The organism is Azotobacter beijerinckii (assembly GCF_900110885.1).
GTDB lineage: Bacteria > Pseudomonadota > Gammaproteobacteria > Pseudomonadales > Pseudomonadaceae > Azotobacter > Azotobacter beijerinckii.
The window spans coordinates 1-83,173 of the sequence record NZ_FOFJ01000019.1; the positions used below are offsets into that span (position 1 = coordinate 1).

Genomic DNA, 83,173 nt, shown 5'->3' on the forward strand with positions numbered 1-83,173 from the left:
CGCCAGTCGTTGTGCAAAGTGCCGGCGCACCGCTTGCGCGGGCGCCGGTCGGTGCATGACCTCAGAAGTCAAAGAACACCGTTTCCCCTTCGCCCTGGATGCGGATGTCGAAGCGGTAGGCGGTCTTGCCGTCCACTTCGCAGCGCTTGGCGATCAGGGTCTTGCGACGCTCCGGCTGCTCGATCAGGTTCAGCACCGGATCGACGGCATTGGCTTCGACTTCGTCGTCGAAGTAGAGGCGGGTCTGCAGCTGGATGTTGATGCCGCGGGCGAACAGCGACACGCTGATGTGCGGCGCCATCGGTTTGCCGGTGGCGTTCTTCACCACGCCCGGCTTGACGGTCTTCACCGTCCACTCGCCGGCATCGAAGGTGGTCGCGGTGCGGGCGAAGCCGTTGAAGGACTTCTCCAGGTCGTAGGCGGTGTCGTAGACGCCTTCGTGGTTGGCCTGCCAGAGCTCCAGGTAGGAGTCGCGGACCAGGTGGCCGTTACCGTCCAGGACCTTGCCGATCAGGACGATGTGCTCGCCCGGCGCACCCTCCTTGGCCATTTCGTTCCAGATTTCCTGTTCGCGGGTCGGGTTGCCGGCGGCGGCGCCGGCCAGGCCGATGTGCACGTAGGGACCAGCGGTCTGCGAGGGGGTTTCCGGCAGCAGTTCGTATTTCATGGTCGGCTCCTTCTCACTCACTGATTTTCGAAACAGGTCTGGCGCTGGCCACGCAGCACGATGTTGAAACGGTACGCCAGGCAGTCCATGGGCACGTTGCTGCTCAGGTCCAGGCGGCCGATCAGGGTCTCGATGGCGTCCGGGTTGGCGATGGTGCGGACGATCGGGCACTTCGGAATCAGCGGGTCGCCCTCGAAGTACATCTGGGTGATCAGTTTGGTGGAGATCGACGGGCCGCTGATCGACACGTGGATGTGCGACGGACGCCACTCGTTCGGGCCGTTGCGCCACGGGTAGGGACCGGGCTTGACGGTGCGGAAGTAGTAGTAGCCGTTCGCGTCGGTCAGGGTACGGCCGACCCCGCCGAAGTTGGGGTCCAGCGGCGCCAGGTAGCTGTCGTTCTTGTGACGGTAGCGGCCGCCGGCGTTGGCCTGCCACATTTCCACCAGGGTATGCGGAACCGGATTGCCGTACTGGTCGATCACCCGACCGCACATGATGACGCGCTCGCCGACCGGCAGACCGCCGTGGTTGAAGTTGAGCAGCAGGTCGTTGTCGTACTTGCCCATCTTCAGATGGGTGAAGTCCGGACCGGTGGTCTCCGAGAGGGACTGCGGAATGCTGACCAGGGCCTGGCTCGGCGAGCGGGCGATGGTGGTCTTGTAATCCGGGGTATAACCTTTCGGCTGCCAATTCCGGTCACGGGCGACGAAACGGCGGGTATCGAGCTCGGACATCTCAGGCTCCTTGTTCTTGGGATTGTGGAGTCGCTAGAACCGCAAGGCGGCTACGCGAGACGAAGTGTCACACCCGGGAGCCTGGATGGAAATTGAAAAGGACGCTCGCACACATAACCATATGGTTATGCATACCCTTCCCCTGCCAGGCTCCTTGCTCCCGTGCCGCAAACGTCATCCGTGCTGCGGGCTCGCCGTCCGCACCCGGGTTGGCAGCCAGGCGCCGCTCACGGCAGGGGCGGCAGTCCGGCCAGGATGCGCTGCGCCTCCTCGCGCGACAGCGGGTAGTCGAAGAAGCGTGCGTAGAACTCCAGGGTGCGCCCGGCCATGTCCTGCTGCGGGAACAGCGCCGGGTGCAGTTGGCCGGCCGCCCACTGGATCTGCAGGGCGACTTCGGTGCCGTAGCGATCCCAGGGAAAGACCCCGGCGGGATTGCGCAGGACGCGACCGCGCCTGACCGCCTCGGTGTGCTTGAGCAGGGCCGCGTCCGGCGCCGAGTCGAGCGAGCCGGCATCGGCGGCGAGAATCAGCACGTCCGGCTGCCAGGCCAGCACCTGTTCGGCGGAAACCGCCTGGAGGTTGCCACGCAATCCGAGCGCCGCATTGCGACCACCCGCCACGCCGATCCAATCGTCGATCAGGGTGTCCGCACCATCGACCTTGAGGGGGTTCAGCGAGGCGATGTGCAGTACCCGCGGCCGCTGCTCCGCGGCGAGCGACCCGGTGACGGCGCGGACCTGGCGCAGGCTGTCGTCGAGATAGGCGTTGTAGTCCGCCGCGCGCCGCGCGGCCTCTTCCGTGCCGAGCAGCCGGGCGGTGCTCGCCAGGCAATCCTGCAACGAGCGCAGGTCGGTGAAGCGCATCCGCGCCACCGGAATGCCCGCCTGCTCCAGGGCCAGGGCATTGCGGTCGCCCGCCGAGACGAAGGCCAGGTCCACCCCGGCGACCAGCAGCGCCTCGACGTTGAAGGCCGTCCCGGAGGCCGCCAGCGCCCGGTGCAACGCCGGCTGGACCCGGAACATCCAGGGTCGGCTCTGCGCATGGTTCACCGTGGCCACGATGCGCGGACCGGCACCCAGGGTCATCAGCAGCGCATGGTGGGCGTACCAGGCGTCGGCGACCCGCTCCACCCGGGCCGGCACCAGGATCTGCTGGCCGGTGTCGTCCGCGACGCGGCGCGACGGCTCGGCCGAGGCCTGGGCCATGCCCAAGGCGAGGCCCAGCCCGGCGGCGCACAGCCGGGCCAGCGGGCGGCGGGGGCCGCGAAGGTCCGTCACGGCGCTCATAGATCCACCTGCACGGAAGCCTGGAACATCCGCGGCCGCCCCAGGTCCGCGCTGGCGTTGCCCGCGCCGCTGTAGCCGTTCAGGCCGCCCGGCACGATATTGGTCCAATAGTGGCGGTCGGTGAGGTTGGTCACTTCCAGGCGGTACACCGTGCTGCGCGCCCACATCTTGGTGGTGTAGCGGGCGCCGGCGTCGAAGGTGCTGTAGGCGCCGACCCAGTTGTCGTTGGTATTGTCGGTCGGGCGGCGACCGACATGGCGCGCGTTCAGGTTGACCGTGAAACCGGGCAGCTGCGGCAGGCTGTACTCGGTCAGCAGGTTGGCGGTGATCCGCGGCAGGCCGACGATGCGCTGGTCCTCGGTGGCCGCGGAGGCGGTGTCGAGCAGTTTCGGATCGAGCCAGCTGACCCCGCCGAACATCCGCAGGTTCGTGGTGAGATGGCCGTCGACCATGAACTCGACGCCACGGTTGCGCTGCTCGCCGGCGACGGCGAAAACGCCGTCCTCCTGGGTATAGGCGAACGGCCGCTTGATCTGGAAGGCCGCCAGCGACAGCCGGACGCCGCCGAGGGCCAGCTTGCCGCCGACCTCCCATTGCCGGCTGCGGAAGGGCGAAAGCACGGTGCCGACGTTGGCGCTGCCGGTGGGCGCCGTATCGCCCTGCTGCATGCTGTCGGCGTAGGTCAGGTACAGGGTCATGTCGTCGATCGGCTTGTACATCAGGCTGCCTGCCGAACTCCAGCCCTTGTCCACCGAGTCGCCGGTACGTCCGGCGGTCTTGCTGTAGCTGGCCGAGGTCATCCGGCTCCAGCTGCCGGTCACCATCAGGCTCCACTGCGGCGAGAAGGTCAGGGTGTCGCCGAAGATCAGCGACGACTGGGTCGTCGCCGCACTGCGGTAGCGGTCGGTGAAGTCCGGGTAGTTGGGCTCGGCGAATTCCGCCGGGTCGGCGAGATTGCCCGAGCCGACGGTCTGGGTCCCACCGTCGACCGGGTTGTAGTTCTTCCAACTGAAACCGCTGAGGCCGAAGGTCAGGTCGTGGCTCAGGAAGCCGGTCCGTACGCGCCCATTGAGGTTGGCCAGGTAGCTGTTGATGGTGAAGCGGCTGGCCGTGGCGGTGGACACCGTGGTGCGGTAGTCGCCCTTTCCGTTGATCAGCGTATTGGTGACGGCGGTGCTCTCGCGGTCGGCGATCTGCCGCAGGGCGCCGAGATCCAGCTTCCAGTTGCCGTCGAAATCGTGCTTGAAGTGGACGTCCACGGTACTGGTCTCGTTGTCGTCCCCCGCGTAGCTCTGGCCCAGGTTTTTCTTGGTCGGATCGAGAGCATGCGGCAGGGATACGCCGCTGGCCAGGGCGAATTTGCCCGGCAGGCCGCGGCTCAGGTAGTTGTAGCGACTGCCCGTGACCTCGATCACGCTGCGCTCGCCGAGCTGGAAATCCAGCGCCAGGCTGCCCAGCTGGCGGCGGATCTTGCCGTCCGAAACGTAGGTCTGCTCCTGGTCGTCGAGCAGGTTCACCCGGTAGCGGATGCGTCCGCCGTCGTCCAGCGGACCGCTGAGGTCGGCGGCCTTGAGCCACGACACCCCGGTGCCGGCCCCCATGGTGATGCGGTTGCGGGTGAACTCGGTGGGCCGCTTGGAGATGAAGTTGAAGGTCCCGGCGGGGTTGGCCGGGCCATACAACGAGCCGGCCAAACCGTTCATGACCTGGATGTTGTCGAACTGCTCGGCCGGATAGTCGGTGGTGGATACCGCGTTGAGGCCGTCGATCCGGCTGTTCTGCACCACGCTGCCCTGCAGGCCACGAGTCTGCGGGCGAGTCCCGTCGCCCTGCACCGAGGGGATGTAGCGGATGATGTCCTTCACGCTCTTGACCTGCTGATCCTTGATCAGGTCGTACGGCACCACGTTCATCGAGTACGGGGTGTCCAGCAGCCTGCGCTCGCCCAGCGGGCCGAAGCTGGCGGTCTGCTTACGCGCCCGCTCGGCCTGGGCCTCCGCCACGTCGGCCTCGGTCTCCTCGTGATCGACGACCTCCAGGGCGTCGAGCCGGACGGGCGCAGGGCTGGAATCGTCGGCCTGGACAAAGCCTGCGGCGACGGCAAGCAGCAGCGGCGCCCACGAGGGGCGCGCAGGTCTAACAACTGACATCGGGGGATTACTCGCTAGCTGGGAACGAAAAAACGGTGGGGCAGGACTTCGATCTGGCGGACTTTCACCTGGTAAAGCTGGTCGATGAGGCCGGCATCGATCACCGCGCGCGGCGCGCCGTCCGCCAGCAGGCGGCCCTGATGCAGAACCAGCGCGCGGTTGGCCGACTCCAGGGCGTGCTCGGGGCGATGGGTGGTGGCGAGGATGCCGTAGCCCCGCTCCGCCAGGCGTTGCAGGTGGTCGAGCAGACGGCGCTGATGGCCGTAGTCCAGGCCGGTGATGGGCTCGTCGAGCAGGATGAGCCGGGCCTGCTGGGCGAGCGCCCGGGCGATCAGCACGCGCTGCCGCTCGCCGCCCGACAGTTCGGTGTAGACGCGCCCGGCCAGGTGTTCGATGTGCATGTCGGCGAGCGCCTGGTTCACCGCCCGCCAATCGTCCGCCCCGGGAGCCCGGCCCAGCCCGGTGAACGGCAGGCGCCCCTGGCCGACGATCTGCGTCACCGTGAAGGGAAAGCTCGGCGTATGGCTCTGCGGCACGTAGGCCAGCTGCCGGGCGACCTCGCGCCGGCCCAGCCCGGACAGGGGCGCGCCGTCGAGCAGGACCTCCCCGGCCTGGGGCCTGAGCAGGCCGAGCAGGATCTTCAGCAAGGTGCTCTTGCCGGCGCCGTTGGCGCCCAGCAGGGCGATGCAGTCGCCGGGACGCACGCGCAGCGAGATGTCGTCGAGGATGCTCCGCGGGCCGAGCGCATAACGCAGCCCTCTGGCCTCCAGAACGGGGCCGCTTGCCGACGCGCTCACAGCCAGCCCCTCCGCACCCGGTTCAGCACCAGCACGAAGGCGATGGCGCCAAGCAATTCGGTGAGAATGCCGAGGGGAATCTCGCCGCGGGTCAGGGTACGGGCGAGATCGTCGGCGACCAGTAGGAAGAGCCCTCCCAGGCAGGCACTCATCGGCACCAACCGGGCGTTCGCCGGGTCGACCAAGAGGCGCGCGAGGTGCGGAATCAGCAGGCCGACCCAGCCGACCATGCCGGCGATGCTCACGGTCAGGGCGGAAATCAGCGTCGCCAGGGCGATGATCCCATAGCGCAGCCGTCGCACCGGCACACCGAGACTGAGGGCCTCCTCGTCGCTCAGGGACAGCGCATCGATGGCCCGCCCCAAAAGGCACATGGCCAGGATGGCGAGCGCCAGCAGGGGCGCCGTCCAGGCAAGGACAGCGCTATCTACGGCGCTCAGACTGCCGAGCATCCAGTAGACGATCGAGGGCAACTGGTCCAGCGGGTCGGCCAGGTACTTGACCACCGACAGCAGCGCGTTGAACAGCGCATTGCTGACGATCCCGCCGAGCACCAGGATGAGAATCGACGAGTTGCGGAACAGGCCGGCGATACCCACGCCCACGGCCACCGCCAGCAGGCCGGTGACGCCTCCCAGCAGCGGAATCCAGGCCCCGCCCAGCCCCAGCACCATGCCGAGCGCCGCGCCGAAGGCGCAGCCGCTGAGCACGCCGAGCAGCCCCGGCGACACCAGTGGGTTGCGGAATACCGCCTGATAGGCCGCGCCCGAAACGGACAGCCCGGCGCCCACCAAAATCGCCGCCAGCACCCGCGGCAGCCGGACCTCGACGACCAGGCTGTGGAGCAGCGCATAACGCTCATGCGGGAAATCACCCGACCCGAGCCAGGCGCCGAGGAACTGCAGCAGTTCGGCAAGCGGCACGGCATAGCGGCCCAGGGCGAGCGAAAGGATCGTGGTCCCCAGCAGCAGCAACGCGCCCCCCCAGAACCAGCGAGTACGGAAGTCGGCCCGGGACGGCTGCCGGCAGTCGGCGCGAAGGGAGGCGGGCGTGGAAAGATCGTTCATGGCGGAAATTTAGTTAGCTAGCTTTATATATATTCAACTGTATATATAAATATCTTGTAAAGCCTTTCCGTACAGAAAAACGCCCAGAAAAAACGCCTTCTCCCTACTGAGACCACGACAAACACGGCCGCCGACAGGCGCCGGAACGCCTGCCCAAGCAAATCATAAAACCCCAGCAATTACGTCAAAAAACAAGCAAATATCAGGGGAAAAATAGTTAAAAAACAAATACTCGACGCCATCACGATACCGACGAAACCAGGCAAAGCGCGACGAGTCGACCTGGTAAAGACGCCTCCAGCGCTGGAGACCGATTTTCCAGGCACGAGACAGCGAGTCCGCTTCAGGCTATAGCCAGCCCAACATAATTATATAAATGGTTATACATAAGGCAGAGAAAGTTATGGATCGCGGGCGGGAGCGAGCGGAACCCGCTCCGGCTGTCCGGCTCGGGGCCTAGAAACGGCCCCGCCAGAGAATCGCCAGGGTGGCCAGCACGACGCACACGGCCAGTCCCTGCATGGCCGGCAGCAGGCCGATGACGTCGACCAGCGCGCCGATGCCGAGGATGCTCAACGCGCTGCCCAGGTAGCCCGACACGTAGAACAGCGAACTCAGGGAGCCACGGTGCTGCGCCGGGGCGATGGCGGCCAGGCGGCCCATGGCGCCGACGAACGAGGCGCCGTAGCCGACGCCGGTGAGCAGGGTGAACAGGCAGAATCCCCAGGCCTGGCCGAACGCCAGGCTGAGAGTGCAGCCGGCCCAGCTGGCCGCCAGCAGAGCGCAACCGACGCGGATCGCCTGCCCGGCGGGCATCCGCCGGCAGAGGAACTGGGTGGCGCCGGCGGCGATCTGGAAGGCGGCGACGATCAGCCCGGCGGCAGCCAGGGCGCCGGCTGGCAACAGGGAGGCCAGCATGGTGGTGCCCAGGGCGATGAACAGCGAGCCCACTGCCCAGCCCAGCACCAGCACCGCGCAGACCATGGCGAACGCCGGCCACAGCGAGCCCATGGCCTGCGCCAGCGGCTGGCGCGCGGCCGGGCTGTCGGAGGATGCCGGCGTCTTCGCCGGTTTCGGCCAGTTGCCGAAAACCAGCCCCAGGCCAGCGAGCAGTGCCAGCGCGGCGATCAGCAGGAAGGGCGAGCTGCGCGGCCAGAAATCCAGGTACAGCGCCGCCGAGCTGATCACCGGCCCCAGCGCCGCACCGCCGGTGAAGGCGAGGCTCGCCAGGCTGGCCGCGCGGCGCTGCCGGTCGAGGTTGTCGAAGTCCATCAGCGCGGCGTTGGCGCTGCCGGTCAGGGCACCGGTGCCGAGGCCGGCCAGCAGGCGGCCGAGGAACAGCGCCTGCAAATCGTCGGCGAAGCCGAAGAGCAGCGCGCCGAGGCCGACCACGGCGAGAGCCGGCAGGAGCAACAGGCGGCGGTCCGGCAGGCGGTCGGACAGCCGGCCGAATGCGGCGAGGGACAGCAGCACGCCGAAGGCGTAGACCGCATAGAGGGCGCTCAGGGTGACCGAGGGAAACCCCCAGAGCGCCTGATAGAGCCCGTACAGCGGCGAAGGGGTGGTGCTGCCGAGCAGGGCGCTGACCAGCGCCAGGGCGAGAAAGGCCCGGGGGATCGCCAGGCGGCTCTGTAGCGGCGCGGACGGGGGCAGCGAAGCGTTCACGGCAAGGGTCTCGGACGGGCTGCGGCCGGGGCGGGCCGCAGGCGGTGGGTGGGCGAGGCTGCAGCGTTGTCGTCGCTCTCGCGGCGGAGGCGGCAGCGGGCGAGGTTTTCGAACGGCCATCTTCGCTGCCGGAACCCCGCGGCAGAAGGCACTTTCTCCGCAAGAGCCCGGACATTCCCACCCCTGCCCGCACCGGTCAAGCGCTGGCGAAGTGCGCTGCAGGCGCTGCCGCAACCTCCTGCGTCGGCCGCGCCGCCAGGGCCTGGCCGACGATGTAGCCGAAGGTCATGCCCGGCCCCAGGGTGATGCCGCCGCTCGGGTAGTGGCCGTTCATCACGCTGGCCATGTCGTTGCCCACCGCGTACAGGCCGGGAATCGGCGCACCGCCATCCCCCAGCACCCGGGCGCCGGCATCGGTGCGCAGCCCGGCGAAGGTGCCGAGGCTGCCGGGCACCAGCTTGATCGCGTAGAACGGGCCCTGCCTGAGCGCGCCCAGCGACGGGTTCGGCCCGTGCAGCGCCTCGCCCTGGGCCTTGTTGTAGGCTGAGGCGCCGCGCTTGAACTCGGGGTCGACGCCCTGTTCCGCGCCGGCATTGAAGGCCGCCACCGTGGCCTCCAGCTGGCGGGCGTCGATGCCGCACTGGCGGGCCAGCTCGGCCAGGCTGTCGGCCTGGTGCAGATAGCCCTTGCGCACCCAGGGCCGGGTCGGGAACGGGAACGGCCGCGCCCAGCCGAGGCCGTAGCGGCGCTGCGCCTTGTGATCGCAAATCAGCCAGGCCTGCGCCACCTCGCCTTCCGGCGTGGCGGCGAACAGGGCGTTCATGAAGTCGTGATAGGAGTCGGCCTCGTTGACGAAGCGCCGGCCATCGCGACGCACGGCGATGAAGCCGGGCTTGGCGCGTTCGAGCAGATGCGGGAAACCGCTGAAACCGCCGTCGGCACGCGGCACCCGGGACACCGGCGCCCAGGCCGCGGGGCTGGCCAGATCCTCGGCGACCCGCCCGCCGACGCTCTCGCCCAGGCGCAGGCCGTCGCCGGTGTTGCCCTTGGGCGCCGCCGAGAGGTGCTCGGTGCCGTTCGGCGCATGGGCGAACAGCTGGGCGATGCGTTTCTGGTCATGGGGGAAGCCGCCGCAGGCCAGCACCACCCCGCGGCGGGCGCGGATCTCGACCAGCGCCCCGCCCCGCTCGACCCGCGCGCCGACCACCGCCTCGCCCTCGCGCAGCAGACCGCGCACCGGGGCCTCGGTGAACAGGCTCACCCGGCGGTCCAGGGCGCTTTTCAGCAGCCGCGCCACCAGCGCATTGCCGTTGACCAGATGCAAGCCGCGGCCATGCGCCAGCAGATCGCGGAAATGCCGCAGCAGGCGCTTGCCGGCATACAGCGCCGAGCGCGGCGAGCGACGGGCGTTGAAGAAATGCGCCAGGTCCGCGCCGCCGGCGATGCCCATCCCGGCCAGGCTGATCAGGTCCAGCGGCGGGCGCAGCCTGTCGATCCAGGGACCGAGCTGGCGGCCGTCGAACGGCTGGGCGCAGAGCGAACGGCCGCCGCGGACGAAGCCCGGCGAGTCGTGAAAGTCCGGCATCGTGCTGCCGGAGAAGAACTGCACGGCGGTACGGCGCTGGAAGAACTCGACCATCCGCGGGCCCTCTTCCAGAAAGGCCTCCATCCGCGCGTCCAGGGTATCGGTGTGCAGCTCGCTGCGCAGGTAGCTGCGCGGCTGTTCAGCCTCCTCGACGAGGCCCTCGGCGACCGCCAGCGGGTTGCGCGGAATCCACAGCCAGCCGCCCGACCAGGCGCTGGTGCCGCCGAGAAACGGCTCCTTCTCCGCCACCACGACCGTCAGGCCATGCTCGGCGGCGGTCACCGCCGCGGCGAGGCCGGCGGCGCCGGAACCGACGACGAGCACATCGCAACTGTCGGGTAGTGGCTGGCTGTCGACAGCGTTGGGGGTGTGCATGGCAATCTCCCGTCTTGTTCTTGTGATCGAGGGGCAAGCCGACCCCCTGCCCGCACGCGACGGGCATGGGAGTCTTCCGGGTGCTTCGGCCCCGCTAGCGGAGCCGGGCCCTCACTGCAGCGGCGAGAAGTCGGTCGGGCGCATCAGCCGCGAGTCGAGGCTCATCACCGCGTCCAGTTCCTTGTTCTTGCGGCTGAACTCCAGCCAGCGCGGGTCGGCGGCCATCCGCGTGCGACGGGCCTGGCGGTCGTCCAGGCTCTCGTAGGCCCAGATGTGCACCACCTGGTTGGCGCCGCCGAACTCGGTGACGAAGAAGCCGACCAGATTACCGAGAACCTCCGTCTGCAGCGGCAGCGCGTCGCTCTTGTAGAGGGCCAGCCAGTCGGCCAGCTTGGTCGGCTTAATGGTGTAGGTGCGCAGTTCGTAGTACATGTTCTTCTCCAGGTGGGGTTGCGTTCGTTGTGCCGTCGCCCAGGCGTTCGGCGATATCGCTGGCAGCAATGTAGCCGAAGGTCAGGCCCGGACCGAGGGTGATGCCGGGGCCCGGATAGGTACCGTCCATAATCGAGTTCATTTCGTTGCCGGCGGCGTACAGACCGGCGATGGGCTGGCCGGCAAGATCCAGCACATTGGCCCGGGCGTCGGTCAGCAGGCCGCGCGCCGAGCCGAGATCGCCGGTGTCGACGCGGATCGCGTAGTACGGCGCCTTGGCGAGCGGCGCGATACAGGGATTGGGCGTATGCAGCGGGTCGCCCATGTAGCGGTTGTAGGCGTTGCCGCCCTTGCCGAATTCCCGGTCGAGGTTCTGCCGGGCGTCGGCGTTGTAGCGCTCGAGGGTCTGCTGCAAGCCCGCGGCGTCCACGCCGGTGCGGCGCGCCAGCTCGAGGATGCTCTCGGCGCGGTGCAGGTAGCCGGCTTCGACCAGCGCCGCGTTGTCCACCGGCTTGGGCCGGGCCAGGCCCATGCCGTACTTGTTCATCGCCTCGGCGTCGCAGATCAGCCAGCACGGCGCGTTGGCGCCGCCCTCGGCGAACATCGCCTCGACGAAACTGTGGTAGGAGTCGGACTCGTTGACGAAGCGCCGGCCGGCACGGTTGACCGCGATCATTCCCGGCTTGGCGCGGTCGGTGACCAGGTGCGGGAAGCGCTCCAGGCTGCCGTCCGGCTTGCGCAGCACCGAGACCGGCGCCCAGAAGAAGCTGGCGGCCATGCCCTCGCCGGTCGCGGCATTCACCGCGGCGGCCAGGCTCAGGCCGTCGCCGACGTTGGTCTCCGGCGACATGCTCCAGTGCTCGGCATCGGTCTTCGGCCGGTAGGCGGCGGCCTGCGGACCGGCGGCGAAGCCACCACTGGCCAGCACCACCCCGCCGCGGGCCAGCACGTGCCGGCGCTGGCCGGCATGCTCGATCAGCATGCCCTTGACCCTGCCGTCCTCGACGATCAGCGACTCGCTGCGGGCATCGAGCCAGAGCTCCACACCCTTGGCGAAGGCGGTGGTGGCCAGGCGCGCGATCAAGGCGTTGCCGACCGTCAGGCGGGTGCCGCGCGGGTGCCTCAGGCGGTCGACGCCGTAGCGTGCCAGCAGCTTCAGGCAGTGCCAGAGCGATTTGGGCGAGCGCTTGATGCCGAGAAAATGCTGGATGTCGACGCGGTTGACCATCATCCCGCCGAACAGCAGCATGCCGTCCGGCGGCCTGCGCAGGTCCTTGAAGCGCGCGCCGAGGCGGCGCCCGTCGTATTCGGCGATTTCCAGCGCGCGACCCGTATCGGTGCCGCCGGGCAGGTCCGGGTAGTAGTCCGGGGAGAGCGGCCGCAGGCTGTACTTCAGCTCGCTGTGGCGCTCGAGAAAGCTCAGCGCCTCGCGCCCGCGCGCGATGAAGGCGTCGACCCGTGCGGGCCGGTAACCCTTGCCGATGACGCCCTTCAGGTAGGTGCGCGTCTGCTCGGCCGGGACATGGATGCCGGCCGCCCGCGCCTGGTCGCTGTCATGAATCCACACGGCGCCGCCGGAAATCGCCGAGGTGCCGCCGAAGGTGGCGGCCTTTTCCACCAGCAGGACCTTCAGACCCCGACAGGCGGCGGTGACCGCCGCGGCGAAGCCCGCGGCGCCGCTGCCGAGCACGATGACGTCATAGGTCAGCGCGAACGCGTCCGCCGAGCCCGCGGAAGGCCGGTGCGTAACTGTGTTCATTGCGTATCGCCTGTTGAAAGGACGGCAAGCGCCGGGGACTTCAGATTTCCAGGGGCGTGACGCCCATGAAGTGGCCGAGGTTGCCGACCTGGGCAAACGCCATCTCCGGGCCGGTCTGCACCGTGCAGCCCATCCGCCGGGCGAAGGCGAGCAGCGGGGTGATTTCCGGCGAGGTCACCACATCGGCGACCAGGCAGTGCTTCGACAAGGTTTCCAGCAGGCTTTGCGGCAGCGGCAGCTCGCCGGTATCGCCCATGCCCACCGGCGAAGCGTTGACCACCAGGTCGAAGTCGGCGAGCGAGGTGTATGCGCCGCCGATGTCGATCGCCGGGAAGGCCTGGCGCAGCAACGCGCAGAGGCTCTCGACGCGCTCGGCGCTGAGGTCGGCGATGGCCAGCCGGGTCACCCCGCCCTGGCACAGGGAATAGGCGATGGCACTGCCGACGCCGCCGGAACCGACCACCAGGGCGCGCTTGCCGCTGGGGTCGAAGCGGTGCTTGCGGGCAGCATTGAGGAACCCCTCGCCGTCGACGATATCGCCGACCAGGCGGCCGTCCGCCTCGCGGCGGATCACGTTGACCGAACGCAGTGCGGCCGAGCGTTCGCTGACCGCATCCAAGCGGCTGGACAGGACCTGCTTGTAGGGCACGGTGACCACGCAACCGCGCAGATTCTTCCAGCCACGCAGGGCGGCGAGGAAACCCTCCAGCGCCGGCTCCTGCAGGTCGATGGCGATCATCGCCAGGTCCCGGCCATGCTCGGCGAACCAGGCGTTGAAGTTTTCCGGGGATTTGACCTGGGCGATCGGCGAACCGACGATGCCGACCAGTTCGGTTGAACCACGAATCATGGGAGCCTCCAGCTGCTGCTATTGGATTTGTTGTGGCTCGATCCTGCGCCCCGGCAATTTCCGGAACAAGGTTCCCGTTCGTCATTCTAGTTGTTAATCGCATGGACACTGCGATAATCGCATCAAATCGGCAAAATACTTCCCGCGTCCATGAAACAGCCCGTCATCCACTCCCGCGACCTGATCGCCGGCCTGCAGAAGGGCCTGGCCCTGATGCAGCTGTTCTCCGAGCGCCATCCGCGCCTCAGCGTGCCGCAGGCGGCCAACCTCTCCGGGCTGACCCCGAGCGCGGTGCGGCGCTTTCTGCTGACCCTGGTCCACGACGGCTTCGCCGAAACCGACGGGCGCCACTACTGGCTGACCGCCAAAGCCCTGCGCATCGGCCAGGCCTACGTGGATTCGGCGCAGCTGCCGCGCATGTTGCGGCCGATCGTCGAGCAGGTCGCGCGCAGCACCCAGGAACACGTCTCGGTGGGCGTGCGCGACGGCGACGACATCGTGCACATCGTGCGCAGCCGCTACAGCCACGTCGCCTCGCTGTCGATCCGCCCCGGCTCGCGGGTGCCGATGTACTGCACGGCGAGCGGCCGGCTGTGGCTGGCCGCGCTGGACGCGGCAGAGCTGGACGCCTATTTCGCGCGGGTCGAGCTGCGCGCCCTGACGCCCTACACCCAGAGCACGGAAGCGGAAATCCGCGCCGAACTCGCCCGGATCGGCGCACTCGGCCATGCGCTGGTCGACCAGGAATACGAGGTGGGCATGCGCGTGCTGGGCGTGCCGCTGCGCGACCGCGAGGGGCAACTGAAGGCCAGCCTGACGCTGACCACCCATGCCGCGCGGATGAGCCCGGAGGAGATGCGCGAGCGTTACCTGCCCGCCTTATATGAAGCCCAGGCCCTGCTCAGGCCGATTCTCTGACGTCCATCGCCCGGGAGTCGCCGGCAGGCGGCCGGCGCTCCCCTCCGGCGAATCAGGGACGCAGCTTGCTCGCCGGTTCGCCGGCGATGCCGAAGTCGGTCTTGGGAATCTCGTGGATGATTATCCGGATCCGCTCCAGGGGCGAGTCCAGCGAGCGGGAGATGGCCTGGCTGACTTCGCGGATCATGGTTTCCTTCTGCTCGCGGGTGGGGCCTTCGATGAGGTGCACATGGACGATGGGCATAGGATGTCTGCTCCAGAAAGGCTGCCGTTTCGCCATGAGCGACGGTGCGAGGCAGCCCGGGTTATGAGGGAAGCGAGGCGTGTTGCCCGCGCTGGCAAGCCGGTATCTTTGTGCCGGCCACAAGCAGCCTCCAATGAGATACGATGTCTGTCAACTACTGGATATCGATGGAGCTTATGGCGGACTCGCCATAAGCGTTCGCTAAACGCACACTAAGGGGGCTTCCTTTGACGCAACGGCTTGAACCGCTCAGTACACTCTGCGAGCGCCTCCCGAGCTTGCCCTCCTCGCCCATCCCACCAAGGTAGTCCGCCGTGCTGCAGATCCTCTCCATCACCACGCCCATCTTCATCCTGATCGGGCTGGGCTTCTTCGCCGTCCGCTTCGAGGTGGTCAGCCGCGAGCAGATTCGCGGCCTGGGCAGCTTCGTCATCACCTTCGCCCTGCCGGCACTGGTGATCAAGGCGCTGTCGAACAACCACTTCCAGGAGGTGATGAACTGGCAGTACCTGCTGGCCTACTGCGTGGGTTCCCTGGCGGTCTACCTGTTCGGCCTGGTCTTCGCCCTCAAACTGCGCCGGGAACCCCTGGACACCGGCGCCATCACCGCGCTGGGCATGGCCGTCTCCAACAGCGGCTTCGTCGGCTACCCGATCGTCGCCATGCTGCTCGGCCCGGCGGCGGCCATCGGCCTGGCGCTGAACATGCTGGTGGAGAACCTGCTGATCATCCCCTTGAGCCTGATCCTCGCCGAGGCCGGCCGGCAGCAGGGCTCCGCCGCCAAGGTGTTGCGCGAGACGGCCAAGCGCCTGGCCAAGACCCCGCTGATCATCGCCATGCTCGTCGGCCTGCTGCTCTCCCTGCTGGAGGCACGCCTGCCGGCGATTCCGGACAAGGTGGTGGACATGCTCGCCTCGGCGTCGGCGCCGGTCGCCCTGTTCGTGATCGGTGGCTCCCTCTACGGCCTGAAGCTGAACGGCCTGTTCGCCGAACTGCGAATGATCGCCGTGGGCAAGCTGATCCTCCACCCGCTGGCGGTCTTCCTGCTCTTCTCGCTGCTGCCGAACGTGGACCCGGTACTGATGGTGGCCGGGGTGATGTTCGCCAGCTCGCCGATGCTGAGCATCTACCCGATCTTCGGCCAGCGCTTCGGCGTCGAGGGCCGCTGCGCTGCCGCCCTGCTGTTCACCACGGTGATGTCCTTCTTCACCATCAGCCTGCTGATCGGCGTCATGAAGCCGCACCTGTAGCGCTCTCCGGGGCACCGGCCGTCCCGCCCGCCGCCGGGACGGGCCGGCAAAGCCCCCACAGGAAGACGAGGCACTCCTGCCGGAAGCCAAGGGCGCGTCATGGGCGCTGGCCTAAGCTTTTGCCTGTCCGCTTCGGACAATCGTCACTCAGGAGGGATTCGAAATGGCCGACACCGAAAAACAGGTTCCCGCCAGCAGCGCGCCGGAGAGCAGGAGCCCCCTGGAAAACTGGCACCCGCTGGACCGGCTGCGCCGGCAGGTCGATCACCTGTTCTCCGACTTCAGCCGCAAGGCCCTGCGCACCCCCTTCCCCCGCAACCTGTTCGACAGCGAGCCGCAGTGGTCGCGGGAGCTGTTCGGCCAGGGCATGCCGGCGGTGGACATCAACGACAAGGGCACCGCCTACGAGATTTCCGCCGAACTGCCCGGCATGGACGAGAAGGACATCGAGGTCAAGCTGTCCAGCGGCTGCCTGACCATCAAGGGGGAGAAGAAGGAAGCACGCGAGGACAAGAAGAAGGACGCCTACGTCGCCGAACGCTACTACGGCGCCTTCCAGCGCAGCTTCGCCCTGCCCCAGGAAGTCGACGCCGAGCGCATCGAGGCGAACTTCAGCAAGGGCGTGCTGACCCTGAGCCTGCCGAAGAAGCCGGAAGCCCTGGCCGACGAGAAGACCATCGAGGTCAAGACCGGCTGAGCGGCCCCGCCTTCCCTGCTCGCCCCGGGCGGGCTCATCGGCAGGCGTCGGGACTCAGCGCGAGACGACTGTCGAAACGCCTTTCCCGCCCGTTCAGGGGATCGACGAAGCTCAGGCTCTGCGCCAGCAGCTGCAAGGGCCGGCGATGGTCGTCGATCTCCCGCCGGGCGCGTTCGAGCAGGTGCGGATAGAGCGGATCGTTGCAGATCCCCGCGCCCAGCGCGGCCATGTGCACGCGCAACTGGTGGGTCTTGCCGGTGACCGGATAGAGCACGTAGCGCCAGTGTTCCCCGAGACGTTCGCCGACCTCGACGCGGGTCTCGCTGTTCGGCTCGCCTTCGGTTTCGCGCATCAGGAAGAACGGCTCGCCCTTGACCAGCCGGGTCCGGCGCAGCAGCGGGAAGCTCTGCCCAGGCAGCGCAGGCGCGATGGCCGAATAGACCTTGCGGATCTGCCGCTCGCGGAACAGCGCCTGATAGCGCCCGCGGCTCGCCGGATTGCAGGAGAACAGCACCAGCCCGGCGGTGAGCCGGTCGATGCGGTGCAGCGGCACCAGATCGGGGTTGCCGAGGCGGCGCACCAGGCGCGCCAGCAGGGTCTGCTCGACGTACTCGCCGACCGGGGCGACCGGCAGGAAATGCGGCTTGTCCGCCACCACCAGGTGCTCGTCCGCGTGCAGCACGCCTTCGGCGAAGGGAATCGGCGTCTCCGCCGCCACCTCGCGGAAATAGTGGACGCGTAGCGCCTCGCGGTAGGGATGCTCGGGACCCAAGGTGTTCCCCTCGCCATCCAGCACCCGGCCGCGGGCCATGCGCTCCAGCCAGATGTCCCGACCGATCGCCGGAAAGTGCGCGCAGAGGCAGTCCAGCACGGTGCGCCAGTCGCCGCGCGGCAGATGCAAGACGCTGGGACGAAGGCTGGCGGCGAAAGCGTGGGTCATGGCGGGCGGACTCCGGCGGCGGGAGCGCATTAGGCCCCAGCAACGGCCTGCCGTCAAAGGAGCGGCCGGTGTCATAATGCCCGGCTTCGCCGCCGGCGCCCGGGCGCGGCACCGACCATGAACCGCACCAACGGGAGCGAGGGAGCGCCCCGTGCTGCACGGATCGACACCTTCGCCATGCCGACAGACCTGCCCCGCCCAGCCGACACCTCCGCCCTGCCCCCGGTCCTCGCCGGCCCGCTGCTGCGCCGGCTGACGCCGCAGCGCCTGGTCCTCTGGCTGGTCGGCTCGCGGCCCCTGAGGCTGTCGCTGCAGCTGGTCTTCGCCGGCTCTCAGCCACGCCTCATCGCGCTCGACGGGGCGCGCTGCCGGCGCCTGCGCATCGGCGCTCACGCCTGGCTGCACCTGCTCGACGTGGCGCTGGACGAGCCGTTGCCCACCGATACGCCGATCGAGTACGACCTGCTGCTGGAGGAGGACGGCCGGCAACGCGGGATCGCCGACTGGGCGCCGCACCTCTTGTACGAGGGGGCGAAGCGACCGGATTTCCTGCTCAAGTCGCGCCTCGACAACCTGCTGCACGGTTCCTGCCGCAAGCCGCACTTTCCCTCCGCGGACGGCCTGGCCAGGGCCGACGCCCTGCTCGCCGGGCTGCGCGAACGGCCGCAGGCGCGCCCGGCGCTCTTGATGCTGAGCGGCGACCAGATCTACGCGGACGACGTGGCCGGGCCGATGCTGGTGGCCATTCACGCGCTGATCCGCCGCCTCGGCCTCTACGGCGAAGCGCTCGAAGGCGCGCTGGTCGCCGACAGCGACGCGCTCTACGCCCACCCGGCGACCTACTACCGGCGCGAGGACCTGCTGCCCGCCTTCACGTCCAACGCGGCCCTGCGCGAGCGCTTCTTCGGCGGCGTGGAAAAACCGATCTTCACCAGCGCCAGCGCCCACAATCACCTGATCACCCTCGGCGAGGTGCTGGCGATGTACCTGCTGGTCTGGTCGCCCGTGCCCTGGACGCTGATCCGCCCGCAGCCGCCGGCGCTGGAGGCGCCCTGCGGCGAACGCTACGCCGAGGAACAGGCCGCCCTCGACGAGTTCCGCGCCCAGCTGCCGCAGGCCGCCCGCACCCTGGCCCACCTGCCGAGCCTGATGATCTTCGACGACCACGACATCACCGACGACTGGAACCTCTCGGCGCACTGGGAGGAAACCGCCTATGGCCATCCCTTCTCCCGACGCATCGTCGGCAATGCGCTGCTCGCCTACGCCCTGTGCCAGGGCTGGGGCAACGACCCGGACGCCTTCGCCGGGCTGCTGGGCCAGGTCGAGGCGCTGCCGGTGGACGCCGACGGCCGCCTCGACGACCGCGCCCAGGACCGCCTGATCGGCGAACTGCTGAGGTTCCGGAACTGGCATTACCGGCTGCCGACCACCCCGGCGCTGATCGTGCTGGATACCCGCACCCGCCGCTGGCGCAGCGAAAGCCACCCGAGCCGCCCCTCCGGGCTGATGGACTGGGAAGCGCTCTGCGAGCTGCAACAGGAGCTGCTCGACGAGCAGGCCGCGGTGATCGTCTCGCCGGCGCCGATCTTCGGCGTCAAGCTGATCGAAGCCGTCCAGCGCCTGTTCACCCTGGCCGGGCATGCGCTGTTGGTCGACGCCGAGAACTGGATGGCCCACCGCGGCGCGGCGCAGGTGATCCTCAACATCTTCCGCCACTCGCGGAGCCCGGCCAGCTACCTGATCCTTTCCGGCGACGTGCACTACTCCTTCGCCTACGACGTGCAGATCCGCCACCGCGAACGCGGGCCGCGGATCTGGCAAGTCACCAGCAGCGGCATCAAGAACAAGTTCCCCGCGTGCCTGCTGGAAAGCTTCGACCGCCTCAACCGCTGGCTCTACGCGCCCTGGTCGACGCTCAACTGGCTGACCAAGCGGCGCCAGATGGAGGTGGTGCCGCGCATTCCCCACCGCGGCCGGCGCGGCGAACGCCTGTGGAACGGCGCCGGCATCGGCCAGGTGCTGCTCGATGCCCTGGGCCGCCCCACCGCCATCCTCCAGCACAACGCCGACGGCTCGGCGCCGACCCGCTTCGTCCGCCCGGCGGAACTGCGCCGGGCCGCCGCGCCGGCCGAGACCGGCGAAGCGGAACTTGCCAGGCTGCGCCGCGGAACGGAGTGATCCGGCAGGCTCCCGGCAATGCCTGCGCAGCCGGCGAAAAGCGACCAAAACCGCTCGAAAGACTCGTCTAAAGCCGGCGCAAGCTGTACTTTAGTCAAACCCCATCCTCGCCACGCCAGTGCCGGGGGACTGAATCGGGGCCTGCCCGCGCGGAGCAAATTCGCCGGGCGCCAGAACAACAATCAGGCGTGCCGGCCTCGGTACGGCGCGCCACTGGTCATCGGAAACCTTGGTTTCGGATGGACCCTTACGCACCCCGCTGCGACAACCAAAAAGCTCGGCACCCCAGGCTAACCGCCCGGGGCTGACCAGGGCGCAGATAAAAAAGACTACCCAAACCGCCTTTCAGGAGTTTTTCTATGACCATCGCTTCTCAGCACGATTTGAGACGGCAATTCCGAGCGTTGCTGGAGTCCCGGGCCTGCTACGACGCTGCATCGGTATTCGACCCGATGTCGGCGCGCATCGCCGGCGACCTGAATTTCGAGGTCGGCATTCTCGGCGGCTCGGTCGCCGCCCTGCAGGTGCTCGCCGCCCCCGACTACGCGCTGATCACCCTCAGCGAATTCGTCGAGCAGGCCACCCGCATCGGTCGCGTGGCCAGCCTACCGATTATCGCCGACGCCGACCATGGCTACGGCAACGCGATCAACGCCATGCGTACCGTGGCCGAACTGGAGCGCGCCGGCGTCGCCGCGCTGACCCTGGAGGACACCCTGCTGCCGCCCAAGTACGGGCACAAGACCACCGACCTGATCCCGCTGGACGAGGCCGTCGGCAAGATCCGCGCCGCCCTGGAGGCGCGCATCGATCCGCAGCTGAGCATCATCGCCCGCACCAACGCCGAGCAGCTCACCGTCGAGGAGACCATCGAGCGCGCCAAGGCCTACCAGGCCGCCGGCGCGGACGGCATCTGCATGATCGGCATCAAGGACTTCGAGCACCTGGAGTCCATCACCCGGCACCTGCCGGATACCCCGCTGATGCTGATCACCTACGGCAATCCGAAGCTGCGCGACATGGCCCGCCTGGCCGAGAACGGCGTGCGCATCGTGGTGAACGGGCACGCCGCCTACTTCGCCGCGATCAAGGCCACCTACGACTGCCTGCGCGAACAGCGCGGCATCGGCCCCTCGGACCTGAACGCCAAGGAACTCTGCACCAAGTACTCGACCCTCGACGAGTATCGCGTCTGGGCCCGCGAGTTCATGAACGTCCAGGAATAACGACACCCTGAAAGACCAAGCCCCGGCCTCCCATCAGGGAGCGCCGGGGCTTCTTCTATCCGGAACGGCTTGCCCGTTCACGATCTAGCAGGCGATCTCGCCCAGCAGCTTTTCCCAGTCCTTGGTTTCCTTCTTCGACACCCCGCCGAGCAGCTCGATGGCCTGGCGCAGGCGGAAGCGGGTCAGGTCGGCACCGAGGATCTCCATGGCATCGAGCACCGACACCGAGCTGGCGTGGCCGGTGATCGCCGGGAAGATCAACGGCATGGCGTCGCGCAGCTTGTAGCCGAGGTGCTCGCTGGTCTTCTGGATGATCGCGGTGATGTTGTCCTTGTTCCACTGGCGCAGCGCTTCCAGCTTCCAGAGGATCAGTTGCAGCAACTGGCGGACCTGGTCGGGCGAAAGCTTCTTGTGCTCGAACAGCCTGGCGTCCAGTGGCACGCCGCCGGCGAAGAAGAAGCCGGCCAGCGGGGCGATCTGGCTGAAGGTTTCCACCCGGCCCTGCACGTGCGGAGCAATCTGCATCAGGTATTCGGGGTTGAACGCCCACTTGTGCACTTCGGCGGCGAAGGCCTCGACCGACAGCTCGCGCAGCCACTGGCCGTTCAGCCAGGAGAGCTTCTCCATGTCGAAGATCGGCCCGCCGAGGGACACGCGCTGGATGTCGAAGTGCTCGATCATCTCGTCCAGGGTGAACTTCTCGCGCTCGTCGGGCATCGACCAGCCCATGCGTCCCAGGTAGTTGAGCATCGCCTCGGGCAGAAAGCCCATGCGCTGGTAGAAGGTGATCGAGGTGGGGTTCTTGCGCTTGGACAGCTTGCTCTTGTCCGGATTGCGCAACAGCGGCATGTACACCAGCTTGGGCTGCTCCCAGCCGAAATACTCGTAGAGCTTGATCAGCTTGGGCGCCGAGGGCAGCCATTCCTCGCCGCGCAGCACGTGGGTGATGCCCATCAGGTGGTCGTCGACCACGTTGGCGAGGAAGTAGGTGGGCAGGCCGTCGGCCTTCATCAGCACCTGCATGTCCATGCGGTCCCAGGGGATCTCGACGTCGCCGCGCAGCAGGTCCGGCACCGTGCAGACGCCTTCGCTCGGCACCTTCATGCGCACCACGTGGGACTCGCCGGCGACGATGCGCTGCTGCGCCTCTTCAGGCGCCAGGTGCATGCAGTGGCCGTCGTAGCGCGGGGTTTCCTTGTTGGCCATCTGCCGCGCGCGCACTTCGTCGAGCCGCTCGGCGCTGCAGAAGCAGGGGAAGGCATGGCCCTTGGAGACCAGCTCGTCCGAGTACTGCTTGTAGATCGCGCCGCGCTCGCTCTGCCGGTACGGGCCGTGCGGGCCGCCGACGTCCGGGCCCTCGTCCCATTCGATGCCCAGCCAGCGCAGGGCGTCGTAGATCTGCTGCTCCGACTCGCGGGTCGAGCGCAGCTGGTCGGTATCCTCGATGCGCAGGATGAACTGGCCGCCGTGCTGACGGGCGAAGCACAGGTTGAACAGGGCGATGTAGGCGGTGCCGACGTGCGGATCGCCGGTCGGCGACGGCGCGATGCGGGTGCGGACGGTGGTCATGCAGACTCCCGGAAAGAGGGACGAACAGAAGGATGAAAGGCGCGAATGTTAGCAGGCGCGGCAGCAGGGGCTCCAGCCTGGCAGGGCGGGTGAAACCCGCCGCTTCCCGGTGGCAACCGGCGATTTCCGGCGGGCCTCACCCGCCTTGCGGCACTAAACCTGCAGCAGCCGCTCGCGCAGCGCCTGGATCTCGTCGCGCAACTGCGCCGCGGCCTCGAACTCCAGGTCGCGGGCCAGTGCGTACATCTTCTCCTCGAGCTGACGGATGCGCTTGGTGATTTCGCTCGGCGAGCGCAGCTCGGCGGCGTAGCGGGCGCTCTCCTCCGCGGCCTTGGCCACCCGCTTGCGGCTGCGCGCACCGGGCACCACGGCGCCCTCGAGGATGTCCTGGACATCCTTCTTCACGCCCCGGGGCACGATGCCGTGGGCTTCGTTGAAGGCGATCTGCCTGGCGCGGCGCCGCTCGGTCTCGTCGATGGCGCGCCGCATCGAGCCGGTGACGTTGTCGGCATAGAGGATCGCCCGGCCGTTGAGGTTGCGCGCGGCGCGGCCGATGGTCTGGATCAGCGAGCGCTCGCTGCGCAGGAAGCCCTCCTTGTCGGCGTCGAGGATCGCCACCAGCGACACCTCGGGCATGTCCAGGCCCTCGCGCAGCAGGTTGATCCCCACCAGCACGTCGAAGGCGCCAGTGCGCAGGTCGCGGATGATCTCCACCCGCTCCACGGTGTCGATGTCCGAGTGCAGGTAGCGCACCCGCACGTCGTGGTCGGCCAGGTAGTCGGTGAGGTCTTCGGCCATGCGCTTGGTCAGGGTGGTGACCAGCACGCGCTCCTCGGCGACCACGCACTTGCGGATCTCCGAGAGCAGGTCGTCGACCTGGGTGGTGGCCGGGCGCACCTCGAGCTGCGGGTCGACCAGGCCGGTGGGACGCACCACCTGCTCGATCACCCGCCCGGCATGCTCGGCCTCGTAGGGGCCGGGAGTGGCCGAGATGAAGAGAGTCTGCGGGCTGATCCGCTCCCATTCGTCGAAGCGCATCGGCCGGTTGTCCAGCGCCGAGGGCAGGCGGAAGCCGTACTCCACCAGGGTTTCCTTGCGCGAGCGGTCGCCCTTGTACATGGCGCCGACCTGCGGGACGGTGACGTGGGACTCGTCGATCACCAGGATCGCGTTGCCCGGCAGGTAGTCGTAGAGGGTCGGCGGCGCCTCGCCCGGGGCGCGGCCGGAGAGGTAGCGGGAGTAGTTCTCGATGCCGTTGCAGTAGCCCAGTTCGAGGATCATCTCCAGGTCGAAGCGGGTGCGCTGCTCCAGGCGCTGGGCCTCCACCAGCTTGTCGTGCCCGCGCAGGTAGTCCAGACGGTCTTTGAGTTCGGCCTTGATCTGCTCCACCGCCTCCAGGAGCGTCTCGCGCGGGGTGACGTAGTGGCTCTTGGGGTAGAAGGTGAAACGCGGCAGCTTCTTGATCACCTCGCCGGTCAGCGGATCGAAGGCCGACAGGCTCTCCACCTCGTCGTCGAACAGCTCGACGCGGATCGCCTCCAGCTCGGACTCGGCCGGGTAGATGTCGATCACGTCGCCGCGCACACGGAAGCTCGCACGGGCGAAGTCCATGTCGTTGCGGGTGTACTGCAGCTCGGCCAGGCGACGCAGCAGGGCGCGCTGGTCGAGTTTGTCGCCACGGTCGATGTGCAGCACCATCTTCAGGTAGCTGGCCGGATCGCCCAGGCCGTAGATCGACGACACCGTGGCGACGATGATCGCATCCGGCCGCTCGAGCAGCGCCTTGGTCGCCGACAGGCGCATCTGCTCGATGTGGTCGTTGATCGAGGCGTCCTTCTCGATATAGGTGTCGGAGGACGGCACGTAGGCTTCCGGCTGGTAGTAGTCGTAATAGGAAACGAAGTACTCCACCGCATTGTTCGGGAAGAAGCTCTTGAACTCGCCGTAGAGCTGCGCCGCCAGGGTCTTGTTGGGCGCCAGCACCAGGGCTGGGCGCTGCACCCGGGCGATCACGTTGGCGATGCTGAAGGTCTTGCCGGAGCCTGTCACCCCCAGCAGGGTCTGGTGCGACAGGCCGGCCTCCAGCCCCTCGACCATCTGGCGGATCGCCTCGGGCTGGTCGCCGGCGGGCTGGAAGCGGGTCACCAGCTGGAATTCGGACATGCAAAACCTCTCTCGACGCGGCAGGCGGACGGCTCCATCGGGGGAGTCGGCGAGCAGCCGGCCGACGCTTCCGCCTTCGACAAATGGTTGACAGAAAACCCTTGACAGCATATCGCAGGCGACCGGCATGGCCGCTATACTAGCGCCCCGATTCTGCATGCCCCCTGCGCATACCGTCGCCCCTTCCGGTCGATGGCCCGTCTGCCTGCGTGTGGGGTAGTAGTCTGGCCTTCCACCCCCTTCTTCTTCGAGCACCTCGACCATGAGCTTGTTCTCTGCCGTAGAAATGGCACCGCGTGACCCGATCCTTGGCCTCACCGAAGCCTTCAATGCCGATACCCGCCCGACCAAGGTCAACCTCGGCGTCGGCGTCTACTACAACGAAGAGGGCCGGATTCCCCTGCTGCGTGCCGTCGCGGAGGCCGAGAAGGCCCGCATCGCCGCCCATGCGCCGCGCGGCTACCTGCCGATCGAAGGCATCGGCGCCTACGACCAGGCCGTGCAGAAGCTGCTGTTCGGCAACGACTCCGCCCTGCTCGCCGACGGCCGCGTGGTCACCGCCCAGGCCCTGGGCGGCACCGGCGCGCTGAAGGTCGGCGCCGACTTCCTCAAGCGCCTGCTGCCGGATGCGGTGGTCGCGATCAGCGACCCGAGCTGGGAGAACCATCGCGCCCTGTTCGAATCCGCCGGTTTCCGCGTGCAGAGCTACCGCTACTACGACGCCGCCAGCCACGGCCTGAACCGTGCCGGCATGCTCGAGGACATCAAGGCCCTGCCGGCCCGCTCCATCGTGCTGCTGCACGCCTGCTGCCACAACCCGACCGGCGTCGACCTCTCCGGCAACGACTGGAAGCGGGTGCTGGAAGCGATTCGCGAAGGCGGCCACGTGCCCTTCCTCGACATCGCCTATCAGGGCTTCGGCGACGGCATCGAAGAGGACGCCGAAGCGGTGCGCCTGTTCGCCGAATCGGGCCTGCCGTTCTTCGTCTCCAGCTCCTTCTCCAAGTCCTTCTCCCTCTACGGCGAGCGCGTCGGCGCCCTGTCCATCGTCACCGCCTCGAAGGACGAGGCCGCGCGCGTGCTGTCGCAGGTCAAGCGGGTGATCCGCACCAACTACTCGAACCCGCCGACCCACGGCGCCAGCGTGGTTGCCAGCGTGCTCAACAGCCCGGAGCTGCGCGCCCTGTGGGAAGCCGAACTGGCCGAGATGCGCGGCCGCATCCGGAGCATGCGCCAGGCGCTGGTCGAGCAGCTGGCCGCCCAGGGCGCCAAGCGCGACTTCGGCTTCGTCGCCCAGCAGCGCGGCATGTTCTCCTACTCCGGCCTCAGCGCCGAGCAGGTGGAGCGACTGCGCAGCGAGTTCGGCATCTACGCCGTCGCCACCGGCCGCATCTGCGTCGCCGCCCTGAACCAGCGCAACCTCGCCAGCGTTACCCAGGCCATCGCCCAGGTGCTCTGACCTCCTGCCTGGGGCGGCCCTCCCGGCGAGAGCCGCCCCAGGCAGAACGAAGCGCGGACAAAACAAAAAAGGCCTGATCTTCCGATCAGGCCTTTTTCAATCTGGCTCCGCGACCTGGACTCGAACCAGGGACCCAGTGATTAACAGTCACTTGCTCTACCGACTGAGCTATCGCGGAATAACGGCTCGTATCCTACTGATAGTGAAAGGAAAGTCAACTCCCCCAGAATCAGCGGCGACGAATCGGCCCGGCGGGCCGCGCTCGAAAAGAGGCTGGCGCAGGGCCGGCCTCGACTACGGTAACGGGATCAGTTGGCGCTCAAGCGGGCGCGGTTCTTTTCCAGCGTCGCCGTGCCGATTCCCTTGACCTCCAGCAACTCGTCCACCGACGCGAAAGGCCCATGGGCCTGACGGTAGTCGACGATGGCCTTGGCCTTGGTGGCGCCGATTCCCAGCAAGTCGCGTTCGAGCGTCGCCGCATCGGCCGTGTTGAGATCGACCTTGACCGGAGCGGCAGCCTGGGCGGGCTGGGTGGCCTGGACAGGCTGGACGGGCTGGGTCGCGACCGGCTTGGCGGTTTCGGCCTTGGGCGGCTCCGCGGCCGAAGCGGCGATGGAAACGCTGGCCAGCAGGGCAAACAGGAGGGAGGAAAACGGACTCTTGCGCATGGGTGCACTCCTTGTGTCGTTAAGCGCGGGGTTCCATGACCACGCATCGCCACGATAGCGGGCACCTACGGGAGATCAATTTGCCCCGCTCCCGAACCCGAAACGGGCTCACAGAACCGACGAATTCATGCCCGATTTTTGCGGACGATCCGGCACGGCCGACACGCCCCCTATTCCGCCTTCTTGCGAATCCAGTACAGGTAGGCTCCGCCCTCTTCCTGCTGCCCGAGCAGCTCATGGCCGAGGAAGATGCAGAACTTGGGGATGTCGCGACGGGTCGAGGGATCGGTGGCGATCACCTTGAGCAAGCCGCCGGCCGCCAGGTCGCGGACCTTGTTGTGCAGCAGCATCACCGGCTCGGGACAGTTGAGGCCGGTGGCATCGAGAATCGCGTCGACGGCCAGGCTGGCGGGATCGGGCTGGGACATGGCTAACTCCAGAAAACCGGTGGGGGCATTGTCGCCGAAGCAGTGGGCCAGGTCACGCCGGGGCCTACAGCCGGCGCAGATGGCAGGTCACTTCCTCGCGATCGTGGTAGAGCTGCCGGCAGGCGATGGAGGCCTTCACGCCACGCGCCGCTAGGCCATCGCCGATGCGCTCGAGCAGGCGGCGCACTTCGGCGTAACGCTGCTTCATCGGCAGCTTGAGGTTGACCACCGCCTCGCGGCAAAGCCCCTCGCCGAGCCAGGTCTCGATCAGTGCGGCCGTGCGGGCGGGCTTCTCGACGATGTCGCAGACCATCCAGTCGACCGGCCGGCGCGGGCGGAAGACGAAACCGTCGGATCGGACGTGCTCGACCAGCCCGGAATCCATCAGGCTCGGCGCCATCGGCCCGTTGTCCACCGCGGTCACCTTGATATGCCGGTTGACCAGCTGCCAGGTCCAGCCGCCGGGCGCGGCGCCGAGGTCCACGGCCGTCATCCCCGGCGCGAGGCGCAGGTCCCAGGCCTCGCGCGGGATGAACTGATGCCAGGCCTCCTCCAGCTTGAGGGTCGAACGGCTCGGTGCCGCGCGGGGAAACTTCAGGCGCGGAATGCCCATCGGCCAGGCGGCCGAGTTGTTCGCTTCGGCCAGGCCGAGGAAGACCTCGCGGCCGCTCTTGAAGGTCAGCAGCAAGCGCGGCTTGCGCGGATCGTCCTCCAACCGGCCGGCCTTGAGCAGCGCCTTGCGCAGCGGCACTTCGAACTTGCGGCAGAAGGTCGACAGCTCCTTGCCTTCGTTGGTGTCCAGCACTTCCAGCCAGAGACTGCCGCAGACCGGATAGTCGGCCAGCCGCTCGAGCAGGACGCCGATGCGCTCGCTTTCCGGCAGCTCGACGAAATCGCCGCGCGCCCACTGGCGGGGAAAGATCAGCCCGGCGAAGCGCAGCCCGCGCATCAGCCGCTCGGCGCCGCCCGGCTCGCTGCAGACGAACTCGGCATGGGCGCTGTTCGGCCTGGCCCGGGCATAGCCGGCCACGTTCAGACGCCCGGCGTGTTCGCCGAACTCGGCGCAGACCTCGCCCTCGAAACCGGGACGGCAATGCAACAACAGGCTGTTCATGGTCGGCATTTTTCCTCGAGAAATCCCAGCGCCTTCAGGGGCGCGCATGATAGCCAATTCGGCCGCCGCGGACCTGCCCGGCAGTCCATTCGACTGGCAGGCCCCAGCCGACGGAACTAGCTTGAAGAATTACCCCCCCTCAAGAAGCCCGCTCCGCCGGACGCCCCGGAGAAACGCCGATGCCCTCTCTGGATAGCCTGAACTGCCGCCGTAGCCTGGACGTGGACGGCCAGACCTACCATTACTTCAGCCTGCCGGAGGCAGCGAAAAGTCTGGGCGACCTCGGTCGCCTGCCGGTTTCGCTCAAGGTGCTGCTGGAGAACCTGCTGCGCTGGGAGGATGGTGCCAGCGTGCGCGCCGACGACCTCGCTGCACTCGCCGGCTGGCTCGAAACACGCAGCTCCGTGCGGGAGATCGCCTTTCGCCCGGCGCGGGTACTGATGCAGGACTTCACCGGCGTGCCCGCGGTGGTCGACCTGGCCGCCATGCGCGACGCCGTGGCCCGGGCCGGCGCCGATCCGCTGCGGATCAACCCGCTCTCCCCGGTCGATCTGGTGATCGACCACTCGGTGATGGTCGATCGCTTCGCCGATCCGAGCGCCTTCGCCGACAACGTCGCCCTGGAAATGGAGCGCAACGGCGAGCGCTACGCCTTCCTGCGCTGGGGCCAGCAGGCCTTCGCCAATTTCCGCGTGGTGCCGCCGGGCACCGGCATCTGCCACCAGGTCAATCTGGAATACCTGGCCCAGGTGGTCTGGAGCCGCGAGGAGGACGGCGAAACCTGGGCCTACCCGGACACCCTGGTCGGCACCGACTCCCATACCACCATGGTCAACGGTCTCGGCGTGCTCGGCTGGGGCGTCGGCGGCATCGAGGCCGAGGCGGCGATGCTCGGCCAGCCGGTGTCGATGCTGATCCCCGAAGTGGTCGGCTTGCGCCTGACGGGCCGGCTCGCGGAGGGCGTCACCGCCACCGACCTGGTGCTGACGGTGACGCAGATGCTGCGCCGGCAGGGCGTGGTGGGCAAGTTCGTCGAGTTCTACGGCCCCGGCCTGGACAGCCTGCCGCTGGCCGACCGCGCGACCATCGCCAACATGGCCCCGGAATACGGCGCGACCTGCGGTTTCTTCCCGGTCGACCGGGTGACCCTCGACTACCTGCGCCTGAGCGGCCGCGACGAGCGGCGCATCGCCTTGGTGGAGGCTTACTGCAAGGCCCAGGGACTGTGGCGCGACACCCAGTCGCCGGAGCCCGATTTCAGCACCAGCCTGGCACTCGAACTGGGCGAGGTCCGCCCCTCCATGGCCGGTCCCAAGCGCCCGCAGGATCGGGTCGCCCTGGAGGACATCCGAGCGCAGTTCGACCTGCTCCTGGAGTTCGGCGGACGCAAGGCCGAGCTCGACACGGCGTTCCCGGTCGGCGACGGCAGCTACAGCCTGCACCATGGCGACGTGGTGATCGCCGCCATCACCTCCTGCACCAACACCTCCAACCCCAGCGTGCTGATGGCCGCCGGGCTGCTGGCGAAGAAGGCGGTCGAGCGCGGCCTCGGGCGCCAGCCCTGGGTGAAATCCTCGCTGGCGCCGGGCTCCAAGGTGGTCACCGACTACCTGGCGAAGGCCGGCCTCACGCCCTACCTCGACCGGCTCGGCTTCAACCTGGTCGGCTACGGCTGCACCACCTGCATCGGCAACTCCGGCCCGCTGCCGGAGCCCATCGGCCAGGCGATCGTCGACAACGACCTGATCGTCTCTTCGGTGCTGTCCGGCAACCGCAACTTCGAGGGCCGGGTGCATCCGCAGGTGAAGGCCAACTGGCTGGCCTCGCCGCCGCTGGTGGTGGCCTTCGCCCTGGCCGGTACCACGCGCATCGACCTGACCCGCGAACCGCTCGGCTTCGACGCCCAGGGCCAGCCGGTTTATCTGCGGGACATCTGGCCGAGCAGCGAGGAAATCGCCGCGGCGGTCGGCCAGATCGACAGCGAGATGTTCCGCCGGCGCTATGCCGACGTGTTCGGCGGCGATGCCGCCTGGCAGGCCATCCCGGTCGGCGCGGGCGAGACCTATCGGTGGGATACCCGATCCACCTATGTACGGAACCCGCCCTTCTTCGAAAACCTCGGCCAGCCTCCGGCACCTCCCCAGGACATCGAGAACGCACGCATCCTGGCGCTGTTCGGCGACTCCATCACCACCGACCACATCTCCCCGGCCGGCAGCATCAAGCCCAGCTCCCCGGCCGGCCTCTACCTGCAGCAGCTCGGCGTGAAACCGGCGGACTTCAACTCCTACGGCTCGCGGCGCGGCAACCACGAGGTGATGATGCGCGGCACCTTCGCCAACATCCGCATCCGGAACGAGATGCTGGGTGGCGAGGAAGGCGGCAATACCCTGCATCGGCCGAGCGGGGAAAAGCTGTCGATCTACGATGCGGCCATGCGCTACCAGGCCGAAGGCGTGCCGCTGGTGGTGATCGCCGGCCAGGAATACGGCACCGGCTCCAGCCGCGACTGGGCGGCCAAGGGCACCCGCCTGCTCGGCGTGAAGGCGGTGATCGCCGAGAGCTTCGAGCGCATCCACCGCTCCAACCTGATCGGCATGGGCGTGCTGGCACTGCAGTTCGGCGAAGGACTGACGCGCCAGAGTCTGGGCCTGAACGGCACGGAAAGACTGTCCATCCGCGGCTTGTCGGGGAACCTGCCGAAACCGCGCCAGTCGCTAACGGTGGAGATCGAGCGCCAGGATGGATCGCGAATCGACTTCCCGGTGCTATGCCGCATCGACACGGCCAACGAAGTGGAATATTTCAAGGCCGGCGGCATCCTGCAGCATGTGCTGCGGCAGTTGATTGCCGGATCGCGCATCTAGAAACGCCAGACCGGCGTTCCCCTGAAACGGGCAGCCGGCTGCTGCGCCGGGTGGTCGGTAGGCCGATGGGTATCCCCTACCAGTTGCCCGGCGACCTCGGCAGAGGCCGGCACCCCCCATTGCGGGTTGGGTGCCCACTGGCGGTCACCGTCAGCACCGAGCACATCGGCACTCACGTGGATGAGACCCTTGGTTTTTTGCAGCTTCGCTGGCGTGCCTGTTACATCCGTACGCTCTCCCTCCGCGGCAACCGCGTTGAGTAGCAGCCAGCAACAGGCCATACCCATGACGAGCACAGCATGCCCCCCCTTCGTCCCGAAGATTGAATGCCAACCCATAGCGCCTCCTGTCCATCGCTTTGCATGCCGTCTGGCTGAACCGAGACAGCAGTGAATCCATTCGACCGAGTGCCCCGCAGGCAAGAAGAAATCGCTCGACCATTCTGCGGAGACAGGCGGCTACCGAAGAGAGAGGCACGCGTCCCATATGCCAGCCTCAAGGTGAACTCGCTAACCAATCAGCGCCGCCACGTCCGCAACCGTTGTCGAATGATCGGACGATGCCGCCGAGGTAAAAAGCCGGATGAAACAATCGCCCGCGCCCGGAAGTCGACTAACCGGATGAAACTGCCAAAAGCCAAAAGTCTGCGGCGGATAAAACATGACACGGCATCCGATTGCCTCCTTGCAATGAGGCAACCACTCGATAAAACACTGGCCGCACTTGATATTGAAACGGGCACGGCCAAATCCCTTACCATCCCTCATTAAAATAAAAAGATATATCCAGCACAAAACAGCCCTAATGATATATGCCGCAAAGTCATGGGCAATCCAACGCCGGCATCGATCCGCCGGAGACGACATGAATAGACATGAACCTCATCATCGCTGCCGGCATGCCTGCTCTGCAGATGGCGCAGGGCGCCCGCAGCCACACAGTGTCGGCACGTTGCGTCAGGCCAGCCCGGTACATGGCCACAACAGCACGGTCCGCCCACGTACTCTCGAATGTACCTGTCACTCAGGATAGCCGGAAGTTGCCATAGCAACATGCCATGAACTACTGACGAATCCCCGAATGCAATCGACCGTGAGTAATCAACGTGCCGACAACTACTCAACGCACTGAAATAGCATGGGCGTACTAAACGAAAATTCATCATCGCTACGAAATTACCCAAGCTACCCAAGCGGAACCATAGACCTATTTGAGAATGATGGCCAGTCCACTCATGCTCATATCAGATAGCCATAAATGCTTGCTGACGAATGGATCGATCGAACAGTGCATAGTTGAACACTGGCAATACTGGACAGTGACCAACCAGACCCGGTCGAGAAAGATCAGCGATCCCGACCAGGGAGCTGCAGGAACCCTGCAACGGCATCCGCAGCCGCATCGAGATGCCGTTCGTGGGTCATACCGGAAGCCTTGAGCGGTTTCAGGTCGTGGTCGGCCGCAGCCAGCCAGTACAGGCATATCGCCGCAGACAAGGGATACCCCATAACCGTAGCCCGATTGCCCATGGCGTCCCGCTCTCCCTGAACGATCAGGGTCGGCGTTGCGGTCTCCGCCAGGTGGGCCGTCCTCGGACTGTCCATCTTGCCGGCAGGATGAAAGGGATAGCCCAGGCAGACGAGCGCATCGGTCTCCAGTTCGTCCGCCAGCAGACTTGCCATGCGCCCGCCCATGGACTTGCCGCCGATCGCCAAGGGGCCGGAGATCCGCTCGCGCAACAGGCCATAGGTTTCGCGCCAGCAGTCCAGCAAGCGGACCTGTGGGTCCGGGGGCCGCCTGCCAGCGCCATGCCGCCGTGCTGCCATATAAGGGAACTCGAATCGCACCACCGCAATCCCGCGGGCAGCAAGGCGCTCGGCCATGCTCGCCATGAACGCGCTATCCATAGGTGCGCCGGCGCCATGGGCCAGAATCAGAGAGGCGCGAGGCGGAGAATCCAGGGGACGGTTCCATAGCCACTGCCCAATCTCATTAGCGCCCTGCGGGCATTGACCTAAGTCAATACAGACCCCCTGCCCATTCACCATCCTTTCACCGTTTTAAAAACGCCAATTTCCATGACGAAGCCTGAACATGACAGATAGCCCGCCAGAGGGGTACGGATGCCCCCCAGAATGCAACAAGATATCGCACCGTGGACCACCAGCCCCATTGTTCGACGTCCCGCGATCTAAACTCTTCGAAATAACTTCGAGACACTTATTCATTGGCCTGGAGTCCTTCTCGAATCGACCCCACTGGCCGGGCCTGTTCGCAAACAGGGTCGAGCTTTTTGCTGCTGGGCCTATTTAACGCAGATCACGACGGTTCGTGCGTTGCAATGGTTCGCCCCATTCTGCATAGTCGCCGCCGTTTTTTGCCTTCGAAAACCTCCATTAACCGTGGAAACCTTAAGCATGAGCACAGCATCGAGTCAGACTGCTTATAACTATAAGGTGGTCCGCCAGTTCGCCATCATGACGGTGATCTGGGGGGTCATCGGGATGGGACTTGGGGTCCTGATCGCAGCCCAGCTGGTGTGGCCGGAACTGAACCTCAACCTCCCATGGACCAGCTTCGGTCGCCTGCGGCCGCTGCACACCAATGCGGTAATCTTCGCCTTCGGCGGATGCGCCCTGTTCGCCACCTCGTACTACGTGGTGCAGCGGACCTGCCACACGCGCCTGATCTCCGACAGCCTGGCGGCCTTCACCTTCTGGGGCTGGCAGGCCGTGATCGTGCTGGCGGTGATCACCCTGCCGCTGGGCCTGACCAGCAGCAAGGAGTACGCCGAGCTGGAGTGGCCGATCGATATCCTGATCGCGGTCGTCTGGATCACCTATGCGGTGGTCTTCTTCGGCACCATCATCAAGCGCAAGACCAAGCACATCTACGTGGGCAACTGGTTCTACGGCGCGTTCATCCTGGTCACCGCCATGTTGCACATCGTCAACAACATGGAGCTGCCGGTTTCCTGGTTCAAGTCCTACTCCCTCTACTCCGGCGCCACCGATGCGATGGTCCAGTGGTGGTATGGCCACAACGCCGTGGGCTTCTTCCTGACCACCGGCTTCCTCGGCATGATGTACTACTTCGTGCCCAAGCAGGCCGAACGCCCGGTCTACTCCTACCGCCTGTCCATCGTCCACTTCTGGGCGCTGATCACCCTCTACATCTGGGCCGGCCCGCACCACCTGCACTACACCGCCCTGCCGGACTGGGCGCAATCCCTCGGCATGGTGATGTCGGTCATCCTGCTGGCACCGAGCTGGGGCGGCATGATCAACGGCATGATGACCCTGTCGGGCGCCTGGCATAAGCTGCGCAACGACCCGATCCTGCGCTTCCTGGTGGTTTCCCTGGCCTTCTACGGCATGTCCACCTTCGAAGGCCCGATGATGGCGATCAAGACCGTCAACGCCCTCTCCCACTACACCGACTGGACCATCGGCCACGTCCATGCCGGCGCCCTCGGCTGGGTCGCCATGGTGTCCATCGGCTCGCTGTACCACCTGATTCCGAAGGTCTTCGGCCGCGAGCAGATGCACAGCGTCAACCTGATCAACGCGCACTTCTGGCTGGCCACCATCGGCACCGTGCTGTACATCGCCTCCATGTGGGTCAACGGCATCACCCAGGGTCTGATGTGGCGCGCCGTGAACCAGGACGGCACCCTGACCTACTCCTTTGTCGAAGCACTGGAAGCCAGTCACCCGGGCTTCATCGTGCGGATGATCGGCGGCGCCTTCTTCGCCGTCGGCATGCTGCTGATGGCCTATAACACCTGGCGCACCGTGCGCGTCGCCAAGCCTGCCGAATACGAAGCCGCTGCCCGAATCGTCGAGGTTGCCCACTAATGAAGCACGAAGTACTCGAAAAGAACATTGGCCTGCTGGGCCTGTTCATGGTCGCCGCCGTCAGCATCGGCGGCCTGACCCAGATCGTTCCGCTGTTCTTCCAGGACGTCGTCAACGAGCCGGTGGAGGGCATGAAGCCCTATACCGCCCTGCAGCTGGAGGGGCGCGACATCTATATCCGGGAAGGCTGCGTCAGTTGCCACTCGCAGATGGTTCGCCCGTTCCGCGCCGAAACCGAGCGTTACGGCCACTACTCGGTTGCCGGCGAAAGCGTCTGGGACCACCCGTTCCTCTGGGGATCCAAGCGTACCGGCCCCGACCTGGCCCGCGTGGGCGGTCGCTACTCCGACGAATGGCAGCGCGCGCACTTGATGAATCCGCGCAACGTGGTGCCGGAGTCGAAGATGCCCGCCTACCCCTGGCTGGTCGAGCACGAGCTGAACGGCATGCATACCGCCGGCAAGATGGAGGCCATGCGCACCCTCGGCGTGCCCTACACCGACGAAGACATCGCCGGCGCCAGGGAGGCCGTCAAGGGCAAAACCGAACTGGATGCCCTGGTGGCCTACCTCCAGGTACTCGGCACCTCCATCAAAACCAAACGGTAACGCATCATGGATATCGGGACTCTTCGCGGGCTGGGCACCGCTCTGGTGCTGATCGCCTTCGTGGGAATGCTGATCTGGGTCTTCAGCAGCAAACGCCAAAAGGGCTTCGACGAAGCCGCCAATCTGCCCTTCGCCGATGAGCCCGAGTCCGGGAAGCGTGACGACAAAGCGTCTAGGAGCAAGAACGAATGACTTCATTGACTTCATTCTGGAGTTCGTACATCACCCTGCTGACCCTCGGGACCATCGTCGCCGTTACCTTGCTGCTGTTCGCGACCCGCAAAGGCGAGCGCAAGGGCAGCACCGATCAGACCATGGGACACTCCTTCGACGGGATCGAGGAGTATGACAATCCGCTGCCCAAGTGGTGGTTCTGGTTGTTCCTTGGCACCGTGATCTTCGCGGTCGGCTACCTGGCCCTCTACCCGGGACTGGGCAACTGGAAAGGCGTGCTGCCTGGCTACGAAGAAGGCTGGACCGGCGTGAACCAGTACCGGAAGGAAATGGCCAAGGCCGAGAAGCAATACGGCCCGCTGTTCAAGAAATATGCCGCCATGCCGATCGAGGCACTCGCCAAGGACGAGCAGGCGCTGAAGATGGGCGGTCGCATCTTCGCCTCCACCTGCTCGGTGTGCCACGGCTCCGACGCCAAGGGCGCCCATGGCTTTCCCAACCTGACGGACAACGACTGGCTGTACGGCGGCGAACCGGCAACCATCGAGACCACCATCATGGAGGGCCGCAAGGCTGCCATGCCGGCCTGGCTTGAGGTGATCGGTGAAGACGGCATCAAGAACACCGCCGCCTACGTCCGCAGCCTGTCCGGCCTGAAGCAGGCGGAAGACGCCCGGGTCAACCTTGCCGAAGGCCAGAAGATCTTCCAATCCAACTGCGCGGTCTGCCACGGCCCCGAGGGCAAGGGTCAACATGCCATGGGGGCGCCCAACCTGACCGACAGCGTGTGGCTCTATGGCTCGAGCCTCGCCAACGTTCAGCAGACCCTGCGCTATGGACGCAACGGCAACATGCCGGCTCACAAGGAGTTCCTGGGCAACGACAAGGTCCACCTGGTAGCAGCGTACGTGTACAGCCTGTCGAACAAAGCCACGGGGAAATGATCGCCTGCAGGAGCGACCAGCGGTCGCACCTGCAGTCGACCCGCCAGGCTTACAATCTACCAAAAGGTAAACTGATTCCGGCCGATCCCGCATCGGCCGGATCACCCTCCAACGCCGTGGTAAGCATTGATGAGCGAGCAAATTCCCGTTCGAGACGACACCCCAAGGGCCCAAGACAGCGACAGCGTCGACCTCTACGCCCAGAGCGAAAAAATCTACACCCGCGCCTTTACCGGCCTGTACCGCAACCTGCGGCGCGTCGGCGGCCTCGTGCTCTTCATACTCTTTTTCGGCACCGCCTGGCTGAGCTGGGATGGCCGCCAGGCCGTGTGGTGGGACCTGCCGGAGCGCAAGTTCTACATCTTCGGCGCCACCTTCTGGCCGCAGGACTTCATGCTGCTGTCCTGGCTGCTGATCATCTGCGCCTTCGGCCTGTTCTTCGTCACCGTCTTCGCCGGGCGCGTCTGGTGCGGCTACACCTGTCCGCAGAGCGTCTTCACCTGGGTCTACATGTGGGCGGAGAAGGTCACCGAAGGTGACCGCAACCAGCGCATGAAGCTGGACAAGGCCGCCATGAGCGGCCGGAAAGCCCTCCGCAAGATGGCCAAGCACGGTATCTGGCTGGGGGTCGCCCTGCTCACGGCGATCACCTTCGTCGGCTACTTCACCCCCATTCGCCAGCTGGTTCCAGATCTGCTGAGCCTCGCTGTCGGCGGCTGGGCCCTGTTCTGGATCGCTTTCTTCACCCTGGCCACTTATGGCAACGCCGGCTTCCTGCGGGAGCAGGTATGCATCTACATGTGTCCCTACGCCCGCTTCCAGAGCGTGATGTTCGACAAGGACACGCTGATCGTCTCCTACGATCCGACCCGCGGCGAAAAACGCGGCCCGCGCAAGAAAGGCATCGACTACCGAGCCCGGGGCCTGGGTGACTGCATCGATTGCACCCTGTGCGTCCAGGTCTGCCCCACCGGCATCGACATCCGCGACGGCCTGCAGTTCGAGTGCATCGGCTGTGCCGCCTGCGTCGACGCCTGCGACTCCATCATGGAGAAGATGAGCTACCCCAAGGGGCTGATCAGCTACACCACCGAACACAACCTGTCCGGCCAGGAAACCCACCTGCTGCGTCCGCGCCTGATCGGCTACGCCATCGCCCTGATCGCCATGATCGGCCTGTTCGGTTACGCCCTGTCCGCCCGCTCGCTGGTCGAGCTGGACGTGCTGAAGGACCGGGTACTCTTCCGCGAGAATAGCGAGGGACGCATCGAGAACGTCTATACCCTGAAAATCATGAACAAGGCCCAGCGCGACCTCACCTTCGTGATCGACGCGGCGGGCCTGGACGGTCTGATCTACGAAGGCCAGCGCGAAGTGAAGGCCGCTGCAGGCGAAATCCTGTCGCTCCCGGTGGAGCTGTCCATCGACCCGGAGAAGCTGCCCTCCAGCACCAACGAGATCGTTTTCAAGGTACAGTCCGCGGACGATCCGAGCATTCACCAAGACGCCGAAAGCCGCTTCACCGGCCCCAGCGTCCGCTAGCCAAGGTAACGCATGTACTCGACAAACAGCGAAATCAGCCGGTGGTACACGCAGTTCTGGGCCTGGTTCGTCATCGCGCTCCTCCTCTGCTCGGTGGTTCTGGGGACCAGCCTGCTGGTGATTTCCATCCGCGAGGCGGACAGCCTGGTGGTGGACAACTACTACGATGCCGGCAAGGGCATCAACACCTCGCTGGAGCGGGAACACCTCGCTCGTCGCCTGGGCATGCGGGCCCGGCTCGTGCTCCATGAAGAGAGCGGTGTCGCCGAGATCCACTTGACCGGCAACAGCCGCCCTCCTCAGTTGCTCCTCAACCTGGTCTCCCCGACCCAGCGGGACAAGGACCGGCGCATCGTGCTGCAGCCGCAGACCGGGGAACTCTATCGGGGACAGATGCAGGACCCGGTGCAGGGACGCCGCTTCGTCGAGATCCTCGGCCAGGAAGGCGGACAGGACTGGCGCCTGTTCGAGGAGAGAACCCTCGAATCCGGCGTCCCCTCCGAGCTGGGCAACTAAGCCGATGCGACGGCAGACACCTGCCGTCGCATCGGCCGCGACCCGGCATCCCACCCTGCAGCTCGGCGACCTCCGTCCATGGCCAGCCTCACCTCCTGCTACCACTGCGGCCTGCCGGTTCCTGCCGGCAGCCGCTTCCAGGCCCACGTACTGGGCGAACCCCGCGAGATGTGCTGCCCCGGTTGCCAGGCCGTGGCCGAAGCGATCGTTGCCGGCGGCCTGGAGAGCTACTACAGGCACCGCAGCGAGAACGCCGCCAACCCCGAGGCCCTGCCCCAGGCGCTCAGCGAGGAGCTGGCACTCTATGATCGCGCTGACGTTCAGCAGCCCTTCGTCCAGCACGAGGGCGAGCTGGCCAGTACCTGCCTGCTGATCGAGGGCGTCAGCTGCGCTGCCTGCGGCTGGCTGATCGAGAAGCACCTGCGCAGCCTGGACGGCGTTGTCGAGGCCACCTTCAACCTCTCCAACCACCGCCTGCACGTCCGCTGGAAGGATAGCCAGGTGCCCCTCAGCAACCTGCTCGAAGCACTGCGCCGGATCGGCTACGCCGCCCACCCCTATCAGCCGGACCGGGCCGCCGAGCAGTTGGCCCGGGAAAACCGCCGTGCGCTGAGACAGCTGGGCGTCGCCGGCCTGCTGTGGTTCCAGGTGATGATGGCCACCATGGCCACCTGGCCGGAGTTCAACCTCGACCTCTCGGCGGGAATGGACAAGCTCCTCCGCTGGGTCAGCCTGATCCTCACCACCCCCATCGTCTTCTACAGCAGCGTCGACTTCTTCAAGGGAGCCTGGCGCGACCTGCGCACGCGCCACCTGACCATGGACGTGTCCGTCAGCCTGGCGATCGGCGGCGCCTATGCGGCCGGCATCTGGTCGACCCTGACCGGCCAGGGAGAACTCTATTTCGACGCCGCCGGCATGTTCGCCCTGTTTCTTCTCGCCGGGCGCTTTCTCGAGCGCCGAGCTCGCGAGCGCACCGCCGCGGCCACCGCGCAACTGGTCAACCTGCTGCCGCCCTCCTGCCTGCGTCTCGATCATGAAGGACGCAGCGAACGCATCCTGCTCAGGGAACTCGGAGTGGGCGACCGCGTGCTGGTGCCACCGGGCAACCTGCTGCCGGCTGACGGCCGTATCATCGCAGGGCAGTCCAGCGTCGACGAGTCGCTGCTGACCGGCGAATATCTGCCGCACCCCTGCGCCCCGGGCGACACCGTCACCGCCGGAACACTGAACGTGGAAGGCCCGCTGACCATCGAGGTCCAGGCATTGGGCGACGATACCCGCCTCTCGGCGATCGTTCGCCTGCTCGAGCGCGCCCAGGCCGACAAACCCAGGCTCGCCGAACTGGCCGACCGGGTGGCGCAGTGGTTCCTGCTCGCCGTGCTGGGCGTGGCCACGCTGGTCGGCCTGATCTGGTGGCAGATCGATGCGGAGCGGGCCTTCTGGGTCGTACTCGCCCTGCTCGTCGCCACCTGTCCTTGCGCCCTGTCGCTGGCCACCCCCACGGCCCTCACCGCGGCCACCGGCAACCTGCACAGGCTGGGCCTGCTGCTGACCCGCGGGCACGTGCTGGAAGGTCTGAACGGTATCGACACGGTGGTCTTCGACAAGACCGGCACCCTCACCGAAGGACGCCTGACCCTGCGCGAGGTGCATCCTCTGCGCGAACTGGACGGCAACGCCTGCCTGGCGCTGGCCGCCGCGCTGGAAAACCGCTCCGAACACCCGATCGCCCGCGCCTTCGGCCGCGCGCCCCAGGCGGCCGAACGGGTCGACAGCACGCCGGGGAAAGGTCTGGAAGGGCTCGTCCAAGGCCGGAACCTGCGCATCGGCCAGCCTGCCTTCGTCGCCACGCTCTATGGCCAGCCGGCACCGCCGATTCCCGGCGAGCAGGGCCAATGGCTGCTGCTGGGCGACCGACAGGGAGCACTGGCCTGGCTGGTGCTCGACGACCGCCTGCGCGAAGATGCTCCCGCCCTGCTCGAGGCCTGCCGCGCACGCGGCTGGCGGACCCTGCTGCTCTCGGGCGACAGCTCGCCGATGGTCGCCGAAGTGGCCCAGCGGCTGGGTATCGACGATGCCCGAGGCGGCCTGACGCCGGATGCCAAGCTCGCCGTGCTCAGGCAGTTGCACGCACAAGGGCATCGCGTCCTGATGCTCGGCGACGGGGTGAACGACGTTCCGGTGCTGGCCGGCGCGGACATCAGCGTGGCGATGGGCTCGGCCACCGACTTGGCGAAGACCAGTGCCGATGCCATCCTGCTCTCCAATCGCCTGGACACGCTGGTACAGGCCTTCGCCCTCGCCCGCCGCACCCGCCGCATCATCATCGAGAACCTGGCCTGGGCCGGCCTGTACAATGGCCTGGTTCTGCCCTTTGCCGCCCTCGGCTGGATCACCCCGCTCTGGGCCGTGATCGGGATGTCGCTGAGCTCCCTGCTGGTGGTTCTGAACGCTCTGCGGCTGACCCGCGGCGCCTGAGCCGCCGCAAGACAGGAGCACGTATATGGCTGCGCTCTATGTAATGATCCCGGTCGCCCTGGTCGTGGTCGCCCTGGCCATCTGGCTGCTTTTCTGGGCCATCGACAATGGCCAGTACGACGACCTCGACAGTCCGGCCCACAATATCCTCTTCGACGACGAGGACCCCTCGCACAAGGCCGGGCAGGCCGAAGCCGAGACCCCAACCAAGCGGGACGAGGAACCCCCACGTGCCTGAACTGCTTCCGCTGCTCGTCTCGGCCACGATCCTCGGGCTTTTGGGCGGCGGGCATTGCCTGGGCATGTGCGGCGGCCTGATGGGTGCCCTGACCCTGGCCATTCCGCCCGAGCAGCGGAGTCGCCGCCTGCGGCTGCTGCTGGCCTACAACCTCGGGCGAATCCTCAGTTATGCCACGGCGGGCCTGCTGATCGGCCTGGGAGGCTGGGCCGTAGCCAACAGTCCGGCGGCCTCCGCCCTGCGCATCGTCGCTGCCCTGCTGCTGATCGCCATGGGCCTCTACCTGGCCGGCTGGTGGAGCGGACTGACCCGTCTCGAAGCCGTCGGCCAGGGACTCTGGCGCCATCTCCAGCCGGTCGCCTCCTGCCTGCTACCGGTCGACAGCCTACCCCGCGCCCTGCTGCTCGGCGCACTCTGGGGCTGGCTGCCCTGCGGACTGGTCTACAGCACCCTGCTCTGGGCGGCGAGCCAGGGCAACGCCCTGGACAGTGCCCTGCTGATGCTTGCCTTCGGCCTCGGCACCTGGCCGCTGCTGCTCGCCACCGGTCTGGCCGCCGAACGCCTGACCGCCTGGCTCCGCCGGCGGCATGTGCGGATCGCCGGTGGCCTGCTGGTGATCCTGTTCGGTTTCTGGACACTTCCCGGGCCTCACCAGACGTGGCTGACAGGACACCACCGTCATGGCGCAACCCACCCGATGCCAGCACCATCGCCGCACTTCAGCCCGGCGACGACAACCGACAACCGTGGTTGATACAAATCAAGATGCTTTCCGGCAGCATTCTTTTAGACTCCCCCCACAGTCTGCCCATACCGGAATACCCCTATGCCTGCTCCGATCAAATGGGATACCAACCTGATTCGCCGCTACGATCAGGCGGGCCCGCGCTACACCTCATACCCCACGGCAGTGCAATTCCAGCCTGGTGTGGGCTCCTTCAAGCTGCTCAACGCCCTGCGCGAAAGCCGCCAGGCCAAACGCCCTCTGTCGCTCTACATACACGTCCCGTTCTGCGCACACGTCTGCTACTACTGCGCCTGCAACAAGGTCATCACCAAGGATCGCGGCCGCGCCCTGCCCTATCTCGAGCGCCTGGAAAAGGAAATCGACATCGTCAGCCGCCACCTGTCCCCGCAACAGCAGGTCGAGCAATTGCACCTGGGCGGCGGCACCCCGACCTTCCTCAGTCACGGCGAGCTGCAGCGGCTGATGGAGTTTCTTCGTCAGCGCTTCAGCTTCGCCGAAAACGGCGACTTCAGCATCGAGATCGATCCCCGCGAAGCCGACTGGTCGACCATGGGGCTGCTCCGCGAACTGGGCTTCAACCGCATCAGCCTGGGCGTACAGGACCTCGACCCCGAAGTCCAGCGGGCGGTGAATCGCCTGCAGAGCCTGGAGGAAACCCGCGCCATCGTCGAAGCCGCGCGGACCCTGGAGTTCCGCTCGATCAACGTCGATCTCATCTACGGCCTGCCCAAGCAGACCCCGGAAACCTTCGCCCGCACCGTCGAGGAGATCATCGCCCTGCAGCCCGATCGGCTGTCGGTGTTCAACTACGCCCACCTGCCGGAGCGCTTCAAGCCGCAGCGGCGAATCAGTGCCGCAGACTTGCCAGCCCCCGCCGACAAGCTGAGCATGCTGCACAACAGCATCGAACAGCTGACCACCGCCGGCTATCAGTACATCGGCATGGACCATTTCGCCCTTCCGGACGACGAGCTGTCCATCGCCCAGGAGGACGGCAGGCTGCAGCGCAACTTCCAGGGCTACACTACCCATGGCCATTGCGACCTGATCGGTCTGGGGGTTTCGTCCATCAGCCAGATCGGCGACCTCTACAGCCAGAACGAGAGCGACATCGACGCCTATCAGGGCCGCCTCGACAACGACCAACTGCCGACCGCCCGCGGTCTGCAATGCAATGCCGACGACCGGATCCGCCGCGCGGCCATCCAGAAGCTCCTCTGCGACTTCCAGTTGGACTTCGCCAGCATCGAGCAGCAGTTCGGCATCGTCTTCCGGGACTATTTCGCCGACCTCTGGCCACAGCTGCAGAGCATGACCCGCGACGGGCTGATCGCCCTGACCCCGCAAGGCATCGAAGTCCTGCCTGCCGGGCGCCTGCTGGTTCGCTCGATCTGCATGCTCTTCGACTATTATCTGGTCGAACATAACCGCCAGCGCTTTTCCCGTATCATCTGAGTCACGCCGCTCCGGGACACATCTATACCTCCCGGAACGGTGTTCTGAGGACGATGATTTCCCGGGTTAAGACTTTTTGTCAGTTGACTGAGGCCTGGGGTATGATCCTCGGGCAAAGAGCATCACAAGTAAGAGAAAGTTGCCCATGTCGGATAAATCCAAGGTACGCCCCGTGCATCATATCCGCTGTCAGGACTGCAGTCTGGCGGCCTTGTGCCTACCGATTTCGCTCAACTTCGAGGACATCGATGCCTTGAACGAGATCGTCAAACGCGGCAAGCCGATCAAGAAGGGCGAATTCCTCTTCCGCCAGGGCGACGGCTTCGGCTCGGTGTTCGCCGTGCGCTCCGGCTCGCTCAAGACCTTCAGCGTCAGCGACAACGGCGAAGAGCAGATCACCGGCTTCCATCTGCCCAGCGAGCTGGTCGGACTTTCCGGCATGGACAGCGACAGCTGCCCGGTTTCCGCACAGGCACTGGAAACCACCTCGGTCTGCGAAATCCCCTTCGAACGCCTGGACGAGCTGGCCTTGCAACTGCCCCAGCTACGTCGCCAGCTGATGCGGGTCATGAGCCGGGAGATTCGCGATGACCAGCAGATGATGCTGCTGCTCTCGAAGAAAACCGCGGACGAGCGCATCGCCACCTTCCTGATCAACCTTTCCTCGCGCTTCCGGGCACGCGGCTTCTCCGCCAACCACTTCCGCTTGGCGATGTCGCGCAACGAAATCGGCAATTATCTGGGGCTGGCCGTCGAAACCGTGTCGCGCGTATTCAGCCGTTTCCAGCAGAATGAGCTGATTGCCGCGGAAGGCAAGGAAGTGACCATTCTCAATCCCATCGAACTCTGCTCCCTGGCAGGCGGAAACATGGAAGCCTGACCCTTCAGGAAGACACGCACCAACGCCTCTCCAGCCCCTCTGCAAACCGAATGCGGAGGGAGCTTCGAACCCCCATGCCTCGCTCCAGCGTATCCAGCCCCGACACCTCCGCCCAACATCGCTTGCCTCCTCCCCAAGACCCTTTCCGGAAAACCACCACACCCCGCATCTGCACGCCCGCAAAAGGCCACTGCTTTGCCTTTATGTCGCACCCCCTACCAAAGGCTTAAACGCACGCCAGTACAGAAAAGTCAATATGCAACATTTAGCTTATTTATCATATACTTATAGCGCCTGATCGAGGCGTCTGGCCCCCTCCAAATACCCCCTCCAAACAGCAAAAACGGACAACTTTCATTGACCTGCGTCAATTGGTCACTACCGACCGCCGCAAAATCTTGATTTATTTGACATGGATCAACGTGCCGACCCCTCGTCGACCGTTGGCCGACCAGCCTTTTGGAGCTGCCCACATGTCTCAACCGCCCAAATCTTCGCCCTGGCGTATTCCTCTGGTTCGGGAGCTCGCTGTCATCCTCGCGATCAAGCTGGGAGTGATACTCGGCATCAAGGCACTCTGGTTCACGGAACCGATGATGCCCAAAAACGGTACCGAGAAGGTCAGCGAGCGACTGTTTGGCAGTGTGGCAGTGCAACATCAATCCCCGACCGAGGAGAGTCCCTGATGATCTCGGAATCCGTCGTAGACCTATCGCGTCTGCAGTTCGCCATGACGGCGCTGTACCACTTCCTGTTCGTACCACTAACCCTAGGGATGACTTTCCTGCTTGCCATCATGGAGTCGGTCTATGTAATGACCGGCAAGCAGGTCTACAAGGACATGGTGAAGTTCTGGGGCAAGTTGTTCGGTATCAACTTCGCTCTCGGTGTCACCACCGGCCTGACCATGGAATTCCAGTTCGGTACCAACTGGGCCTACTACTCCCACTACGTGGGTGACATCTTCGGTGCGCCGCTGGCCATCGAAGGTCTGATGGCCTTCTTCCTGGAATCCACCTTCATCGGCCTGTTCTTCTTCGGCTGGGATCGCCTGTCCAAGATCCAGCACCTGTCGGTGACCTGGCTGGTAGCGCTCGGTTCCAACCTGTCCGCCCTGTGGATTCTGGTGGCCAACGGCTGGATGCAGAACCCGGTCGGCGCGGAGTTCAACTTCGAGACCATGCGGATGGAGCTGGTGGACTTCGGTGCTCTGCTCCTCAACCCGGTAGCCCAGGTCAAGTTCGTCCATACCGTCGCCTCCGGCTACGTGACCGGCGCCGTGTTCGTACTGGCCATCTCCAGCTACTACCTGCTGAAAAAACGCGACCTGGGCTTTGCCCGCCGCTCCTTCGCCATCGCTTCTGCCTTCGGCATGGCCTCCATCCTCTCGGTCCTCGTGCTCGGCGACGAGTCTGGCTACGAAGTCGGCGAGGTCCAGAAAGCCAAACTTGCCGCCATCGAAGCCGAGTGGGACACCCATCCGGCACCGGCCAGCTTCACCCTGTTCGGCTTCCCGAACGAGGAAACGCAGCATACCGACTTCGCCGTCAGGATCCCGTTTGCCCTGGGCATCATCGCCACCCGCTCGCTGGATGAACAGGTCATCGGCATCAAGGACCTGATCATCGAGAACGAAGCCCGCATCCGCAACGGCATGGTCGCCTACGGCCTGCTGGAAGAGCTGCGCGCTGGCGACAAGACCCCGGAAAAGATCGCGGCCTTCAACGAGGTCAAGGAAGATCTGGGCTACGCCCTGCTCCTGAAGAAGTACACCCCGAACGTGGTCGATGCTTCCGAAGCGCAGATCAAACAGGCTGCCAAGGACACCATCCCCAGCGTGTTCAGCATGTTCTGGACCTTCCGCGCCATGGTTGCCTCCGGCCTCTTGATGCTCGTCCTGTTCGCCTGCGCCTTCTGGGCCTCGGCTCGCAAGAACGAGGAGTCCAAGCCTTGGCTGCTCAAGTTCGCCCTGTACAGCCTGCCGCTGCCGTGGATTGCCACCCAGACCGGCTGGTTCGTGGCCGAGCATGGCCGTCAGCCCTGGACCATCGGTGGTGTACTGCCCACCCACCTCTCCGCTTCCAGCCTGACCACCAACGACCTCTGGGGCTCGCTGTTCGCACTGATCGCGTTCTACACCGTGCTGCTGGTGGTCGAGATGTATCTGATGATCCGCTTCGCCCGTCTCGGCCCGTCGAGCCTGCACACCGGTCGCTACCACTTCGAGCAACCGGGTAATGCACTGCACGGCGGCCAAGCCCACGGGGAAGGCCATCAATCGGTAAACGCCTAAGGAAAACGCCATGTTTGATTACGAAACACTAAAATTGATCTGGTGGGGCTTGATCGGTGTGCTGCTGATCGGCTTTGCCCTGACCGACGGCTTCGACATGGGGGCCATGGCGATCATGCCCTTCGTCGCCAAGACCGATAACGAGCGCCGCGTCGCGATCAACACCATTGCTCCCCACTGGGACGGCAACCAGGTGTGGTTCATCACCGCCGGTGGCGCCCTGTTCGCCGCCTGGCCGCTGGTTTACGCCACGGCCTTCTCCGGCATGTACTGGGCCCTGCTGCTGGTGCTCTTCGGTCTGTTCTGCCGCCCTGTGGGTTTCGACTACCGCAGCAAGCTGGAGAACAAGAAGTGGCGCGACATCTGGGACTGGGCGCTGTTCGCTGGTGGCGCTCTGCCGGCCCTGCTGTTCGGGGTGGCGTTCGGCAACCTGTTCCTCGGCCTGCCGTTCCGCTTTGACGAGACGATGCGCTCTCACTTCGAAGGCTCCTTCTTCAGCCTGCTACATCCCTTCGCGCTGCTGGCCGGCGTCGTGAGCCTGAGCATGCTCAGTGCCCACGGCGGTTCCTGGCTGATGCTGCGTACCGAAGGCGAGCTGTACGAGCGTTCGTGCAAGGCTACCCGGCTGTGCGCCATGGTGTTCCTCGGCGGCTTCTTCATCTGCGGCGTCTGGCTGCTGCTGGGCATCGACGGCCTGAACCTGGTCGACAACTTCGATCCCAACGCCGCACTGAATCCGCTGGTCAAGCAGGTCACCCTGGATAACAGCGGCTGGCAGACCAACTACGTGCGCTACCCCCTTACCCAGTTCGCTCCGCTGCTGGGTCTGGTTGGCGGCGCGCTGGCCCTGATGGGTGCGCAGACCAAGCGCAACGGCCTGGCCTTCCTGGGTACCAGCCTGGCGATCGTCGGCGCCATCCTCACCGCAGGCTTCGCCCTGTTCCCGTTCGTGATGCCGTCGGCCATCGACCCGGTCTCCAGCCTGACTGTCTGGGATGCCGTATCCAGCAAGAAAACCCTGGGGATCATGCTGATCGCTGCCATCATCTTCGTGCCGATCATCCTGGGCTACACCCTGTGGTGCTACTGGCACATGTGGGGCAAGCTGAACGACCAAACCATCGAGGCCAACCCGCACGGCCTGTACTGACCGGAACCGGCGCGGACCCTGTCCGCGCCACCCCCAATCGAGATGCCCGTCCCATGGGCGGGCCTAGGAGGTAACATGTGGTACTTCAGTTGGATTCTCGGCATCCTGCTGGCCTGCGGCTTCGGCGTCATCAACGCCCTGTGGCTCGAAACCACCATGAAAATGGATGAGGGTCTGGCGGGTGACGACTGAAAAGCGTCTTCTGCAGCGTTGGCCGCTCCGCACCCTGTCACTGCTGCTGGCCTCGCCCCTCGCGCTGATCCTGCTGATCCATCCCTCGATGATCGTGGATCCCGAGGCCGGCTACAGCCACAGCCTGCTGATGCTGGTGATGCTGGGAATCTCCAGCGGCTTCATCCACGGCGTCGGCTTCGACCCGCGCGGCCTGGTCTGGCGCATCCTCTTCCACCCCGTGGGTGGCTGGGTGCTGATGGGATTGGGTTACGCGGTTCTGCGCAAGGTGCAGATGGGGTGACCCCACCTGGAAGGCCCCGCAAGGGGCCTTCTGCTTTTCTCCTTCGCCCTCCGCACATCCTCCCTCCTGGCAGACAGACCCCACCCAGCGGTCACACTCACAAACTGATCGGCTTGCGCCCGGCCAAAGCGTGGGTCAGGGTACCGCCATCCACCAGCTCCAGCTCGCCGCCCAGCGGCACACCGTGAGCGATGCGGGAAACCGTGACGCCCCTGGGTACCAGAACCTGGGCGATATAGTGAGCGGTGGCTTCGCCCTCCACGGTCGGGTTGGTAGCGATGATCACCTCGTCGAAGGTGCCATGCTCGACCCGCACCAGCAGTTCGGGAATGCCGACGGCCTCAGGGCCGAGACCGTCCAGGGGAGACAAATGCCCCTTGAGCACGAAATAACGGCCGCGGTAGCCGGTCTGTTCGATGGCGAATACGTCCACCGGTCCCTGCACCACGCAGAGCAGGCCATCGTCGCGGCGCGGATCGGCGCACTGCGGACAGAGCTCCTCCTCGCTCAAGGTCCGGCACTGCCGACAATGACCGACGCGCTCCAGCGCCTGGATGAGCGTCTGGGCCAGACGCATCCCACCGCGGCGGTCGCGCTCGAGCAGATGCAGGGCCATGCGCTGGGCGGTCTTCTGCCCTACCCCGGGGAGGATGCGCAGGGCGTCGATGAGTTGGCGGATCAGCGGACTGAAGCTCATGGGTGAGAACCGGAAGAGGTAGACGGCAGGACGGGCCGCCCGCGAGAACGGCCCGTCGGCACGCTCTCCCGCTTGCGGGAGAGGAGCGGGGAAAGCCGGGGAAATGCTCAGAACGGCATCTTGAAGCCCGGCGGCAGGCCCATGCCGGCGGTCATTCCGGCCATCTTGTCCTGATTGTTCTGCTCGATCTTGCGCACCGCATCGTTGACGGCGGCGGCGATCAGATCCTCGAGGACCTCCTTGTCCTCCTGCATCAGGCTGTCGTCCAGGGTAACGCGCCGCACGTCATGGCGACCGGTCATCACCACGCTCACCAGACCGGCGCCGGACTGGCCGGTCACCTCGGCGCTGGCCAGCTCCTCCTGCATCTTCTGCATTTTTTCCTGCATCAGCTGGGCCTGCTTCATCAGGCCGGCCATGCCACCTTTCATCATGGGAGTCACCTCAGGTATTCAAGGGTTCGATGGTACCGTCGCGGATCACCGCGGCGAACTGTTGGATCATCTGCCGAATCAGCGGATCGGCCTGGATGGACGCCTCGGCCTGGCGCTGGCGCTCGGCACGCTGCCGCGCCGCCGCCTGGGCCGGGGTTTCCTGTTCCGGCTTGCGCAATTCGATGTCCAGCTTGAGCGCGCGGCCATGATACTGGTTCAGGGCCTCGTTCAGGCGCCGCTGCTGGGTACCGTTGAACAGCGCAGCCTGCGCCGGGTCCAGATGCAGCAACCAATGGTTGCCCTCGACCCTCGCCAGGGTACAGTTGGCGGCGATGTTGGCGGTCATGCCGGCCAGTCCCAACTGCTGGAAGAGCTCCAGCCATTCGGCTGCAAGGCCGGTGGCCGGCGCCGCCGCCGGTTCGGCCTGGGGCTCGGGTTCAGGCCTCGATGGAGCCGGCACCTCGACGGGAAAGGCCTCGAGATAGGCATAGGCCTCGACATCCACCTCGTCGCCATCCACCTCATAATAGTCATCGTCCGCCGGCGGCGGCTCTTCTGCCACGACCGGCGCGGACGGCCTTTCCGGCGAGCGATCGCCGACCGGAAGTGCCGCAACCTCCCGAGCCGGCGGGCTCTGACGCTCCAGGGCGGTGCTTTCGGGAGCCGTCTCCGCTTCCTCCGGTGCAGGAGCAGCATCAATGCCTCCCACCAGCATCGCCGCGGACTCCGAAACGGGAGTGCCGGCAACCTGCATCGGCTCATCCCAGGGCAGATCGGAAGCCCCGGCCGGCAACGCGGGCAGCTCCTGCGACGGCATCGGCTCGGGCGATGCGCTGACTGCCGACGGAGGAGACATCGCCAGACTTTCGCCCAGCGCCGCACCGGAAGCGGCAGGCGCCACCGTCTGGCCATCCGCCACGGAAGCGGAGGAGGAGTCAGCCGTGGCCGTGCAGACTCCCAAGTCCTTTAGCGGCCTATCCGGCGCTCCACCGGCATCCGCCGGACGAAACGCCAGCATGCGCAGCAGCACCATCTCGAAACCGCCGCGCGGGTCCGGCGCCAGCGGCAGGTCGCGGCGACCGATCAGGCCCATCTGGTAATAGAATTGCACATCCTCGGCCGGCAGCGCCTGCGCGAGCGCCAGCACCCGTTCGCGGTCGCCATTGCCGTTGTCCACCGCTTCCGGCAACGCCTGGGCGATGGCCACCCGGTGCAGCACATTGAGCATCTCCGCCAGCACGCCGCTCCAGTCGGGCCCCTGCTCGGCCAACTGGCGCACCGCCTCCAGCATGGCCCGGGTATCGCCCTCCAGCAGGGACTGCAACACACCATAGACCTGGCCGTGATCGAGGGTGCCGAGCATGGCACGCACATCGGCGGCGAGCACCCTGCCCTCGCCGAAGGCGATGGCCTGGTCGGTCAGACTCATGGCATCGCGCATCGAACCGTCGGCGGCACGGCCGAGCAACCAGAGGGCATCCGCCTCGAAAGGAATGCCCTCCGCGCCGAGCACATGGGTCAGGTGCTCGACCACCCGCTCCGGCGGCATGCTCTTCAGGGCAAATTGCAGACAGCGCGACAGGATGGTCACCGGCAGCTTCTGCGGATCGGTGGTCGCCAGCAGGAACTTGACGTGGGGCGGCGGCTCCTCGAGGGTCTTCAGCAGGGCGTTGAACGAGTGACTGGAGAGCATGTGCACTTCGTCGATCAGGTAGACCTTGAAGCGCCCCCGAGTCGGCGCGTACTGCACGTTGTCGAGCAGCTCGCGGGTGTCCTCCACCTTGGTGCGGCTGGCCGCGTCGACCTCGATGAGATCGACGAAGCGCCCCTCGTCGATCTCCCGGCAGACCGAACACTGCCCGCAGGGCGTCGAGCCGATGCCGGTCTCGCAGTTCAGGCACTTGGCGATGATCCGCGCGATGGTGGTCTTGCCCACCCCGCGGGTGCCGGTGAACAGATAGGCGTGGTGCAACCGCTGGCTGTCGAGGGCGTTGATCAGCGCCTTGAGCACATGGGTCTGGCCGACCATTTCGCGGAACGAGCGCGGACGCCATTTACGTGCAAGAACCTGATAACTCATCGATACCGTCGCAGCAGGAAAGCAGAGAGCGGCAATGCTAGCGGAGCAGGATGCAAATTGCATCCGCCTTGCGGACTCGCGCGGGGCAAGGGCCAGGGGGGAAGCCTGTCCGGCTTTGGGAAAAAGGAAAGAGAGGGGAAAGGCTGGAAACTGGAGGTGATCCCACCAGCCACACCCCGGCACACGATGTCACCGCTACGGCTGCTCCCTTCCGGGCCTGACCGGGTTCACGGCTGATCGTTGCGGGGGGACCGGCAGGACCACCATAACGACACCCGCCAGACGGCGAGCCGCGCCATTGTACCGGCTTGTTCGCAAGTTACAACTGCCGCATGAGCGAAAAGCGTTTGGCGACAGTCACTTGCTGCCACGGGACTGATCGCTTGTACAACCAGCGCCCCACAAGCATCGCTCGCAAGCGGGCGTGTAGCCCTATGGTTGAATCCCTCGGGGTGACGGGGCAAAGGCCTTTTCTCACACACCGGAAATCGATCAGAGCGCCAGCCCCACCAGCACCCCGCACTCCACCAGCTCCAGCAGCGCCCCCGCGGTGTCGCCGGTGGTGCCGCCGAGGCGCGCTAGCAGGCAGTGGCGCAGCCAGAGAAACAGCGCCGCCGCCAGCAATAGCGCCCGAGCGCCGGCACCGCCGAACAGCAGCGGACAGGCCGCCGCCGTGCCCAGCAGCACCCGGCGGGCCGCCTTGCGCGGCAGGTGCTCGGCGAGGGCCTGGCCGAGGCCGCCGGGACGCACGTAGGGGGTGACGAGAAACAGCGCCAGCAGCGCGCCGCGCCCGAGCAGCGGCGCCAGCAGCAGCGCCGCGCCCGCGCCCTCTTCCAGCAATGCCAGCAGCGCGGCGAACTTCAGCAGCAGCACGACGACCAGCACCACCACGGCGATCGGGCCGCTGCGCGGGTCCTTCATGATCGCCAGAGTGCGTTCGCGGTCGCCGAAACCGCCGACCCAGGCGTCGGCGCTGTCGGCCAGGCCATCCAGGTGCAGCGCCCCGCTCAGGCCGACCCAGGCGGCGAGCAGCAGCGCCGCGTGCAGCGGCGCCGGCGCCTCGCCGAGCAGCCCGTGCACAGCAACCAGCAGCAATCCGAGCAATAGCCCCACCAACGGATACCAGAGCAGCGAGCGGCCCAACTGCTCCGGTGCCGGCATGCCGGGCAGGCGGATCGGCAGACGGGTGAGGAACTGCAGGGCGATCAACAGGGGCAGCGGCATCCTCACAGCTCCCGCCAGTCCGGCCCGTCCAGGCGCAGGCGGTGCAGTGCGCCGTGGGCCACCGTCACCTGCAGCAAGTGCTCGCGCGGCAAACCGCGGGCGCGGGCCAGCAGCAGGCGCATCACCCCGCCGTGGGTGACCAGCAGCAGGCGGCGGCCGGCGCAGTCGCGGCGCAGCCGCTCAGCGGCGCCCAGCACCCGCGCCTCGAAGTCAGCCACCGGCTCGCCGTCCGGCGGGGTGAAGGCGTAGGGATCGTCCCAGAAACGCCCGAGTCCCTCGGCGTCGCTGTACATCAACTCGCTGGCGTTGCGGCCTTCCCAAGCGCCGAAGTGCAGCTCGCGCAAGTCTGCCTCCACTTGCAGCGGCAGGCCCTGCGCGGCGGCCAGCTCAATGGCGAAATCGGCGCAGCGGCGCAGCGGCGAGCTGACCAGCCGATCCCAGGGACCGGCTTCGGCCGTCGCCGCCCGCATTTGCGCCCAGCCCGCCGCGGTCAGCGCGTCGTCCAGGCTGCCGCGGAAGCCGCCGCCGCATTCGGTTTCGCCGTGGCGCAGCAGATCGAGATGGAGGGTCATCGGCCAGCATCCGCCACGGCTGCTTCGGCGAAGGTGGCCATCTCGCCGTGCAGCCGGCAGGCCAGTTGCAGCAGCGGTACCGCCAGCGCCGCGCCGCTGCCCTCGCCCAGGCGCAGGCCGAGTTCCAGCAGCGGCTCGGCGCCTAGCGCCTCGAGGACCCGGCGGTGGCCCGGTTCGGCGCCGCAGTGGGCGAACAGCAGCCAGTCGCGGCAGGTGGGATTCAGACGCACGGCGAGCAGCGCCGCCACGCTGCAGATGAAGCCGTCCACCAGCGCCGGCAAGCCCTCCTGGGCGCAGGCCAGGTAGGCCCCGGCCAACGCGGCGATCTCGAAACCGCCGAGGCACCACAGGATCTCCAGCGGCTCGCCGGCCTGCGCGCCGTGCAGCGTCAGGGCACGCTCGATAACCGCAACCTTGCGCGCCACTCCGGCGGTATCCAGCCCGGTGCCGGGTCCGACCAACGCCGTCGCCGGACGGTCCAGCAGGGCGCAGGCCAGGGCGCTGGCCGAACTGGTGTTGGCGATGCCCATCTCGCCGCCGATGTACAGCTGCGCACCGGCTGCCGTCGCGCGCCGCACGCTGTCGCGCCCGGCTTCGAGGGCGTCGCGGCCCTGCTGGGCGCTCATCGCCGGTCCGCGGAGGAAATTCGCCGTGCCGCGCCCCAGGCACAGGCGGCGCACGCCGGCCGGCGGCGGCTCCAGCGGCTCGGCCGTGCCGAGATCGATCAGTTCCAGCTCGGCGCCCAACTGACGGGCCAGCACGCTGATCGCCGCACCGCCGGCGGCGAAGTTGCGCAGCATCTGCCCGGTCACCGCCTGCGGATAGGGCGATACCCCCTCCGCCGCCACGCCGTGGTCGCCGGCGAAGATGGCGATCCACAGACGCTCGACGACCGGCCGCTCGCGGCCCTGCAGTCCGGCCAGGTGGATCGCCAACTGCTCCAGGCGGCCCAGCGAGCCGCGCGGCTTGGTCAGTTGCTGCTGGCGGACGCCGGCCAGGGCGCGGGCCGTCTCGTCCAGCGGTCGGGCGGCAGACTGCCACCAATCGTGGTTCATAGAGGATCTCCCTTGAGGGTCATGGGCAGGCCGGCGACGCAGAACAGCACCCGGGCGCAGCGTTCGGCCAGGGCCTGGTGCAGCCAGCCGGCCTCGTCCACGTAGCGCCGGCTCAGCTCGCCCAGCGGCACCACGCCGAGACCGGTCTCGTTGCTGACCAGGACGATCCGTCCGGGCAATTTCGGCAGGCACTCGAGCAGCGCGACGCGCTCGCGTGCCAGGCGCGCCGGGTCGTCGGCCAGCAGCAGGTTGGTCAGCCACAGGGTCAGGCAGTCGACCAGCAGGCAGCGCTCCGGCCCGGCCTGCTCGCGCAGCACCCGGGCCAGCGCCAGGGGCTCCTCGACCAGCGCCCAACCGGCCGGCCGCCGCTGGCGGTGATGGGCGATACGCGCGGCCATCTCGCCGTCCAGCGCCTGGGCGGTGGCGACGTAGGTCACTTCCAGCCCGGACGCCGCGGCCAGGCGCTCGGCCAGGCGGCTCTTGCCGGAGCGGGCACCGCCGAGGATCAGTTCGTGCATCGTGATGTCTCTCGATTCGTTGTAGGGCGGGTGCAACCTGCCGGGGTCGGTGAGGCCTTTGCCGTGTCTGGCGGGTTGCACCCGCCCTACCGGCTGATCGCCAGCAAGCTGGCTCCTACAAGCCACAAAGTTCGCGCAGCCGCGCCGTGTCCAGATGCGCCTCGACCAGATCGGCCAGGCGCTCGATGTCGCGCTCGCGCAGGGCGTGGTAGTCGGGGGTGACCACCACGTGCAGGCCGGCCCAGCGCAGCAGCGCGCTGCACGCGGCGGGCGACTCGAACAGGCCGTGCAGGTAGGTGCCGAACACCTGGCCGTCCGCGCTGATCGCCCCGTCGCCGCGGCCGTCGTCGAGCCGCACCGCCGGGCGCTCGAGACCGGCGCCACGGCTGACGCCGGCATGGATCTCGTAGCCGCTGACCTCCGCGTTCTCCAGCGCCAGCCGGCCGCGCACGTTGCGCAGCTGCTTGTCGGCCTCCAGCACGGTGTCCAGCTCCAGCAGGCCGAGGCCCCGGCTGGAACCTGGCGCGCCCTCCAGCCCCAGCGGGTCGGCGATCTCGCTGCCGAGCATCTGCAGTCCGCCGCAGATGCCGAGCACCCTGCCGCCGTAGCGCAGGTGACGGCGGATCGCCGCCTCCCAGCCCTGCTCGCGCAGATGGGCCAGGTCGGCGCGCACGCTCTTCGAGCCGGGCAGCACGAGCAGGTCGGCCGGCGGAATGCGCTGGCCGGGGCCGACGAAGGCCAGTTCCACCTGCGGATGCAGGCGCAGCGGGTCGAAGTCGGTGTGGTTGCTGATCCGCGGCAGCACCGGCACCACCACCTTCAGGCGCTCGCCGGTCTTGGCCACCTGGCGGGCGTCGATGGCGTCCTCGGCCTCCAGGTGCAGGTCGTGCAGGTAGGGCAGCACACCCAGCACCGGCTTGCCGGTGTGCGCCTGAAGCCAGTCGAGGCCCGGCTGCAGCAGGGCGATGTCGCCGCGGAAGCGGTTGATCACGAAGCCCTGCACCCGCGCCTGCTCACTGGCCGAGAGCAGCGCCAGGGTGCCGACCAGATGGGCGAACACCCCGCCCCGGTCGATGTCGGCGATCAGGATCACCGGGCAGTCGACCGCCTCGGCGAAGCCCATGTTGGCGATGTCGTTGGCGCGCAGGTTGATCTCCGCCGGCGAACCGGCGCCCTCGACCATCACCACGGCGTACTGCGCGGCGAGGCGCCGGTGCGAGACGAGCACCGCCTCGCGGGCCACACGCTTGTAATCGTGATAGGCGGCGGCGTCCATGCAGGTGACGGCGCGGCCGTGGACGATCACCTGGGCGCCGGTGTCGGTATTGGGCTTGAGCAGCACCGGGTTCATGTCGGTGTGCGGCGCGAGCCCTGCCGCCTGCGCCTGCACCGCCTGGGCGCGGCCGATCTCGCCGCCATCAGCGGTGACGGCGCTGTTCAGCGCCATGTTCTGCGGCTTGAACGGCGCCACCGCCACGCCCTGGCGCGCCAGCCAGCGGCACAGCGCGGTCACCAGAGTGCTCTTGCCGGCATCGGAGGTGGTGCCCTGCACCATCAGGGTAGTCATGCGGATTCCTTCTGATAGTCGTCCAATGCCCGGGCCAGCCGCTGCCAGCCGGCCTCGTCCGCCGGCAGGCCGAAGCGCAGGCTGGCGGGCTGATCGAAGCGCCGCACGAGAATGCCGCGGCGGGCAAGAAAGTCGTGCCACTGCACCGCGGCGGGCGTGCAGACCCATTGGAACAGCGCAGTGCCGCCGGCTGGGGGCAAGCCCTGCATATGTAACAGCTCGGCCAGCCGCTCTCCTGCCGCCTGCAACTCACGGGCACGTCGTTCGCGCGCCGCGCCACTGGCCGGCCCCAGTGCCTGCAGGCCCAGTACCCGCGCCGGGCCGCCGACCGTCCAGGGCCCGAGGCGCCCGTGCAGGCGCGCCAGCAGCGCCGCCTCGGCCAGCACGAAGCCCAGGCGGATGCCGGCCAGGCCGAAGAACTTGCCGAACGAGCGCAGCACGATCAGCCCCGGCCGCTGGCTGTAAGCCGCCAGGCTGTAGTCGGGCGTGCAGTCCATGAAGGCCTCGTCGACCAGCAGGCAACCGCCGCGCTGTTCGAGCCGAGCCTGCCAGTCGAGCAGTTGGCCGGGCTCGAACCGCTCGCCGGTGGGGTTATTGGGATTGGCCAGCACCAGCACGTCGAGCGTATCGAGCTGCGCCTCGATGTCTCCGGCGACCAGGCGGACCAGCCGGTGACCGGCCCGTTGCCAGGCCTGGGCGTGCTCGGCATAGCTCGGCTCCAGCACGCCGATCCGCCCCGGTGCGAACAGTTGGGGCAGCGCCTGGATCGCCGCCTGGCTGCCAGCCACCGGCAACGCCTGGGCGGCGCCGTAGCAGGCGCAGGCGGCCTCGGCCAGACCGTCGTCGTCCTCCGGCAGACGCGCCCAGGCATCGAGCGGGATGGATGGCACGGGCCAGGGCTCGGGGGCGAGGCCGGTGGACAGGTCGAGCCAGTCGCTCAGGGGAATGCCGTAGCGCTGCGCCGCGGCACGCAGCCGGCCGCCGTGCTCAAGCATGCAGCCAGCCTCCGAGCAGGATCAGCGCCAGCCAGAGCAGCACGCCGCGCTGGAGCAGGCGCCAGGCCGCGGCGATGGTCCCGGCATCGGCCGGGCCGCCGGCACCGAGGGTCGGGCGCTCGTGCCGCGCGCCGTGGTAGACCGCCGCGCCGCCCAGCTCGACGCCCAGCGAGCCGGCGCCAGCGGCCATCACCGGGCCAGCATTGGGGCTGTCCCACAGCGGCGCCTGGTGGCGCCAGCAGGCCAGGGCGAGGCGCGTCTTGCCGAGCAACGCGTAGGTCAGCGCTACGAGGCGCGCCGGAACATAGTTGAGGACATCGTCGATCCGCGCCGCGGCCCAGCCGAAGCGCTCGAAGCGCGGCGTGCGGTAGCCCCACATGGCGTCCAGGGTGTTGGCCAGCCGGTGCAGCACCACCCCCGGCGCGCCGGCCACGACGAACCAGAACAACGTGGCGAACACCGCGTCGCTGCCGTTCTCCAGCAGCGACTCGCTGGCGGCGCGGGCCACGCCGCCAGCATCCAGCGCCGAAGTGTCGCGACTGACCACCCGACCCACGCCACGGCGCGCCGCCGCCAGATCGCCGCGCTGCAGCGCCTCCAGCACCGGCCGGGCGTGTTCGCCCAGGCTGCGCAGGCCGAGCGCGGCGTAGAGGGCAAGGATCGCCAGCAGCTCGCCGACCAGTGGCAGTTGTGCCAGCAGGCCGGCGAGCAGGGTCGGGGGCAACACCGCCAGGGCCCAGGCGAGCAGACCGTCGAGGCGCCCGCCGCGCCCCGCCGCATTGAAGCGCGCCTCCAGGGCAGCGGCCAGCCGGCCGAAGCCGACCAGCGGATGGAAACGCCGCGGCTCGCCGAGGACCGCATCCAGCGCCACGCCGGCGAGCAGGCTCAGTCCCAGGCTCACGGACGCACCCCCCAGCGGTTCTCGAAGAGCAGCTCGGCCAAAGGCTTCTCCTCGGCCCAGCCCTGCTCGACCAGCATCGGCCGCGAGTAGAAGCCCTCCACCGGGCCGAGACAGAGCAGCGCCACCGGCTCGGCGCCGGCCGGCAGGCCGAGCAGCTCGCCGAGCGCCCGCGGCTCGAACAGCGACACCCAGCCCATGCCCAAGCCTTCGGCACGGGCGGCCAGCCAGAGGTTCTGGATGGCGCAGGACAACGAGGCCAGGTCCATCTGCGGCAGGGTGCGGCGGCCGAAGACGTGCGCCTCGCGGCCGTCCATCAGCGCGCCGACCAGCAGTTCGGCGCAGTCGCCGATGCCCTCGACCTTCAGGCGCATGAACTCGTCGGCGCGCTCGCCGAGGGCTTCGGCGGTGCACAGCCGCTCGGCCTCCACCAGATCCTTGATGTGCCGGCGCAGCTCCGAATCGGTGATGCGGATGAAGCGCCAGGGCTGCATCAGGCCGACGCTCGGCGCCTGGTGGGCGGCGTTGAGCAGCCGCGCCAGCAGCTCCGGCGCCACGCTGCCGGCGCTGAAATGGCGCATGTCGCGGCGTTCGGCGATGGCGCGGTAGACCGCGGCGCGCTCGGCGTCGCTGAAGGCGTGGGGGTTCATCGCAATTCCTGTGGGTTCACCCGCACCTCAGGGTCGCAGCAGCGCGGCGGCCGCCTGCGGCGCCGAGGGCAGATAGAAGTGGATGTAGCTGGCGGTCAGCCGGCCGCGACGGTAGACCGCCTCGGCGGTGCGCCGGTAGTTGGGGCATTCGCCGTGGGCGATAGGCGTCAGCGCGCAGGCCATCGTGGAATGGTGGTAGCTGTGCCCGCGCAGGCGCGCGCCGTCCAGCTCGACCTCCTGCAGCGCCAGGGCGGCCAGCTTCGGCTGCATCCAGGCCTCGCCGGGCAGCAGGCCGAGCATAGCCTCGCGCCGGCCGTCCAAGTCGGTCAGGGCATCGAGCAGGTAGAGCATGCCGCCGCACTCGGCGAGGATCGGCTTGCCGGCCTCGTGGTGGGCGCAGATCGCCGCGCGCAGCGGCGCGTTGCCGGCCAGCCGGTCCAGATGCAGTTCGGGATAGCCGCCCGGCAGGTAGAGGCTGTCGACCGCCGGCAGCGCGGCATCGGCCAGCGGCGAGAAGAACGCCAGCTCGGCGCCGAGCCGTTCGAGCAGCTCCAGGTTGGCCTGGTAGAGGAAAGCGAAGGCGGCGTCGCGCGCCACGCCGATGCGCACCCCGGCGAGCAGCGGCTCGGGCGCCGCCTGTGCGGGCGCGGCGAAGGCCAGCGACGGCGGCAGGTCGGTGCCGGCGCTGGCGGCCAGGGCCTCGGCGGCGGCGTCCAGGCGGGCGTCGAGATCGGCCAGCTCGCCGGCCTGGACCAGCCCCAGGTGGCGGCTCGGCAACTCAATGTCGGCGCTGCGCGGCAGCGCGCCGTACCAGGGCAGATGCGCCGGCAGGCTGTCGCGGAGGATCTCGCCGTGGCGGGCGCTGCCGACCCGGTTGGCCAGCACCCCGGCGAACGGCAGGTCGGCCTGGAAGGTGGCCAGGCCGTGGGCAACGGCGGCGAAAGTCTGCGCCATGGCCGCGGCGTCGATCACCGCCAGCACCGGCACGCCGAAGCGCCGCGCCAGGTCGGCGGCGGACGGCGCACCGTCGAACAGGCCCATCACCCCCTCGACGAGGATCAGGTCGGCCTCCCCGGCCGCCTCCCAGAGCAGGCGCCGCGACTCGGCCTCGCCGACCATCCACAGGTCGAGCGGGTGGACCGGCGCGCCGCAGGCGCGGGCGAGGATCATCGGGTCGAGAAAGTCCGGGCCGCACTTGAACACCCGCACGCGCCGGCCCCGGCGGACGTGATGGCGGGCCAGGGCGGCAGTGACGGTGGTCTTGCCCTGGCCGGAAGCCGGGGCGGCGATCAGCAGGGCCGGACAGCGGCGCTCGTTCATCGGCGCCTCCCGACGTTCGGGATCGCGAACGAATCCGCGCCTGCCTGGCGTAGGGCGGGTGAAACCCGCCGGGTTCGGTGGGGTCTTCGCCATATCTGGCCGGTTTCACCCGCCCTACGCGAGCCATATACATCCACTCGCCGCATCAGAACTCGATCCCCTTCTGCGCCTTCACCCCGGCCTGGAAGGCGTGCTTGACCAGGGTCATCTCGGTCACCGTGTCGGCCGCCTCGATCAGTCCGGGCGGGGCGCCGCGGCCGGTGACCACCACATGCTGGTGCAGCGGCCGCGCCTGGATGTCGGCGAGCAGCGGCGCAAGCTCCAGGTAGCCGTACTTCAGGGCGATGTTCAGCTCGTCGAGCAGCACCAGGCCGATCGACGGATCGTCGAGCAGTTCGCGGGCCACCGCCCAGGCCTCGCAGGCCTTGTCGATGTCGCGCTGGCGGTCCTGGGTTTCCCAGGTGAAGCCCTCGCCCATCACGTAATAGCGCACCTGCTCGGGAAAGCGCCGGAAGAAGGCCTCCTCGCCGGTGCTGGCGGCACCCTTGATGAACTGCACCACGCCGACCCGCAGGCCATGGCCGAGGGCACGGGCAGCCATGCCGAAGGCGGCGCTGCTCTTGCCCTTGCCGTTGCCGGTGTGCACCAGCAGCAGGCCGTGCTCGTCGGTGGCCTGGGCGATCTTCCCGTCGACCACCGCCTTCTTGCGCTGCATGCGCGCCTTGTGGCGGGCGTCCCGCTCCGGCGACTCGCCCATCAGCGGGTTTCCGACGAGCGCAGCGCCTTGAGACGGGCACCGAAGCCGGCGTAGAGCACGGCGGCGAGGCCCACGTAGAGCGCCAGGCTACCCAGGTAGCGCGGGTAGTAGGTCAGCACGCGCTGCACGAAATCGGCGAACGTCGGCTCCGGATAGCGGCCGGAGAAGAAGTAGAAGCCGCCGCCGGAGAACAGGTAGCAGACGAAGGCGCTGAAGACCACCGCCAGGCCGAGCACGGCCAGGCTGTCCAGCCGGTCCAGGCTGTCGCGCTGCAGGACGGCGAAGATCCGCCCGCCCAGCCACAGCGAGCCGTAGGCTGGGAGCAACAGCCAGTAGGCCGGCGACACGCACCAGTCGCTCACGCCCATCCAGCCGGTGGCGACGAGGTCGAGCAGCGAGGCTTCGAGGAACAGCGCCGGGAACACCCAGCGCGGGCTCAGCAGGGCGCCGGCGAGGAAGAACACCGCCCAGGAGGCGCTCGGTAGATTGAGGGTGGCGAAGTGCTGGCCACGGGTCATGACCATCAGCAGGGCCAGCGCCACGCCGGCGACCAGCTGGCTGCGGGGGGACAGGTTGAGCATGCTGCGTTCTCCTTCTTCTGGGGGATTCCGGCCCGCCGGCCGGCGGCGCCTTACAGCGCCTGATAGCGGACGGTGAAGTACACCGCCTGCCCCGGCTGGTTGTAGCCCAGGGCGGTTTCGTAATCGGCGTTCAGCAGGTTGGCGACGCGCCCCTGCAGACGCCACTCGGGGGTGATACGGTATTCGCCGCGCAGGTCCAGGGTGGCATAGCCGGACAGCTCGTTGTCGTTGGCCACGTCGTCGTAGCGCTGGCCTTCGGCGTGCAGCGTGGCTCCGACGGCGAAATCGCCGATGTTCCGGTCCAGGTCCAGGTTGAACATCTGCGAGGCACGGCGCGGCAGCTCGTTGCCGTGGTTGGCGCCCGAACCGCTGTTCTCCGGCTCAAGCAGACTGTAGTTGGCGCTCCAGTCCCAGCCGAACGAGCGACTGCCGACTTCCAGTTCCAGGCCGCGGATACGTGCCTCGTCGAGGTTCGCCGGCCCCTGGATGGAAGAATCGTAGACGATCAGATCCTTCACCTTGGTGCGATAGGCGTTCAGCGACCAGTGACCCCAGCCATGCACGCCGGACAGCCCGAACTCCAGGCTGCGGGAGGTTTCCTCCTTGAGGTCGGGGTTGCCGTAGAACGGATAGTACAGCTCATTGAAGGTCGGTGCCTTGAAGGCACTGCCGTAACTGACCGTGGCGCGCAGGGCGTCGGTCAGGGCGTAGCCGTAGGCGATGTTGCCGGTCTCGTGCTGGCCGAACTGCTCGTTGTTGTCGCGGCGCAGGGATACCTGCCAGTCGTGGCGGCCGTATCCGCCGAGGTACTGGATGAAGGCGCCGTTGTTCTCGCGGGAATCCTCGTCGTAATCGGTGGTGCCGTTGGCCTCCTCGCGCTGGTAGTCGACCCCCAGGGTGAGGGTATGACCTTCGGCCAGGGTCAGGTCGTTCTGCCAGCTGGCGCTGTCGCGGCGGCTGTCGAAACGCGAGTAGAAACTGCCGTCCTGGTAGGTGTCGGACTTGTCCTCGTTGCGCCCGGCCTGCAGGGTGACCTGCCAGAAGCCCAGCGGGCTGAAGCGGGCGCGACCGCTGACCACGTTCTGCTCGCCATGGGCGTGGGCGGAGAAGCCTGTGGTGCGCCGGCTATTCACCTGGTCGTACTGGTTGCGCGACTTGGCGCGCAGGAAAGTGCCCTCCAGCTCGAGGCCGCTGTCGAAGCGCCAGCCGGCGCGCAGCGAGGCGGAATGGTTGCGGTAGCCGTCGGCGTCGCTCTCGTAGCCGCTGGTCCCATGGCTCTTCACGTTGATGCCGTCGGTGTCCAGGCCGCTCAGGGCCAGGCTGTACCAGCCGTGGGCGTTGCCGCCGGAAACCCCGGCGCTGCCGGTGTAGGTGTCGTGGGTGCCGTAACCGGCGGAGAAGAACGGCTTGGGCGCGCCGTCGCCGCCCTTGCGGGTGAAGATCTGGATCACCCCGCCGATGGCTTCCGAGCCGTACAGGCTGGAGCGCGGCCCGCGGACCACCTCGATGCGCTCGATCATCTCCACCGGCAGGTCCTGCCAGGCAGCGGTGCCGGTGGTCACCGAGCCGACCCGCACGCCGTCGATCAGCACCAGCACATGGTCGGACTCGGTGCCGCGCAGGTAGACGGAAGTGGTCTTGCCCGGCCCGCCGTTGTTGGCGATAGACACCCCCGGCAGCCGCTTGAGCAGCTCCGGCACCGATTGCGCCTGGCTGCGCTCGATGTCGTCGCGTTCGATCAGGCTCACTGCGGCGAGGCTGTCGCGCAGGGTCTGGGCGTTGCGTGCGGCGGTCACCACCATTTCGTCGAGGGCAAGGGTGTCGTCGGCCGCCTGGGCCGGGGAAAGGGAAAAGAGGCCCAGCAGCGCGGACGCCGCCGGCCCGAAACTGGGCTTGCGAATCAAGGTTGGTTCTCCGCCGCGCCACCCGCACGACCTGAAAGCTGCGAAAGCGGGCAGAAAATCGGACAGGCAGCGAACCTGCCTGCAACGCCCTCCGCGCCGCCATGGAACGCGACAGGCCGGTCTCCGGACTCACGAGCGAAGCGCCATGCGGCGGCTTCCGAAACCACGCCTTCCCGTGCCCGTGGGGCACAGTGGCCTTACTGCGGTTTCGCGACTCGTCTACCGTTGCGGGGGCAGCGCCGGCCTTGCGCCGCGAATCGTCGCGGCACGCACCGGCTTCCCTGTTTCACCTTTCGTGAGAAAGGCACCTGAAGCGAGGCGCGCAGGGTAGTGGAAACGCCGGCCGGGCACAATGAAACGGATTGTCCAGCATCATGAGATCCGCTCATGCTGCGAAAGCCGGCGCTCAGTCCTCCAGCGCGGCCAGCAACTGCGGCAGGACGCTGCCGGCCGGGCCGTGCAGGCAGAGGTCGGCATGCCGGCTGAGCGGGGTCGGCTGCGGATTGATCTCGACCACGAAGGCGCCGCGGCGCTTGGCCGAAAACGGCAGCTCGGCGGCCGGATAGACCAGGCTGGAGGTGCCGACGCTAAAAAACAGCTCGGCCTGCAGGCCGGCCTCGCTCGCCCGGGCCAGCACTTCGCCCGGCAGGTTCTCGCCGAACCAGACCACCGCCGGACGCAGCAGTCCGCCGCAGGCGCAGTGCGGCAGGCTGTCGAGGTTTTCCGGCCAGTCGCCGCCGTCGGCCTCGCAGCGGAAACACTTCAGCCGGTGGAGGTTGCCGTGCAGCTCCAGCGGAGCCGGGCTGCCGGCGCGCTGGTGCAGGCCGTCGACGTTCTGGGTGATCAGCGTGACCCCGGGCAACCGCCGCTCCAACTCGGCGATGGCCCGGTGCGCCGGGTTCGGTTCGGCGGCCAGGCACTTCTCGCGGCGCCAAGCATACCATTCCCAGACGGTACGCGGATCGGCGCGAAAACCCTCGGGGCTGGCCAGCTCTTCCGGGCGATAGCGTGCCCAAAGTCCGGTCTGGGCGTCGCGGAAGGTCGGGATGCCGCTCTCGGCGGACACCCCGGCGCCGGTGAAGAACACCACGCGGGCGGCGTTGCGCAGGCGGCGGGCGAGATCGGCAATAGCATCGTGCATGCTTGGGCTCCTGTTGCAGGGATGACTGGCGAGCGGGCCTCGACAGCCATCGAGCCCATCGCATAGGGTGCCTTCTTACACCATAACCAGGATCGATACAGGCATGAAAACCGTCATCGCCATTCGCCACGTCGCCTTCGAGGATCTCGGCGTCTTCGCGCCCGTGCTGGAAGAACTGGGCTACCAGATCCGCTATGCCGATCCCGGCATCCTGGACGCCGGCGAGCTGGCCGCGCTGGACGTGGAGGCGGCCGACCTTCTGGTGGTCCTCGGCGCGCCCATCGGCGCCTACGACGAGGCCACCTATCCCTTCCTGCTGGCGGAGCTGGAGCTGCTCGCCCGGCGGCTGCGCAGCGGCAAGCCGCTGCTCGGCATCTGCCTGGGCGCCCAGCTGATCGCCCGCGCTCTCGGTGCCAAGGTCGCGCCGATGGGCGTCAAGGAAATCGGCTTCGGCAGCCTGCAACTGACCGCGGAGGGCGCGGCCGGCTGTCTAGGCCGGCTGGGCGACCACGGCAGCGTGCTGCACTGGCATGGCGACATGTTCGAGCTGCCGCCGGGCGCCACCCTCCTCGCCCGCACCGAGATCTGCCCGAACCAGGCATTCATGCTCGGCAAGTCCGTGCTGGGCCTGCAGTTTCATCTCGAAGCCGACCCCGCCCGGATCGAGCAGTGGCTGATCGGCCATGCGGCGGAACTCTCCGCCAGCGGGATCGATCCGGTAGCGATCCGCCAGCAGGCGAAAGAGGTGGGAGCAGAGCTGCGCCAGCGCGGACAGCAGGTCCTGCGCGACTGGCTCGCCGGGCTGGCCTGACGACGGGCTCGAGCGGTCAGGGCCGGTGCGCCAGCGGGACCGCGCGCAGTACCCGCCGGGCACCCAGATAGCGGCCCTGCCAGTAGCCGTCGGCCAGCCGATCCAGGCGCACCGTGCCGCCGGTGGAGGGCGCATGCACGAAGCGCCCCTCGCCTACGTAAATGCCGGCATGGCTGACCCGGCCGCTGCCGTCGGTGGCGAAGAACACCAAGTCGCCGCTGTGCAGGGCCTCGGGCGGCACGCTGACAGCTCCCATGGCAATCATCTCGCGGGTCGAACGCGGCAGGTGGATGCCCGCCGCCTCGCGGTAGACATAGCCGATCAGCCCGCTGCAGTCGAAGCCGGAATCCGGGGTGTTGCCGCCCCAGCGATAGGGTGTGCCGACCAACCCAAGGGCGCGGACCAGCACGTCCTCCGCCGCCGGCGAGGACATGCCGGTATCGCGCGGGACGGGGGGCGTGGGGGAGCGGGCGGAGCAGGCCGCGAGCAGTACGACGAGAAGGACCAGGGCGAGACGGGCCTGAGCGGGCATGGGCGACAGTCCGGTTGTCGAATCGCTCTACTCTGCCGCCCCGACGGCAACCGCGCAAGCCGGCCATCCCCGACAATAAAAAGCCCGATCGCGTTGCCGGGATCGGGCCTTGTCGGAGCCGATGGACTCACTCGTCGTGGGACGCCATCACCAGGGCACGCTTGGCCTGCAGGTAACTGGAACTCCAGTAGTCGTCGTTCAGGTTGTCCACTCGCACACCACCGCTGCGGCGGCTGGCCGAGTGGAGGAACTGGCCGTCGCCGATGTAGACGCCGACGTGGCTGACCCGGCCGCGGCCGCGGTTGTTGAAGAAGATCAGATCGCCGGCCGCCAGCTCGTTGCGAGCCACGCGGGGGGCGTCGAGGGAAATCATCTCGCGGGTCGAACGCGGCAGCTTGATGCCCACCTCTTCGCGGAACAGGTAGCCGATGAAGCCGCTGCAGTCGAAACCGGTGGCCTCGGAGTTGCCACCGTAGCGGTAGGGCGTGCCGAGCAGACCGAAACCGCGCATCAGGATGCTGCCGGCCATCGCCGGGAGACGGTAGCCGCCGTTCAGCGCTGCCAGATCCTCGCGGCTGGGCTCCTGGGCCAGGGATACCCGCTGCGGGACAGACAGATTCTGCGGTACCTGCCCTGCACAGCCGGTCAGAAAGACGGCAATGGCCAGCGGTACGAAGGTTGCGAGACGATTCAGCATGGGCAAACGCTTGTCTAAAAGTCTAATGGCGGGGCAAATATGCCTGTGACGAGAGTGATTTACAAACTCTTCCTGTGCGGATTGTGACAAAAGAGACGTTCCCGGCTGCTCGTCGCGCGGAAAATGTCGCATTCCAGACATTGCCCGGAAATACCCACAAAATCGCCGCAACCCAGCACTTCCGCGGGCTACAGCCTGGCACCAGGACTCATCCCAGCCTTCGTACGGGGCCGGCGGTCGCTGTCGATACGGATTCCCCCTGCGACAACCCGTCGCAAACGAATTGTCTTCCTCGGCCGCCCCTTCGATACGCCGGAGCGGCCTTGATCCAGACGCTCCCGTCGGCTCCCGGACAAGGCCGAGAGAGGGATCAGGGTCGGGAAAGGTGAGCCAGTAATGATGGAAATACATGCGATGCCCTCCTTGGCAGATGGATATCCACGATGTCGCTGAGATCGGTCCGTTGCGGATTGATTTCCGCGGTGAAGCCACCGGCCTGCCAGGTGCACAGGACCGGCTCGACGATATAGGGGAAGCTCGCCGTGGTGCCCACCGCCAGCACCGCGTCGAAGCCCCGGGCGAGCTGTTCAGAGAGGATCTGGCAGGCCTGCACGGGGAGCATTTCCTCGAACAGCACCACCGGCGGACGGAGCACCCCGCCGCACCGCACACAGCGCGGCGGCAGCGGCCGCTCCAGGTGTTCGGCCAGGGCGTCGCCGCGCGTCCCGCAGACCTGGCAATACAGCGGCGACAGCTCGCCGTGGATCTCGATCAGCCGCTCCGGCGGCGAACCGGCCGCACGGTGATAGCCGTCGATGTTCTGGGTCAGCACCCAGCAGCCGGGCTTGAGCCGCTGCAACTCGGCGATGGCCTCATGGCCGGCGTTGGGTCGGGCCGCCAGGCAGGCCCGACCCAGCTCGGCGAGGTACTTCCAGCAAAGTGCCGGGTCGCGGCGCAGCATGCTGGCAGACAGCGCCGCCTCGATCGGCAGGCCTTCCGCCGTGCGGCCGTTGTAGAGGCCGCCGAGGCCGCGATAGGTGGGCAAGCCGGAGTCGGCGGAAAGCCCGGCCCCGCTGATGATCAGGATGCGCTCGGCCCGCCGCAGTGCCTCGGCGATCCGCTCGACGGCGTCTTCCATGAATCCTCCCTCGGACGGAACACGCTCCCTGTCCGCCTTTGTAAATCACACGATTTGTTAGTGAAGACCATGCTGCACCGAATGGAAAAGGCCGCCGGTCGCCTTTCTCGCCGGGCGGCGCATCGTCAATGGTTCACCGTGTGGGCGAGCATCACCGACAGTTGGCACAGCGGCCGGCCGCTGTCGGCCTGCCAGCGGTTGAAGGCGTCCTGCACCGCGGCCAGATCCTTCTGGCTGCTCGGCGCCTTGTCGACGATGCCCTGGGCCCTGAGCGCGGCCACCACGTCGTCGGTGGGGATGAAGGTGTCCTTGCCGACCATGCGCAGCAGGCGCGGCGCCGACAGCCCGCCGAGCTGGTTGCCGTACTTGGCCAGGTATCTCCACAGACCGACGATATCGCCGACCGGCCAGTCGGCGATCAGCGTCCCGAAACGGCCCTTCTCCTGCGCCACGTCCAGCACGAAGCGGGCGTTGCGCGGCACGCTCCCGAGCTTGGCCAGATGGCGGATCAGCCGCTGGTCGTGCATCAGCCGCTCCAGATGCTCGTCGCCCATCAGCACGACCTTGTGCGGATCGAAGCCGAAGAACGCCTCCTCGAAGGCCGGCCATTTGGCGTCCACCAGGCTGTGCTTGAGACCGGCCCGGAAGATCCGCAGGCTGATCAACGACAGGTAGCGGTCATCGGTTATCGCGCGCAGCTCGTCGGCGCTCTTCGATTGCGGCAGCTGCGCCTCCAGCGCCGCCGCCGAGCCGAAGCGGTTGAGACAGTATTCGTGCAGCCAGTGATAGTCGCGCATCCTGTAGGTCCGGTCCGGAAAAAGCAGCCGCAGAGGTTGCCCGCAGGGGACGCCGCCCCGCAAGTGCGTATTGATGCAAGGCGGCAGCGCTTCAGCCGCGCAGGCGCCGGGCCGCTTCCAGCAGCAACCGTTCGGTGCCGCTCCAGCCGAGGCAGCCGTCGGTGACCGAAACGCCGTAGCGCAGCGCGCCGGACAACGGCTGGCAGCCGTCGAACAGATGGCTCTCCAGCATCACCCCGCGCAGGCTCGCATCGCCGGCCAGACGCTGCTCGAGCACGCTGTCCAGCACGGCCGGCTGGCGCAGCGGGTCCTTGCCGCTGTTGGCGTGGCTGCAGTCGACCATGATCCGCGCGGCGATGCCCTGGCGCTCCAGCGCCTGGCGGGCACCGGCGACGCTGGCTGCATCGTGGTTCGGCCCGCCATGGCCGCCGCGCAGCACCAGATGGGTGTCCGGGTTGCCGCGGGTCTCCAGCAGGGCCGGATGGCCCAGCTCGTCGATGCCGAAATGCCGATGGGCATGGGCGGCCGAGCGCATGGCGTCGCAGGCGATGCCCAGGCTGCCGTCGGTGCCGTTCTTGAAGCCCACCGGCAGGTCCAGGCCACTGACCAGCTCGCGGTGGATCTGCGACTCGCTGGTGCGCGCGCCAATGGCCGCCCAGCCCAGCAGGTCGTCGAAATAGCTGGCCGCCAGCGGCTGCAACAGCTCGGTGGCCAGCGGCAGGCCCAGCTCCAGAATGTCCAGCATCAGCCGGCGCGACAGGCGCAGGCCTTCGGCCATGTCGCCGCGGCCATCCAGGTGCGGATCGTAGACCAGCCCTTTCCAGCCGACGGTGGTGCGCGGCTTCTCGACGTAGGCGCGCATCACCAGCAGCAGCCGGTCGCTGACCTGCGGCGCCAGAGCGGCCAGGCGCGCGGCGTATTCCAGGGCAGATGCGGAGTCGTGCAGCGAACAGGGGCCGACCACCACCAAAAGGCGCGGGTCCCGACCGTCGAGCACGGCGCGGATGGCGGCGCGGTCGGCCTGGACGCGCTCGGCGAGCGCAGGACTCAGCGGCAGACGCTGGCGCAGCACGGCGGGACTGGGCAACGGCTGGGCGCTGCGGCGGGCGGAAACGGACTCGGCGGTGGCGAGCTGGGCGGAAACGGATGCATTCATGATCTGGCGGTCCTTGGCCGGCGCGGGAGATCCCGCGGCGGCACTAGTCGATTGTTCGTTCGAGGGGTGTCGGGGCGGCGACGAAGCGGCTAAATCGCCAGTCATGGCGGTAATAACGGTAAGTGCTGCGATAGCTGATCATCGGCGACTCCTCGTGGTGCGGGCCTTTGGCGGCCGGAAAAACAAAACCCCCGGTCGGGTTGCCGACCGGGGGTTTGCGAAAACTTCTGGTGGCGACCCTGTTTACTGGGGCGCCTGTGGGGTATCAGGCGCGCCTGTGGCTAAACCAATACCCGAAGTAATAACCGGCAGCCGCGACCTGCCGCGCACGGCCCGACGCAGTGCGCGCGGCACCGGCGTGGACGAGGGACGGAGGGTCGAGGCTGAGCGGCATGCTGTTCTCCATGAGATATCCGAACCTTACCCCAGCGCCCCGGCGGCTTTCAACCCGGCCGTTTCGACGAGGCTCATAGACTCATCACGTCGACGAAGCGCGGCGTGGCCTCGTCGTCGATGCGCAGACCGGCGAAGTCGAACAGCTTGCGGTCGGCCAGTTGCGAGGGGTGCACGTTCTGCAGGGCGCGAAACATGATCTCGGTGCGCCCCGGCGACTGGCGCTCCCACTCGCGCAGCATCTCCTTGACCACCTGGCGCTGCAGGTTCTCCTGGGAGCCGCAGAGGTTGCAGGGGATGATCGGGAATTCCTTGAGCCTGGCGTAGGCCTCGATGTCCGTCTCGCTGCAGTAGGCCAGCGGGCGGATCACCACGTTGCGGCCGTCGTCGGAAAGCAGCTTGGGCGGCATGGCCTTGAGGGTGCCGCCGTAGAACATATTGAGGAAGAAGGTCTCGAGGATGTCGTCGCGATGATGACCGAGGGCCATCTTGGTCGCGCCGATCTGGTCGGCGAAGGTATAGAGGGTGCCGCGGCGCAGGCGCGAGCACAGCGAGCAGGTGGTCTTGCCTTCGGGGATCTTCTCCTTGACCACCGAGTAGGTGTCCTTCTCGATGATGTGGTACTCGACGCCGATCGACTTCAGATAGGCCGGCAGCACGTCCTCGGGAAAGCCCGGCTGCTTCTGGTCCATGTTCACCGCGACGATCTCGAATTTGATCGGCGCCACCTTCTGCAGGTAGAGCAGCACGTCGAGCATGGTGTAGCTGTCCTTGCCGCCGGACAGGCAGACCATCACCTTGTCGCCCTCCTCGATCATGTTGAAGTCGGTGACCGCTTCGCCGGCCAGGCGGCGCAGGCGCTTCTGCAGCTTGTTCTGATTGACCGAAAGGGTGCCCATGGTGCTGTGAATCCGCGAAGGTACGAAAGGCCGGGCATTTTACGCGCAAAGGGCGCCCAGCCCCAGCCCGCTTCCCCGGCCTGCCGTCGCCGGACGGTAATACTGTAGCGTTATCACCTTCCCACGAAAGAGAGCAAATCACTCTAAAGCCACGGTCTGCGCGGCCTCCAGACGACCTCTATACTTCGACTGCAAGGTCGCGGGGCTGGATTGGCGCCCGTCGCATGCGCGAGGGACTGTCTGGGGCGGTCCTCACAATAAAAAAGAGGAGAGCTGGCATGATCAACCACGTCTGGGGGTTGTTCACCCATCCCGATCGGGAGTGGCAGGAAATCCGTGGCGAAGAGGAAAGCATCGGCCACATGTATCTCACCCATGTACTGCTCCTGGCGGCGATTCCCGCCGTCTCGGCCTTCATCGGCACGACCCAGATGGGCTGGAGCGTGGCCGGCGGGGAGCCGATCAGGCTGACCGTGGCCAGCGCGCTGCAGATGAGCGTCATGACCTACCTGGCGATGCTCGCCGGGGTGGCGGTGATGGGCGGCTTCATCCACTGGATGGCGCGCACCTACGACGCCAACCCGAACCTGACGCAATGCATCGTGTTCGCCGCCTACAACGCGACGCCGATGTTCGTCGGCGGACTGGCGGCGCTCTACCCCAGTCTCTGGCTGGCCATGGCGGTCGGCACCCTGGCCGTCTGCTACACGACCTACTTGCTCTACGTCGGCCTGCCGACCTTCATGAACATCCCCCGCGAGGAAGGCTTCCTGTTCTCCAGCTCGGTGCTCGCCGTCGGCCTGGTGGTGCTGGTGGCGATGATCGCCATCTCGGTGATCCTCTGGGGGTTCGGCGCCGGCCCGGTGTACGTCGGCTGACGCCCTTTCCAGGCAAACGACAAGCCGCCTGCGGGCGGCTTCGTTTTGTCCGCTTTCCGGGCTGCGGAGTTCTTTCGGCATAATGGCGCGGACAGGAGATAACGCCCCATGCCCGAATCGATTCTTGCCCGTGTCGAAGCCTGCTTCCGCCAGGCCGAAACCTTCTTCGAGCGCCGTTTCGCGCGCCCGCAGGTCAGCCTGCAGTTGCGTGGACAGAAGGCGGGAGTGGCCCATCCGACGGAAAACCTGCTGCGTTTCAACGCCCAACTGTACCGGGAGAACCGCGAGGACTTTCTCAGGCAGACGGTGGCCCACGAAGTGGCCCACCTGGTCGCCTATCAGTTGCTCGGGTCGGGAATCCGACCCCACGGGGAGGAGTGGCAGAAGATCATGGAGGAGGTCTACGGACTGCCGGCGAAACGCTGCCACGACTATGCCGTGCAGCGCCGCCTCGCAGCCCGTTACCTGTACCGCTGCCAGTGCCCGGACGGCGAGTTTCCCTTCACCGCGCAGCGCCATTCGCTGGTGCTGCGCGGTCGTCGGTACCTGTGTCGCCGTTGCCGGGCGGTACTGGAGTTCAGTGGCGAGCAACGCCTTCAGTGACCAGAACCGGCTCGGCTGACGCCTCGACGGCAGTCTCCTTGCCCTGGCTGGCCAGCTCGCGCTGCATCTGCTCGCTGTCCAGCTGACCGACCCACTTGGCCACCACCACGCTGGCCACGCCGTTGCCGACCAGGTTGGTCAGGGCGCGGGCTTCGGACATGAAGCGATCGATACCGAGGATCAGCGCCAGACCGGCCACCGGCACATGGCCGACCGCCGACAGGGTGGCCGCCAGCACGATGAAGCCGCTGCCGGTGACCCCCGCCGCGCCCTTGGAGGCGACCAGCAGCACGGCCAGCAGGGTCAGTTGCTGGGTCAGGTCCATCGGCGTGTCGGTAGCCTGGGCGATGAACACCGCGGCCATGGTCAGGTAGATCGAAGTGCCGTCGAGGTTGAAGGAATAGCCGGTCGGAATCACCAGGCCGACCACCGACTTGTGGCAGCCGAGCTTCTCCATCTTTTTCAGCATGCGCGGCAGCACCGACTCGGAGGACGAGGTGCCGAGCACGATCAGCAGCTCTTCGCGGATGTAGCGGATAAAGCGCAGGATGTTGAAGCCATTGGCGCGGGCGATACCGCCGAGCACCACCAGGACGAAGAGCAGGCAGGTGACGTAGAAGCACAGCATCAGTTGGCCCAGTTGCACCAGAGAGCCGACGCCGTACTTGCCGATGGTGAAGGCCATGGCGCCGAAGGCACCGATGGGCGCGACCTTCATGATCATGTTGATGATGCCGAACATCACATGGGCGATGCGGTCGATGAACTCCAGCACCGGACGGCCATAGTCACCCATGCGCTGCAGGGCGAAGGCGAAGATCACCGAGAAGAACAGCACCTGGAGGATGTCGCCGTTGGCAAAAGCGCCGACCACGGTGCTGGGGATCACGTTGAGCAGGAAGCCGATGGTGCTCTGCTCGCCGCCGGCCTTGGCATAGGCCGCGATGCCGCTGGCATCCAGGGCCGAGACATCGATATGCATGCCGACGCCCGGCTTCACGATATTGATCACCACCAGGCCGATGATCAGGGCCACGGTGGAAACAACCTCGAAGTACAGCAGCGCGATGCCGCCGGTCTTGCCGACCGCCTTCATGTCCTGCATGCCGGCGATGCCGCTGACCACGGTACAGAAGATGATGGGAGCGATGGCCATCTTGATCAGCTTGACGAAGCCGTCGCCCAGCGGCTTCATCGCCGCCCCGGTTTCCGGATAGAAATGTCCCAGCGCGATGCCGACGGCGATGGCCACCAACACCTGAACGTACAGACTCTTGTAGAAAGGTTGTTTTTGATTGGACATTGCAAGGTCCTCACAAGCGACGCCTGAACTCCTTCCTGGATATGGACGCCACCAGACTGGGTACCTCCCTCCTCCGGGGAGATTCTTGTAATCCCCGCAGGCGGGGCTGTTCAATCCATGAGGCAATGCATATGCCAGTCCGCGAAAAATGCGGATATATCATTAATAATCAATGACTTATAAAAAATATCCGCAACAGAAAGAGCCTGAAAGGGCGGATATCCGCCGACCCGGAGGCGAGATTCCGCCAGAGGCCGGCTAGGCTTGGACCAACCATCGCCACGCCCCACGAAAAGGGAGAAATCGGTATGCGTCACTACTTGCCCGGCCTGCTTCTGCTGGCCTTCAGTACCGCCAGCCTGGCGGAGATCCAGACCCGCGAACTGAGCTACCGGAGCACCGACGGCACGCCCCTGGTGGGTTACTACGCCTACGACGACGCCCTCGACGGCCCACGCCCCGGGGTCGTGGTCGTGCACGAATGGTGGGGGCTGAACGATTACGCCAAGCGCCGTGCCCGCGACCTCGCCGGCCTCGGCTACAGCGCCCTGGCCATCGACATGTACGGCCAAGGCAAGAACACCCAGCATCCGGCCGATGCCAAGGCCTTCATGCAGGCCGCCACGGCCAATGCCGAGAGCGCCAAGGCGCGCTTCCTGGCCGGCCTCGAGCTGCTCAAGGCCCAGCCGCAAACCGACGGCCGGAAGCTCGCTGCGATCGGCTACTGCTTCGGCGGCCGGGTGGTGCTGGACATGGCCCGCCAGGGCGTGCCGCTGGCCGGAGTCGTCAGCTTCCACGGCAGCCTCGCCAACCACCACGCCCGCCACCCCCGGCAGCGTCAAGGCCCTCGTGCTGGTCGCCCACGGCGAAGCCGACAGCTTCGTCAGCGACCAGGACATCGCCCACTTCAAGCAGGAGATGGAGCAGGCCGGCGCCAGCTACCAGTTCAACCGCTACCCTGGCGCCAAGCATGGCTTTACCAACCCCGATGCCGACGCCCATGCGGGTCACGGCCTCGACATCGGCTACCAGAAGGAAGCCGACGAACGCTCCTGGGCCGACATGCAGGCGTTCCTCAAGCACGTCTTCAAATGAACCCGCGGGAGCGGGCCTGACCGCAACGCTTCCCGCCCTACCCAGCCACGGCCGTCCACGGCAGAATATCGCCATGCCCTTCTCCAGCCCCCTGCCCCCCTGCCTCGGCGAGCCGAGCGAGCGCTGGCCGCTGCCCCTGGCACTGCCCGCCACCGCACTGGTCAGCATCGACTTCGACCCGGCCCGGCTGCACGCCGCCGACTTCGAGGCCTGCGGCATCGCACCGATCCGCGGCGTGGCCAAGCGCCAGGCCGAATACCTGGCCGGACGCTTCTGCGCGCGAGCGGCCCTGCTGCGCCTGACCGGCGCCCCCGGCATACCGGCAGTCGGCGAGGACCGCGCGCCCCAGTGGCCCGCCGGGGTGGTCGGCTCGATCACCCACGGCGCCGGCCTAGCCGCCGCTCTGGTCGGACATGCCGGCAACTGGCGCGGACTGGGGCTGGACACGGAAACCCTGCTCCCGGCCGAACGCGCCCTGCGCCTGGCCGAACAGATCCTCACCCCCGCCGAACGGCGCCACCTGCCCGGCCGCACGCCCGAGGCACAGGCCTGGCTGACCAGCCTGACCTTCTCCCTCAAGGAAAGCCTGTTCAAGGCGCTCTATCCGCTGGTTCGCCTGCGCTTCTACTTCGAACACGCCGAACTGCTCGACTGGAGCCCCGCCGGCCAGGCGCGCCTGCGCCTGCTCGCCGATCTCGGCCCGGAGTGGCCGGCCGGCAGCCTCCTCGAAGGCCAGTTCGCCTGCGAAGGCGAGCGTCTGCTAACCCTGGTGGCCATTCCCGCCGAAAAGCCCGGGCGATAGGCGTCAGCCTGCGGACGACTGTATCGCCCTCGCCGAACCGTTCAGCCCCTTGACAGAAAAATCAGAAACACAAGATGTTGTGTTTGTGCATACCAGCCAAAATCCTCCGCCGGCCCGCCGAATTCATCCATGTCGGCGACCAGCGGCCCAAGCCAAGAGCGGTGCGGCCTGCGCCCAAATACCCTCCGGTCACCCACCGACGACCCACACTTTATCCACAGGTTACCCCCATCGCCTTGCCTTGCACTACCTTCCGAAACGCACCATCTTGTATTACCATCCGCCGCCGCATCTATATGTAGCGGCATGGACCGGAAAACACCCTGCTCGCAAGAGTTCTGGAAACTCCAGTCAACAGCCGTTTCCACCCGGTTTCCCATGCCACCGGAGTCACGCTCAGCCAGCCGCGAATGCGGCTGGAATTGTTTTCAGCGGCAGGAATCATACCGACCAGACAAGCATGCCACTGGCGACACCACCACTAGATGTTGTGGTTTCGACTTTGTGGACTAAAGTCAAGTCGCGGCACTGCATTCGAAACACCAGGAGGACGCCCGCCACAGCGATCCATCCGCCGCCCCGTCGCGGGCCGGCGGCGAAGACATCGCTGTCCCGGGCGTCCGAGCAGACACCTCTCACAATGGAGCCCCCCCATGCATACCGACGCCACTCGCGAAACCCTGTCGCCCGGCGCACCACGGACCGCCGAGTCGACCCCTGACCTGGCCGCCACCGCGCCCGGCCAGCTACGGGTGATCAAGCGCAACGGCACCGTCGTTTCCTACACCGACGACAAGATCACCGTGGCCATCACCAAGGCGTTCCTCGCAGTGGAGGGCGGCACCGCCGCCGCCTCGTCGCGCATCCATGAAACCGTCGCCCGCCTGACCGAGCAGGTCAGCACCACCTTCAAGCGGCGCATGCCCTCCGGCGGCACCATCCACATCGAGGAGATCCAGGACCAGGTGGAACTGGCGCTGATGCGCGCCGGCGAGCACAAGGTCGCCCGCGACTACGTGATCTACCGCGAAGCCCGCGCCCAGGAACGCAAGCGCAGCGCCGCCGCCCAGGAAGTCGCCCAGCCGCACCCGAGCATCCGCGTCGCCCGCGCCGACGGTGTCCTCGTCCCACTGGACATGGGCCGCCTGGACACCATCATCGGCGAAGCCTGCGAAGGCCTGGCCGAGGTCGATGCCGGGCTGATCCAGAAGGAAACCCTGAAGAACCTCTACGACGGCGTGGCCGAGAAGGACGTCAACACCGCCCTGGTGATGACCGCGCGGACCCTGGTCGAGCGCGAGCCGAACTACTCCTACGTCACCGCGCGCCTGTTGATGGACACCCTGCGCGCCGAAGCCCTGGGCTTTCTCGGCGTCGCCGAAGCCGCTACCCACCACGAGATGGCCGACCTCTACGCCAAGGCCCTGGCGGTGTACGTCGAGAAAGGCATCGAGTTCGAACTGCTCGACCCGAAACTGCGCGGCTATGACCTGGCCAAGCTGGGCGCCGCGCTCGACCACGAGCGCGACCAGCAGTTCACCTACCTCGGCCTGCAGACCCTCTACGACCGCTACTTCCTGCACAAGGACGGCATCCGTTTCGAGCTGCCGCAGGTGTTCTTCATGCGCGTCGCGATGGGCCTGGCCATCGAGGAGCCGCAGAAGGAAGCGCGCGCCATCGAGTTCTACAACCTGCTGTCGTCCTTCGACTACATGGCCTCCACGCCAACCCTGTTCAACGCCGGCACCCTGCGCCCGCAGCTCTCCTCCTGCTACCTGACCACCGTGCCGGACGACCTCTCCGGCATCTACAGCGCCATCCACGACAACGCCATGCTGTCCAAATTCGCCGGCGGCCTGGGCAACGACTGGACCCCGGTGCGCGCGCTCGGCTCCTACATCAAGGGCACCAACGGCAAGAGCCAGGGCGTGGTGCCCTTCCTCAAGGTGGTCAACGACACGGCCGTAGCGGTCAATCAAGGGGGGAAACGCAAGGGCGCGGTCTGCTCCTACCTGGAAACCTGGCACCTGGACATCGAGGAATTCCTCGAGCTGCGCAAGAACACCGGCGACGACCGCCGTCGCACCCACGACATGAACACCGCCAACTGGATTCCCGACCTGTTCATGAAGCGGGTGTTCGAGGACGGCCAGTGGACCCTGTTCTCCCCGTCCGACGTGCCGGACCTGCACGACCTCACCGGCAAGGCCTTCGAGGAGCGCTACGAGTACTACGAGGCGCTGACCCAGTACGGCAAGCTCAAGCTGTTCAAGACCATCGCCGCCAAGGACCTGTGGCGCAAGATGCTCTCCATGCTGTTCGAGACCGGCCACCCGTGGCTGACCTTCAAGGACCCGTGCAACCTGCGCAGCCCGCAGCAGCACGTCGGCGTGGTGCACAGCTCCAACCTCTGCACCGAGATCACCCTCAACACCAACAAGGACGAGATCGCCGTCTGCAACCTGGGCTCGATCAACCTGGTCAACCACGTCAATGACGGCAAGCTGGACACCGCCAAGCTCGAACGCACCGTGAAGACCGCCGTGCGCATGCTCGATAACGTCATCGACATCAACTATTACTCGGTGCCGCAGGCGCAGAACGCCAACTTCAAGCACCGCCCGGTCGGCCTCGGCATCATGGGCTTCCAGGATGCGCTGTACCTGCAGCACGTCGCCTACGGCTCGGAGGCGGCCATCGCCTTCGCCGACCAGTCGATGGAAGCGATCAGTTACTACGCCATCCAGGCCTCCTGCGACCTGGCCGAGGAGCGCGGCGCCTACTCCACCTTCGACGGCTCGCTGTGGTCCAAGGGCATCCTGCCGCTCGACTCGCTGGACATCCTCACCGAACAGCGCGGCGCCAAGTACATTGAGGTCGACCGCAGCAGCACCCTCGACTGGGCGCCGGTGCGCGAGCGCGTGAAGAAGGGCATGCGCAACTCCAACATCATGGCCATCGCCCCGACCGCGACCATCTCCAACATCATCGGCGTGTCGCAGTCCATCGAGCCGACCTACCAGAACCTCTACGTGAAGTCGAACCTCTCCGGCGAGTTCACCGTGATCAACCCCTACCTGGTCCACGACCTCAAGGCGCGCGGCCTGTGGGACGCGGTGATGGTCAACGACCTCAAGTACTACGACGGCTCGGTGCAGCAGATCGAGCGCATCCCGCAGGACCTCAAGGACCTCTACGCCAGCGCCTTCGAGGTGGAGACCAAGTGGATCGTCGAGGCCGCCAGCCGCCGCCAGAAGTGGATCGACCAGTCCCAGTCGCTGAACCTGTACATCGCCGGCGCCTCGGGCAAGAAGCTCGACGTGACCTACCGCATGGCCTGGTTCCGCGGCCTGAAGACCACCTACTACCTCCGCGCCCTGGCCGCGACCAGCGCCGAGAAGTCGACCATCAACACCGGCAAACTCAACGCCGTGTCCTCGGTGATCGACGAGAGCCTGTCCGCCGCCGAGCCCAAACCGGCGCCGGTGCCACAGGCCTGCAGCATCGACAACCCCGACTGCGAAGCCTGTCAGTGAGTGGCTAATCCGCGGTCCCCAGAGCGGACCCCGCGTCGTTGCGCGACGGTCCGGCCCCCATCACGTACTTCCGTACGCCCAGGGGCTCCGAACCGCCGCGCGCCTAGCGCTGCCTCGCTCTGGAAACCGCTCGGCCCGCACCAGGCCGAACCGCTTTTAGTCCTCTCCCAAGGGAGAGGGCCGGAGAAAGGGGCGCGCTCCCCTTCCCTACAGATTCCGCGTTTCCCGCGCCGCGGGAGGCCATCCAACTTGCACCGACCGGCCCGTCCGGTCCCGATCAGGAGAAATCGCCATGCTCAGCTGGGACGAATTCGACCAACCCGAAGAAGGCGCCGCCGCCAAGCCGGTCGCCGCCGCGCAACCGCCGGCCGCCGTGAGCCTGGAGCGCCTGGACAGCGTCGGCGACGCCGCCGCCCACGACGCCCGCGCCATCGCCGCCGACGACTCCGCCGCCGTCGCTCGCGCCAAGGCCGCCCTCGACCAGCTGGACATCGCCGAAGGCCTGGCCGAGCTGGAAGGCGAAAGCGCCCGCGTCACCGTCGACGCCAAGCGCATGATCAACTGCCGCGCCGACCTCAACCAGCTGGTGCCCTTCAAGTACGACTGGGCCTGGCAGAAATACCTCGACGGTTGCGCCAACCACTGGATGCCGCAAGAGGTCAACATGAACGCGGACATCGCCCTGTGGAAGAGCCAGGACGGCCTGACCGAAGACGAGCGGCGCATCGTCATGCGCAACCTCGGCTTCTTCTCCACCGCCGACTCGCTGGTCGCCAACAACCTGGCGCTGGCCGTGTACCGCCTGATCACCAACCCCGAGTGCCGCCAGTACATCCTGCGCCAGGCCTTCGAGGAAGCCATCCACACCCACGCCTACCAGTACTGCATCGAGTCGCTGGGCATGGACGAGGGCGAAATCTTCAACATGTACCACGAGGTGCCGTCGGTGGCGAAGAAGGCCGCCTGGGGCCTCAAGTACACCCGCGCCATCTCCGACCCGGAATTCGACACCGGCACCGTCGAGACCGACAAGGAACTGCTGCGCAACCTGATCGCCTACTACTGCGTGCTGGAAGGCATCTTCTTCTACTGCGGCTTCACCCAGATCCTCTCCATGGGCCGCCGCAACAAGATGACCGGCGTCGCCGAGCAGTTCCAGTACATCCTGCGCGACGAATCCATGCACCTGAACTTCGGCATCGATGTGATCAACCAGATCAAGATCGAAAACCCGCACCTGTGGGATGCCGAACTGAAGGACGAAGCCACCCAGATGATCCTCCAGGGCACCCAGCTGGAAATCGAATACGCCCGCGACACCATGCCCCGCGGCGTGCTCGGCATGAACGCGGCGATGATGGAGGACTACCTCAAGTTCATCGCCAACCGCCGCCTGAGCCAGCTCGGCCTGCCGGAACAGTACCCGGGCACCACCAACCCCTTCCCGTGGATGAGCGAGATCATGGATTTGAAGAAGGAGAAGAACTTCTTCGAGACTCGTGTGACCGAGTATCAGACGGGTGGGGCGCTGGCCTGGGATTGACTCCAGTCGGCGACGACCGAAAGATAGAGCGCTTTACCTGAAATGGATGTTTGGGGCAGCGAGTAGAAAGACAAAAGCCCCCGCCTTGTGCGGGGCTTCTTTTAAGAACGAGAACCCCATGAGCTCTTCTGAACTTTCAAGAATTAAAGAAAGATCAAAAAGCAGAAAACTGATAAACGAAATATACGACAATGCGATCCGCACCTACCTCATACACTATTCCTGCGAATCCCTTTACGAAAACTCAACAGGTGGATCAACTCGCGTAACATCAATTGCCATTAGAAACCTAAAGTCCGCCCAAACAAAATCATGGTCAATCCATAAGTCAGCCGAACTTAAAGGACAACTTACCAGCATCCAACAAAATATTGACAGCCTTGAAAAGTCCATGCTTGATGGATATTTCTCTTTCCTAGAAACTCATCGAGACCATACATTTATACACTGGAATATGCGCGATGAGAACTATGGCTTTGCTGCACTAGAACACAGATACCACGTACTTAGCGGAACACCGTTTGAACTCAACGACGACAAAAAAGTAGACCTTGCAAGAGAGCTAGTCACTCTCTACGGCAGGAAGTATGCCCCGCATACATCGCCCAAAGGGAGAAAAGGGCGACTAATGAGCATCGTCGAAATGAACAACATAGCTGACCTTGATGCCCTCCCTGGCGCAGAGGAAGCAGATGCGTTCACGAAAGGCGAATACTTAAAGCTTCACCAATCCACACTAAGAAAAGTAGATATCCTCGCCAACATATTTGATCGAATCCACGACAAAAGCATAAAAACAAATGCAGATTTCATGGATAAATACGGAATACACCCTGTTGCCATACTAGAGCTAGCCAAAAATAACATCCTAGTGACAGGCCTAATATTCTTATCTTCCATTGGAATTGCAATTATCAACTGCAGCAGAATTTTTGCGTGGGCGAAATCCCTACTAGGGTTTGTCTGAAAAGCGAGCGAGGTAGCCTGGAAGGGCCTTACCGCTTCACACAGGCAAACAAGGCATTCCCGGAGGTTCCGCTCCAGGGAATGAGCTTTTCGTAATCATGCTCGAACACATGAACCTCGAAGTACGGTTGCAGAAGCGTCTGCAACTCCTCGAAGCTCACCGCGACCATGGGGTGTTCGTCGTGCCACACCTGGGTTTCGCCCGCTACGCTTCGTTCGATACGAAGTTTGAGCGACTGCCGCTCGCCCTGGCCGGCGTAGTTCCAGCCGGAACTGAAGCGGAACAGGCCGTCAGCGTGCCGTGCGCTGTGCGTCACGAATGAAGCGTTGTCGATTTGGTGCTTGTCGACCGCGTTGAAGCAGAAGAGCCCGTTGGCGGCCAGTGCGCGGTGCGCGCTGGCGATGCAGGCCTTCAGCCTGTCGATTCCGCCGCTGTAATGGATGGAATACAGAAAGCAGGTGATCAGGTCCTGCGGCCCGTCCACCGTGAAGGCGCACATGTCCTGGCGGGAGAAGTGCGCCTCCGGACAACGCAGGGCGGCGCGGTCCAGCATCGGCTGGTTGATGTCGAGGCCGCTGCTCGAATAGCCGGCACCGATGAAATGGCGGACATGCGGCCCGGTTCCACAGGCCAGATCGAGATGCCGGCGCCCACCATTGCCGAACAGTTGCTGCAGCCGGTGAACGCAGTGGCTTTGCGCCGGGTAGTCGATATCGGCGCACATCAGGTCGTAATAACCGGACAAGTCGTTATAAAGGGCATTACCGGACATGATGGCCTGATGTTCCAAGCGGAGCGTGGGGGGCGCGCATCATAGCCCAACCCGGGCGAGGCAGCCCGGGCATCCCCGCTGGAAAATCGCTGCGCGAGTTTTTCACCCTACGGGGCACCCCTTTCAAGGTCTTTACGTAAACTCCCTTCCCTAAAACCATCAAGAGGGCAAGGCGGTGTGGGACGAGATTCTGGCGCGATTCGAGAAGCAGGCACCGGCCAGCGTCATGGCACGGCTGGTGTTGGAACGGGCGATGCCGGCTGCCTGGGTCGACGAAGTGTTCGAGACCAACCGGCAGCGCCAGTATCCCCGGGAGCTGCTGTTTTCCACCGTCGTCGAGCTGATGTCGCTGGTTTCCCTGGGGCTGCGCCCTTCGCTGCATGCCGCCGCGCGCCAGATGGAC

General features: G+C 66.6%; 73 protein-coding genes, 1 tRNA gene, 1 other RNA gene, 2 pseudogenes and 1 riboswitch. Of the genes and pseudogenes, 32 read left to right on the plus strand and 45 right to left on the minus strand.

The features are described from left to right. Positions 1-61: 61 nt before the first annotated feature. The 11 genes from pcaG to BMY22_RS11425 form a co-directional block, all read right to left on the minus strand. Positions 62-667, minus strand: a complete 606-nt coding sequence (gene pcaG / locus BMY22_RS11375; RefSeq protein ID WP_090622042.1) for a protocatechuate 3,4-dioxygenase subunit alpha — start codon at positions 665-667, stop codon at positions 62-64. 17 nt (positions 668-684) lie between these two features. Then, positions 685-1,404, minus strand: coding sequence for a protocatechuate 3,4-dioxygenase subunit beta (gene pcaH, locus BMY22_RS11380; RefSeq protein WP_090622044.1), 720 nt, complete (start codon positions 1,402-1,404; stop codon positions 685-687). A gap of 227 nt (positions 1,405-1,631) precedes the next feature. Further along, positions 1,632-2,690, minus strand: a complete 1,059-nt coding sequence (locus BMY22_RS11385) for an ABC transporter substrate-binding protein (RefSeq protein WP_244158856.1) — start codon at positions 2,688-2,690, stop codon at positions 1,632-1,634. After that, the gene (locus BMY22_RS11390; protein WP_090622046.1) at positions 2,687-4,840 is read right to left on the minus strand and encodes a TonB-dependent receptor; all 2,154 of its coding nucleotides are present in this window, start codon (positions 4,838-4,840) and stop codon (positions 2,687-2,689) included. The genes BMY22_RS11385 and BMY22_RS11390 overlap by 4 nt, the downstream gene beginning before the upstream one ends. A gap of 14 nt (positions 4,841-4,854) precedes the next feature. After that, complete coding sequence (locus BMY22_RS11395; RefSeq protein WP_090622048.1) at positions 4,855-5,637, minus strand: ABC transporter ATP-binding protein; 783 nt, start codon at positions 5,635-5,637, stop codon at positions 4,855-4,857. Then, entirely contained in the window at positions 5,634-6,704 is a 1,071-nt protein-coding gene (locus BMY22_RS11400) for a FecCD family ABC transporter permease (protein ID WP_090622050.1), read from the minus strand. The genes BMY22_RS11395 and BMY22_RS11400 overlap by 4 nt, the downstream gene beginning before the upstream one ends. Positions 6,705-7,160: 456 nt before the next feature. Then, positions 7,161-8,369 (minus strand): MFS transporter, encoded by a 1,209-nt coding sequence (locus BMY22_RS11405; protein ID WP_090622052.1) that lies wholly within the window; start codon positions 8,367-8,369, stop codon positions 7,161-7,163. 196 nt (positions 8,370-8,565) lie between these two features. Then, positions 8,566-10,329, minus strand: coding sequence for an FAD-dependent oxidoreductase (locus BMY22_RS11410; RefSeq protein ID WP_090622053.1), 1,764 nt, complete (start codon positions 10,327-10,329; stop codon positions 8,566-8,568). Positions 10,330-10,440: 111 nt separating this feature from the next. Further along, on the minus strand, positions 10,441-10,761 hold the full coding sequence (locus BMY22_RS11415) for an NIPSNAP family protein (RefSeq protein ID WP_039804781.1): 321 nt from the start codon (positions 10,759-10,761) through the stop codon (positions 10,441-10,443). Then, entirely contained in the window at positions 10,730-12,520 is a 1,791-nt protein-coding gene (locus BMY22_RS11420) for an FAD-dependent oxidoreductase (RefSeq protein WP_090622054.1), read from the minus strand. Before BMY22_RS11420 ends, BMY22_RS11415 begins: the two co-directional genes overlap by 32 nt. Positions 12,521-12,560: 40 nt before the next feature. Continuing rightward, complete coding sequence (locus tag BMY22_RS11425) at positions 12,561-13,370, minus strand: shikimate dehydrogenase family protein (protein WP_090622055.1); 810 nt, start codon at positions 13,368-13,370, stop codon at positions 12,561-12,563. A gap of 150 nt (positions 13,371-13,520) precedes the next feature. On the opposite strand from BMY22_RS11425, the gene BMY22_RS11430 reads away from it, so the two are divergent. Continuing rightward, complete coding sequence (locus BMY22_RS11430) at positions 13,521-14,288, plus strand: IclR family transcriptional regulator domain-containing protein (RefSeq protein WP_090622056.1); 768 nt, start codon at positions 13,521-13,523, stop codon at positions 14,286-14,288. A gap of 52 nt (positions 14,289-14,340) precedes the next feature. Here BMY22_RS11430 and BMY22_RS11435 read toward each other — a convergent pair whose 3' ends face one another. Then, a complete protein-coding gene (locus BMY22_RS11435) occupies positions 14,341-14,532 on the minus strand; it encodes a 2-hydroxymuconate tautomerase (RefSeq protein WP_090622058.1) in 192 nt (63 codons plus the stop codon). Positions 14,533-14,846: 314 nt separating this feature from the next. Between BMY22_RS11435 and BMY22_RS11440 the strand changes: the two genes are divergently transcribed. Beyond that, on the plus strand, positions 14,847-15,782 hold the full coding sequence (locus BMY22_RS11440) for an AEC family transporter (RefSeq protein ID WP_090622059.1): 936 nt from the start codon (positions 14,847-14,849) through the stop codon (positions 15,780-15,782). Positions 15,783-15,945: 163 nt separating this feature from the next. Further along, the gene (locus tag BMY22_RS11445) at positions 15,946-16,479 is read left to right on the plus strand and encodes an Hsp20/alpha crystallin family protein (RefSeq protein ID WP_090622061.1); all 534 of its coding nucleotides are present in this window, start codon (positions 15,946-15,948) and stop codon (positions 16,477-16,479) included. Positions 16,480-16,513: 34 nt separating this feature from the next. Here BMY22_RS11445 and BMY22_RS11450 read toward each other — a convergent pair whose 3' ends face one another. Continuing rightward, positions 16,514-17,419 (minus strand): pseudouridine synthase, encoded by a 906-nt coding sequence (locus tag BMY22_RS11450; protein ID WP_090622062.1) that lies wholly within the window; start codon positions 17,417-17,419, stop codon positions 16,514-16,516. A gap of 177 nt (positions 17,420-17,596) precedes the next feature. Between BMY22_RS11450 and BMY22_RS11455 the strand changes: the two genes are divergently transcribed. Next, positions 17,597-19,600 carry an alkaline phosphatase D family protein gene (locus BMY22_RS11455; protein ID WP_090622063.1) on the plus strand — a complete coding sequence of 668 codons (2,004 nt, stop codon included), beginning with the start codon at positions 17,597-17,599 and terminating at the stop codon, positions 19,598-19,600. Positions 19,601-19,959: 359 nt separating this feature from the next. Continuing rightward, positions 19,960-20,826 (plus strand): isocitrate lyase/PEP mutase family protein, encoded by an 867-nt coding sequence (locus tag BMY22_RS11460; protein ID WP_090622064.1) that lies wholly within the window; start codon positions 19,960-19,962, stop codon positions 20,824-20,826. Positions 20,827-20,910: 84 nt separating this feature from the next. Here BMY22_RS11460 and gltX read toward each other — a convergent pair whose 3' ends face one another. After that, a complete protein-coding gene (gene gltX, locus BMY22_RS11465; protein WP_090622065.1) occupies positions 20,911-22,395 on the minus strand; it encodes a glutamate--tRNA ligase in 1,485 nt (494 codons plus the stop codon). Between the two features lie 153 nt (positions 22,396-22,548). After that, the gene (gene uvrB / locus BMY22_RS11470) at positions 22,549-24,558 is read right to left on the minus strand and encodes an excinuclease ABC subunit UvrB (RefSeq protein ID WP_090622067.1); all 2,010 of its coding nucleotides are present in this window, start codon (positions 24,556-24,558) and stop codon (positions 22,549-22,551) included. Positions 24,559-24,820: 262 nt separating this feature from the next. On the opposite strand from uvrB, the gene BMY22_RS11475 reads away from it, so the two are divergent. Then, positions 24,821-26,017, plus strand: coding sequence for an amino acid aminotransferase (locus BMY22_RS11475; RefSeq protein ID WP_090622068.1), 1,197 nt, complete (start codon positions 24,821-24,823; stop codon positions 26,015-26,017). A gap of 102 nt (positions 26,018-26,119) precedes the next feature. Here the strand turns inward: BMY22_RS11475 and BMY22_RS11480 are convergent. The 4 genes from BMY22_RS11480 to rlmM form a co-directional block, all read right to left on the minus strand. Further along, positions 26,120-26,195, minus strand: a tRNA-Asn gene (locus BMY22_RS11480). A 130-nt stretch (positions 26,196-26,325) separates the two neighbouring features. After that, on the minus strand, positions 26,326-26,685 hold the full coding sequence (locus BMY22_RS11485) for a ComEA family DNA-binding protein (RefSeq protein ID WP_090622069.1): 360 nt from the start codon (positions 26,683-26,685) through the stop codon (positions 26,326-26,328). A 170-nt stretch (positions 26,686-26,855) separates the two neighbouring features. After that, on the minus strand, positions 26,856-27,113 hold the full coding sequence (tusA, locus tag BMY22_RS11490) for a sulfurtransferase TusA (protein WP_090622071.1): 258 nt from the start codon (positions 27,111-27,113) through the stop codon (positions 26,856-26,858). Between the two features lie 64 nt (positions 27,114-27,177). Then, entirely contained in the window at positions 27,178-28,227 is a 1,050-nt protein-coding gene (gene rlmM, locus BMY22_RS11495; RefSeq protein ID WP_090622072.1) for a 23S rRNA (cytidine(2498)-2'-O)-methyltransferase RlmM, read from the minus strand. Positions 28,228-28,406: 179 nt separating this feature from the next. Between rlmM and acnA the strand changes: the two genes are divergently transcribed. Continuing rightward, a complete protein-coding gene (gene acnA, locus BMY22_RS11500; protein WP_090622074.1) occupies positions 28,407-31,094 on the plus strand; it encodes an aconitate hydratase AcnA in 2,688 nt (895 codons plus the stop codon). A gap of 1,346 nt (positions 31,095-32,440) precedes the next feature. Here the strand turns inward: acnA and BMY22_RS11510 are convergent. Further along, positions 32,441-33,142, minus strand: a complete 702-nt coding sequence (locus BMY22_RS11510; protein WP_208599268.1) for an alpha/beta family hydrolase — start codon at positions 33,140-33,142, stop codon at positions 32,441-32,443. A 369-nt stretch (positions 33,143-33,511) separates the two neighbouring features. On the opposite strand from BMY22_RS11510, the gene ccoN reads away from it, so the two are divergent. From ccoN to BMY22_RS11590, 16 genes are all read left to right on the plus strand, one after another. Next, positions 33,512-34,951, plus strand: coding sequence for a cytochrome-c oxidase, cbb3-type subunit I (gene ccoN, locus BMY22_RS11515; protein WP_090622077.1), 1,440 nt, complete (start codon positions 33,512-33,514; stop codon positions 34,949-34,951). Further along, the gene (gene ccoO, locus BMY22_RS11520; RefSeq protein WP_090622078.1) at positions 34,951-35,559 is read left to right on the plus strand and encodes a cytochrome-c oxidase, cbb3-type subunit II; all 609 of its coding nucleotides are present in this window, start codon (positions 34,951-34,953) and stop codon (positions 35,557-35,559) included. Before ccoN ends, ccoO begins: the two co-directional genes overlap by 1 nt. A gap of 6 nt (positions 35,560-35,565) precedes the next feature. Then, complete coding sequence (locus BMY22_RS11525; RefSeq protein ID WP_090622080.1) at positions 35,566-35,751, plus strand: cbb3-type cytochrome oxidase subunit 3; 186 nt, start codon at positions 35,566-35,568, stop codon at positions 35,749-35,751. 5 nt (positions 35,752-35,756) lie between these two features. Next, the gene (ccoP, locus tag BMY22_RS11530; protein WP_090622082.1) at positions 35,757-36,677 is read left to right on the plus strand and encodes a cytochrome-c oxidase, cbb3-type subunit III; all 921 of its coding nucleotides are present in this window, start codon (positions 35,757-35,759) and stop codon (positions 36,675-36,677) included. A 129-nt stretch (positions 36,678-36,806) separates the two neighbouring features. Further along, the gene (gene ccoG / locus BMY22_RS11535) at positions 36,807-38,219 is read left to right on the plus strand and encodes a cytochrome c oxidase accessory protein CcoG (protein WP_090622083.1); all 1,413 of its coding nucleotides are present in this window, start codon (positions 36,807-36,809) and stop codon (positions 38,217-38,219) included. Between the two features lie 12 nt (positions 38,220-38,231). Continuing rightward, positions 38,232-38,735: a FixH family protein gene (locus tag BMY22_RS11540; protein WP_090622085.1), complete on the plus strand. Its 504-nt coding sequence runs from the start codon at positions 38,232-38,234 to the stop codon at positions 38,733-38,735. 78 nt (positions 38,736-38,813) lie between these two features. Beyond that, positions 38,814-41,216, plus strand: coding sequence for a heavy metal translocating P-type ATPase (locus BMY22_RS11545; RefSeq protein ID WP_090622086.1), 2,403 nt, complete (start codon positions 38,814-38,816; stop codon positions 41,214-41,216). 25 nt (positions 41,217-41,241) lie between these two features. Further along, a complete protein-coding gene (ccoS, locus tag BMY22_RS11550; RefSeq protein WP_090622088.1) occupies positions 41,242-41,454 on the plus strand; it encodes a cbb3-type cytochrome oxidase assembly protein CcoS in 213 nt (70 codons plus the stop codon). Continuing rightward, complete coding sequence (locus BMY22_RS11555) at positions 41,447-42,208, plus strand: sulfite exporter TauE/SafE family protein (RefSeq protein ID WP_090622090.1); 762 nt, start codon at positions 41,447-41,449, stop codon at positions 42,206-42,208. Before ccoS ends, BMY22_RS11555 begins: the two co-directional genes overlap by 8 nt. A gap of 72 nt (positions 42,209-42,280) precedes the next feature. Next, positions 42,281-43,657, plus strand: coding sequence for an oxygen-independent coproporphyrinogen III oxidase (gene hemN, locus BMY22_RS11560; RefSeq protein WP_090622092.1), 1,377 nt, complete (start codon positions 42,281-42,283; stop codon positions 43,655-43,657). A gap of 145 nt (positions 43,658-43,802) precedes the next feature. Next, the gene (fnr, locus tag BMY22_RS11565) at positions 43,803-44,537 is read left to right on the plus strand and encodes a fumarate/nitrate reduction transcriptional regulator Fnr (RefSeq protein WP_090622094.1); all 735 of its coding nucleotides are present in this window, start codon (positions 43,803-43,805) and stop codon (positions 44,535-44,537) included. Between the two features lie 473 nt (positions 44,538-45,010). Continuing rightward, the gene (gene cydP, locus BMY22_RS11570) at positions 45,011-45,223 is read left to right on the plus strand and encodes a cytochrome oxidase putative small subunit CydP (protein WP_090622095.1); all 213 of its coding nucleotides are present in this window, start codon (positions 45,011-45,013) and stop codon (positions 45,221-45,223) included. Beyond that, the gene (locus tag BMY22_RS11575; RefSeq protein WP_090622097.1) at positions 45,223-46,830 is read left to right on the plus strand and encodes a cytochrome ubiquinol oxidase subunit I; all 1,608 of its coding nucleotides are present in this window, start codon (positions 45,223-45,225) and stop codon (positions 46,828-46,830) included. The genes cydP and BMY22_RS11575 overlap by 1 nt, the downstream gene beginning before the upstream one ends. 10 nt (positions 46,831-46,840) lie before the next feature. Continuing rightward, complete coding sequence (cydB, locus tag BMY22_RS11580) at positions 46,841-47,980, plus strand: cytochrome d ubiquinol oxidase subunit II (RefSeq protein WP_090622098.1); 1,140 nt, start codon at positions 46,841-46,843, stop codon at positions 47,978-47,980. 75 nt (positions 47,981-48,055) lie between these two features. Beyond that, complete coding sequence (gene cydX / locus BMY22_RS11585) at positions 48,056-48,172, plus strand: cytochrome bd-I oxidase subunit CydX (RefSeq protein WP_090622100.1); 117 nt, start codon at positions 48,056-48,058, stop codon at positions 48,170-48,172. After that, positions 48,147-48,455, plus strand: a complete 309-nt coding sequence (locus BMY22_RS11590) for a cyd operon YbgE family protein (protein ID WP_090622101.1) — start codon at positions 48,147-48,149, stop codon at positions 48,453-48,455. Before cydX ends, BMY22_RS11590 begins: the two co-directional genes overlap by 26 nt. 97 nt (positions 48,456-48,552) lie before the next feature. On the opposite strand, the gene recR is transcribed toward BMY22_RS11590, so the two are convergent. The 17 genes from recR to BMY22_RS11675 form a co-directional block, all read right to left on the minus strand. Next, a complete protein-coding gene (gene recR / locus BMY22_RS11595) occupies positions 48,553-49,152 on the minus strand; it encodes a recombination mediator RecR (RefSeq protein ID WP_090622103.1) in 600 nt (199 codons plus the stop codon). Positions 49,153-49,259: 107 nt separating this feature from the next. Further along, a complete protein-coding gene (locus BMY22_RS11600; RefSeq protein ID WP_090622104.1) occupies positions 49,260-49,586 on the minus strand; it encodes a YbaB/EbfC family nucleoid-associated protein in 327 nt (108 codons plus the stop codon). A 10-nt stretch (positions 49,587-49,596) separates the two neighbouring features. Then, complete coding sequence (gene dnaX / locus BMY22_RS11605; RefSeq protein ID WP_090622106.1) at positions 49,597-51,666, minus strand: DNA polymerase III subunit gamma/tau; 2,070 nt, start codon at positions 51,664-51,666, stop codon at positions 49,597-49,599. Positions 51,667-51,826: 160 nt separating this feature from the next. Continuing rightward, an RNA gene (gene ffs, locus BMY22_RS11610) (signal recognition particle sRNA small type) lies at positions 51,827-51,923 on the minus strand. Between the two features lie 235 nt (positions 51,924-52,158). After that, positions 52,159-52,890 carry an adenosylcobinamide-GDP ribazoletransferase gene (locus BMY22_RS11615; RefSeq protein WP_090622108.1) on the minus strand — a complete coding sequence of 244 codons (732 nt, stop codon included), beginning with the start codon at positions 52,888-52,890 and terminating at the stop codon, positions 52,159-52,161. Between the two features lie 2 nt (positions 52,891-52,892). Next, complete coding sequence (gene cobC, locus BMY22_RS11620; protein WP_090622110.1) at positions 52,893-53,462, minus strand: alpha-ribazole phosphatase family protein; 570 nt, start codon at positions 53,460-53,462, stop codon at positions 52,893-52,895. Continuing rightward, the gene (cobT, locus tag BMY22_RS11625) at positions 53,459-54,517 is read right to left on the minus strand and encodes a nicotinate-nucleotide--dimethylbenzimidazole phosphoribosyltransferase (protein ID WP_090622111.1); all 1,059 of its coding nucleotides are present in this window, start codon (positions 54,515-54,517) and stop codon (positions 53,459-53,461) included. Before cobT ends, cobC begins: the two co-directional genes overlap by 4 nt. Then, complete coding sequence (gene cobU / locus BMY22_RS11630; RefSeq protein ID WP_090622113.1) at positions 54,514-55,035, minus strand: bifunctional adenosylcobinamide kinase/adenosylcobinamide-phosphate guanylyltransferase; 522 nt, start codon at positions 55,033-55,035, stop codon at positions 54,514-54,516. Before cobU ends, cobT begins: the two co-directional genes overlap by 4 nt. A 115-nt stretch (positions 55,036-55,150) precedes the next feature. Next, positions 55,151-56,602, minus strand: a complete 1,452-nt coding sequence (locus BMY22_RS11635; RefSeq protein WP_090622114.1) for a cobyric acid synthase — start codon at positions 56,600-56,602, stop codon at positions 55,151-55,153. Next, positions 56,599-57,597 carry a threonine-phosphate decarboxylase CobD gene (cobD, locus tag BMY22_RS11640; RefSeq protein ID WP_090622116.1) on the minus strand — a complete coding sequence of 333 codons (999 nt, stop codon included), beginning with the start codon at positions 57,595-57,597 and terminating at the stop codon, positions 56,599-56,601. The genes BMY22_RS11635 and cobD overlap by 4 nt, the downstream gene beginning before the upstream one ends. After that, positions 57,590-58,498: an adenosylcobinamide-phosphate synthase CbiB gene (gene cbiB / locus BMY22_RS11645; protein WP_090622117.1), complete on the minus strand. Its 909-nt coding sequence runs from the start codon at positions 58,496-58,498 to the stop codon at positions 57,590-57,592. The genes cobD and cbiB overlap by 8 nt, the downstream gene beginning before the upstream one ends. Continuing rightward, positions 58,495-59,145, minus strand: coding sequence for a 5,6-dimethylbenzimidazole synthase (bluB, locus tag BMY22_RS11650; protein ID WP_090622119.1), 651 nt, complete (start codon positions 59,143-59,145; stop codon positions 58,495-58,497). The genes cbiB and bluB overlap by 4 nt, the downstream gene beginning before the upstream one ends. A 27-nt stretch (positions 59,146-59,172) precedes the next feature. Beyond that, positions 59,173-60,465, minus strand: coding sequence for a cobyrinic acid a,c-diamide synthase CobB (locus BMY22_RS11655; RefSeq protein ID WP_090622120.1), 1,293 nt, complete (start codon positions 60,463-60,465; stop codon positions 59,173-59,175). A gap of 145 nt (positions 60,466-60,610) precedes the next feature. Continuing rightward, positions 60,611-61,222, minus strand: coding sequence for a cob(I)yrinic acid a,c-diamide adenosyltransferase (cobO, locus tag BMY22_RS11660; protein WP_090622122.1), 612 nt, complete (start codon positions 61,220-61,222; stop codon positions 60,611-60,613). Further along, the gene (locus BMY22_RS11665) at positions 61,222-61,803 is read right to left on the minus strand and encodes a hypothetical protein (RefSeq protein WP_090622123.1); all 582 of its coding nucleotides are present in this window, start codon (positions 61,801-61,803) and stop codon (positions 61,222-61,224) included. The genes cobO and BMY22_RS11665 overlap by 1 nt, the downstream gene beginning before the upstream one ends. Positions 61,804-61,853: 50 nt before the next feature. Then, entirely contained in the window at positions 61,854-63,707 is a 1,854-nt protein-coding gene (gene btuB / locus BMY22_RS11670) for a TonB-dependent vitamin B12 receptor (protein WP_090622125.1), read from the minus strand. 97 nt (positions 63,708-63,804) lie between these two features. After that, a riboswitch (cobalamin riboswitch) is annotated at positions 63,805-64,034 on the minus strand. 79 nt (positions 64,035-64,113) lie between these two features. Further along, positions 64,114-64,848 (minus strand): SIR2 family NAD-dependent protein deacylase, encoded by a 735-nt coding sequence (locus tag BMY22_RS11675; RefSeq protein WP_090622126.1) that lies wholly within the window; start codon positions 64,846-64,848, stop codon positions 64,114-64,116. A gap of 103 nt (positions 64,849-64,951) precedes the next feature. Here BMY22_RS11675 and BMY22_RS11680 point away from each other — a divergent pair, with 103 nt between their 5' ends. Next, positions 64,952-65,659 carry a glutamine amidotransferase gene (locus tag BMY22_RS11680; protein ID WP_090622128.1) on the plus strand — a complete coding sequence of 236 codons (708 nt, stop codon included), beginning with the start codon at positions 64,952-64,954 and terminating at the stop codon, positions 65,657-65,659. A 16-nt stretch (positions 65,660-65,675) separates the two neighbouring features. Here the strand turns inward: BMY22_RS11680 and BMY22_RS11685 are convergent, their stop codons facing one another. The 6 genes from BMY22_RS11685 to ttcA form a co-directional block, all read right to left on the minus strand. Further along, positions 65,676-66,191 carry a C40 family peptidase gene (locus BMY22_RS11685; RefSeq protein ID WP_090622130.1) on the minus strand — a complete coding sequence of 172 codons (516 nt, stop codon included), beginning with the start codon at positions 66,189-66,191 and terminating at the stop codon, positions 65,676-65,678. A gap of 127 nt (positions 66,192-66,318) precedes the next feature. Beyond that, positions 66,319-66,888, minus strand: a complete 570-nt coding sequence (locus BMY22_RS11690) for a C40 family peptidase (protein ID WP_090622131.1) — start codon at positions 66,886-66,888, stop codon at positions 66,319-66,321. 370 nt (positions 66,889-67,258) lie between these two features. Further along, positions 67,259-68,026 (minus strand): NAD-dependent deacylase, encoded by a 768-nt coding sequence (locus BMY22_RS11695; protein ID WP_090622133.1) that lies wholly within the window; start codon positions 68,024-68,026, stop codon positions 67,259-67,261. A 125-nt stretch (positions 68,027-68,151) separates the two neighbouring features. Next, positions 68,152-68,823, minus strand: coding sequence for a DNA-3-methyladenine glycosylase I (locus BMY22_RS11700; RefSeq protein WP_090622135.1), 672 nt, complete (start codon positions 68,821-68,823; stop codon positions 68,152-68,154). Positions 68,824-68,914: 91 nt separating this feature from the next. Continuing rightward, on the minus strand, positions 68,915-69,979 hold the full coding sequence (locus BMY22_RS11705; RefSeq protein WP_090622137.1) for a 3-deoxy-7-phosphoheptulonate synthase: 1,065 nt from the start codon (positions 69,977-69,979) through the stop codon (positions 68,915-68,917). Between the two features lie 467 nt (positions 69,980-70,446). Continuing rightward, a complete protein-coding gene (gene ttcA / locus BMY22_RS11710; RefSeq protein WP_090622138.1) occupies positions 70,447-71,271 on the minus strand; it encodes a tRNA 2-thiocytidine(32) synthetase TtcA in 825 nt (274 codons plus the stop codon). A gap of 278 nt (positions 71,272-71,549) precedes the next feature. Here ttcA and BMY22_RS11715 point away from each other — a divergent pair, with 278 nt between their 5' ends. Both BMY22_RS11715 and BMY22_RS11720 read left to right on the plus strand, forming a co-directional pair. Then, on the plus strand, positions 71,550-72,149 hold the full coding sequence (locus tag BMY22_RS11715) for a Yip1 family protein (RefSeq protein ID WP_090622140.1): 600 nt from the start codon (positions 71,550-71,552) through the stop codon (positions 72,147-72,149). 108 nt (positions 72,150-72,257) lie between these two features. Beyond that, complete coding sequence (locus tag BMY22_RS11720) at positions 72,258-72,752, plus strand: SprT family zinc-dependent metalloprotease (RefSeq protein ID WP_090622141.1); 495 nt, start codon at positions 72,258-72,260, stop codon at positions 72,750-72,752. Here BMY22_RS11720 and BMY22_RS11725 read toward each other — a convergent pair. After that, the gene (locus BMY22_RS11725; protein ID WP_090622143.1) at positions 72,727-74,055 is read right to left on the minus strand and encodes a dicarboxylate/amino acid:cation symporter; all 1,329 of its coding nucleotides are present in this window, start codon (positions 74,053-74,055) and stop codon (positions 72,727-72,729) included. The genes BMY22_RS11720 and BMY22_RS11725 overlap by 26 nt on opposite strands. Positions 74,056-74,363: 308 nt before the next feature. On the opposite strand from BMY22_RS11725, the pseudogene BMY22_RS11730 reads away from it, so the two are divergent. From BMY22_RS11730 to BMY22_RS11750, 5 genes and pseudogenes are all read left to right on the plus strand, one after another. Further along, positions 74,364-75,150 (plus strand): annotated as a pseudogene (locus BMY22_RS11730) (dienelactone hydrolase family protein). Between the two features lie 73 nt (positions 75,151-75,223). Continuing rightward, positions 75,224-75,952, plus strand: coding sequence for a 4'-phosphopantetheinyl transferase family protein (locus BMY22_RS11735; protein ID WP_090622144.1), 729 nt, complete (start codon positions 75,224-75,226; stop codon positions 75,950-75,952). Between the two features lie 653 nt (positions 75,953-76,605). Next, complete coding sequence (locus tag BMY22_RS11740; protein ID WP_090622146.1) at positions 76,606-79,488, plus strand: ribonucleoside-diphosphate reductase subunit alpha; 2,883 nt, start codon at positions 76,606-76,608, stop codon at positions 79,486-79,488. Positions 79,489-79,780: 292 nt separating this feature from the next. Further along, positions 79,781-81,031: a ribonucleotide-diphosphate reductase subunit beta gene (locus BMY22_RS11745; RefSeq protein ID WP_090622147.1), complete on the plus strand. Its 1,251-nt coding sequence runs from the start codon at positions 79,781-79,783 to the stop codon at positions 81,029-81,031. Between the two features lie 118 nt (positions 81,032-81,149). Further along, positions 81,150-81,998 carry a hypothetical protein gene (locus BMY22_RS11750; protein WP_090622149.1) on the plus strand — a complete coding sequence of 283 codons (849 nt, stop codon included), beginning with the start codon at positions 81,150-81,152 and terminating at the stop codon, positions 81,996-81,998. A gap of 28 nt (positions 81,999-82,026) precedes the next feature. Here the strand turns inward: BMY22_RS11750 and BMY22_RS11755 are convergent, their stop codons facing one another. Next, complete coding sequence (locus BMY22_RS11755; protein ID WP_090622151.1) at positions 82,027-82,770, minus strand: class I SAM-dependent DNA methyltransferase; 744 nt, start codon at positions 82,768-82,770, stop codon at positions 82,027-82,029. 226 nt (positions 82,771-82,996) lie between these two features. Here BMY22_RS11755 and BMY22_RS11760 point away from each other — a divergent pair. Beyond that, positions 82,997-83,173 (plus strand): annotated as a pseudogene (locus BMY22_RS11760) (IS4 family transposase); the annotation flags it as partial.

Excerpts from the sequence above, each read along its gene's own strand:
- pcaG (WP_090622042.1), bottom strand. The coding sequence starts at position 667 with ATGAAATACGAACTGCTGCCGGAAACCCCCTCGCAGACCGCTGGTCCC.
- pcaH (WP_090622044.1), bottom strand. The coding sequence starts at position 1,404 with ATGTCCGAGCTCGATACCCGCCGTTTCGTCGCCCGTGACCGGAATTGG.
- BMY22_RS11385 (WP_244158856.1), bottom strand. The coding sequence starts at position 2,690 with ATGAGCGCCGTGACGGACCTTCGCGGCCCCCGCCGCCCGCTGGCCCGG.
- BMY22_RS11390 (WP_090622046.1), bottom strand. The coding sequence starts at position 4,840 with ATGTCAGTTGTTAGACCTGCGCGCCCCTCGTGGGCGCCGCTGCTGCTT.
- BMY22_RS11400 (WP_090622050.1), bottom strand. The coding sequence starts at position 6,704 with ATGAACGATCTTTCCACGCCCGCCTCCCTTCGCGCCGACTGCCGGCAG.
- BMY22_RS11410 (WP_090622053.1), bottom strand. The coding sequence starts at position 10,329 with ATGCACACCCCCAACGCTGTCGACAGCCAGCCACTACCCGACAGTTGC.
- BMY22_RS11415 (WP_039804781.1), bottom strand. The coding sequence starts at position 10,761 with ATGTACTACGAACTGCGCACCTACACCATTAAGCCGACCAAGCTGGCC.
- BMY22_RS11420 (WP_090622054.1), bottom strand. The coding sequence starts at position 12,520 with ATGAACACAGTTACGCACCGGCCTTCCGCGGGCTCGGCGGACGCGTTC.
- BMY22_RS11425 (WP_090622055.1), bottom strand. The coding sequence starts at position 13,370 with ATGATTCGTGGTTCAACCGAACTGGTCGGCATCGTCGGTTCGCCGATC.
- BMY22_RS11430 (WP_090622056.1), top strand. The coding sequence starts at position 13,521 with ATGAAACAGCCCGTCATCCACTCCCGCGACCTGATCGCCGGCCTGCAG.
- BMY22_RS11435 (WP_090622058.1), bottom strand. The coding sequence starts at position 14,532 with ATGCCCATCGTCCATGTGCACCTCATCGAAGGCCCCACCCGCGAGCAG.
- BMY22_RS11445 (WP_090622061.1), top strand. The coding sequence starts at position 15,946 with ATGGCCGACACCGAAAAACAGGTTCCCGCCAGCAGCGCGCCGGAGAGC.
- BMY22_RS11450 (WP_090622062.1), bottom strand. The coding sequence starts at position 17,419 with ATGACCCACGCTTTCGCCGCCAGCCTTCGTCCCAGCGTCTTGCATCTG.
- BMY22_RS11455 (WP_090622063.1), top strand. The coding sequence starts at position 17,597 with ATGCCGACAGACCTGCCCCGCCCAGCCGACACCTCCGCCCTGCCCCCG.
- BMY22_RS11460 (WP_090622064.1), top strand. The coding sequence starts at position 19,960 with ATGACCATCGCTTCTCAGCACGATTTGAGACGGCAATTCCGAGCGTTG.
- gltX (WP_090622065.1), bottom strand. The coding sequence starts at position 22,395 with ATGACCACCGTCCGCACCCGCATCGCGCCGTCGCCGACCGGCGATCCG.
- uvrB (WP_090622067.1), bottom strand. The coding sequence starts at position 24,558 with ATGTCCGAATTCCAGCTGGTGACCCGCTTCCAGCCCGCCGGCGACCAG.
- BMY22_RS11475 (WP_090622068.1), top strand. The coding sequence starts at position 24,821 with ATGAGCTTGTTCTCTGCCGTAGAAATGGCACCGCGTGACCCGATCCTT.
- BMY22_RS11485 (WP_090622069.1), bottom strand. The coding sequence starts at position 26,685 with ATGCGCAAGAGTCCGTTTTCCTCCCTCCTGTTTGCCCTGCTGGCCAGC.
- tusA (WP_090622071.1), bottom strand. The coding sequence starts at position 27,113 with ATGTCCCAGCCCGATCCCGCCAGCCTGGCCGTCGACGCGATTCTCGAT.
- rlmM (WP_090622072.1), bottom strand. The coding sequence starts at position 28,227 with ATGAACAGCCTGTTGTTGCATTGCCGTCCCGGTTTCGAGGGCGAGGTC.
- acnA (WP_090622074.1), top strand. The coding sequence starts at position 28,407 with ATGCCCTCTCTGGATAGCCTGAACTGCCGCCGTAGCCTGGACGTGGAC.
- BMY22_RS11510 (WP_208599268.1), bottom strand. The coding sequence starts at position 33,142 with ATGGTGAATGGGCAGGGGGTCTGTATTGACTTAGGTCAATGCCCGCAG.
- ccoN (WP_090622077.1), top strand. The coding sequence starts at position 33,512 with ATGAGCACAGCATCGAGTCAGACTGCTTATAACTATAAGGTGGTCCGC.
- ccoO (WP_090622078.1), top strand. The coding sequence starts at position 34,951 with ATGAAGCACGAAGTACTCGAAAAGAACATTGGCCTGCTGGGCCTGTTC.
- BMY22_RS11525 (WP_090622080.1), top strand. The coding sequence starts at position 35,566 with ATGGATATCGGGACTCTTCGCGGGCTGGGCACCGCTCTGGTGCTGATC.
- ccoG (WP_090622083.1), top strand. The coding sequence starts at position 36,807 with ATGAGCGAGCAAATTCCCGTTCGAGACGACACCCCAAGGGCCCAAGAC.
- BMY22_RS11540 (WP_090622085.1), top strand. The coding sequence starts at position 38,232 with ATGTACTCGACAAACAGCGAAATCAGCCGGTGGTACACGCAGTTCTGG.
- BMY22_RS11545 (WP_090622086.1), top strand. The coding sequence starts at position 38,814 with ATGGCCAGCCTCACCTCCTGCTACCACTGCGGCCTGCCGGTTCCTGCC.
- ccoS (WP_090622088.1), top strand. The coding sequence starts at position 41,242 with ATGGCTGCGCTCTATGTAATGATCCCGGTCGCCCTGGTCGTGGTCGCC.
- hemN (WP_090622092.1), top strand. The coding sequence starts at position 42,281 with ATGCCTGCTCCGATCAAATGGGATACCAACCTGATTCGCCGCTACGAT.
- fnr (WP_090622094.1), top strand. The coding sequence starts at position 43,803 with ATGTCGGATAAATCCAAGGTACGCCCCGTGCATCATATCCGCTGTCAG.
- cydP (WP_090622095.1), top strand. The coding sequence starts at position 45,011 with ATGTCTCAACCGCCCAAATCTTCGCCCTGGCGTATTCCTCTGGTTCGG.
- BMY22_RS11575 (WP_090622097.1), top strand. The coding sequence starts at position 45,223 with ATGATCTCGGAATCCGTCGTAGACCTATCGCGTCTGCAGTTCGCCATG.
- cydB (WP_090622098.1), top strand. The coding sequence starts at position 46,841 with ATGTTTGATTACGAAACACTAAAATTGATCTGGTGGGGCTTGATCGGT.
- cydX (WP_090622100.1), top strand. The coding sequence starts at position 48,056 with ATGTGGTACTTCAGTTGGATTCTCGGCATCCTGCTGGCCTGCGGCTTC.
- BMY22_RS11590 (WP_090622101.1), top strand. The coding sequence starts at position 48,147 with ATGAGGGTCTGGCGGGTGACGACTGAAAAGCGTCTTCTGCAGCGTTGG.
- recR (WP_090622103.1), bottom strand. The coding sequence starts at position 49,152 with ATGAGCTTCAGTCCGCTGATCCGCCAACTCATCGACGCCCTGCGCATC.
- BMY22_RS11600 (WP_090622104.1), bottom strand. The coding sequence starts at position 49,586 with ATGATGAAAGGTGGCATGGCCGGCCTGATGAAGCAGGCCCAGCTGATG.
- dnaX (WP_090622106.1), bottom strand. The coding sequence starts at position 51,666 with ATGAGTTATCAGGTTCTTGCACGTAAATGGCGTCCGCGCTCGTTCCGC.
- BMY22_RS11615 (WP_090622108.1), bottom strand. The coding sequence starts at position 52,890 with ATGCCGCTGCCCCTGTTGATCGCCCTGCAGTTCCTCACCCGTCTGCCG.
- cobC (WP_090622110.1), bottom strand. The coding sequence starts at position 53,462 with ATGACCCTCCATCTCGATCTGCTGCGCCACGGCGAAACCGAATGCGGC.
- cobT (WP_090622111.1), bottom strand. The coding sequence starts at position 54,517 with ATGAACCACGATTGGTGGCAGTCTGCCGCCCGACCGCTGGACGAGACG.
- cobU (WP_090622113.1), bottom strand. The coding sequence starts at position 55,035 with ATGCACGAACTGATCCTCGGCGGTGCCCGCTCCGGCAAGAGCCGCCTG.
- BMY22_RS11635 (WP_090622114.1), bottom strand. The coding sequence starts at position 56,602 with ATGACTACCCTGATGGTGCAGGGCACCACCTCCGATGCCGGCAAGAGC.
- cobD (WP_090622116.1), bottom strand. The coding sequence starts at position 57,597 with ATGCTTGAGCACGGCGGCCGGCTGCGTGCCGCGGCGCAGCGCTACGGC.
- bluB (WP_090622119.1), bottom strand. The coding sequence starts at position 59,145 with ATGAACCCCCACGCCTTCAGCGACGCCGAGCGCGCCGCGGTCTACCGC.
- BMY22_RS11655 (WP_090622120.1), bottom strand. The coding sequence starts at position 60,465 with ATGAACGAGCGCCGCTGTCCGGCCCTGCTGATCGCCGCCCCGGCTTCC.
- cobO (WP_090622122.1), bottom strand. The coding sequence starts at position 61,222 with ATGGGCGAGTCGCCGGAGCGGGACGCCCGCCACAAGGCGCGCATGCAG.
- BMY22_RS11665 (WP_090622123.1), bottom strand. The coding sequence starts at position 61,803 with ATGCTCAACCTGTCCCCCCGCAGCCAGCTGGTCGCCGGCGTGGCGCTG.
- BMY22_RS11675 (WP_090622126.1), bottom strand. The coding sequence starts at position 64,848 with ATGCACGATGCTATTGCCGATCTCGCCCGCCGCCTGCGCAACGCCGCC.
- BMY22_RS11680 (WP_090622128.1), top strand. The coding sequence starts at position 64,952 with ATGAAAACCGTCATCGCCATTCGCCACGTCGCCTTCGAGGATCTCGGC.
- BMY22_RS11685 (WP_090622130.1), bottom strand. The coding sequence starts at position 66,191 with ATGCCCGCTCAGGCCCGTCTCGCCCTGGTCCTTCTCGTCGTACTGCTC.
- BMY22_RS11690 (WP_090622131.1), bottom strand. The coding sequence starts at position 66,888 with ATGCTGAATCGTCTCGCAACCTTCGTACCGCTGGCCATTGCCGTCTTT.
- BMY22_RS11695 (WP_090622133.1), bottom strand. The coding sequence starts at position 68,026 with ATGGAAGACGCCGTCGAGCGGATCGCCGAGGCACTGCGGCGGGCCGAG.
- BMY22_RS11700 (WP_090622135.1), bottom strand. The coding sequence starts at position 68,823 with ATGCGCGACTATCACTGGCTGCACGAATACTGTCTCAACCGCTTCGGC.
- BMY22_RS11705 (WP_090622137.1), bottom strand. The coding sequence starts at position 69,979 with ATGAATGCATCCGTTTCCGCCCAGCTCGCCACCGCCGAGTCCGTTTCC.
- ttcA (WP_090622138.1), bottom strand. The coding sequence starts at position 71,271 with ATGGGCACCCTTTCGGTCAATCAGAACAAGCTGCAGAAGCGCCTGCGC.
- BMY22_RS11715 (WP_090622140.1), top strand. The coding sequence starts at position 71,550 with ATGATCAACCACGTCTGGGGGTTGTTCACCCATCCCGATCGGGAGTGG.
- BMY22_RS11720 (WP_090622141.1), top strand. The coding sequence starts at position 72,258 with ATGCCCGAATCGATTCTTGCCCGTGTCGAAGCCTGCTTCCGCCAGGCC.
- BMY22_RS11725 (WP_090622143.1), bottom strand. The coding sequence starts at position 74,055 with ATGTCCAATCAAAAACAACCTTTCTACAAGAGTCTGTACGTTCAGGTG.
- BMY22_RS11735 (WP_090622144.1), top strand. The coding sequence starts at position 75,224 with ATGCCCTTCTCCAGCCCCCTGCCCCCCTGCCTCGGCGAGCCGAGCGAG.
- BMY22_RS11740 (WP_090622146.1), top strand. The coding sequence starts at position 76,606 with ATGCATACCGACGCCACTCGCGAAACCCTGTCGCCCGGCGCACCACGG.
- BMY22_RS11745 (WP_090622147.1), top strand. The coding sequence starts at position 79,781 with ATGCTCAGCTGGGACGAATTCGACCAACCCGAAGAAGGCGCCGCCGCC.
- BMY22_RS11750 (WP_090622149.1), top strand. The coding sequence starts at position 81,150 with ATGAGCTCTTCTGAACTTTCAAGAATTAAAGAAAGATCAAAAAGCAGA.
- BMY22_RS11755 (WP_090622151.1), bottom strand. The coding sequence starts at position 82,770 with ATGTCCGGTAATGCCCTTTATAACGACTTGTCCGGTTATTACGACCTG.